Annotated in this window: 97 protein-coding genes, 6 tRNA genes, 6 rRNA genes, 4 pseudogenes and 1 riboswitch (2 of these 114 cut by a window edge); of the genes and pseudogenes, 71 read left to right on the forward strand and 42 right to left on the reverse strand. The window is 39.6% G+C overall.

The annotated features are described in order from the left end of the window. Both ICI50_RS00300 and ICI50_RS00305 read left to right on the forward strand, forming a co-directional pair. Positions 1 to 1319 carry the 3' portion of a GTP-binding protein gene (locus ICI50_RS00300; RefSeq protein ID WP_056940946.1) on the forward strand. 607 nt of this gene lie to the left of the window's left edge, so only the last 1319 of its 1926 coding nucleotides appear in the window; its start codon lies off the left edge, out of view; its stop codon occupies positions 1317 to 1319. 120 nt (positions 1320 to 1439) lie between these two features. After that, a complete protein-coding gene (locus ICI50_RS00305) occupies positions 1440 to 2261 on the forward strand; it encodes a Cof-type HAD-IIB family hydrolase (RefSeq protein WP_013855073.1) in 822 nt (273 codons plus the stop codon). Positions 2262 to 2318: 57 nt separating this feature from the next. Here ICI50_RS00305 and ICI50_RS00310 read toward each other — a convergent pair whose 3' ends face one another. The 4 genes from ICI50_RS00310 to ICI50_RS00320 form a co-directional block, all read right to left on the reverse strand. After that, complete coding sequence (locus ICI50_RS00310) at positions 2319 to 4082, reverse strand: ABC transporter ATP-binding protein (protein ID WP_056940945.1); 1764 nt, start codon at positions 4080 to 4082, stop codon at positions 2319 to 2321. A 119-nt stretch (positions 4083 to 4201) separates the two neighbouring features. Then, a complete protein-coding gene (locus ICI50_RS10690) occupies positions 4202 to 4666 on the reverse strand; it encodes an Rgg family transcriptional regulator (protein WP_337998620.1) in 465 nt (154 codons plus the stop codon). Continuing rightward, positions 4667 to 5020: a helix-turn-helix domain-containing protein gene (locus ICI50_RS10695; protein ID WP_014562818.1), complete on the reverse strand. Its 354-nt coding sequence runs from the start codon at positions 5018 to 5020 to the stop codon at positions 4667 to 4669. Between the two features lie 157 nt (positions 5021 to 5177). Continuing rightward, entirely contained in the window at positions 5178 to 6191 is a 1014-nt protein-coding gene (locus ICI50_RS00320; RefSeq protein WP_041809289.1) for a D-2-hydroxyacid dehydrogenase, read from the reverse strand. Between the two features lie 231 nt (positions 6192 to 6422). Here ICI50_RS00320 and ICI50_RS00325 point away from each other — a divergent pair, with 231 nt between their 5' ends. The 4 genes and pseudogenes from ICI50_RS00325 (at position 6423) to ICI50_RS00340 (ending at position 15333) form a co-directional block, all read left to right on the forward strand. Then, positions 6423 to 9485, forward strand: coding sequence for a mucin-binding protein (locus ICI50_RS00325; protein ID WP_188891732.1), 3063 nt, complete (start codon positions 6423 to 6425; stop codon positions 9483 to 9485). A gap of 616 nt (positions 9486 to 10101) precedes the next feature. Then, a complete protein-coding gene (locus tag ICI50_RS00330) occupies positions 10102 to 10929 on the forward strand; it encodes an exodeoxyribonuclease III (RefSeq protein ID WP_013855079.1) in 828 nt (275 codons plus the stop codon). Between the two features lie 68 nt (positions 10930 to 10997). Then, a pseudogene (locus ICI50_RS00335) lies at positions 10998 to 12441 on the forward strand (amino acid permease). A gap of 66 nt (positions 12442 to 12507) precedes the next feature. After that, the gene (locus ICI50_RS00340) at positions 12508 to 15333 is read left to right on the forward strand and encodes a DEAD/DEAH box helicase (RefSeq protein ID WP_056941007.1); all 2826 of its coding nucleotides are present in this window, start codon (positions 12508 to 12510) and stop codon (positions 15331 to 15333) included. A 35-nt stretch (positions 15334 to 15368) separates the two neighbouring features. Here ICI50_RS00340 and ICI50_RS00345 read toward each other — a convergent pair whose 3' ends face one another. Beyond that, positions 15369 to 16379 (reverse strand): serine hydrolase domain-containing protein, encoded by a 1011-nt coding sequence (locus tag ICI50_RS00345; protein WP_025084250.1) that lies wholly within the window; start codon positions 16377 to 16379, stop codon positions 15369 to 15371. Positions 16380 to 16647: 268 nt separating this feature from the next. Between ICI50_RS00345 and ICI50_RS00350 the strand changes: the two genes are divergently transcribed. From ICI50_RS00350 to ICI50_RS00380, 7 genes are all read left to right on the forward strand, one after another. Further along, positions 16648 to 17061: a peptide deformylase gene (locus tag ICI50_RS00350; RefSeq protein ID WP_095342300.1), complete on the forward strand. Its 414-nt coding sequence runs from the start codon at positions 16648 to 16650 to the stop codon at positions 17059 to 17061. Positions 17062 to 17628: 567 nt separating this feature from the next. Then, positions 17629 to 19192, forward strand: a 16S ribosomal RNA gene (locus tag ICI50_RS00355). Positions 19193 to 19327: 135 nt separating this feature from the next. Then, a tRNA-Ile gene (locus ICI50_RS00360) sits at positions 19328 to 19402 on the forward strand. A gap of 53 nt (positions 19403 to 19455) precedes the next feature. Further along, positions 19456 to 19528: transfer RNA gene (locus ICI50_RS00365), tRNA-Ala, on the forward strand. A gap of 122 nt (positions 19529 to 19650) precedes the next feature. Further along, positions 19651 to 22553: ribosomal RNA gene (locus ICI50_RS00370) — 23S ribosomal RNA — on the forward strand. Positions 22554 to 22625: 72 nt separating this feature from the next. After that, positions 22626 to 22742, forward strand: a 5S ribosomal RNA gene (rrf, locus tag ICI50_RS00375). The 16S, 23S and 5S rRNA genes sit together here with 3 tRNA genes alongside, the layout of an rRNA operon. 14 nt (positions 22743 to 22756) lie before the next feature. Beyond that, positions 22757 to 22829 (forward strand) — tRNA-Asn (locus tag ICI50_RS00380). Positions 22830 to 23049: 220 nt separating this feature from the next. Here ICI50_RS00380 and ICI50_RS10925 read toward each other — a convergent pair. The 4 genes and pseudogenes from ICI50_RS10925 to ICI50_RS00395 all read right to left on the reverse strand — a co-directional run. Beyond that, the gene (locus ICI50_RS10925) at positions 23050 to 23184 is read right to left on the reverse strand and encodes a hypothetical protein (RefSeq protein ID WP_257796678.1); all 135 of its coding nucleotides are present in this window, start codon (positions 23182 to 23184) and stop codon (positions 23050 to 23052) included. Then, complete coding sequence (locus ICI50_RS10700; protein WP_244040409.1) at positions 23181 to 23669, reverse strand: DDE-type integrase/transposase/recombinase; 489 nt, start codon at positions 23667 to 23669, stop codon at positions 23181 to 23183. The genes ICI50_RS10925 and ICI50_RS10700 overlap by 4 nt, the downstream gene beginning before the upstream one ends. A gap of 232 nt (positions 23670 to 23901) precedes the next feature. After that, on the reverse strand, positions 23902 to 24627 hold the full coding sequence (locus ICI50_RS00390) for a helix-turn-helix domain-containing protein (RefSeq protein WP_244040408.1): 726 nt from the start codon (positions 24625 to 24627) through the stop codon (positions 23902 to 23904). A 235-nt stretch (positions 24628 to 24862) separates the two neighbouring features. Next, positions 24863 to 25693 (reverse strand): annotated as a pseudogene (locus ICI50_RS00395) (IS256 family transposase); the annotation flags it as partial. A 933-nt stretch (positions 25694 to 26626) separates the two neighbouring features. Here ICI50_RS00395 and ICI50_RS00400 point away from each other — a divergent pair. The 4 genes from ICI50_RS00400 to ICI50_RS00415 all read left to right on the forward strand — a co-directional run bounded on the left by ICI50_RS00400 (position 26627) and on the right by ICI50_RS00415 (position 31577). Further along, positions 26627 to 28190: ribosomal RNA gene (locus tag ICI50_RS00400) — 16S ribosomal RNA — on the forward strand. 208 nt (positions 28191 to 28398) lie between these two features. Continuing rightward, a 23S ribosomal RNA gene (locus tag ICI50_RS00405) occupies positions 28399 to 31301 on the forward strand. A 72-nt stretch (positions 31302 to 31373) separates the two neighbouring features. Further along, a 5S ribosomal RNA gene (gene rrf, locus ICI50_RS00410) occupies positions 31374 to 31490 on the forward strand. 14 nt (positions 31491 to 31504) lie between these two features. Next, positions 31505 to 31577 (forward strand) — tRNA-Asn (locus tag ICI50_RS00415). 91 nt (positions 31578 to 31668) lie between these two features. Here the strand turns inward: ICI50_RS00415 and ICI50_RS00420 are convergent. Further along, complete coding sequence (locus ICI50_RS00420) at positions 31669 to 32592, reverse strand: LysR family transcriptional regulator (RefSeq protein WP_054640536.1); 924 nt, start codon at positions 32590 to 32592, stop codon at positions 31669 to 31671. A 118-nt stretch (positions 32593 to 32710) separates the two neighbouring features. On the opposite strand from ICI50_RS00420, the gene ICI50_RS00425 reads away from it, so the two are divergent. Then, positions 32711 to 34561 carry a flavocytochrome c gene (locus tag ICI50_RS00425; RefSeq protein ID WP_188891736.1) on the forward strand — a complete coding sequence of 617 codons (1851 nt, stop codon included), beginning with the start codon at positions 32711 to 32713 and terminating at the stop codon, positions 34559 to 34561. A 37-nt stretch (positions 34562 to 34598) separates the two neighbouring features. Here the strand turns inward: ICI50_RS00425 and ICI50_RS00430 are convergent, their stop codons facing one another. From ICI50_RS00430 to ICI50_RS00455, 6 genes are all read right to left on the reverse strand, one after another. Then, entirely contained in the window at positions 34599 to 35237 is a 639-nt protein-coding gene (locus ICI50_RS00430) for a LysR family transcriptional regulator (protein ID WP_013855085.1), read from the reverse strand. A gap of 225 nt (positions 35238 to 35462) precedes the next feature. Next, entirely contained in the window at positions 35463 to 36347 is an 885-nt protein-coding gene (locus ICI50_RS00435) for a lysophospholipid acyltransferase family protein (RefSeq protein ID WP_188891738.1), read from the reverse strand. Continuing rightward, positions 36344 to 37291 (reverse strand): glycosyltransferase family 8 protein, encoded by a 948-nt coding sequence (locus ICI50_RS00440; RefSeq protein ID WP_188891740.1) that lies wholly within the window; start codon positions 37289 to 37291, stop codon positions 36344 to 36346. Before ICI50_RS00440 ends, ICI50_RS00435 begins: the two co-directional genes overlap by 4 nt. 12 nt (positions 37292 to 37303) lie before the next feature. After that, positions 37304 to 38260, reverse strand: coding sequence for a glycosyltransferase family 8 protein (locus ICI50_RS00445; RefSeq protein ID WP_188891742.1), 957 nt, complete (start codon positions 38258 to 38260; stop codon positions 37304 to 37306). Between the two features lie 20 nt (positions 38261 to 38280). Next, positions 38281 to 39117, reverse strand: a complete 837-nt coding sequence (locus ICI50_RS00450; protein WP_056940809.1) for a glycosyltransferase — start codon at positions 39115 to 39117, stop codon at positions 38281 to 38283. A gap of 105 nt (positions 39118 to 39222) precedes the next feature. Further along, a complete protein-coding gene (locus ICI50_RS00455) occupies positions 39223 to 39981 on the reverse strand; it encodes a lysophospholipid acyltransferase family protein (RefSeq protein ID WP_188891744.1) in 759 nt (252 codons plus the stop codon). Between the two features lie 129 nt (positions 39982 to 40110). On the opposite strand from ICI50_RS00455, the gene ICI50_RS00460 reads away from it, so the two are divergent. Then, a complete protein-coding gene (locus ICI50_RS00460) occupies positions 40111 to 40209 on the forward strand; it encodes a type I toxin-antitoxin system Fst family toxin (RefSeq protein WP_143000325.1) in 99 nt (32 codons plus the stop codon). Positions 40210 to 40471: 262 nt separating this feature from the next. Here the strand turns inward: ICI50_RS00460 and ICI50_RS00465 are convergent. From ICI50_RS00465 to ICI50_RS00475, 3 genes are all read right to left on the reverse strand, one after another. Continuing rightward, positions 40472 to 40544, reverse strand: a tRNA-Lys gene (locus tag ICI50_RS00465). Between the two features lie 110 nt (positions 40545 to 40654). After that, on the reverse strand, positions 40655 to 40876 hold the full coding sequence (locus ICI50_RS00470; RefSeq protein ID WP_013855092.1) for a hypothetical protein: 222 nt from the start codon (positions 40874 to 40876) through the stop codon (positions 40655 to 40657). A gap of 116 nt (positions 40877 to 40992) precedes the next feature. After that, positions 40993 to 41065: transfer RNA gene (locus ICI50_RS00475), tRNA-Lys, on the reverse strand. Positions 41066 to 41201: 136 nt separating this feature from the next. Here ICI50_RS00475 and yycF point away from each other — a divergent pair. From yycF to ICI50_RS00540, 13 genes are all read left to right on the forward strand, one after another. Then, positions 41202 to 41918 carry a response regulator YycF gene (gene yycF, locus ICI50_RS00480; protein WP_056940999.1) on the forward strand — a complete coding sequence of 239 codons (717 nt, stop codon included), beginning with the start codon at positions 41202 to 41204 and terminating at the stop codon, positions 41916 to 41918. 67 nt (positions 41919 to 41985) lie between these two features. After that, on the forward strand, positions 41986 to 43842 hold the full coding sequence (walK, locus tag ICI50_RS00485) for a cell wall metabolism sensor histidine kinase WalK (RefSeq protein ID WP_095342246.1): 1857 nt from the start codon (positions 41986 to 41988) through the stop codon (positions 43840 to 43842). After that, positions 43832 to 45178, forward strand: coding sequence for a YycH family regulatory protein (locus tag ICI50_RS00490; RefSeq protein WP_056940997.1), 1347 nt, complete (start codon positions 43832 to 43834; stop codon positions 45176 to 45178). The genes walK and ICI50_RS00490 overlap by 11 nt, the downstream gene beginning before the upstream one ends. Before the next feature lie 2 nt (positions 45179 to 45180). Further along, positions 45181 to 46005, forward strand: a complete 825-nt coding sequence (locus ICI50_RS00495; RefSeq protein WP_095342244.1) for a two-component system regulatory protein YycI — start codon at positions 45181 to 45183, stop codon at positions 46003 to 46005. A 16-nt stretch (positions 46006 to 46021) separates the two neighbouring features. Further along, positions 46022 to 46819 carry an MBL fold metallo-hydrolase gene (locus ICI50_RS00500; protein WP_013855097.1) on the forward strand — a complete coding sequence of 266 codons (798 nt, stop codon included), beginning with the start codon at positions 46022 to 46024 and terminating at the stop codon, positions 46817 to 46819. A 78-nt stretch (positions 46820 to 46897) separates the two neighbouring features. Beyond that, the gene (locus tag ICI50_RS00505; RefSeq protein ID WP_013855098.1) at positions 46898 to 48148 is read left to right on the forward strand and encodes a S1C family serine protease; all 1251 of its coding nucleotides are present in this window, start codon (positions 46898 to 46900) and stop codon (positions 48146 to 48148) included. A 459-nt stretch (positions 48149 to 48607) separates the two neighbouring features. Then, on the forward strand, positions 48608 to 49087 hold the full coding sequence (gene rlmH / locus ICI50_RS00510) for a 23S rRNA (pseudouridine(1915)-N(3))-methyltransferase RlmH (protein WP_013855099.1): 480 nt from the start codon (positions 48608 to 48610) through the stop codon (positions 49085 to 49087). Between the two features lie 209 nt (positions 49088 to 49296). Continuing rightward, a complete protein-coding gene (locus ICI50_RS00515) occupies positions 49297 to 49761 on the forward strand; it encodes a helix-turn-helix domain-containing protein (protein ID WP_013855100.1) in 465 nt (154 codons plus the stop codon). 160 nt (positions 49762 to 49921) lie between these two features. Continuing rightward, positions 49922 to 51193: an RNA-guided endonuclease InsQ/TnpB family protein gene (locus ICI50_RS00520; protein WP_188891578.1), complete on the forward strand. Its 1272-nt coding sequence runs from the start codon at positions 49922 to 49924 to the stop codon at positions 51191 to 51193. A 179-nt stretch (positions 51194 to 51372) separates the two neighbouring features. Beyond that, on the forward strand, positions 51373 to 51567 hold the full coding sequence (locus tag ICI50_RS00525) for a hypothetical protein (RefSeq protein ID WP_013855102.1): 195 nt from the start codon (positions 51373 to 51375) through the stop codon (positions 51565 to 51567). After that, complete coding sequence (locus ICI50_RS00530) at positions 51564 to 51935, forward strand: SLAP domain-containing protein (RefSeq protein WP_188891746.1); 372 nt, start codon at positions 51564 to 51566, stop codon at positions 51933 to 51935. The genes ICI50_RS00525 and ICI50_RS00530 overlap by 4 nt, the downstream gene beginning before the upstream one ends. A 250-nt stretch (positions 51936 to 52185) precedes the next feature. Continuing rightward, positions 52186 to 52767: a type IV toxin-antitoxin system AbiEi family antitoxin domain-containing protein gene (locus ICI50_RS00535; RefSeq protein WP_188891748.1), complete on the forward strand. Its 582-nt coding sequence runs from the start codon at positions 52186 to 52188 to the stop codon at positions 52765 to 52767. Beyond that, positions 52764 to 53651 (forward strand): nucleotidyl transferase AbiEii/AbiGii toxin family protein, encoded by an 888-nt coding sequence (locus ICI50_RS00540; protein WP_013855105.1) that lies wholly within the window; start codon positions 52764 to 52766, stop codon positions 53649 to 53651. Before ICI50_RS00535 ends, ICI50_RS00540 begins: the two co-directional genes overlap by 4 nt. Positions 53652 to 53660: 9 nt before the next feature. On the opposite strand, the pseudogene pepI reads toward ICI50_RS00540, so the two are convergent. From pepI to ICI50_RS00555, 3 genes and pseudogenes are all read right to left on the reverse strand, one after another. Beyond that, positions 53661 to 54546, reverse strand: a pseudogene (pepI, locus tag ICI50_RS00545) (proline iminopeptidase). A 5-nt stretch (positions 54547 to 54551) separates the two neighbouring features. Beyond that, positions 54552 to 55205, reverse strand: a complete 654-nt coding sequence (locus ICI50_RS00550) for an energy-coupling factor transporter transmembrane component T family protein (protein WP_188891750.1) — start codon at positions 55203 to 55205, stop codon at positions 54552 to 54554. A gap of 3 nt (positions 55206 to 55208) precedes the next feature. Further along, positions 55209 to 56558 (reverse strand): ATP-binding cassette domain-containing protein, encoded by a 1350-nt coding sequence (locus ICI50_RS00555; RefSeq protein WP_013855108.1) that lies wholly within the window; start codon positions 56556 to 56558, stop codon positions 55209 to 55211. Between the two features lie 159 nt (positions 56559 to 56717). Between ICI50_RS00555 and ICI50_RS00560 the strand changes: the two genes are divergently transcribed. Further along, complete coding sequence (locus ICI50_RS00560) at positions 56718 to 57659, forward strand: helix-turn-helix domain-containing protein (protein WP_188891751.1); 942 nt, start codon at positions 56718 to 56720, stop codon at positions 57657 to 57659. A gap of 28 nt (positions 57660 to 57687) precedes the next feature. Here the strand turns inward: ICI50_RS00560 and htpX are convergent, their stop codons facing one another. From htpX to ICI50_RS00575, 3 genes are all read right to left on the reverse strand, one after another. Next, positions 57688 to 58584 (reverse strand): zinc metalloprotease HtpX, encoded by an 897-nt coding sequence (htpX, locus tag ICI50_RS00565; RefSeq protein WP_056940938.1) that lies wholly within the window; start codon positions 58582 to 58584, stop codon positions 57688 to 57690. A gap of 11 nt (positions 58585 to 58595) precedes the next feature. Then, positions 58596 to 59156 (reverse strand): LemA family protein, encoded by a 561-nt coding sequence (locus ICI50_RS00570; RefSeq protein WP_013855111.1) that lies wholly within the window; start codon positions 59154 to 59156, stop codon positions 58596 to 58598. A gap of 102 nt (positions 59157 to 59258) precedes the next feature. Then, entirely contained in the window at positions 59259 to 60365 is a 1107-nt protein-coding gene (locus ICI50_RS00575; RefSeq protein WP_056940937.1) for an SLC13 family permease, read from the reverse strand. Positions 60366 to 60552: 187 nt separating this feature from the next. Between ICI50_RS00575 and ICI50_RS00580 the strand changes: the two genes are divergently transcribed. The 5 genes from ICI50_RS00580 to ICI50_RS00600 all read left to right on the forward strand — a co-directional run bounded on the left by ICI50_RS00580 (position 60553) and on the right by ICI50_RS00600 (position 64754). Continuing rightward, complete coding sequence (locus ICI50_RS00580) at positions 60553 to 60954, forward strand: iron-sulfur cluster biosynthesis family protein (protein ID WP_013855113.1); 402 nt, start codon at positions 60553 to 60555, stop codon at positions 60952 to 60954. Positions 60955 to 61032: 78 nt separating this feature from the next. After that, positions 61033 to 62823, forward strand: a complete 1791-nt coding sequence (locus ICI50_RS00585) for a glycerophosphoryl diester phosphodiesterase membrane domain-containing protein (RefSeq protein WP_054607142.1) — start codon at positions 61033 to 61035, stop codon at positions 62821 to 62823. Between the two features lie 70 nt (positions 62824 to 62893). After that, positions 62894 to 63034, forward strand: coding sequence for a hypothetical protein (locus ICI50_RS00590; protein ID WP_003548644.1), 141 nt, complete (start codon positions 62894 to 62896; stop codon positions 63032 to 63034). 154 nt (positions 63035 to 63188) lie between these two features. Beyond that, on the forward strand, positions 63189 to 63833 hold the full coding sequence (locus ICI50_RS00595) for a YfbR-like 5'-deoxynucleotidase (protein ID WP_013855115.1): 645 nt from the start codon (positions 63189 to 63191) through the stop codon (positions 63831 to 63833). Further along, positions 63834 to 64754 carry an HNH endonuclease gene (locus ICI50_RS00600; protein ID WP_156398491.1) on the forward strand — a complete coding sequence of 307 codons (921 nt, stop codon included), beginning with the start codon at positions 63834 to 63836 and terminating at the stop codon, positions 64752 to 64754. A gap of 159 nt (positions 64755 to 64913) precedes the next feature. On the opposite strand, the gene ICI50_RS00605 is transcribed toward ICI50_RS00600, so the two are convergent. The 3 genes from ICI50_RS00605 to ICI50_RS00615 all read right to left on the reverse strand — a co-directional run bounded on the left by ICI50_RS00605 (position 64914) and on the right by ICI50_RS00615 (position 68247). Then, positions 64914 to 65669 carry an amino acid ABC transporter ATP-binding protein gene (locus ICI50_RS00605; RefSeq protein WP_188891753.1) on the reverse strand — a complete coding sequence of 252 codons (756 nt, stop codon included), beginning with the start codon at positions 65667 to 65669 and terminating at the stop codon, positions 64914 to 64916. Further along, positions 65669 to 67282 (reverse strand): ABC transporter substrate-binding protein/permease, encoded by a 1614-nt coding sequence (locus ICI50_RS00610; RefSeq protein WP_013855118.1) that lies wholly within the window; start codon positions 67280 to 67282, stop codon positions 65669 to 65671. The genes ICI50_RS00605 and ICI50_RS00610 overlap by 1 nt, the downstream gene beginning before the upstream one ends. Before the next feature lie 110 nt (positions 67283 to 67392). After that, positions 67393 to 67566: riboswitch (Lysine riboswitch) on the reverse strand. Between the two features lie 48 nt (positions 67567 to 67614). Then, complete coding sequence (locus ICI50_RS00615; RefSeq protein WP_056940936.1) at positions 67615 to 68247, reverse strand: DNA-3-methyladenine glycosylase; 633 nt, start codon at positions 68245 to 68247, stop codon at positions 67615 to 67617. 68 nt (positions 68248 to 68315) lie between these two features. Here ICI50_RS00615 and ICI50_RS00620 point away from each other — a divergent pair, with 68 nt between their 5' ends. Continuing rightward, positions 68316 to 68675, forward strand: a complete 360-nt coding sequence (locus ICI50_RS00620) for a DUF488 domain-containing protein (RefSeq protein ID WP_013855120.1) — start codon at positions 68316 to 68318, stop codon at positions 68673 to 68675. A gap of 52 nt (positions 68676 to 68727) precedes the next feature. Here ICI50_RS00620 and ICI50_RS00625 read toward each other — a convergent pair whose 3' ends face one another. The 3 genes from ICI50_RS00625 to ICI50_RS00635 are packed head-to-tail and all read right to left on the reverse strand — an operon-like array spanning position 68728 to position 70763. Beyond that, positions 68728 to 69513 carry a TerC family protein gene (locus tag ICI50_RS00625; RefSeq protein ID WP_013855121.1) on the reverse strand — a complete coding sequence of 262 codons (786 nt, stop codon included), beginning with the start codon at positions 69511 to 69513 and terminating at the stop codon, positions 68728 to 68730. Beyond that, positions 69500 to 70018, reverse strand: a complete 519-nt coding sequence (locus ICI50_RS00630) for a methylated-DNA--[protein]-cysteine S-methyltransferase (RefSeq protein ID WP_013855122.1) — start codon at positions 70016 to 70018, stop codon at positions 69500 to 69502. The genes ICI50_RS00625 and ICI50_RS00630 overlap by 14 nt, the downstream gene beginning before the upstream one ends. 43 nt (positions 70019 to 70061) lie before the next feature. Then, a complete protein-coding gene (locus tag ICI50_RS00635) occupies positions 70062 to 70763 on the reverse strand; it encodes an NAD-dependent protein deacylase (protein ID WP_013855123.1) in 702 nt (233 codons plus the stop codon). A gap of 85 nt (positions 70764 to 70848) precedes the next feature. Here ICI50_RS00635 and ICI50_RS00640 point away from each other — a divergent pair, with 85 nt between their 5' ends. Further along, a complete protein-coding gene (locus tag ICI50_RS00640; protein WP_188891755.1) occupies positions 70849 to 71328 on the forward strand; it encodes a hypothetical protein in 480 nt (159 codons plus the stop codon). Here ICI50_RS00640 and cls read toward each other — a convergent pair. Next, positions 71323 to 72780 carry a cardiolipin synthase gene (gene cls, locus ICI50_RS00645; RefSeq protein ID WP_013855125.1) on the reverse strand — a complete coding sequence of 486 codons (1458 nt, stop codon included), beginning with the start codon at positions 72778 to 72780 and terminating at the stop codon, positions 71323 to 71325. The two genes, ICI50_RS00640 and cls, sit on opposite strands and share 6 nt — an antisense overlap. Before the next feature lie 21 nt (positions 72781 to 72801). Further along, positions 72802 to 73728 carry an alpha/beta hydrolase gene (locus ICI50_RS00650; protein WP_056940934.1) on the reverse strand — a complete coding sequence of 309 codons (927 nt, stop codon included), beginning with the start codon at positions 73726 to 73728 and terminating at the stop codon, positions 72802 to 72804. A 96-nt stretch (positions 73729 to 73824) separates the two neighbouring features. Between ICI50_RS00650 and ICI50_RS00655 the strand changes: the two genes are divergently transcribed. Further along, positions 73825 to 74604, forward strand: a complete 780-nt coding sequence (locus ICI50_RS00655) for a ribonuclease H family protein (protein ID WP_013855126.1) — start codon at positions 73825 to 73827, stop codon at positions 74602 to 74604. A gap of 43 nt (positions 74605 to 74647) precedes the next feature. Here the strand turns inward: ICI50_RS00655 and ICI50_RS00660 are convergent, their stop codons facing one another. Continuing rightward, the gene (locus tag ICI50_RS00660; RefSeq protein ID WP_188891757.1) at positions 74648 to 75604 is read right to left on the reverse strand and encodes a DUF1002 domain-containing protein; all 957 of its coding nucleotides are present in this window, start codon (positions 75602 to 75604) and stop codon (positions 74648 to 74650) included. Between the two features lie 155 nt (positions 75605 to 75759). On the opposite strand from ICI50_RS00660, the gene ICI50_RS00665 reads away from it, so the two are divergent. Then, positions 75760 to 76575 carry a glycosyltransferase family 2 protein gene (locus ICI50_RS00665; protein WP_188891759.1) on the forward strand — a complete coding sequence of 272 codons (816 nt, stop codon included), beginning with the start codon at positions 75760 to 75762 and terminating at the stop codon, positions 76573 to 76575. A 12-nt stretch (positions 76576 to 76587) separates the two neighbouring features. Continuing rightward, positions 76588 to 77244: an alpha/beta fold hydrolase gene (locus tag ICI50_RS00670; protein ID WP_013855129.1), complete on the forward strand. Its 657-nt coding sequence runs from the start codon at positions 76588 to 76590 to the stop codon at positions 77242 to 77244. Positions 77245 to 77722: 478 nt separating this feature from the next. On the opposite strand, the gene ICI50_RS00675 is transcribed toward ICI50_RS00670, so the two are convergent. Beyond that, positions 77723 to 78580 carry an IS982 family transposase gene (locus tag ICI50_RS00675; protein ID WP_188891761.1) on the reverse strand — a complete coding sequence of 286 codons (858 nt, stop codon included), beginning with the start codon at positions 78578 to 78580 and terminating at the stop codon, positions 77723 to 77725. A 314-nt stretch (positions 78581 to 78894) separates the two neighbouring features. Here ICI50_RS00675 and ICI50_RS00680 point away from each other — a divergent pair, with 314 nt between their 5' ends. The 3 genes from ICI50_RS00680 (at position 78895) to ICI50_RS00690 (ending at position 80703) form a co-directional block, all read left to right on the forward strand. Continuing rightward, a complete protein-coding gene (locus tag ICI50_RS00680; RefSeq protein ID WP_013855131.1) occupies positions 78895 to 79392 on the forward strand; it encodes a CPBP family intramembrane glutamic endopeptidase in 498 nt (165 codons plus the stop codon). 251 nt (positions 79393 to 79643) lie between these two features. After that, positions 79644 to 80282 (forward strand): NAD(P)H-binding protein, encoded by a 639-nt coding sequence (locus ICI50_RS00685; protein WP_013855132.1) that lies wholly within the window; start codon positions 79644 to 79646, stop codon positions 80280 to 80282. A 1-nt stretch (position 80283) separates the two neighbouring features. Beyond that, positions 80284 to 80703, forward strand: a complete 420-nt coding sequence (locus ICI50_RS00690; protein WP_013855133.1) for a hypothetical protein — start codon at positions 80284 to 80286, stop codon at positions 80701 to 80703. A gap of 35 nt (positions 80704 to 80738) precedes the next feature. Here ICI50_RS00690 and tnpA read toward each other — a convergent pair whose 3' ends face one another. Continuing rightward, on the reverse strand, positions 80739 to 81203 hold the full coding sequence (tnpA, locus tag ICI50_RS00695) for an IS200/IS605 family transposase (protein WP_056940798.1): 465 nt from the start codon (positions 81201 to 81203) through the stop codon (positions 80739 to 80741). A gap of 99 nt (positions 81204 to 81302) precedes the next feature. Between tnpA and ICI50_RS00700 the strand changes: the two genes are divergently transcribed. From ICI50_RS00700 to ICI50_RS00725, 6 genes are all read left to right on the forward strand, one after another. Then, positions 81303 to 82631 (forward strand): RNA-guided endonuclease InsQ/TnpB family protein, encoded by a 1329-nt coding sequence (locus ICI50_RS00700; protein ID WP_056940799.1) that lies wholly within the window; start codon positions 81303 to 81305, stop codon positions 82629 to 82631. 594 nt (positions 82632 to 83225) lie between these two features. Next, the gene (locus tag ICI50_RS00705) at positions 83226 to 84212 is read left to right on the forward strand and encodes a ribose-phosphate diphosphokinase (RefSeq protein ID WP_013855135.1); all 987 of its coding nucleotides are present in this window, start codon (positions 83226 to 83228) and stop codon (positions 84210 to 84212) included. Positions 84213 to 84359: 147 nt separating this feature from the next. Then, positions 84360 to 85043, forward strand: coding sequence for a TetR/AcrR family transcriptional regulator (locus ICI50_RS00710; protein ID WP_013855136.1), 684 nt, complete (start codon positions 84360 to 84362; stop codon positions 85041 to 85043). Positions 85044 to 85055: 12 nt separating this feature from the next. Further along, positions 85056 to 85880, forward strand: a complete 825-nt coding sequence (locus ICI50_RS00715; protein WP_013855137.1) for a hypothetical protein — start codon at positions 85056 to 85058, stop codon at positions 85878 to 85880. 128 nt (positions 85881 to 86008) lie between these two features. Continuing rightward, entirely contained in the window at positions 86009 to 87496 is a 1488-nt protein-coding gene (locus ICI50_RS00720) for an ABC transporter substrate-binding protein/permease (protein WP_056940800.1), read from the forward strand. Continuing rightward, complete coding sequence (locus ICI50_RS00725; protein WP_013855139.1) at positions 87489 to 88226, forward strand: amino acid ABC transporter ATP-binding protein; 738 nt, start codon at positions 87489 to 87491, stop codon at positions 88224 to 88226. The genes ICI50_RS00720 and ICI50_RS00725 overlap by 8 nt, the downstream gene beginning before the upstream one ends. A 33-nt stretch (positions 88227 to 88259) precedes the next feature. Here ICI50_RS00725 and ICI50_RS00730 read toward each other — a convergent pair whose 3' ends face one another. After that, complete coding sequence (locus ICI50_RS00730) at positions 88260 to 89480, reverse strand: CAP domain-containing protein (protein ID WP_188891763.1); 1221 nt, start codon at positions 89478 to 89480, stop codon at positions 88260 to 88262. Positions 89481 to 89631: 151 nt separating this feature from the next. Here ICI50_RS00730 and ICI50_RS00735 point away from each other — a divergent pair, with 151 nt between their 5' ends. From ICI50_RS00735 to ICI50_RS00760, 6 genes are all read left to right on the forward strand, one after another. Beyond that, positions 89632 to 90714, forward strand: a complete 1083-nt coding sequence (locus ICI50_RS00735) for a D-alanine--D-alanine ligase family protein (RefSeq protein WP_188891764.1) — start codon at positions 89632 to 89634, stop codon at positions 90712 to 90714. Positions 90715 to 90741: 27 nt separating this feature from the next. Continuing rightward, a complete protein-coding gene (locus ICI50_RS00740) occupies positions 90742 to 91479 on the forward strand; it encodes a MerR family transcriptional regulator (RefSeq protein WP_054640346.1) in 738 nt (245 codons plus the stop codon). 95 nt (positions 91480 to 91574) lie between these two features. Next, positions 91575 to 92708, forward strand: coding sequence for a YibE/F family protein (locus ICI50_RS00745; RefSeq protein ID WP_013855143.1), 1134 nt, complete (start codon positions 91575 to 91577; stop codon positions 92706 to 92708). Continuing rightward, complete coding sequence (locus ICI50_RS00750) at positions 92705 to 93490, forward strand: YibE/F family protein (RefSeq protein ID WP_013855144.1); 786 nt, start codon at positions 92705 to 92707, stop codon at positions 93488 to 93490. The genes ICI50_RS00745 and ICI50_RS00750 overlap by 4 nt, the downstream gene beginning before the upstream one ends. Continuing rightward, entirely contained in the window at positions 93462 to 94283 is an 822-nt protein-coding gene (locus ICI50_RS00755) for an alpha/beta hydrolase (protein WP_013855145.1), read from the forward strand. The genes ICI50_RS00750 and ICI50_RS00755 overlap by 29 nt, the downstream gene beginning before the upstream one ends. 166 nt (positions 94284 to 94449) lie before the next feature. Beyond that, positions 94450 to 95733: an ATP-binding protein gene (locus tag ICI50_RS00760; RefSeq protein ID WP_188891766.1), complete on the forward strand. Its 1284-nt coding sequence runs from the start codon at positions 94450 to 94452 to the stop codon at positions 95731 to 95733. Between the two features lie 41 nt (positions 95734 to 95774). Here ICI50_RS00760 and ICI50_RS00765 read toward each other — a convergent pair whose 3' ends face one another. Beyond that, complete coding sequence (locus ICI50_RS00765; RefSeq protein ID WP_188891767.1) at positions 95775 to 98795, reverse strand: TIM-barrel domain-containing protein; 3021 nt, start codon at positions 98793 to 98795, stop codon at positions 95775 to 95777. Between the two features lie 157 nt (positions 98796 to 98952). Here ICI50_RS00765 and nagA point away from each other — a divergent pair, with 157 nt between their 5' ends. Next, on the forward strand, positions 98953 to 100107 hold the full coding sequence (gene nagA, locus ICI50_RS00770; RefSeq protein ID WP_013855148.1) for an N-acetylglucosamine-6-phosphate deacetylase: 1155 nt from the start codon (positions 98953 to 98955) through the stop codon (positions 100105 to 100107). Positions 100108 to 100507: 400 nt separating this feature from the next. Here nagA and ICI50_RS00775 read toward each other — a convergent pair whose 3' ends face one another. Continuing rightward, positions 100508 to 100984 carry a nucleoside 2-deoxyribosyltransferase gene (locus tag ICI50_RS00775; protein ID WP_013855149.1) on the reverse strand — a complete coding sequence of 159 codons (477 nt, stop codon included), beginning with the start codon at positions 100982 to 100984 and terminating at the stop codon, positions 100508 to 100510. Between the two features lie 115 nt (positions 100985 to 101099). On the opposite strand from ICI50_RS00775, the gene ICI50_RS00780 reads away from it, so the two are divergent. Beyond that, positions 101100 to 101603 (forward strand): PTS sugar transporter subunit IIA, encoded by a 504-nt coding sequence (locus ICI50_RS00780; protein ID WP_013855150.1) that lies wholly within the window; start codon positions 101100 to 101102, stop codon positions 101601 to 101603. 18 nt (positions 101604 to 101621) lie between these two features. On the opposite strand, the gene ICI50_RS00785 is transcribed toward ICI50_RS00780, so the two are convergent. Next, the gene (locus ICI50_RS00785; RefSeq protein WP_013855151.1) at positions 101622 to 102425 is read right to left on the reverse strand and encodes a tyrosine-protein phosphatase; all 804 of its coding nucleotides are present in this window, start codon (positions 102423 to 102425) and stop codon (positions 101622 to 101624) included. Positions 102426 to 102575: 150 nt separating this feature from the next. Between ICI50_RS00785 and ICI50_RS00790 the strand changes: the two genes are divergently transcribed. The 5 genes from ICI50_RS00790 to phnE (ICI50_RS00810) all read left to right on the forward strand — a co-directional run bounded on the left by ICI50_RS00790 (position 102576) and on the right by phnE (ICI50_RS00810) (position 106749). After that, positions 102576 to 103067 carry a universal stress protein gene (locus tag ICI50_RS00790; protein WP_013855152.1) on the forward strand — a complete coding sequence of 164 codons (492 nt, stop codon included), beginning with the start codon at positions 102576 to 102578 and terminating at the stop codon, positions 103065 to 103067. 351 nt (positions 103068 to 103418) lie between these two features. Further along, positions 103419 to 104351, forward strand: coding sequence for a phosphate/phosphite/phosphonate ABC transporter substrate-binding protein (locus tag ICI50_RS00795; RefSeq protein ID WP_013855154.1), 933 nt, complete (start codon positions 103419 to 103421; stop codon positions 104349 to 104351). Between the two features lie 27 nt (positions 104352 to 104378). After that, positions 104379 to 105152 (forward strand): phosphonate ABC transporter ATP-binding protein, encoded by a 774-nt coding sequence (gene phnC, locus ICI50_RS00800; RefSeq protein WP_013855155.1) that lies wholly within the window; start codon positions 104379 to 104381, stop codon positions 105150 to 105152. Beyond that, positions 105152 to 105937: a phosphonate ABC transporter, permease protein PhnE gene (phnE, locus tag ICI50_RS00805; protein ID WP_013855156.1), complete on the forward strand. Its 786-nt coding sequence runs from the start codon at positions 105152 to 105154 to the stop codon at positions 105935 to 105937. Before phnC ends, phnE (ICI50_RS00805) begins: the two co-directional genes overlap by 1 nt. Beyond that, a complete protein-coding gene (gene phnE / locus ICI50_RS00810) occupies positions 105937 to 106749 on the forward strand; it encodes a phosphonate ABC transporter, permease protein PhnE (RefSeq protein WP_013855157.1) in 813 nt (270 codons plus the stop codon). Before phnE (ICI50_RS00805) ends, phnE (ICI50_RS00810) begins: the two co-directional genes overlap by 1 nt. Before the next feature lie 43 nt (positions 106750 to 106792). On the opposite strand, the gene ICI50_RS00815 is transcribed toward phnE (ICI50_RS00810), so the two are convergent. After that, positions 106793 to 107365 (reverse strand): DNA-3-methyladenine glycosylase I, encoded by a 573-nt coding sequence (locus ICI50_RS00815; RefSeq protein WP_056940802.1) that lies wholly within the window; start codon positions 107363 to 107365, stop codon positions 106793 to 106795. A gap of 153 nt (positions 107366 to 107518) precedes the next feature. Here ICI50_RS00815 and ICI50_RS00820 point away from each other — a divergent pair, with 153 nt between their 5' ends. From ICI50_RS00820 to ICI50_RS00845, 6 genes and pseudogenes are all read left to right on the forward strand, one after another. Beyond that, a complete protein-coding gene (locus tag ICI50_RS00820) occupies positions 107519 to 108004 on the forward strand; it encodes a hypothetical protein (RefSeq protein WP_013855159.1) in 486 nt (161 codons plus the stop codon). 53 nt (positions 108005 to 108057) lie between these two features. Beyond that, a complete protein-coding gene (locus ICI50_RS00825) occupies positions 108058 to 109455 on the forward strand; it encodes a metallophosphoesterase family protein (RefSeq protein WP_025084220.1) in 1398 nt (465 codons plus the stop codon). Positions 109456 to 109578: 123 nt separating this feature from the next. Next, complete coding sequence (asnB, locus tag ICI50_RS00830) at positions 109579 to 111528, forward strand: asparagine synthase (glutamine-hydrolyzing) (RefSeq protein ID WP_013855161.1); 1950 nt, start codon at positions 109579 to 109581, stop codon at positions 111526 to 111528. 21 nt (positions 111529 to 111549) lie between these two features. Then, positions 111550 to 112833 (forward strand): carboxylate--amine ligase, encoded by a 1284-nt coding sequence (locus ICI50_RS00835; protein WP_013855162.1) that lies wholly within the window; start codon positions 111550 to 111552, stop codon positions 112831 to 112833. Positions 112834 to 112931: 98 nt separating this feature from the next. Continuing rightward, a complete protein-coding gene (locus tag ICI50_RS00840; RefSeq protein WP_188891769.1) occupies positions 112932 to 113216 on the forward strand; it encodes a cation-transporting P-type ATPase in 285 nt (94 codons plus the stop codon). Beyond that, positions 113209 to 114021 (forward strand): annotated as a pseudogene (locus ICI50_RS00845) (ribonucleotide reductase large subunit); the annotation flags it as partial. The gene ICI50_RS00840 and the pseudogene ICI50_RS00845, both read left to right, overlap by 8 nt. Positions 114022 to 114075: 54 nt before the next feature. On the opposite strand, the gene ICI50_RS00850 reads toward ICI50_RS00845, so the two are convergent. Next, positions 114076 to 115343 carry the 3' portion of an IS3 family transposase gene (locus ICI50_RS00850; protein ID WP_244964964.1) on the reverse strand. Its footprint extends 127 nt past the window's final position, so only the last 1268 of its 1395 coding nucleotides appear in the window; its start codon lies beyond the right edge, outside the window; it ends in the stop codon at positions 114076 to 114078.

Below are 115343 nucleotides of genomic sequence, written 5' to 3' on the forward strand. Positions count from 1 at the left end.
GCTCCGCATTGAAACTAACTGGCATCAAAGAATTTCTAGCTGGTTTTGAACAATGGACAAGTGAGAAAAAATTTACTAAAGATTTTTCTGCTAGATGCTTTAAGATTTCGCATGATAAAAATGGTGAACGCTTAACTTGGATTAAGATTTTAGGTGGAAAACTGAAGGCAAAGACCGAATTAAACGACGAAAAGATTAACCAGATTCGTTCTTATAATGGTGAAAAATTTACTACGATTACTGAAGTGGAAGCCGGCGATGTTGTCGCTTTAACTGGTTTAACTAAAACGTATCCGGGTCAAGGATTTGGCGTCGGGGATGCAAAGAATGCAGTATTGAAGCCAGTTTTGACTTACAAAGTTGATTCTAAAGAAAATGACATTCACGCTTGTTTGGATGCACTGAAAGTCTTGGAAGATGAAAATCCGCAGCTGCATGTGACCTGGTCAGAACATTTGCAGGAAATTCACGTACAGGTAATGGGCAAGATCCAATTGCAATTTCTGCAGCAATTGTTGCAGGAGCGGTTTAATTTAGATATCGCATTTGAGCAGGGCAATATTTTATATAAGGAGACAATCACTAAATTAATTGAGGCAGTAGGCCACTTCGAACCTTTGCGGCACTATGCGGAAGTTCATTTACTTCTTGAACCAGGCGCAAGAAACAGTGGCCTTGTTTTTGCCAACAAATGCAGTCTAGAAGTTTTAACTAAAAATTGGCAGCACCAGATTATGACAGCTCTAGCTTCGAAGGAGCATCTGGGCGTTTTAACCGGTGCGCCAATTACAGATATGAAAATCACTTTGCTCGGCGGTAAAGGCAGTATTGTCCACTCCGTTGGTGGAGACTTTCGCGAGGCTACTTATCGTGCGGTACGACAAGGCTTAATGGAAGAAAAAATTCATGATCAGGTAGAACTGCTTGAGCCCTGGTATGATTTCCGTCTAGAAATAGGACAAGACCAAGTGGGCCGCGCCTTAAATGATATTCAGCGCATGAGTGGTAAATTTGCGACGCCGCAAAATATTGGCGAGCGTACGATCATTACAGGTTCTGCACCCGTTAGCGAGATGCAAGATTATGCGGCAGAAGTCCGCAGCTATACGCATGGTGAAGGTAATCTAGAATGCGTCGTTAAGGGCTATTTGCCGTGTCACAACGCTCAAGAAATTATTGCAGAGGGAAATTACGATCCAGTTTCTGATTTAGACAATACGCCAAACTCCGTCTTCTGTTCTCATGGGGCAGGACACACGGTAACCTGGGACAAGGTACCTGAGACCGCGCATTACCCGTACACTTATCCGCTCAGCTAAAATATTGTACAAAGTGAAATATCTGATAAGCTGTGAAAGAAATTTCATTTTGCCTGTCAATTGCTGAAAGAAAATCGCTTCCATAGTAAGATGAAATCAGAATAGGAAGGTTGATTTTTTATGACGACAATACCTTTTAAAGCCGTCGCGGTAGATATGGACGGTACTTTTTTAACTGAGAAAAAGACTTTTGATCATGAACTTTTTGGCAAGATTTTGAAAAAATTGCAGGCTAATCATATTCCTTTTATTTCGGCTACTGGCAATCAGCTGATCAGATCACATGAATATTTTGACGAATTTACGACGGGCATCGATTACGTTTCTGAAAATGGCGCAATTCTAGAAGCTAACGGCAAGGTTTTTAAAAAGACAGCGCTGGACTATGATATTGCGCAAAAACTACTGCACTTTATTCAGACGGATTTCTCTGAAGCCATCATTATGGTTAGCGCGCAGCACCACTGCTACATCTTGAAGAGCATGGATCAGGCAGACAAAGACGATATTCGCATCTATTATCGTAAGGTAACAGAAATTGATCAATTTACGGATATTGATCCGAATGATTCGATTTTGAAGATTTGTCTAACTGACGATGATGAATTAGCGAAGGTAATCCAAGACCAATTCAATGCTAAATATGGTGATTATATTCGTGGCACTAGCAGCGGCAATATGACGATTGATTTGGTGCACAAGGGTATTAATAAGGCTAAAGGCGTTGCAGATATGCTTAAGCACTACGGTATCGCACAAAAAGATCTGATTGCTTTTGGCGATGGTGAAAATGATATCGGGATGCTTGAAGCTTGTGGCTATAGCTATGCGATGAAAAATGCCAATGAGAAGACCAAGGCTGTAGCAAAGTATGAAGCACCGTCGAATGATGATAATGGGGTGCTACAGGTTTTGGCTAAGTATTTGGATGTTGAATGCTAGCGGAAAATAATTGGATGCAAAAAAAGCTTGAGCAAAACGCCCAAGCTTTTGTATTAGTTAAATATATGCTTCTTTTTGCAAGTTATACATATTTCTATAATCCGTATTAATCTGCATCAACCGTTTATGTGAATCAAATCCTTGAACTTTTCCATTTTGTAAGAAAAGAATTTTATCTGCATATTTTACAGCGGAAAGCCGATGAGTTACGAATACAATGGTTTTACCTTTATTTTTAGTCAAAAAATGTTTATAGATCTCATTTTCACTTTTAGCATCGATAGCAGCAGTAGGCTCATCTAGAAATTCAACTTGAGCGTTACTGTAAATGTCACGCGCAAGAGCAATTTTTTGCCACTGTCCACCTGACAATTCAATGCCATGAGCGAATTCCTTGCTTAGGATTGTATTTAAATCAATGTCTTTATCTTTAAGTAAAGATTCCAATCCAGCATTGTTTAAAGCACTTTTGACTTTGTCATTATTGCCACGACGGAAGACTGATACATTTTCAAATAAACTCAATTTAAATTTAGAATAGTCTTGAAATGTTGCAGATAAATTATCCCGATAATTTTTGATATCGTAATCTTTCAGATCGCTGCCGTTCAGATCAATTTCACCCTTACTTGGATCGTAGAAGCGCATGAGCAGTTTGATTAAGGTAGATTTGCCGGAACCATTTTCACCAACAATTGCGATTTTTTCGCCCCTGCTAATACTAAAATTAATATCGTGTAAAACTTCTTCATTAGAAAATGGATAAGTGAAAGAAACGTGTGACAATTTTATTTGTTTAATTGAATCACCAATTTTTTGAGTACCATTTTGGAAATTATCATGATATTTTTCAAAACGATTATACTTTTCTACCCATAATAATGAGTCATAAAGTAAACTACTGTCTTCCACTAAAGTGGCTAATGAGCTAGAAACAGAAGCAATTACAGAAATGAACATTAATAATGCACCAGCACCAATAAGACCTCGACTAACTGAGGAAGCGAACCAAAAGAAGCCATAACCCGAAACTATTACTACTAGTCCGAGGAAAAAGGAGCTAACATACATTTGCTTCATTCGAACTTGATCGACGTTTTTTCTAGTGTCTTTGAACAGTTCAATGTACCTGTTAATTACGGCAGGAAACATGTTGAATAAGCGTACTTCTTTAGCATCTTTTCGGTCTAGCAACAGTGAACTTAAATAATCAAGTTTTCTTGCATTTTTGCTTCTAGTTACCATTGTCTCAAAGGCTTGTTGCTGAATTCGATAGTAATTTAAGCTCTGAGGTACCATTACCAGTAGTAGTAAGAGAGCGATCCATAAATTATATTTGGCTAATAAACTTAACATGAAGATTAGAGTTAAAGCAGATTGAATGATCGCAACACCAAATACGATTAAATTGACTGGCCGCCAAGAGGCGCCTTCTTTTAGTAATTGTAGGTCATCGAAGTAGGCATTATTATCAAAAATACTTAATGATTGCAAATCTTTAGATTTTTTCATTAAGCTAACATTAATGAAACCCGTTAGCTTATCTGTCAGGATTCCTTGAGTAGATGTAGCAAGAGGAGGCAAAAGCTGTGTTAGAGCTGTAGCAATAATCCAGATTCCAATACTTGTCCAAAATTGCTTATGTGCAGTGACTTCATTGATTACATTTTGACCTGCATTAATAGCTACTACTGAAGCAATAGCTTGTATAGGCGCTAATAATGCTACAAAAGTTGCTATAATTGGAGCAGCTTTAAAGAATAATTTGTATGTAGACAATAGAAGTTTGAAATAATGTTGAAAAGAATGTAGCTTTTTCATTAGCCATCTTGCCTACTTTTCTATGGAGCTAGTTAATATTTTTAATATCTGGAGTATAAATCTAAAAATAAAATAAAAATAAAAAGTGTCAAAAATGACACTTTTTATTTTTTGATTTTTTAAACTATCTCGCTCATCCCGTTTGCCTTTAAGAAATTTAAAATATTTTGGCTTTTTGCTACATCTCCGTTTAAAACATATTGATAATAATTAGCCATTATCTTAGCAAAACAGTTTTTTGGGTCGACTCTTAAGGATTTTAATCTACCTATAGATTGATATACATTATCTTTGATTACAATATTCGTGTGATTTAATGAATAATTTAAATAATTAATTAGAATTGCAGAAAACATTTTTTGCTTATTTTCGGAAATAGAATTGATATCTTGGATATTGTTCAAAAATGCTTTCAAAATAGAGTTAATGTCATCTGTATTGAAAATAAACATTGAAATGGCAAATAATCTTAAACTGCTTTCTGTCCAATTATTTGTTTCAAAAATTGCTCTTTTAATATATTCTTTCTTATTTTCAGGAATTTTATCTAAAGTATTTGAAATAGCAGCTTTTATAATAATAATTTATGCATTAATACTATTTAAATTTAACTTACTAGTATCTTTTTGAGCAAGTAGTTCTTGCAATTTCAATATTTTTGAATAATCATTTTTATAATAAGCAGAGTGGAGTAAGTTATTACATTCTGTTTCTGATAATTCATTTTGATTGCTGTTCTCAGACTTGAGTTTTTTAAAGAAAGAAGAATAGTCAATATTGTGCAAGTCCAGAATACTTAATAGGTCATTTGCTCTAATACTACAAAGGTTCCGTTCTACTTTAGAATAAAATGATTTGGTTAATACATTGCCAGCCATTTGACTTTGACTAAGGTTAAGTCTTAGTCTTTCTTGTTTTAAAGCTTTCCCGATATCCATGTTTATCACCTAACTCTATTAATGCTTTAAATTAACATTATAATAAATTTACAAATATCCAAGAAAAAAGCACACAAAACATTGATAATACTTGATTTTTGGTAGAAAAAAAGCTTGAGCAAAACGCCCAAGCTTTTAATTTACTTTAATTATCTAATTAAAACTTGTTCTTGTTCAAAGCAACTGGAGAATCTGGCTTTTCGCCGTTGATTAACTTCAAGTTGTTGTTGAATGCCTTAACAACCATGTTACGTACAGCGTGAGTAGTGTAGAAGGCGGTGTGTGGAGTTACCAATACGTTTGGACGATCAATTAAGTCTGCCAAACGCTTGTCTGGGAATTCTTTACCTTCCCAATCCTTGTTAAATACACCAACTTCGTCTTCGTAAGTATCCATAACGAAGCCGAAGATCTTGCCTGAGTCCAAACCACGGATTACAGCGTCAGTGTCAACAAGTGGACCACGTGAGCAGTTTACAATTACAACGCCGTCTTTCATTTCAGCGATTGACTTGTCGTTGATCATGTGAACGTTAGCTGGAACATCTGGTACGTGAAGTGAAATTACATCAGCTTGCTTGTACAAGTCGTCAAGTGAGTCAACGTAGTAACCCTTCTTTTCAAGTTCTGGGTTCTTGAAGATATCGTAAGCAATAACCTTTGCGCCGAAACCTTCCATGATACGCATAAATACTTGACCAATGTGACCAGTACCAACAACACCGACAACTTGGTCACGAACTTCACGGCCGATAGTTGGTGCCCAACGTAAGTCACGTTTAGCCATCTTTTCGTCCATGCGCTTGTCTTGACGTAATACACGTGCAGCTTGAATAGCAGCATGTTCAGCAATAGCGTCTGGTGAGTAAACAGGAACATTGGTAATTTGGAAACCTAATTCCTTAGCCTTGTCCATATCAATGTTGTCAACACCAACGTTACGTAATGACATCTTAGTTACGCCAGCGTCTGCTAAAGCTTGAAGAGTATCTGCAGTGTAGTCTAATTGTTGGTAAACAACAACACCGTCAGCACCCTTAGCTAACTTAGCAGTTTCAGGAGTCAAAAGCTTATCAGTGTAATCAACATCGATATCCTTGTGAGCTTCCTTCCATTCATTCAAGAATGGTTCTTCGTCTTTTCGAATAGCGTAAGCAAAAACCTTTGTCATAAATTCAACCTCCGTAAAATTTATTAATATAACCATTCCTCATTATACACTTTCGCTTGCTCAACAAAACACAAAAACACTCTTTTTTTGTAAAAAATGAAAGGGAAAATGATGTTACACGTGAAACGAGGTGGAAAAATGTGGATAAAAGAAATAAAATCATCAGCCTACTATTTGATATACTATGTGTAAAAACTATTAATAGGATAAATTTGTAAAAAGAGGAACCTTATGGATAATTTGAGCGAAAAAGCAGCGCAAGTCGTTGTTAAATATATAGATTTAGATAATAGTCTCGCCGAATTAGCTAATTCAGGTGATTTAAGTGGCGCACTTGGGCAGCCCATTAGATATAGCACGAATAAGCAGGTTTCTAAGTTAAAGGATAGAGGGTATGTATTAGTAGATAATGCCTTTGATCCAGTAGGCACGACACCGGTGTTTAAGGCAGAACCGACCAGTTATCTAGTAACTTTTAGGCATGGACACGAAAAAGTAACCATTGATCATTTAAAATATGGCGTTAAGCCAACAGACTTACAGACTAAGGGGACGCAAACCGTTCATTATGCTGGTGCTGGCAATCGTACTCCGCGTGATATGGTATCAACGGTTACCTTCAACCGCATCTTGGTTTATGACCAAGTGACAGGGCAGAAAATCGGCGATCAAGGCTGGAGCGTAGATCAGCGAACCTATCCTTTAATTGGGACGCCAACTGTGATGGGTTACATCCCTGATGCAGCTTATGTGGGCGGCGAGACAGTTAAGGTCGATGACCCTAACCGGCAATATACCGTTAATTACAAAATTAACAAGCAGCCCTCAGCGGACCCTCAAACAGCCGAAGTAAAATATATCGATCTTGATCGACACAACCAAGAAATTATTCCAGCAGTTAAGTTGACAGGTGCCGCTAATACGCAAATTTCTTATCAGACTGCACCAACTTTAACCAAGCTGGAAAATGCAGGATATGAATTAGTAAGCAACGACTTTGATGCTAACGGTGATATTCAATTCTTTGATAATAGCAATCAATTTACCCAGACCTTTATCGTTACTTTGAAACATCAAAAAGTAGTTGTTGACATTGACCGGCCAAGAGAAGGAATTGACCATTCACTTTATGAAAAGACAGTTAAGCGGGTTATTGAATTCAGTGGCGCACAAGAAAAAACTCCTAAGAAAATCGTTCAAAATAGCAAGTGGCTACGTGCTGCCGCAATCGATGCAGTAACCAAGTCTGTTTTTGAAAAAGATAATGATACTACTGCCTGGTATCCAGTTGATGAGGTCTATCCTGTAGTAAAAGTCCCTATTGTGGCGGGCTATCATGCAGATAAGGCCCAAGTGCCGGCAGCTAGCGTGGCAATGAAAGATCAAGTTGAGCAAGTGCAATATCAGCTTAATGGCCGAATAATTGCCTTTGATCAGGCTGGCGAAGAAATTGCCGCAATTCCTAAATTAAGATTCATTACTGCTAAAGATGATGCTACTAAGGTAGTCACGCCAATTGTGCTGAATCAAGTGCAGGATTATGAACCCGAAAAAGAACAGGTGCCCGTTGCTGATCCAGGACAAGATATTCAGGTAACTTATGTATTGGCTCACAAGTATGTTGCCGTTAATGCAGCTCATCCGCTTGCAGGAATTGATGCTAAAAATTATAGTAAGACCGTTAAGGCAGTGGTGCATTATCAAGGTGCAGGTGAGCAGACGCCAGAGGATTCAATCCAAGTTGCTCATTGGAGCCGGACAATTACTTATGATCAGATCACTAAAGAAGTAGTAGCGGATGGCAAGTTTGATACTGATTGGCAAGCTGATCAAATTCAGTTTAAAGCCGTAAAGATTCCAGTGATTCGAGGCTACCACGCGGATATGGGCGTAGTCTCAGCGCATCCCGTTACCCAGAACAATTTGTCAGCCACAATTGTTTATACGGCTAATGGACAAATTATCCCAGTAGATGAAGCAGGGCAAGAGTTGCCTGATGTGCCGCATTTAGCTTATATTACTGATCCAGATGATGCTACCCGAGTTTTAGCAACTGAAGATGTGCCAGAGTTTGACAATTATTTGGCTGATGAGCCTATCATCAATGTTAAGGATCCTGATGCCAATACTACAGTTCTGTACCATATCAAGCCGCGCTATGTTAAGGTCGATCCCGCTCATCCATATGCTGGTATTGATCAAAAAGAATACGATTATCAAGTAGAGAACCGTATTCATTATGTGGGTGCAGGCGAGCAAACGCCAAAGGATTCAGTGCAAGTAGCTCGTTGGCAGCGTACTTTAACCGTTAATGACGTCGATGGCAGTATTGTAGAAAATGGCAAGTTCAATACTAAATGGCAAGTTGATATCAGTAATTTTGACAAGGTGACTACACCAGTGATTGATGGCTATCACGCTAATGAAGCTTATGTTCCTAGTCGGCAAGTTGATCGTGAAGATCACCGAATTGAAATTACCTATCAAAAGAATGGGGCGGTTGTGCCAGTAGATATTAAAGGAAATAAGATTCCGAATGCACCGCATATCCCTTATCTGACTGATCCAAGCAATCCAACTAAGGTATTAACTGAACAAACTGTACCGCGTCTGATGGGCTACATGCCTAAGCAGCCATTAGTCAACGTAGATCAAGCGGGTGAGGACATTCAACTGACTTATTACGCGTTAGATCAGGTTAAAGAATTGGATAAAACGGATTCGCAAGAGCTAGGCAGAGCCAAGCACAACGCCAATGTATTGGCCATTCCAATCGGCGGTAAAAAACGGACGGCAATCGTTAATTTTGTTGATTTGGATCATAATGCGCACCAGATCGCATCGTCTAATATTTTGTCAGGAGATGTAGGCCAAAAGATCAATGATCTGTATAGCACGAAAGAAGTATTGCAACGACTTAAAGATCAAGGCTACGAATTGGTTTATAACGGTTTTGACTCTAACGGTGCAATTAAATACTTCGACGAACAACAAAAAAGCATCAAAATCTTCACCGTTGCCATGAAGCGCGGTCACGATTTTGTTAAGGTTGATGACAAGTTAAAGGTTGTTGCAGGCAAAAATCAACAGATGCCACAAGGTTTTATCGATCAATCTCTGGAAGCAATCAAGATCAACGATCAACCGCAAAAAGATAAACAAGCCCCGAAATCAGCAAATAAGCAAGCTGACAACGCTAAGCAGCGCCATCCCCGCATGAAGCGGACCGAGCTTAATAAGGATAAGGATCAATCTAATAGTCTAAAAAACCTATTCAAATGGATTAAAGGATAGAAATTCTAAAGGATTTCTTAAGACATAAAATAAATAGTGACATTATGTCATCATCTTGCTATTATATCTCATAGCAAAAATACAACGCAACAATAAAGATGAATTGTAAGAAGGTAAAATCTTCTAATTCTTTATTAATACATCCTATTGGACCTTTATTGATTCATACATTGGGTATTGCTCTCAACTAGCTGTCCCCTATGCGGCTAATCGAGAGTGAAGATTGATAAGTCCATCCCCTTTTTGCGAAAGTGAGGAATCAAGCTCCCTACTTCATCTGCGTTGGACCTTTTGTTAATCTTAATCAATCATTTTCGCAACATTAGTGATGAGTAGGCTAATGTAAAAAAATCTCGTTATTCTCATTCAACACAACTCCGAATTATAAAACCTAATAAAAACTAATATTCCTAATAGCTTTTATCATGTCTCACTCACTCTAGCTTTTGCTAGAGCGATTTTTTTAAGCGTTAAGCTCTGTGGGTACGGTTGAACGCGGCGCGGTTAATATTTCTATTACCCTTAAAAGGGCTGGCTTAGAAAAAGTCATCTAAGCCGGTCCTTTTTCTTTTTTTCGCTATAATTAATTTGTCAATTAATTAGAAAGGCAGAAAAAATGATTTTAATTTCATGGAATATTGATTCATTAAATGCGGCTTTAACTGGAACTTCAGCTAGAGCAGAGGAGACGCGTCAGGTTTTGGATAAAATTCATGAGGCTGATCCCGATATTATTGCAATTCAAGAGACCAAATTACGAGCAACTGGTCCAACCAAAAAGCACAAAGAGATTCTGGCGGAGAAATTCCCCGAATATGACTATGTTTGGCGCTCTTCAGTAGAGCCGGCACGTAAGGGCTATGCTGGCACCATGTATCTATATAAAAAGCAGCTGCATCCTGCTGCCACAGAACCGCAAATTGGTGCTCCTGAGCCGATGGATTCAGAGGGACGGATAATTACCTTAGACTTTGGTAAATTCTTTGTCACGCAAGTATATACGCCTAATTCAGGCTCTGGCTTGAAGCGTCTAGCTGAGCGTCAAGTCTGGGACAGCAAGTATATTGAATATTTACAAAAATTAGATAAGCAAAAGCCAGTTTTGGCAAGTGGCGACTATAATTGTGCTCATACCGAAATTGACTTGAAGCATCCTGAAAATAATCACCATTCTGCTGGTTTTACTGATGAAGAAAGAACCGATTTTACTAAATTGTTAAATAGTGGCTTTACCGATACTTTCCGAGAAGTTCACGGCAATGTTAAGGGCGTTTATTCTTGGTGGGCACAGCGCGTGAGAACCGCTAAGGCTAATAACTCAGGCTGGAGAATCGATTATTGGCTAGTAAGCAGCCGCATTGCCAAGCAGGTAGTTCGCTCCGAAATGATCGATACAGGCAAGCGTGCAGATCATTGCCCAATTTTACTAGAAATTAACCTTTAAATTGCCTTAAACACTAGTATAATAATTTTTCGAAAAAGTATTTTTTGAAAAATAGGGGTTGAAAATCTTTGAATAACGAGAAAAAAGAAGATTGGGCTTTAGAGCAAGACCTGAAGTACAATCGTCTGACAGCGTTCAAGCTGTTCGCAATGACCAGTTCAATGGTTATTTCCGTTGATGAGCTGGCACCATTTGGCAAGACGGGCGCGACGGCATTGTTTTATTTGTTGATTGCCGGCATCGCCTGGTTTATTCCCATTACTCAAATGGCTGGTGAAATGGCCTCAATTGATGGCTGGGGAAAAGGCGGCATCTTCACTTGGGTGAAGGGATCGTTAGGAGACAAGACGGGCTGGACGGCCATGTTTTATCAATGGATTCACATCACCGTGGGGATGGACACGATGATGTATGTCATTATTGGCGCGCTCTCGATTGCCTTTAATACGCCGTGGTTTAATACGACGCCGATCGTGCGTTTTGGGCTAATGATGATAATTCTCTGGGGTGCGACCGCGATTCAGGTGATCGGTATCAGAAAGATAGGCCGAATCGCTGAATGGTTCTTCATTCTGGGGGATTGCAACGCCTGTCATTTTGTTAATTATCTCGTTTTTCGTTTACGTGGCTCAAGGTCATCCCTTACATATGGCGATTAACTGGAATACGGTAATTCCACATCATCTAGATGGGGCTACTTTGGTTGCCTTTGTGCCGTTTATGTTGGCTTTTTGCGGTGGGGAAGCATCAGCACCGCACGTTAAGAACCTGGATCACCCACGTTCTTACTCCAAGGTAATGCTGGGCCTGGCTTTTACGGCAATCTGCTTTGACTTGTTAGGCAGCATGGCGATCGGCATGACGGTACCCAAAGATCAGATTCAGAATAGTACCGGTTTCGTTTATACTTATGGCAAGTTATTGACTACGATTGGCTTGCCTGGTGATTTATTGCAAAAAATTGTTGGGGTAATGTTAGCTTGCGGGATCATTGGCGAGTTAGGCAACTGGATCGCTGGCCCTAACCAAGGGATGTACGAAGCAGCGAAGGAAGGCTACATGCCTAAGTTCTTTGCTAAAACGACCAAGCATGGCGTTCCACTTAGAATCATGATCTTGCAGTCTAGCATCGTGACCATTTCGGCATTGTTAATTACCTTTACTAGTGGCGAAGATGCTGACTTCGCGTTTAATGTCTCTCTGGCTGCAACGACCGCGCAATACTTGATGGTCTACATGATCATGTTAATTGCCTATATGGTTTTGAAGAAAAAGCATGAAGACTATCACCGGATGTATTACATGAGCAAGAATACAAATTTGAGTGTTGCAATTGCTTGCTTAGCTTTAGTAATTACCGTAGTAGCTTTCTTTGTGACTTTCGTTCCGGCTCAAGGTACGCCAGTTAATTTGCGGCATATCTATGTTTGGACCTTAATTGGCATGTGCGCGATCGTTTCAGTGTTGCCACTGCTTATTTATCACTGGCATGAAAAATGGCAAAATCAATAAATTAAAGCATTCGTTTTTTAGGCGAATGCTTTTTTTAGTAGAATAATTGCTAAATGGGGTGAAAAAATGACGGATGCAATCCAAGACGCAATTTTAAATGGCTTTTATGATGAAAAATTTTTAGGTAGCGAAACTATCGGACCTAGTCTGTTAGGCAACAATCAACATGAGAAGATCTGGTTAGCCTTGCGTCAAGAATTAATGACTTGCAAAGGTTTTACTTGGGCAGTGGCCTTTATTACCCAGGACATGCTAGTGCCCTTGAAGGTGATTTTAGCGGATCTAGCCCAAGAAGGCATTGCGGGCACTTTGATTACCGGGGATTATCTTGGCTTTAACAATCCACGGGTGTTCGAAGAATTATGCAAGATCCCGAATTTAGAGGTCAGAATTGCTAATGAAGCCGGTTTTCATGCTAAAGGCTATTTGTTTGAACATGATAATTATGAAACGGTAATTGTAGGCAGTGCTAATTTCACGCGCTCGGCTTTGTTATCCAATTACGAATGGGTACTTAAGGTTAGTTCTAGAAAACAGGCAGGTTTAACTAAACAGTTTGCACGCAAAATTAATTCATTAAAGCAAAATAGCTTTGTTTTAAATGAAGAATGGCTGGCAAATTATAAACAAAATTGGGTTCAGCCCACGCCACGTTTGATGCCTAAAAAGACGGTGAAAATCGTACCCAATCAAATGCAGAAGGCGGCCTTGAAAAATTTGACTGCTTTGGTGAATAGCGGTGCTAAAAGAGGACTAGTCGTTTCGGCAACAGGAACGGGGAAGACATATCTAGGTGCTTTTGTCGTAAAGGATTTTCAACCCCGAAAATTTTTATACATTGTGCACCGCCAGCAGATTGCTAAAAAATCTTTGGCAAGCTTCTATCGCGTGATTGGTGGTGAACGGAAAGATTACGGCTTGCTTACTGGTGGTCAACATGATTTAGATAAAAAATATTTATTTGCGACCGTGCAGACGTTGAGTCAGCCAGATATTTTAAAACAGTTGAAGCCAGATGAATTTGACTATGTTTTAATTGATGAGGCACACCGGGTAGCAGCACCTAGCTATCAGCAGATACTGGCGCATTTTCAACCACAGTTTTTGTTAGGCATGACGGCTACGCCTGAACGAATGGATGAGCAGAATGTCTACCAGATTTTTGATTATAATTTAGCTTATGAGATCCGTTTGCGGGATGCGCTGGAAGAAAAGATGCTAGCGCCGTTTCACTATGTGGGAGTGCAGGATTATGAAGCGGGTGGGCAGGCAATTGATGAGACAACGGACTTGCGCTACTTAGTTTCAGAGAAACGCGTCGATTATGTGCTAAAGGAAATGGATTATTATGGCTATTGCGGCAAGCAGCCTAAAGGCCTGGTTTTCTGCAGCAGACAAGAAGAAGCGCGGGATTTAGCTCATTTATTTTCTCTTAAACAGCACCCTGCGGTTGCCTTAACCAATGAAGATAGTGAAAAACGGCGCAATCAAGTAGTTCAGGACTTAATTAATGGCAAGATTGAATATATTACTGCTGTTGATCTGTTTAATGAAGGAATCGACATTCCGGCTTTGAATCAGATTGTGATGCTGCGCAATACTCAGTCTAGTATTGTTTTTATTCAGCAATTAGGGCGAGGATTGAGGAAGTACCCAGGCAAGGATTTTGTTACGGTTCTTGATTTTATCGGTAACTATAAAAATAATTACATGATTCCTATTGCACTTCATCAGGATACGTCTCGTGATAAGGATCAGGCTAAAAGAGAAGCGCGCTTGCCTGAATTAATTGATGTTTCAACGATTAATTTTACTAAGCTAGCATCAGAAAAGATTTTGTCATCACTGGATCAAGTGAAGCTAGATGGGATGCGTGAACTGCGGCAGAGCTATCGCGAGTTAAAGAATAAGCTAGGGCGCGTGCCGTTATTGCTTGATTTTTACCAATATGGCTCAGTTTCTCCGCTGGTTTTCGCTACTCAGCATGGTTTAGTTAATTACGCGGATTTTTTGAATAAAATGAATGAAAAGGTTGCGCTGACTCAATACGAAAATGAAGTCTTGAGCTTTGTAACTAAAGAATTACTCAATGGTAAGCGAATTCATGAATTGCTTTTATTAAAAATGCTCCTGCAAGAAAAAACAGTACGTCAAGAAGACTATCTAGCCGCACTAAAAAAGCAGCATGCCTATATTAATGATGCGGTTTTAGCTTCTGTAATGGATATTTTATCTTTGTCATTTTTTGATATTAAACAGGGTAAAACCACAAAAAAGGCGCAGTATGGCGACCAGCCACTAGTTGAACAGCGGGATTTGTTCGATTATCAATTAACTAAGCAGCTGCGTCAGGCCCTGGAACATGTCGAATTTAGGCAATTGTTCAAGGATGCAGTTGAAGTAGGATTAGCGCTGAACCAGCACTATGACAATCGCACTCAGTTCACTTTATATCAGCAGTACGATCGAAAAGATGCTTGTCGCTTGCTAAATTGGCCTAGGGATGTGTCAGCACCAATGTATGGCTACCGCGTAGGTGAACACGAGACGCCGATTTTTATCACTTACCAAAAAGATGCCGAGCAGCGCAATGCTTTGTATCATAATACGCTGGAAGATGGGCGCAGCTTGCGGTGGTATACGCGGGTACCCCGACATTTGAATTCAGATGAGGTGCAGCGCTTATTGCATACTAAGCAAATGAAATTGCACTTATTTGTTAAAAGAAGCGATGCATCTGGTAAACAATTCTTTTATTTAGGCGAAGCTAAGATTCAGTCGGATTCTGTCAGAGAAGAATTGCTAGGCGTGAAGAAAAAGCCAGCGGTAGGGATGAATTTGCTATTGCAGCATCCATTGAGCAGCGCGATGAATGAATTATTATTTGCATGAAAAAAGCTTTCTTCGTAAATTGAAGAAAGCTTTTTCTAACGATCAATAAATGTATATGGCTTGATATGATTTAAGATTTGATAGCCGACATTCTTTTGCGCGTTTTCATCACCGACAGTTTGGTTTAAAAACATAATCAGACCGTTGCGGTTATCTGTTGTCATTTGTACCCAAATGCCGAAGTGGGTATCGGTAATGTTGCCGTAAGCAGACTTGATCGTGTCGTTATTATCCAGATAGAGACCACCTGAGTAATTATTAGCGCGACTATTTAAGTGAGTTAAGTAATGGAAATCAGACTTGCTCAAGATTTGCCCATTGCTTAGCCCTACTTGAATTTTGTAATAATCCATTGGCGTGGTGAACATGTTGGCGGCACCTGGAAGCTGTGAGGCAACCGTTCTTTTTACGTATTCAGGGTCTTGGTAATTCTTGGCATTCCAAGTGTAAGAAATGGAATCAGTTTTCCAACTAGGAATATTTTGATATAAATAAGTATTAGTCAAACCTAGTTTATTCACGATACGGGTATTAAAATTATCTTCATAAGATTGTCCGCTCACTTTTTTAATAATGCCGGCAAGCAAAATAAAGTTCGAATTATTATAGAAGTAACTGCCTGGCGTACCGGTACTATTATTATTGATATTGTCGATTACCCAGTTAATGGCGTCATCTTCTGAATACTCAAGATTACGGTCAGGTTCCGTATTACCGGCATTAATGCCAGAAGTGTGGGTCAGCAGTTGCCCTAGAGTAATATTGTCGGCGTTCTTTAGGTTAGGATACCAACGAGAAATCTTGGTATTTTGGGTAAAGCGCTGACTGGTGTGCAAATTTTCATTCATTAATTGAATGACTATGGCAGCTGTAACTACTTTTTGTAAAGAGCCGGTCGGATAAACAACTTGACTATTGCCGTTGCCGATTCGCTTGCCATACCAGGCCCAACCGAGGCTAATTTGCTGCGGCTTGCCGTTTTTAATGATGACGGTGCTGCCGCGACTATTGTTTTGGGCTAAAACGCTACGGACATAACTGCGCATGGCAGACTTTGAATATGAGCGTGCTTGAACTGTTGTCGAAGTGGGTGCTGCAACTGCGGGTGCGGCAATTGTTAAAAGCGACGCGGCAGCCAAGCTGATGAGTGTTTTTTTTAGAATTTTGAAGGCCTCCCTTAAATATGTCTAATCTACATTTTAGCGCGAACTTTGCAGCATACAAGCTAAAAATCATTAAGAAAATGTAAACTAAAAGCTTTACTTATGACTTTTAACTAGGAAAAGTAATAATAGTAAAATTGAGGAAGAAAAAATGACAGCACAAAAAATAATTCATGATCAATTGTTTTTGAGACAAAAATCAACTTTAGCAAATAAAATGGATTTACCCATTGCGTTTGATTTGCGTGATACGTTAGTAGCTAATCAAGGAAGAGCAGCGGGATTAGCAGCTAACATGATCGGTCAGTCCAAGCGGATAATTGCTTTCTATGCTGGGATGCTTCCATTAATAATGATTAATCCGCAGATTATTAAAAGAAGTGGGAAATATTTTGCAAAAGAGGGATGCTTGTCGCTAAGTGGAGAAAGACAGGCACTGCGTTATCAGCGAATTACGGTTACTTATCAAGATTTGAAGCTGAATAAAATGACGCAAGAGTTTACTGGCTTTGTTGCCGAAACGATTCAACATGAAGTAGATCATTGCAATGGAATTTTGATTTAATAAAAGTTTTTTTGAAAAATATTTTGATAAAATAGTTCGGCAATTAGCTAATGATGTTTTAATAATCAATAAATAAGATCGGATTATGGATAATGAAATACTTAATGTGAAGAATACTATAGACTGTGTCTCTGATAATGCGAACGAAAAGGAAGATTTGCCAAAAGGACAGAAATAGGGTAAATTAATAAAGGCGCTTCGAGAGAGGCGGCTGAGCTTCAATAAAAGAGCTTGAGCAAGGAAAAAACAAGAAAATGAAAAAAGTACTTGCAAAAGCATTGAGAAGCTGTTAACATATTTAAATGCCGTCAGGCGAGAGCAGAAAAGCTCAAGCAGGTCGACGAAAACAAATTCAAAAAAGTTCTTGACAGAGCTTTGAGAGTTTGGTAAAATTAAAAAGCTGTCCGGTCTAGCCGGACAGAGGTAGTACTTTGAAAACTGAACAAAGTTTCGCTAAAAGTGTGCGGGTGTAAGAACCCAAACAAAAAGCGAAGTCAATTTCGCAAGCAATAAATTTGAGACAAAGATCTTAAATAATCGAATGAGCAATCATTCAAACTTAATTTTCAAAATGAGAGTTTGATCCTGGCTCAGGACGAACGCTGGCGGCGTGCCTAATACATGCAAGTCGAGCGAGCGGAACCAGCAGAATCACTTCGGTGAGGACGCTGGGAAAGCGAGCGGCGGATGGGTGAGTAACACGTGGGGAACCTGCCCTTAAGTCTGGGATACCACTTGGAAACAGGTGCTAATACCGGATAAGAAAGCAGTTCGCATGAACAGCTTTTAAAAGGCGGCGCAAGCTGTCGCTAAAGGATGGACCCGCGGTGCATTAGCTAGTTGGTAAGGTAACGGCCTACCAAGGCAGTGATGCATAGCCGAGTTGAGAGACTGATCGGCCACATTGGGACTGAGACACGGCCCAAACTCCTACGGGAGGCAGCAGTAGGGAATCTTCCACAATGGACGCAAGTCTGATGGAGCAACGCCGCGTGAGTGAAGAAGGTTTTCGGACCGTAAAGCTCTGTTGTTGGTGAAGAAGGATAGAGGTAGTAACTGGCCTTTATTTGACGGTAATCAACCAGAAAGTCACGGCTAACTACGTGCCAGCAGCCGCGGTAATACGTAGGTGGCAAGCGTTGTCCGGATTTATTGGGCGTAAAGCGAGCGCAGGCGGAAGAATAAGTCTGATGTGAAAGCCCTCGGCTTAACCGAGGAATTGCATCGGAAACTGTTTTTCTTGAGTGCAGAAGAGGAGAGTAGAACTCCATGTGTAGCGGTGGAATGCGTAGATATATGGAAGAATACCAGTGGCGAAGGCGGCTCTCTGGTCTGCAACTGACGCTGAGGCTCGAAAGCATGGGTAGCGAACAGGATTAGATACCCTGGTAGTCCATGCCGTAAACGATGAGTGCTAAGTGTTGGGAGGCTTCCGCCTCTCAGTGCTGCAGCTAACGCATTAAGCACTCCGCCTGGGGAGTACGACCGCAAGGTTGAAACTCAAAGGAATTGACGGGGGCCCGCACAAGCGGTGGAGCATGTGGTTTAATTCGAAGCAACGCGAAGAACCTTACCAGGTCTTGACATCTAGTGCCATTTGTAGAGATACAAAGTTCCCTTCGGGGACGCTAAGACAGGTGGTGCATGGCTGTCGTCAGCTCGTGTCGTGAGATGTTGGGTTAAGTCCCGCAACGAGCGCAACCCTTGTTATTAGTTGCCAGCATTAAGTTGGGCACTCTAATGAGACTGCCGGTGACAAACCGGAGGAAGGTGGGGATGACGTCAAGTCATCATGCCCCTTATGACCTGGGCTACACACGTGCTACAATGGGCAGCACAACGAGCAGCGAGCCTGCGAAGGCAAGCAAATCTCTGAAAGCTGTTCTCAGTTCGGACTGCAGTCTGCAACTCGACTGCACGAAGCTGGAATCGCTAGTAATCGCGGATCAGCACGCCGCGGTGAATACGTTCCCGGGCCTTGTACACACCGCCCGTCACACCATGGGAGTCTGCAATGCCCAAAGCCGGTGGCCTAACCGCAAGGAAGGAGCCGTCTAAGGCAGGGCAGATGACTGGGGTGAAGTCGTAACAAGGTAGCCGTAGGAGAACCTGCGGCTGGATCACCTCCTTTCTAAGGAAGCAGAGGTGGCGGAGAGTAGGGAAGACTACTAAAGGAAGCCACTAAAGCAAACGGAAGCACACTGAGAAACTTTGTTTAGTTTTGAGGGTAGTACCTCAATAAAGAAACGCCAAGCGTAAAAAAGTCGGGCCTATAGCTCAGCTGGTTTAGAGCGCACGCCTGATAAGCGTGAGGTCGATGGTTCAAGTCCATTTAGGCCCATTGACATAACGCGCCAAAAGAGTTAGAGTTATGTCTGGCTGAAAAAATGTTTGGGGGGCTTAGCTCAGATGGGAGAGCACCTGCTTTGCACGCAGGAGGTCATCGGTTCGAACCCGTTAGCCTCCATTGATTCCTAAAGGGGAATCAAAGAGCTAGTACATTGAAAACTGAATATAATCCAAGCAAAAAACCGAGAAAATCAAAGAGAACAGATTGCAAGAGCGACCGAGAAGAGAATTCTTGAGTAAGGTCAAGTAGAAAAGGGCGCACGGTGAATGCCTAGGCACTAGTAGCCGAAGAAGGACGTGACTAACTACGAAAAGCTTCGGGGAGCGGTAAGTACGCAATGATCCGGAGATATCCGAATGGGGGAACCCGGTGCAGGAATGCATCATTTAATGCTGTTAAGGCATTAAAAGGAAGACGCAGTGAACTGAAACATCTAAGTAGCTGCAGGAAGAGAAAGAAAGATCGATTTCCTTAGTAGCGGCGAGCGAAGAGGAAAGAGCCCAAACCAGTTGATTTATCAATTGGGGTTGTAGGACTGCAATAAGGCAGCGCAAGAGATAGTCGAATTATCTGGGAAGGTAAGCCAGAGAGGGTGAGAGCCCCGTAAGCGAAATCTCAAGCGCGCCGAGCAGAATCCTGAGTAGGCCGGGACACGAGAAATCCCGGTTGAAGCCGCGAGGACCATCTCGCAAGGCTAAATACTAGCTAGTGACCGATAGTGAACCAGTACCGTGAGGGAAAGGTGAAAAGAACCCCGGAAGGGGAGTGAAAGAGAACCTGAAACCGTGTGTCTACAAGTAGTCAAAGCACATTAAGGTGCAATGGCGTGCCTTTTGTAGAATGAACCGGCGAGTTACGTTAAGCAGCAAGGTTAAGTCAGAAAAGACGGAGCCGAAGCGAAAGCGAGTCTGAAGAGGGCGAGAAGTTGATTGACGTAGACCCGAAACCAAGTGACCTACCCATGGCCAGGCTGAAGGTGCGGTAAAACGCACTGGAGGGCCGAACCCACGTAAGTTAAAAATTGCGGGGATGAGCTGTGGGTAGCGGTGAAATTCCAAACGAACTTGGAGATAGCTGGTTCTCTCCGAAATAGCTTTAGGGCTAGCCTCGTGGAGAGGATAATGGAGGTAGAGCTCTGTTTGGACAAGGGGCCCGTCAGGGGTTACTAAATCCAGATAAACTGCGAATTCCAGATATCCATGCACGGGAGTCAGACTGCGAGTGATAAGATCCGTAGTCGAAAGGGAAACAGCCCAGATCACCAGTTAAGGTCCCAAAATTTATGCTAAGTGGAAAAGGATGTGGAGTTGCGTAGACAACTAGGACGTTGGCTCAGAAGCAGCCATCATTCAAAGAGTGCGTAATAGCTCACTAGTCGAGTGGCGCTGCGCCGAAAATTTACCGGGGCTAAGCATAATACCGAAACTGTGGATGTGTTTTAAAGAGCACGTGGTAGGAGAGCGTTCTAAGTGCGGCGAAGGTGAATCGAGAGGATCATTGGAGCGCTTAGAAGTGAGAATGCCGGTATGAGTAACGAAAGACAGGTGAGAATCCTGTCCGCCGAAAGACTAAGGTTTCCTGGGGCAGGCTCGTCCGCCCAGGGTAAGTCGGGACCTAAGGCAAGGCCGAGAGGCGTAGTCGATGGACAACAGGTAGAGATTCCTGTACTGTGTACAATCGTTAAGAGCGATGGAGGGACGCAGGAGGCAAAGCACGCATCGAGCTGGATCGATGTTCAAGCGACAAGCGTGGCTAAGAGTAAAATGCTTCTAGCCAAAAAGCGCGAGTCGTGATGAGGAGCGAAGTTAAAGTAGCGAAGGTGCAGCAGTCACACTGCCGAGAAAAGCTTCTAGCCAGAAAGTACATACCCGTACCGCAAACCGACACAGGTAGTCGAGTGGAGAACACTAAGGTGAGCGAGAGAACTCTCGTTAAGGAACTCGGCAAAAAGACCCCGTAACTTCGGAAGAAGGGGTGCTGGCCCGGAAGGGCTAGCCGCAGTGAATAGGCCCAAACAACTGTTTATCAAAAACACAGGTCTCTGCAAAATCGTAAGATGACGTATAGAGGCTGACACCTGCCCGGTGCTGGAAGGTTAAGAGGAGAGCTTAGCGCAAGCGAAGGTTTGAATTGAAGCCCCAGTAAACGGCGGCCGTAACTATAACGGTCCTAAGGTAGCGAAATTCCTTGTCGGGTAAGTTCCGACCTGCACGAAAGGTGTAATGATTTGGGCACTGTCTCAACGAGAGACTCGGTGAAATTATAATACCCGTGAAGATGCGGGTTACCCACGACAGGACGGAAAGACCCCATGGAGCTTCACTGTAGCTTGATATTGAGTATCTTTTAAACATGTACAGGATAGGTAGGAGCCAAGGAAAGCAGGACGCTAGTCTTGCTGGAGGCAATGTTGGGATACTACCCTTGTTTGAAGGATGCTCTAACCTCGACCTGTAAGCCAGGTCAGGGACAGTGTCAGGTAGGCAGTTTGACTGGGGCGGTCGCCTCCTAAAGCGTAACGGAGGCGCTCAAAGGTTCCCTCAGAATGGTTGGAAATCATTCACAGAGTGTAAAGGTATAAGGGAGCTTGACTGCGAGAGAGACAACTCGAGCAGGTAGGAAACTAGGACTTAGTGATCTGGTGGTACCGGATGGAAGGGCCATCACTCAACGGATAAAAGCTACCCTGGGGATAACAGGCTTATCTCCCCCAAGAGTTCACATCGACGGGGAGGTTTGGCACCTCGATGTCGGCTCGTCGCATCCTGGGGCTGAAGTTGGTCCCAAGGGTTGGGCTGTTCGCCCATTAAAGCGGCACGCGAGCTGGGTTCAGAACGTCGTGAGACAGTTCGGTCCCTATCCGTCGTGGGCGTAGGAAATTTGAGAGGAGCTGTCCTTAGTACGAGAGGACCGGGATGGACGCACCGCTGGTGTACCAGTTGTCTTGCCAAAGGCATCGCTGGGTAGCTATGTGCGGAAGGGATAAGCGCTGAAAGCATCTAAGTGCGAAGCCCCCCTCAAGATGAGATTTCCGATGCGCAAGCAATAAGACACCTCAGAGACGATGAGGTAGATAGGCTGGGAGTGGAAGTCCTGTGAAGGATGGAGCGGACCAGTACTAATCAGTCGAAGACTTGACCAAAGCAAAGGCAAGCTGTGAAGGTTTTTTGCGAGAAGGATTATGTTTAGTTTTGAGCGTAGTAGCTCAAAAGAGTACGGTGGCGAAAGCAAGAAGGATACACCTGTTCCCATGCCGAACACAGAAGTTAAGCTTCTTAACGCCGAAAGTAGTTGGTGGGCAACTGCCTGCGAGGAAAGGAAGCTGCCGTGCTTTTTTTTTAATATTCCGGCTTAGCTCAGTTGGTAGAGCGCTTGACTGTTAATCAAGATGTCGTCAGTTCGAGTCTGACAGCCGGAGCAAGGAGAAGAAGGGAGCCTGAGGGGGCTTCCTTTTTTGTGCTCTTTGTCAAATCTGTTGATAGAGAGTAAATGAATAGAACCAAGTAGCTATTAAAAGGCTGTTTGGTTCTTTTTCTTTGTACTGTTTTTCCTCTAAATGAATCCTGGTTAATGGTTTGGAGCGATTGGACAATTCTTAATATTGCCTTTCATTGCCTCTTTACGCATTTCGCCAGCGTTTAAGCCATTAAAACGTCTTCGTTGATGTAGTAATTTATGGCCTTGCAAATAGAATTATTATGCTCATCATAATTATCTACTTGAGGGTGAAGAACAACTCGCATTTCTTTGATAATACCTTGCCAGCCTTTCATCGGTCCATTATCATACAGCAGCCAACACGAGACATTGATTGAGTCATGCCTTGTTTTTCTAACTGATTCTGAAAAGGAGCACGAGTAAATTGAAAACCGCGATCGCTATGAAAGAGCGGCTGAGCATTAGGGTAGGTTTTAACAGCTTGATCATAAGCAGATTGAACTAAATCAGTGTCATTATGCTTGCCAATGGCATAAACAACAGGATAGCGATCGTAGAGATCAAACACTGTGCAGAGATATGCTTTAGGCAGACCAGGGACAACGACCTCGGTGATGTCTGTACACCACTTTTCGTTAGGCTTAGAAGCATTAAAGTCTCGCTTTAGCTTGTTTTCAGCTGTTTTTTCAGGAGTTGTATGCTTGAATTTTGGCTTCTGATATCTAGGCTTTTGCGAACTGATGCCATTTATGCACATTAAGCGGTAAACAGTTTTATGATAAACAGGCGCTTCTCCCGGCATTTGTCGATTAACCGCCATGTCATCTTTTCTGTTCCGAATAAGCTGTTATTAGACTTAGCGATCTCAATAATCTTTGCTTCGATTCTTTTATCTCGCAATTCACGTTTACTAATTGTACGTTTGGGATCAAAGTGCTTGTAGTAAGCTGATCGTGCCACTTTAGCCCATTTGCACATCAAATCAATCTTCCAATCGTATTTTTGGTGACAGTCATGGATTAATTGATACGTTTTCAGTTTCCACCGCTTTCTTATTGCAATTTGTCTGTATTTTGGCTGTCTGGCAAACACATCCTTTCTAATTGATTCAATTTTTTTAAGAATTCGTTCTTGTCCTGTTCCTCTTTAAGCTTTCGTTCCAACTCTTTGATTCTGCGGTTAGCCAGATCTAGTTCAGTCAGTTCTTCTAGCTGCTTATGTTTGCCTCGGTTATCAGTTAAACCTGTTTCACCATTAGCCAAATACTTTTGGGTCCAGCTGTAGACTTGCTGGTAGGAACAGTTAAATTTAACAGCAGCTTCTGAGTAATTCTTATCATGATTAAGGCAGTATTGAACAATTTGAATTCTTTCTTGCTGGGTTGTCGTTTTTCTTGCTTTAGCCATATAGACCTCCGGATGTGGATTATAATTCTGATTTTCTATATGACTATTATACTTGGGAATCCATTTTCTTATTGTGGCATAGCTTCTAATACCATATTTATTAGCTAAAGAAGGCAATGATATTTTGCCAGCTAAATATTCTTGAACACCCCTTTCTTTAAGTTCTTTAGAGTAATGATTGTTATGCCGAGCATGACTTAAGAAAGCAACCTGATTGCTTTGATATTGGTGTACCCATGCCAATATTTGATTTCTTTCGGTCTTAGGCATGTTAAGTCGCTTAGCTATTTCCACAGCACTCATATTGCCGTTCAAATATTGTTTAACTGCCCATTTCTTTTGTACAAATGAGTATTTGTTTTTTCTGAGCATAAAAAATCCCACCTTTGCGAATAATTGAATACTTTATGTATTTCAATCGTCCACTTTAGTGGGATTGTATCAAACTGATTTGAGTCTTATTTATAAAGCACATCGTCTCTAATATTTATTATATAAACGATACATATTTAACAATATAATTGACTAATGCCATCATTCATAAGAAACTGTCAAATCTTTTGTGTAAAATAGATCTTTCTCGTAAATTGATTTTTTAATGTTTTATTTATTCAAAATAGGATTCTAAGGTATCCTGGACCTGACCGAAGCCTTTGTGAATTCGGTTAAAATAGCGGTCATTGTAGCTCATTGCTTGGATGCCAATGAAAGTATCAAGCGACTGTTCAGTTGGAAACTCCGCTTTGGGCTTAGCCTTGCGTTTAATGACGTTGTTAAAGGATTCAATCATGTTGGTAGAATAAATTGAAGCTCTGATCTGCTTAGGATAATTATAAAAGACAAGTAGATCTGGCTCGATGTCTTTCAGGTTTCTAATGACATGATTGTAGCTTTTGTTCCATTTGGCATAGAAATCATGCAATACATCAACAGCAGCTGCTTTATTGGCTTGCTGGTGAATCTGCTTGAATTCGTTCATGACTGACTCGCGATCGTCCACGCGTACTTTAGCACAGATATTGCGCATGACATGGACCAAGCAGCGCTGAAAATGAGCTTGAGGATAGGTCTTTGCCAGTGCTGTCTTCATGCCCACAACGCCATCTGAAAGAAAAAGCTCTACTTGCTCTAAGCCGCGAGACTTCATGCTTTGGAGCAGCTCCGTCCAGACTTCAATGTTTTCATTGGGCGCAATGCAGTAGTCGATAACTTCCTTGTGGCCATTAGGTTTGATACCAATGGCAATATAGACAGCTTCACGTTCAAAAGTTTCTCGGCGCAGAGGAACGTAGGTAGCGTCTAGATAAACGCAGAAGAACTTATCGCTAAGCTTACGCTTGTGATAGGCCTCTACCTTGGGGATCATCTGCTTAGAAATATTGGATACTTGAGCGGGGCTGTAATGGCTGCCATACATTTTTTCAATCAAATCATTGATAGCAGTTTGAATTTCTATGCGCAATAAATCATTATTTGATTTTGGATTGAATAGAGCTTAAGCGATATTTTTGATAGAATTATTCATCCTTACATAGACTATCAGGCTCAGGAGCATAGATTTATTTCTTAAATTTTATAGTTTTCTATTGCTACATTTGAAAGTTGAGTCTAATAAGATCTTATTTTTTATTTGATTAGCACCACGCATATTAGTATTATTTAATTGCTTTTCGCGAAATGATTAACTTTTGTAGTGGTTAAAAATTAGTATGTAGAACAGCTATGTAAGAAAAGTATTCCATTTCTATCAGTTAGGTAGAAATAGAGTACTTTTTTCTTTTTCTACAGAAATTTCAAACTTTTTTTGCTTGATTTCCTACCTGAAAATGAGCAAATCCCGAACTTTGTCTGCTTATTTTGGTGATATAGCGGAATTGCTTAGTAAAAAATAAGCTGATTAGGGATGCAATAATTACAACACTGCCTCGCGTTTCACATTGATAGCGAACGAAAAGGAAGATTTGCCAAAAGGACAGAAATAGGGTAAATTAATAAAGTCGCTTCGAGAGAGGCGGCTGAGCTTCAATAAAAGAGCTTGAGCAAGGAAAAAACAAGAAAATGAAAAAAGTACTTGCAAAAGCATTGAGAAGCTGGTAACATATTTAAATGCCGTCAGGCGAGAGCAGAAAAGCTCAAGCAGGTCGACGAAAACAAATTCAAAAAAGTTCTTGACAGAGCTTTGAGAGTTTGGTAAAATTAAAAAGCTGTCCGGTCTAGCCGGACAGAGGTAGTACTTTGAAAACTGAACAAAGTTTCGCTAAAAGTGTGCGGGTGTAAGAACCCAAACAAAAAGCGAAGTCAATTTCGCAAGCAATAAATTTGAGACAAAGATCTTAAATAATCGAATGAGCAATCATTCAAACTTAATTTTCAAAATGAGAGTTTGATCCTGGCTCAGGACGAACGCTGGCGGCGTGCCTAATACATGCAAGTCGAGCGAGCGGAACCAGCAGAATCACTTCGGTGAGGACGCTGGGAAAGCGAGCGGCGGATGGGTGAGTAACACGTGGGGAACCTGCCCTTAAGTCTGGGATACCACTTGGAAACAGGTGCTAATACCGGATAAGAAAGCAGTTCGCATGAACAGCTTTTAAAAGGCGGCGCAAGCTGTCGCTAAAGGATGGACCCGCGGTGCATTAGCTAGTTGGTAAGGTAACGGCCTACCAAGGCAGTGATGCATAGCCGAGTTGAGAGACTGATCGGCCACATTGGGACTGAGACACGGCCCAAACTCCTACGGGAGGCAGCAGTAGGGAATCTTCCACAATGGACGCAAGTCTGATGGAGCAACGCCGCGTGAGTGAAGAAGGTTTTCGGACCGTAAAGCTCTGTTGTTGGTGAAGAAGGATAGAGGTAGTAACTGGCCTTTATTTGACGGTAATCAACCAGAAAGTCACGGCTAACTACGTGCCAGCAGCCGCGGTAATACGTAGGTGGCAAGCGTTGTCCGGATTTATTGGGCGTAAAGCGAGCGCAGGCGGAAGAATAAGTCTGATGTGAAAGCCCTCGGCTTAACCGAGGAATTGCATCGGAAACTGTTTTTCTTGAGTGCAGAAGAGGAGAGTAGAACTCCATGTGTAGCGGTGGAATGCGTAGATATATGGAAGAATACCAGTGGCGAAGGCGGCTCTCTGGTCTGCAACTGACGCTGAGGCTCGAAAGCATGGGTAGCGAACAGGATTAGATACCCTGGTAGTCCATGCCGTAAACGATGAGTGCTAAGTGTTGGGAGGCTTCCGCCTCTCAGTGCTGCAGCTAACGCATTAAGCACTCCGCCTGGGGAGTACGACCGCAAGGTTGAAACTCAAAGGAATTGACGGGGGCCCGCACAAGCGGTGGAGCATGTGGTTTAATTCGAAGCAACGCGAAGAACCTTACCAGGTCTTGACATCTAGTGCCATTTGTAGAGATACAAAGTTCCCTTCGGGGACGCTAAGACAGGTGGTGCATGGCTGTCGTCAGCTCGTGTCGTGAGATGTTGGGTTAAGTCCCGCAACGAGCGCAACCCTTGTTATTAGTTGCCAGCATTAAGTTGGGCACTCTAATGAGACTGCCGGTGACAAACCGGAGGAAGGTGGGGATGACGTCAAGTCATCATGCCCCTTATGACCTGGGCTACACACGTGCTACAATGGGCAGCACAACGAGCAGCGAGCCTGCGAAGGCAAGCAAATCTCTGAAAGCTGTTCTCAGTTCGGACTGCAGTCTGCAACTCGACTGCACGAAGCTGGAATCGCTAGTAATCGCGGATCAGCACGCCGCGGTGAATACGTTCCCGGGCCTTGTACACACCGCCCGTCACACCATGGGAGTCTGCAATGCCCAAAGCCGGTGGCCTAACCGCAAGGAAGGAGCCGTCTAAGGCAGGGCAGATGACTGGGGTGAAGTCGTAACAAGGTAGCCGTAGGAGAACCTGCGGCTGGATCACCTCCTTTCTAAGGAAGCAGAGGTGGCGGAGAGTAGGGAAGACTACTAAAGGAAGCCACTAAAGCAAACGGAAGCACACTGAGAAACTTTGTTTAGTTTTGAGGGTAGTACCTCAAAGAGCTAGTACATTGAAAACTGAATATAATCCAAGCAAAAAACCGAGAAAATCAAAGAGAACAGATTGCAAGAGCGACCGAGAAGAGAATTCTTGAGTAAGGTCAAGTAGAAAAGGGCGCACGGTGAATGCCTAGGCACTAGTAGCCGAAGAAGGACGTGACTAACTACGAAAAGCTTCGGGGAGCGGTAAGTACGCAATGATCCGGAGATATCCGAATGGGGGAACCCGGTGCAGGAATGCATCATTTAATGCTGTTAAGGCATTAAAAGGAAGACGCAGTGAACTGAAACATCTAAGTAGCTGCAGGAAGAGAAAGAAAGATCGATTTCCTTAGTAGCGGCGAGCGAAGAGGAAAGAGCCCAAACCAGTTGATTTATCAATTGGGGTTGTAGGACTGCAATAAGGCAGCGCAAGAGATAGTCGAATTATCTGGGAAGGTAAGCCAGAGAGGGTGAGAGCCCCGTAAGCGAAATCTCAAGCGCGCCGAGCAGAATCCTGAGTAGGCCGGGACACGAGAAATCCCGGTTGAAGCCGCGAGGACCATCTCGCAAGGCTAAATACTAGCTAGTGACCGATAGTGAACCAGTACCGTGAGGGAAAGGTGAAAAGAACCCCGGAAGGGGAGTGAAAGAGAACCTGAAACCGTGTGTCTACAAGTAGTCAAAGCACATTAAGGTGCAATGGCGTGCCTTTTGTAGAATGAACCGGCGAGTTACGTTAAGCAGCAAGGTTAAGTCAGAAAAGACGGAGCCGAAGCGAAAGCGAGTCTGAAGAGGGCGAGAAGTTGATTGACGTAGACCCGAAACCAAGTGACCTACCCATGGCCAGGCTGAAGGTGCGGTAAAACGCACTGGAGGGCCGAACCCACGTAAGTTAAAAATTGCGGGGATGAGCTGTGGGTAGCGGTGAAATTCCAAACGAACTTGGAGATAGCTGGTTCTCTCCGAAATAGCTTTAGGGCTAGCCTCGTGGAGAGGATAATGGAGGTAGAGCTCTGTTTGGACAAGGGGCCCGTCAGGGGTTACTAAATCCAGATAAACTGCGAATTCCAGATATCCATGCACGGGAGTCAGACTGCGAGTGATAAGATCCGTAGTCGAAAGGGAAACAGCCCAGATCACCAGTTAAGGTCCCAAAATTTATGCTAAGTGGAAAAGGATGTGGAGTTGCGTAGACAACTAGGACGTTGGCTCAGAAGCAGCCATCATTCAAAGAGTGCGTAATAGCTCACTAGTCGAGTGGCGCTGCGCCGAAAATTTACCGGGGCTAAGCATAATACCGAAACTGTGGATGTGTTTTAAAGAGCACGTGGTAGGAGAGCGTTCTAAGTGCGGCGAAGGTGAATCGAGAGGATCATTGGAGCGCTTAGAAGTGAGAATGCCGGTATGAGTAACGAAAGACAGGTGAGAATCCTGTCCGCCGAAAGACTAAGGTTTCCTGGGGCAGGCTCGTCCGCCCAGGGTAAGTCGGGACCTAAGGCAAGGCCGAGAGGCGTAGTCGATGGACAACAGGTAGAGATTCCTGTACTGTGTACAATCGTTAAGAGCGATGGAGGGACGCAGGAGGCAAAGCACGCATCGAGCTGGATCGATGTTCAAGCGACAAGCGTGGCTAAGAGTAAAATGCTTCTAGCCAAAAAGCGCGAGTCGTGATGAGGAGCGAAGTTAAAGTAGCGAAGGTGCAGCAGTCACACTGCCGAGAAAAGCTTCTAGCCAGAAAGTACATACCCGTACCGCAAACCGACACAGGTAGTCGAGTGGAGAACACTAAGGTGAGCGAGAGAACTCTCGTTAAGGAACTCGGCAAAAAGACCCCGTAACTTCGGAAGAAGGGGTGCTGGCCCGGAAGGGCTAGCCGCAGTGAATAGGCCCAAACAACTGTTTATCAAAAACACAGGTCTCTGCAAAATCGTAAGATGACGTATAGAGGCTGACACCTGCCCGGTGCTGGAAGGTTAAGAGGAGAGCTTAGCGCAAGCGAAGGTTTGAATTGAAGCCCCAGTAAACGGCGGCCGTAACTATAACGGTCCTAAGGTAGCGAAATTCCTTGTCGGGTAAGTTCCGACCTGCACGAAAGGTGTAATGATTTGGGCACTGTCTCAACGAGAGACTCGGTGAAATTATAATACCCGTGAAGATGCGGGTTACCCACGACAGGACGGAAAGACCCCATGGAGCTTCACTGTAGCTTGATATTGAGTATCTTTTAAACATGTACAGGATAGGTAGGAGCCAAGGAAAGCAGGACGCTAGTCTTGCTGGAGGCAATGTTGGGATACTACCCTTGTTTGAAGGATGCTCTAACCTCGACCTGTAAGCCAGGTCAGGGACAGTGTCAGGTAGGCAGTTTGACTGGGGCGGTCGCCTCCTAAAGCGTAACGGAGGCGCTCAAAGGTTCCCTCAGAATGGTTGGAAATCATTCACAGAGTGTAAAGGTATAAGGGAGCTTGACTGCGAGAGAGACAACTCGAGCAGGTAGGAAACTAGGACTTAGTGATCTGGTGGTACCGGATGGAAGGGCCATCACTCAACGGATAAAAGCTACCCTGGGGATAACAGGCTTATCTCCCCCAAGAGTTCACATCGACGGGGAGGTTTGGCACCTCGATGTCGGCTCGTCGCATCCTGGGGCTGAAGTTGGTCCCAAGGGTTGGGCTGTTCGCCCATTAAAGCGGCACGCGAGCTGGGTTCAGAACGTCGTGAGACAGTTCGGTCCCTATCCGTCGTGGGCGTAGGAAATTTGAGAGGAGCTGTCCTTAGTACGAGAGGACCGGGATGGACGCACCGCTGGTGTACCAGTTGTCTTGCCAAAGGCATCGCTGGGTAGCTATGTGCGGAAGGGATAAGCGCTGAAAGCATCTAAGTGCGAAGCCCCCCTCAAGATGAGATTTCCGATGCGCAAGCAATAAGACACCTCAGAGACGATGAGGTAGATAGGCTGGGAGTGGAAGTCCTGTGAAGGATGGAGCGGACCAGTACTAATCAGTCGAAGACTTGACCAAAGCAAAGGCAAGCTGTGAAGGTTTTTTGCGCGAAGGATTATGTTTAGTTTTGAGCGTAGTAGCTCAAAAGAGTACGGTGGCGAAAGCAAGAAGGATACACCTGTTCCCATGCCGAACACAGAAGTTAAGCTTCTTAACGCCGAAAGTAGTTGGTGGGCAACTGCCTGCGAGGAAAGGAAGCTGCCGTGCTTTTTTTTTAATATTCCGGCTTAGCTCAGTTGGTAGAGCGCTTGACTGTTAATCAAGATGTCGTCAGTTCGAGTCTGACAGCCGGAGCAAGGAGAAGAAGGGAGCCTGAGGGGGCTTCCTTTTTTGTGTAGAAAAATTGATAAAAAGCATAAAGCACTTCGGTAGTCGAAGCGCTTTTTTAGACGTTTGTATTTAGATCAAGATTCTTGAAACTCTTAATTAATTCTTGGACAGCTGCAGAAACAGGATCCTTTTGCCGTGTAGCAATGAAGAAATTAATATAGATTAGATTCTCATCAATAGGTAATAGATTAATTGGTGTTTGACGCATCCGGGTAAGAATGCTGGCAGAAGAAATAGTTAAGCCCACGCCACGTAAAGCTAGCGCAGTTGCTGTAATAATACTTTTACTTTCTAAGACAATTTGCGGTTTAATATGGAATTTTTGGAATAAACCATTTACCTGGTGTCGAATAGCCGACTCTGAAGCGCTAAGCACCATCGGAGCTTGCAGAATTTCTTTTAGGTCTAAGTCATTAGGTGCCAAAATAAACTTACCAGACTGGAAGTATTGTGATGTCTGTGGAATTACTACATAATACTGTTCACCTTGTTTAACTGTGTAATTTAAATCACGTGAAGTTGTTTCTGGCGTTTGACCAATATAACAATCGATATCGCCATTGAGCAAGTTGGTTTCATTATTACGCGGAGAATTCTCAAATAGCTGGATTTCTACATTAGGATGCTCTTGCAAAAAATCTGGCAATAATCGTGGCAATAGATAAGTACCTAAACTGGTCCAGATACCCAATTTAATAATTTTTTTGTTTGGTTGCGTAAAAGGTGCTAGCTTTCGACTCAATTGCTGATCATTATAGGAAATATTTTCCAGATATTTGTAATAGATCATTCCTGCGTCAGTGAGTGAAAAGGGCACATGGTCTCGGTTTAGGATTTTGGTTCCTAATTTCTTTTCAATTCGTTTAATTAATTGCGTTAAATACGGCTGGGAAATATATAATTCACGTGCGGCCTTGGTAAAGTTGCTTTCTTTAAGCAGGATATCAAGATAGTGTAATAATGCTTCAGGATCATTCATAAATATACCTCCAATAATAAAATTATTATAACGCATTAGCTAGAAAACTATTTTACCTAGGATTGGATCTTCATTAAAATTAAAGAGAAAGCCCTTACAAGAAAGGAAGATCTAGATAATGAAACCAGGTACATATAGTATAAAAGCACAGGGACATGGCTCGAGTTACATGCCAATGAAAGTTACACTAACGGAAGATAAAATTAAGGATATCCAAGTTGATGCGAGCGGTGAAACTAAAGGCGTTGCAGATGAAGTCTTTAATCGTCTGCCAAAGCTAATTGTGGCTAATCAAACATTAAACGTGGATGCGGTGAGTGGCGCGACGATTTCTAGTCACGGCGTAGTTGATGGCGTTGCAGCTGCAATTGATGAAGCGGGTGGAGATGCGCAAGAGTGGCGCGAACGTGCTAAACCTGTTAAAGAATCTGCTGTGCAGGATAAAGAATATGAGACAGACGTTGTGGTTATTGGTGCAGGTGGTGCTGGGTTAGCAGCTGCTGCTCGCAGTCTGCAACATGGCAGAAAGGTAGTTGTTTTAGAGAAGTTCCCACAAATTGGTGGGAACACTACTCGTGCGGGCGGTCCAATGAACGCGGCTGAACCTGAATGGCAAAAGCAATTTAAGGCCTTAGCTGGTGAAAAAGAAGACTTAGAAAAACTAGCTGCTACTCCAATTAAACAAATCGATCCTGAATATCAATCTGACTTTGAAGCTTTGCAAAAGCAAATTAAAGAATACGTTGATTCTGGCGCTAATTATCTATTCGATTCAAAATTGCTCCATGAAATTCAAACTTATCTTGGAGGCAAACGAACAGATTTAAATGGCAACGAAATTCATGGGAATTATGCTTTGGTTAAAGAATTAGTTGATAATGCACTTAATTCAGTAAAGTGGTTAAAGGAATTGGGTGTCAAGTTCGATGATAGCCAAGTAACTATGCCAGTTGGTGCATTATGGCGTAGAGGTCATAAGCCGGTTGAGCCAATGGGTTATGCTTATATCCATGTGTTAGGTGACTGGGTCAAGGAACATGGTGCAACTGTATTAACAGAGACGCGTGCTAAACATTTATTACTGGAGGACGGCCGCGTAGTCGGTGTCGTAGCAGAAAAAAACGATGGCTCCAAGATTACAGTTCATGCTAAGGCTGTTATTCTGACTTCCGGCGGCTTTGGCGCTAATATGAAGATGGTCCAAAAGTATAATATTTATTGGAAACACATTGATAATGATATGCCAACCACTAATTCACCTGCTATTACAGGCGATGGAATTAAGTTAGGTCAAGAAGCTGGTGCAGCTCTGGTCGGTATGGGCTTTATCCAATTAATGCCGGTATCTGATCCAAAGACGGGAGAATTGTTTACTGGCTTGCAAACACCACCTGAGAACTACATTATGGTTAACCAGCAAGGCAAGCGTTTTGTAAATGAGTTTGCGGAACGTGATACTTTGGCTAAAGCCGCAATTGCCAATGGCGGACTCTTCTATTTGATTGCTGATGACAAGATTAAGGCCACTGCCTATAACACTACCCAAGAGTCTATCGATGCTCAGGTAAAGGCAGGAACGCTCTTTAGAGCTAATACTTTAGCTGACTTGGCCAAGCAGATTGGAATGCAGCCAGAAGTGCTTGAAGATACGATTAAGAAGTATAATTCTTATGTCGATCAAGGGGTAGATCCGGAATTTGGCAAAAGTGCTTTCAATTTGAAGTGTAAAGTAGCTTCATTCTACGCTACACCGCGTAAGCCGGCTATTCATCATACTATGGGTGGGTTAAAGATTGATACTGATGCTCGCGTAATTGATCAAAAGGGCAGCGTAATTAAGGGATTGTATGCGGCTGGTGAGGTAGCTGGTGGCATTCATGCCGGTAATCGTCTAGGTGGAAATTCACTGGCTGACATCTTTACCTTTGGTCGGATTGCTGCTAATACTGCTTTTGCAGAAAATAAATAATGTAAATCAAAAAAAGTCTGACAAAGGTCAGGCTTTTTCATTTAGTAACGAAGTTGATTAATTTTTGCGTAGATGGCGATAATTTAGCCGTGGAATTATAAACTAGGTAAATTATACGTGTATTTTTCGGTAAAACTAATTTTGCAGCTAGATTGCTATCTTGGTTAGCAGTAAAAATTGTGTCTTCAATGTATAACGGGATGAAAGTCAAGTCAGGATAATTATCGACCTTGGTACAGATACCAATATCGTAATTTTCGTTTTGCAATTCCTGGCAAATACACTCAGGAAGAGCATCGTGGTAAAGATAATGAATTGACTTAGAACATTGCTCTTTGAAGGCATTAATAAAGTGAGGCAAGAAAAATTCACTTGCGGTAGGGATACAACCTAATTCAATCGTATTGTTTTCACCGCGTTGTGCCTGTTTGATATCATGTTTAGCTTTTTCAAAAGTTGCGACAATCGAAGTACTAGCTTCATAAAAAATTTGACCATAGTTAGTCAGCTCGGTTCGACCATTTTGACGCACAATTAAATCGCAATTAAGCTCTTTTTCTAGTTTTTTTATTGAATTAGACAAGCTGGGCTGGGAGATCTGGAGGAGCTGGGCAGCCCGAGAGAATTGATGCTGTTTAACCAATTCATTGAAGTAATAAAACTGATTCAGGTTCATTTTTCACACCTCACCTATACTGGTATACCTATCTAACTATCATTATATTCTCTTAGATGAATAAGAACAATATTCCCGTCTTAGTAAACAAAAAAGTGCAGACATCGTATCTGCACTTTGTATCTGCACTTTTTGAGGATTCATTTTGGATCAAAATTTCAGTTATTAACCTAGTTTAGGTTAATTTGATGTTTTAATAGTAACATAGTGTCACTGTTAGATAAATTATTCTGCTTTATCAGATGTTAAATGACCGCGCCAGCCCGCAATGTCCCAGTCTAAGAAATCATAATTAAGTTTCTTACCGTAGATTTTTTCGTAAGCAGCAACCTTTTGCTGATAATCTTGTTGCATCATTTGATGGGCATTCTCATTTGCGCTTAAAGAGACATCGGGGAAAATTGGAGGCAAAACATGTACGATATAACTAGTTTCGTAAAAATTGGCATCCTTCTTTTCAGTCTTAGGCAAATCTTTGATCTCTACGAAGGTTGAAATAACTGGCACATTTTGTTTAGCGGCAAAATAGTAGGCACCGCGTTGCAATTTTCGCGGCTTGCGGTAGTTCCACCACATTTCTTGCTCTGGGTAGATCAAGACCCAATTGTTTTGAACGAGCGCGTGACTTAAGTGCTTGGGAAATTCATTAGCGATGTAGCTGGGACTTTGAACCAAAGGAATAGTTCCCACATAATTCATCAGATAGCGGAAAAAGCCAGGCAATTTTAAGTTGGTGTCTTCAATAACGATTGAAAGGGGATGATGCATTTTATCGGCCAATAATTTCATTGGTAAAGAATCGATTTGATTATAGTGATTAGTCGTTAAAATTGCACCACCAATTGGTAGATTATTTAAGTTCTCTAATCCGCGGAATTCAGTAGAACCGACTAGAGTTTTTGCTAAAGCATCAAACAAAGCATGGCCCACGTGATTATTGAATTTGCTAGAAAAGGACTTGCGTCTTTGCCAATAATCATTCACAAGTTGTAAACGCTCAGCTAGTGACATTTGTGGATCGCCAATCTCAACCTTGGCAGTGAAGTCCCGGTCATTAGCAGCTTTTTGAATATTTTTAATAACGGCCTCGCGATTATCGCCAAAAATCATAGTGCCACCTGCTCTCTTTGTTTAACATTAGCCCAATTGTTAGGGCCTTTTTCTGTTTTATCTTCTTTTAAAAGCATATGATTAAGCTTCTCCCGGTCGTTTGCTCGTTCTTGGTCAGTATAATGATCAAGTTCAGCCTTTAATTCATCATAGAATTTAGTTTCTTGGGTGTTTTCCCAGAAATATTGTTCATACTGAACATTGCGGAAATGCCAAGGCTTGAAGAATAAGTTGTAATGGATTAATCCGGGGTTAGCAAGGGGTTCGGTGTTTTCATTAGGCATGGCATCCCAACGCGGATTAAGGTGCAGGATTCGACCTTCGCCAATTTCATTAAGATAATCTTGATCAGGTGCAATACAGTCAAAGTGATAATGCTCTAATAAATCCATGAAGTGATCAATAAAGCCTTCTTCACGGAATGCCTTAGCATTCATGACTAGCATCCCGGAGTTGATATACTTCTTAGGATCCAACGCTAAAACGTCTTTGATATATTTCACCATTTTGGCTACATATTGGATCGAAGAATCGGTGCAGGCTGAGAATAGGTGATTACCTAACTCGGTGTCATAGAGTTTAGCGATATCGTCGTTAACGATAGTGTCGCTGTCGATATAGACGGTCTTATCATATTGCGGGAAGAGCTCCGGAATGAACAAACGATAAAAAATTGACATTGTGAAAAAATCTGCCCGCAAGAAATTTTCCTTCCGGTTTTGAATCGGTTTAACCAGTTCATCGTCAATGTGGAAAAACTTAACGTGAACGTTGTTGCTGCCTAAAGCTGATAAATCAGCTTGGTGCTGGTCGGACAGGTCTTGATTTAAGAAATAAATCGTATAATCTGTTTGGGGATTAGCGTGTTTTACTAAAGAATGGAGTGAAACGACCGCATATCTGGTAAAGTCGTCACTGATGCTGTAAAAAATGGGTACTGTCATAATGTTCCTTTCTTAGTCAATCTTGACGGATTCGTGCTGTTTGACCTTGGCCCAAGTGTGTGGCTCGTTGACGATCAGGTCAACTTTTTTAGCCATCCATTCTAGGTCTTGGCGAGCCTTCTTGCGATCTTCATCGGTGAAGTCGTCTAGCTGCTGCTTGAGTTCAGCGTAATACGGCGTCTTTTTTGCGACATCCCAGAAATAGTGGCCATATTGCACGTCAGCGAAGTGCCATGGTTTAAAGAATAAATTGTAGTGGACAATTTTAGGATTAGTAAATTCAGGGATGCTTTCGTTTGGCATTGAATCCCATTCTTTAGGCAAGTGATAAATTTTGTCTTCGCAAATCTCGTTCATGTAGGCCTGGTCAGGGTCAACGTTATCGAAGTGGTATTTATCCATCAAGTAGTAGAATTTATCGACGAAATGCTTGTCTCTAAAGGCTTTCATGTTGAAGACGATGACGCCGTTGTTGATGTATTTTTCAGGAGGCAAGATGCCTTGGCATTCCTTGATATATTTTTGTAGTAGTGGCATGTAGCGAATGGATAAATCGGGACAGCTGGCAAACATGTTCTCACCAATCTTGGTATTGTACAAATTGGCAATGTCGTTGCAAATAATTGTATCTGCATCTAAGTAAACGGCTTTGTCATATTGCGGGAATAATTCAGGGATGAATAAACGATAAAAAATCGACATGGTGAAGAATTGAGCTCTTAGGTAATTTTCCTTAGTCTTGTGAATAGGTTTAACCATTTCATCATTAATATGGAAGATCTTCACGTGGACATTGTCGGTTGATAAATCTTCTAGGCTCTGTTTGTGTGCAGCACTAATTTTTTGAACCAACAAGGTGATCGTATAATCTTGGTTAGGATCTGCGTGATCAATCAATGATTGAATGGAGACATAAGCGTAAGTGGTATAGTTGTCACTAATAGTGTAAAAAACAGGAATAGTTTTCATGTTTTCCCTCCAAATAAAATCTATTTCTTTAAATTATCGCGGATTGCGAGGTATTCGTTAAGTAAATCGTCATATTCATGTAAATGCAGTACGCTGTGTACTCGTGCTACGTCCCAAGGCTTGACAGTTTGAGTATGGAAATACGGCCAAAAGCGGAAGCTGGTGGTAAAATGCTGAATTTTAGTGTTCTTGTGCAATTTGTATTGTTCGTTATAACGGCGAGGCACGACACGCTTGGCTACGGCAAGCTTATTGATGGCAGATTGATCAGGCAGGAACATCTTCTTGGTCTGCATCATGTGACGTACTTTAGCGAATAGCCCGGTTTGTTTAATCTTGGGCATATTTAGCAGTAGAACGCCGGAGTTAAGGTAGTCAAAAACGTGCTTGGTTTTAACGTTGTGAAAGAAATATCTGCCCCAATAGTCGAGTACGCCGACCAGTTCGATCCCAGTGATATTTTGTCTATAAAAAGCCGTGATGTCGCCGCGAATTACAATATCATCGTCTAGATAAAGGATGCGGTCAGGAATCTCGGGCAATTGATCCGCAAATAGTCTCAACATAGCATACGGCGTAAAGCGCGTGTTCATGTTGGCGGTCGGAGGCTCTTGAATGAACAAGTCAGTACAGTCGATTAGCTGCAGCGTATTGTTAGGATTGGCCTTGACTAAGAGACTGCGAATGTAATCTGCCGCGTGTTTAGAGAAGGGATGATACTTGCGTTCATCGCTATGAGCTTCCATGGTTAAAATGTAGAGATGCAGTTCTCGGGCGCCAGAGTTTTTTAGTAGAGAAAGCGTCGAGATTAGGACGCCGTCTTCTGCGTTTTCATCTCCGCAAAAAAGTATATTCATAATTACCTCCGTTAGTTTTAGATAATGTTACCTATATAATACCATGTGAAGATAAAACTTTTATAAGCATAAGAAATAAGACCAGTAGCTGGATGCTTGCTGATCTTATTTTTGGATGTATTTGCAATATTCATAATCACTTAACTGTGCTCGCTTCGTCATTGCTTGCCAGATTTCGTCGTGAAGCTTGTTTTGTGTTTCCTTACGGCTTAAATCCTGATCCGGGTAAAATGGTCCATCGATGTAGATAACGGCGCGAGGACGCTTAGATAGCTTCCTTCGATGATAGGTTTTAGTCATAACGAAACTAGGCGCGTTGAGTTTAACAGGGAAGTGCATGCTGGTGGAACCAAAGGGACGGATCTTGGTGTAGTATGGCCAAACGTGTGCTTCGGGGTAAATTAAGACTGCGCCTTTTTTATCTTGGATCACGGTTTTGATGGCTTTGATTAATTTGATCGATTGCTTCATGTCTTTGCCGACGGGTAAGCCGCCGTAGCGGACAAGGTATTTGCCGATGAAGGGGATGCCCCAGTTGGCTTGACCGGCGATGGCGTAGAAGTTTTTAATAGGGAAAATGGTTAACGAAGTAAAAACGTCGCCCATCGGACGGGTGTGGTTGCCATAAATGAAGTAGCCGTCGTCTACCTGTTTTAGCTTCTTTTGGCCGATTACTTTAACGTGATTAAAACCGCGGAAGACTAGCCAACCGAATGCGCGGGCTAGATGACGAACGATGGGAGACCAGATTTTAGCACCGCGTGAATTAGGCAAAATTACATAGTCATCGGGTAGAGTGAAATTTTGATTATGGCTGGCGACGACATCGTCGGTGGTTTTATGGTAGTAATAAACGTGCTTCATTCTTGTTCCTCCGTAGGCTTGTTTTATTAATCATAGCATGAAAAAAGACGGTTAATTGACCGCATTGCTATGTTAAAATTATTTTCAACGACTACTTCCTCCTAAATCCTGAAGGGAGGTGAGACTGTCATGGACTTATTTTCTTCGATTGTTGCGCCCATAATCGTGGGTATAGTGCTTGCACTATTCGAGCACTGGCTAGATCATCGAGACAACAATCATAAGTAGTCGTCGATCTACCCTCACGCTTATTAGTTGCCAATAAGTGTTAAAAAAGGCTCTACCTATTGTTCGACCAGGTAGAGCTTTTTGAGTACTGTCATATAGACATATTTTCTTCGTTGCACTATGCATTATAGCATCTGTGTACTATTTTTAAAACTATTTAGGTTCATTATTGAAAGTGAAATATATTGTTTGATAGTTGCACTATTTTTCTATTTACGGCACAAAAAAAGCACCGCCTTCTTGCAGTGCCATTTCCATATTATGGGTGGCCAGGGGATCGAACCCTGGACCCACGGATTAAGAGTCCGTTGCTCTGCCAGCTGAGCTAGCCACCCATATTTTTTATCAGCTCTCGTGCTGACAGTTAAATATATTACCAGCTATTTTGATGTTTGACAAGTCTTTTTTTGAAAAAAATAAAAAAAGTCAACTAAAATGACTTTTCTTAAATCTTATCTTTGATGTGATGCGCTTCTCCAGCATGATTCTGTTTAGCACTATCAGCATAATAAACGGCATATACACCATTTTTATCATTTTCCGCGATCACAATTTGTCGACCAGTTGGTCTTTCTGCCTTAATGATTTGTGCGCTGCGGCGTGCTTCTTTAAAGTCGTGAGAAGATGCAATGGCATCCCCCGGATTGAAAAATACAGCTTCGTTCATCGTAAAACCTCCTCGTATACTTAGTTACTTATATTTTAGCAACAAAGAGATAGCAAGACGAGTAATAAGCACAAAAAAGAGATAAGACCGAAATCTTATCTCTAACGAATCTATTATGGGTGGCCAGGGGATCGAACCCTGGACCCACGGATTAAGAGTCCGTTGCTCTGCCAGCTGAGCTAGCCACCCATGTGTTAAATCAATCAACAGATACTATCATGCTATTAATTGATTAAAAATGCAAGACTTTTTTGATAAAAAATTAGATTTTTTTGGCTAATATTACAAAATTCAGTATAATAGAAGAACAAAGGAGGCATTCCCGATGCCAAAAAAGATTCTCGTCGTTGACGATGAAAAGCCAATCTCTGATATTATCAAATTTAATTTAACTAAGGAAGGCTTTGACGTCGACACCGCCTATGATGGCGAAGAAGCTGTTAAAAAAGTTGACGAATATGATCCAGACCTAATGATCCTGGACCTAATGTTACCTAAAAAAGACGGACTAGAAGTTGCTCGTGAAGTTCGTCAAACGCACGATATGCCAATTATCATGGTAACTGCTAAAGATACTGAAATTGATAAAGTTTTAGGCCTAGAAATGGGCGCCGATGATTACGTAACTAAGCCATTCTCCAATCGAGAATTGGTAGCCCGCGTGAAGGCTAACTTGCGTCGGCGTGATATTGTGAAGAAGGCAGAAGCCGCTAGCCAAGAAGAGACCGATAAGAATATTAAGATCGGTAACTTGGTCATCATGCCTGATGCCTATATTGTTGAAAAGAGTGGTAAGAAGATTGAACTTACGCACCGTGAGTTTGAATTACTGTACTACTTGGCTCAGCATATGGGACAAGTAATGACCCGTGAACACCTTTTACAAACTGTTTGGGGCTATGACTATTTTGGTGATGTGCGGACTGTTGATGTAACCGTCCACCGCTTAAGAGAGAAGATTGAAGATAATCCAATCCAACCTCAGATTTTAGTTACGCGGCGTGGTGTCGGCTACTATGTCAAACAACCGAGTGAAGGATAATAAAGAAAGCCACACAACTGTATCAACAGGTGGCTTTCTTTTTTGTATTTTTTGTTGAATAAGAATAATGAAAAGAATTCAAAAAAGATTAAACAGCACATTTAATTCGATCAATACCAAGCTAGCGATTGTCTTCATGCTGATGCTGCTAGCTACGATTGAAGTAATTGGTGCTTATTTTACTAGACAATTAGAACAAAATAGTATTGAGAACTTCCAATCATCTATTCAGATTCAAACAATCGTCAGCAACCAACTGGCTAATCAATTAGCTAGTGATAATAAGAGTGCCAATGATCGTCTGAACCAGATTGTTAATGATTATAATAATGACTCAATTAGTGAAATTATCGTCGTCGATAATAAGGATACGATTCGGGCCGTTTCTAACTTGAATGATAAAAGCAAGATAGGACAGCGAATCAACAACACGGACGTTAAGCAGGTAATTTCAACCGGACACCAGATCAACAAAGTAGTTGATGATCACGGCAATTACATGATTCAAATCTCTCCCTTAACTAGTGGCAATGGTTCTAATAATAATGTCGGTGCAATCTATGTTAAGGCCAGCATGCAAGATGTCTTTGACAATCTAAGGCAGATTTCACTAACGTTCTTGATCGCTTCATTAATTGCGGCGCTGCTTGGAGCCTTTTTATCCCTGGTTATTTCCCGGGCAATTACACAGCCGATTGAAGAAATGCAGAAGCAAGCCTTGCATATTGCCGATGGCGATTATTCTAGTCAGGTTAAGATCTACTCTAATGATGAATTGGGTCAATTGGGTAAAGCATTTAATACCTTGTCCGTGCGGATTGAACGTTCGCAAGAAGAATCAGATAGTGAGCGGCGTCGGCTAGACAGCGTATTGTCGCACATGAGCGATGGGTTGCTTGCTACAGACCGTCATGGCAATGTCAGCGTGGTTAACCACATGGCCTTGAGTTACTTAAATGCTAAAGAGAAGGATATTATTAATAAGCCAATTGCGGAAGTATTAGGCTTAGAAGATACTTCTTCCCAAGATTTGATTTCTAGTCAAAAAGAGATCGTCGTTACTACTAATGCAGGTACGCCTGATGAAATGATTCTGCATGCTAGCTTTTCACTAATTAAACGTATAACTGGCTTCGTTTCTGGTAGCGTCTGTGTTTTGCATGATGTAACTGAACAGCAGAAGAATGAAAATTCCCAAAAGCAATTTGTTTCTAATGTTTCACACGAATTGAGGACGCCACTGACTAGCTTGCAGGCTTATATTGAGGCTTTAAATGAAGGTGCTTGGAAAGACCCTAAGATCGCACCAAAGTTTTTGGAAGTGACGCAGCAAGAAACTAGCCGGATGATCAGAATGATTAACGATCTTTTAAGCTTGTCTAGAATGGACCGAGGCGTCTCCAAGATGGATCTTGAATTCGTTAATTTAAATGATTTTGTTAACCATATTCTCAACCGCTTCGATATGATTGTAAAAACCGATAAGAATAAAGATAAAAAGAAGAAATACACGATTAAGCGTGAATTAGGCAATCAGGCTCTATGGGTTGAGATCGATACTGACAAGATGATGCAGGTAATTGACAATATTATGAACAATGCCATTAAGTATTCTCCAGATGGTGGTGTGATTACCGTGCGCTTGGCTCAGAGTCAGAATCACGTTATCTTAAGCATTACTGACCAAGGCTTGGGTATTCCAAGGAAAGATTTAAATAAAATCTTCGATCGGTTCTACCGGGTAGATAAGGCACGTTCACGTGCTCAAGGTGGTACCGGCTTAGGTTTAGCCATTGCTAAAGAAATTGTCGAGGCCCACCATGGTCGCATTTGGGCTGACAGTAGTGAAGGCAAAGGTTCTACTTTCTATATTTCTTTGCCTTATGAACCAATGACAGAGGAGGATGACTGGGATGAAGTTTAAATTTAAATTCGGTGACTTTTTCTTAGGGCTAGGAACCCTGATAGTCATCATTCTGTCGGCAGTTTTATGGATTTTTATCATGACTAGTGACCAACGTTTTAGCAATATTGGACAAAATCAGGATAATGAATCCAAGCAGGTGCGCAGTCATAACACTAAGTCGCTATATGACTTATATATTCCTACCACCTCGTATGGTTTCTCTGATGGCAAATTGTGCCAGTTATATGATTCTAAGAATAATTTGACTCTGGAATTTACTAAAGAGATTAAAAAGGCTAAGGCTGTTAATCGAATTAAAAAAGTCATTAAGTCACAAGATGAATACGAAAAATATCTTAGCAGTCCTAAATATTTGCAATTAGTTTATCCAGATGAGATTACCTTCTCCTTGTTTAACCGTTTGAATAAGTCTACTAAGGATAATCGTGAGTTTAACCGTTTCTTCGTTTCTAATTCTAACCATTGGATTTACCTGGGAAATGATCAAACTAATGAGATTTACCGGGTTAAGATTAAGGGCGCTAATTTCGATAAACTAAGAAAATATGCTAAAACGGCGCGAACTAAGCATGAGATTCGTTTAGTTCGCTTAAAAGAAGGGTATTCAGCGTTTTATGTCAAAAATATCAACGCTAAGGTTTATAGCTATTTAACTAACCATCAATCTTATTCCTACTTTGTTTCTAGGTTGCTTGGCACCTCTGGTGTAACTAGCAAGACCAATAAGACGGGCCAGACGGTGTACTCGCTCAATTACTACACGAGATTAAGGGTGCCGGATCCTAATTCGGGCAAGCATAATTATCTGTACACGCATTTTGAAAAGAATAAGATTCCGAATGCTACTAATCGCTTGTTGGACAGCGTCTATTATGTGCACCAAATCGGCTTAACGGAACAAGATTTGCGTTTCTTCGATGCGGATGGCTCTAACGTTAGCTATTTGAATTACATTGAAGGCATCCCAGTATTTTTAAACAAGCACGATTTGCAAGTAAAAACGACTTTTTCAACGGATGCCATTACTGTAGCCTTTAACAGTATTAACTTTCAGATTCCAATCCCGTTTGACGGGCAGACTAAGGAAATCAAACCAACTGCAGATGTAATTAGTGATCTGACTGCTCATGGTTTAAAGCAAAGCGATATTCAAAGAATCGGTGTTGGCTTTAAGATGGAAGATGATTCTAGCCATCATAGTTTGATCAATCTGATTCCTACCTATTACGTCAAGGCCTATGGCGAATGGAAGAGTATGGATGAATGGAAGAAACAGGATCTGACTACATACCATAAGTTTGATAATCGGGTTAAGAATAATGGGGTGAAATAAAGATGGACCATAAACGAATTGAATGGTTGTTTCTCATTGTTTTCCTATTAATTGATATTTACCTAGGAATTGAAATCTTGCGTTCACCTGTAAACCTGAGCGGTAGCAATACCCCAACACGAAGCGTGGCTAGCATTCGTTCTGAAATGAAGTCAGACAATATTGACTTACCTAACCAGATTTCTAACATGCCAGCTTCCGGTTACTATCTAGCTACGAAAAATCGCGATTTTTTATCAGATAAAACAGATGCGTTAACGAACGTTGAAGCACGCTATTCTAAGAATGACAATACTCTGTATGCAACGCCTAAGATTTCTTTCTTCTTAAGTAAAAATCCAAAAGAAATAGTAGAGCAGCTGAATGACTTCAAAAATAATAGCAAGAATGTGCCTTATGGGAAAAAGTTCAAGTATGAACCTGATATGTCCAGCGATGATAATTACGTCTTTGTACAGAGTTCAGACTATGGCGATATTTACGCTAATTCCGCTCAGTTAACGATTAATGTAAAAAATCATCAGATTATGAATTATACTGAGACCTATATGGGAACAGCTAGTCCAGTTAGAGAATTGCAGTCGACTATTAGTGCTTGGCGTGCGGTTCGGGCAATGTATACTAATCGAGAGTTGACTAATAATTCCCGGTTAATGCGAATAAAGTTAGGCTATTCTAAGTTGACCGAAGTACGTGGCAGCACGATTTTATTGCCTACTTGGCTGGTATGGATTGAAAATAAGACGACTAAAAATATCACCTTGAAGCGGGTCAATGCTTATACAGCGCAGATGTTGCAGTTGAGTGCGTATAATGTTGAAAAATAAATAGAAAGGAAAGATTGTGAAGGTTTCCATTTTAGCAAGCGGCTCAACTGGCAATACCAGTTTAATTATGACGGGCCAGCATAAGATCTTGATGGATGCTGGCTTGTCTGGTAAGAAAACTAAACAGTTGCTGGCTGATGTTGGCGTAGATATTAATGAGATTGATATGGCCTTTTTAAGTCACGATCATACAGATCATAGTGGCGGATTAGGCGTTTTAATGCGGCGCTATTCGCGAATTGATGCGTTCGCTAACGGTGGAACTTGGCAATATCTATTAGATACGCAAAAAATTGGCAAGTTGCCGGCCGAGCAGATGAACACGATTGAACCCGGTCAGACTAAAACCTTTGGCGATGTCGATATTACAGCCTTTGCGACTAGTCATGACGCGGCTGAACCACAATATTACGTCTTCACTAGTGGCGGAAAGCGCATCGCATTTTTAACGGATACAGGATATGTCTCACAAGAAGTTGAAGGTACTATTGAAGATGCCGATGCATATATGATGGAGTTCAATTATGATACGATGATGTTGCGTAATGGACCGTATTCTTGGCCGTTAAAGCAGCGAATTCTGTCAGACGTGGGGCATTTATCAAATGATGAGGCCGCACAAGCATTAACTGACGTGGTAACGCCTAAGACGAAGCACATTTTCCTAGCTCACCGTAGTCAGCACAACAATACCGAATACCTAGCTCATGAAACGGCGAAAGAAATGTTGGTTGAAGGGGATGCTAACTTGAGTGATGATGTGCAGATTATTGATACGGAACCTAATAAGCCAACTAAATTGATAGAAATTTAGTATTTTTAAGATAATTTTTCATACAATGTTCAAATTTGATCGGTATGATGTTACTAATGATGAGGGGAGAACAATTATATGGTAGAAAATCAAACTAATGGCCAAGTGCCAAACAGTCCTAGAAGAAAAAATACTAACGGCAAGATTATTACTACTGCTGCAATCGTCGGTGTAGTTGGTGGGCTTATTGGTGGTGGCGTATCTTATTACGCTGCTGATCAAATGAATAATGCTTCAGTGAATAATAACACCGCTCAAACGAGCGTATCTTCAAATAGCAGCAAGATTTCGGAAAAGAGTGCTAAGACAAGTGGCACTATGACTACTGCTTATAACGATGTTAAGGGTGCTGTAGTATCCGTAATTAACTTGAAGCGACAATCATCAAGTGGTACTAACTCACTCTATAGTAGTTTATTTGGTGACGATAGCGATAGTTCATCAAGTAAAAATGGCAAACTTGAGACCTATAGTGAAGGCTCCGGCGTTGTCTATATGAAGTCGAACGGCAAGGGCTACATTGTAACTAATAATCACGTAATCTCAGGTAGCGATGCCGTCCAAGTACAATTAGCCAATGGCAAAACGGTAAAGGCTAAGGTAGTCGGTAAAGACAGCACGACAGACTTAGCTGTTTTATCCATTGATGCTAAATATGTAACGCAGACAGCTGAATTTGGTGATTCTAAGCACCTGCAAGCTGGTCAAACTGTTATTGCGGTTGGTTCACCATTAGGTAGCGAATATGCTTCTACGGTAACGCAAGGAATTGTCTCAGCTCCAGCTAGAACGATCTCTACTTCATCGGGTAACCAACAGACGGTTATTCAGACTGATGCCGCAATCAATCCAGGCAACTCTGGTGGTGCCTTAGTTAACTCAGCTGGTCAAGTCATTGGGATCAACTCAATGAAGTTGTCGCAATCAAGTGATGGTACTTCTGTAGAAGGGATGGGCTTTGCTATTCCATCTAATGAAGTAGTCACGATTGTTAATGAATTGGTTAAGAAGGGTAAAATTACTCGCCCACAACTTGGCATACGGGTCATTGCCTTGCAAGGTATTCCAGAAGGCTACAGAAGTCGCTTGAAGATCAAGTCTAACTTGAAAGACGGTATTTACATTGCCTCAGTCAACAAGAATGGTTCAGCTGCTAATGCAGGGATGAAGAGCGGCGATGTTATTACTCAAGTTAATGGCAAGAAGGTAGAAGATGTGGCATCGTTACACAGTATCCTTTATAGCCATAAAGTCGGTGATACCGTCAATGTAACCGTGAACAGAAATGGCAGAAATGTCAATTTGAAGGTTAAGCTTGAAGGCAATTAAGCAATAGATTAAAAAAAGTAAATAACATAAAAAGGCTATATCATGCGGATTAAGTTAGATATAGTCTTTTTTATTAACTATTAGAATGTGTAACAAGTAAAAGTTCGGTTTTATAAATTGTCAAGTGGATATCTTTTTACTTATGCTTGTGGATAACTCTGTGGATTGTGCATAACTGCTAAACTATAGGCTTATACACTTGTGGACAAAAAAGGCTATTTTTAGCAAGATTTAGTGAAATAAATATGCGAAAACGAGCGTTCATGTTGATCTAATCATACTTTATAAATAAAGTTTGTGAAAAAGGGCTTTCATAATTTAGCTGTGGGAAAATCTTTTGCAAAAAAATTTACACCACAAGTTATAGAATATAATTAACATCATACCACAAAATGTAGATTTTGATTTTAAGAAAAATGTGGAAAACTCTAAGCGGTTTTTTGTAGTAAACTAGGAATTATGAATATTAAAATTGTTTGTGTTGGAAAATTAAAAGAAAAGTATTTTAAAGATGCGATTGCGGAATATAAAAAGCGTTTGAGCCGCTTCGCTAAAGTGTCGATTGTCCAGGTACCGGATGAAAAAGCACCTGAGAAATTTAGTGCTGCCGAGGACGAAAAGGTTAAGGAAATCGAAGGCCAGCGAATCCTGAACAAAATTAAGGACAAGGAGTACGTTTATGTCACTGCGATTAAGGGAAAGCAGAGAAGCAGTGAGGAATTTGCTAAAGAGATTCAAGATCTAGCGACCTATGGTCATTCGGATATTACTTTTGTGATTGGCGGTAGCTTGGGTACCAGTGATGCGGTCAACAAGCGTGGGGATGATTTGATCAGTTTCGGCAAGTTGACGATGCCACACCAGTTGATGCGGGTGGTGCTGATTGAGCAGATCTATCGTGCGTTCATGATTAATTCAGGTAGTCCGTATCATAAGTAGAAAAAGACCTCTATTTTTCGATTGAGAAGAATAGAGGTTGTTTTTGTGCAATCTAGATTGCTTTTTGCTTAATAAAGAGTACTATATTAGATTATTAGTTGAAGGTAAGGAAGGCAGCTTATACTACTAGCTGTAATTATTCCTCCACCAATTATGATAGATATTAAAAGTTTTGATAATTTGTTACTTAACATTACGGAGTCCTTTCGTTGAAAAGAAGAAATAGCAAAATAGATAAAATCGTTGGTCCAAAATTTAAAGAAATTAGAAAAGAAGCACAGGTTTCTCTTAATGAATTGGCTCAAAAGGTTGGGGTTGTTTCACCATCTACGTTATCTCGCTGGGAACGTGGCGAGGAAGGATTACCCGTAGAGATTTTTGAAAAGCTGCTTACTAGCATGAATATTTCATATGATGAAATTGTTGCTAGCGAAGTAGATATAAAAGAAATAATTGCTCAAGTTGAGCTTGCTTATCAAACAAATGATATTAAAGAATTAAAGAGAATATCATTAGATTTGCTTGCCAAATATGATCAGACAGGCGATGGATTGCTAAAAACAGAGTATTTACTTAAATCTGCTATAGCAGCAAATTATTATCTAGATCTGTCAGGAGATGATTTAACTAATACTGAATATAAGACAAAATTGTCTGAGCAATTTATGCAATAAGAACAAACAGTGAGGAGAAAGAACAAAGAATACCTCCCCATCTATTGATGAGGGGATGAATTTGGTCTTTCTCCTGCTTTCTTGCCTAAATTTATTCTTTCAATGGTAAAATTAAATATGCAAATAATGTCGTTATTTTCAAAAAAAGGAGATGAAATTTATGGCTTTTAAAACCAAGCTGGCCGAACAAGAAATTCAGCTTGGCACTAGACAATATCGGATTTATCCAGAGGGCGAAGAAATCGCCTGGATTTGGCAGCTGTTTGGGGCTAATCGTTTTGTCTGGAATCAGTTTGTGGCCACCTTTGAAGCACGCTATGAGGCCAATCCTCAGCTTAAGTTTCCCAAGATTGGAATCTTGAAGAGTTGGCAGCCTTTAATGCGCAAAGAGCATGCCTGGCTTAAGAAAATCAACAGCACTTCTTTGCAGTTCACAGTCGAGCGCTTTAGCGATGCGATGTGGGCCTTTTTAACTAAAAAGCAGGTCAAGCAAGGCAAGCCTAGGTTTAAAAGCCGTAAATATTATTTACAGACAGCAACGATTAAAAACGTTAAATATCAAACCAAAGCTGGCGCTCAAGCGCAGATTAAAGTGCTTAGCCCTCATCATTTAAGAATCGGCAAGCATAACGGTATTACGCTGAGAACTAGTTCTTTGAATACTTTGAAAAACGTTAGAATCCAAAAAGCCGTCATTTCCTACCGGCAGGACTTAAACTGCTACTATATCAGCTTTTCTGTGGTGAAAAACAAGCGACAGTTGGCTCAATACAGCGCTAAGTCTAATAAGACAGGCAAAAAGGTCGGTATTGACGTTGGGCTAGGCAAAGAATGGCTGGTTACCAGTGATGGCCGCCGCTTTAACGTGCCTGACACCTTTGAGCTGGAAAAAGAAATGATCAGGCGTCAAAGTCATTGCGACCGTAACCGCACAGCGATTGAGAAGCGAGTGGCTAGATTTAATCATGAGCATGAAACTAAGATTGATAAGTATGATTATTCTAATTGGCAGAAGCTGAGAAAGACCAAAAGCAAGTACCAGCTGAAGATCAGAAACATCAGATATGATTACTTGCAGAAAGTGACCACTGAACTGGTTAAAAGCTACGATGTGATTGCCATTGAGGATTTGAAAGTCAAGAATCTCATGGGCAATCACAAATTGGCGCACAATATCGCCAATGCTTCTTGGGCAATGTTCAGAAGATTGCTAGCGTATAAATGCAAGTGGTATGGCAAGAAATTAATTGTAGTGGCGCCGCAGTACACTAGCCGCATCTGTTCGGCATGCGGCAGAAAGAATCCGCAGTTTGCGCACATGAAAACTAGAGACTGGCTAGCAGTCAGAAACTGGACTTGTCCCTACTGTCAAACAGATCATGATCGAGACGAAAATGCCGCCAAGAATATCTTGGCTAGGGCAATAAATTAAGAAAATAACAGATAAGGCTTGGGCCAAGCCTTGCTAAGATAGGCCGACCGCTATGCTCTGGTGGGAATTAAAAAGCCACAAAGCTTAAGCATATTTGAGCAGACATTTTTGAATGAAGAGCAAAAGTCAGGCTGTTCGCAGAAAAGCTCTAATAAAGAGACCACCCATCTATTTGATGGGTGGTAAGTCATCAAGGTGATCAATACTACATCGGTAATTTGACTAAGTATACTGATGGTGAATTCTTTACCAGTGTTTCAAAGATTTCTGAGAATGAAGCTAATACCAAGAACCATGGATTATGGATTCAGACTAGATATCTGGCCAACAGCAAGACCACGGTCTCAGATGCTCAAACTAAGACAGCTCTATGAAGATCATGCATGCTGCACTTTTATACGACGAAAACGGCAAATCACTCGGTGAAAAGTATGGCTCATACCGTGAAGTTACAGTGAACTCATCATTGGTAACGATTAACGGCACGCAATACTACAAGTTGTCTGACAGGGATGCCTACATCAAGGCTACCAACATCAGTGGCCGCGGCCGCGTGTTAAAGCGTAACGCTTACGTCTACGCTACCAGCAAGCGCCGTGCAGACTACACAGTCTTGAGAAAGGGCACTACCATTACCACATACGGTGGCTCATACAAGTTCAAGAACGGCAAGCGCTACTACCGGGTAGCCGGTGCAACCGCAACAAATAAGCGCTACGTGAAAGTAGTGAACTTCAAATAGGCTCATCAACGCAGTGAAAGAATAAGGGAAGACGAAGAAGCGAGATTTGCTCCTTCGTTTTTTGATAGAAAAAATATCCATTTTATACCCCACGTTGTGCAATGATGGGGTATGAAATGGATAAATTTAAAAATCTAATTCTTTTGATGTAAACAGTGCCAAAAAAGTTAATTTAGAAGAAAATTGTTCAACCATGCTATAATCTATAGTAAAATATAGCATGATTGAACAGCTGAAAAGAGTGATAAAAATGCTAGATAATTTATCAAAACTTTCCTCTGATAATCACAGTACATTTACTAGAAAAGAGTTAAAGACTCAATTTTCTAATTATGATTTGAGTAAAATGGAAAAAAATAATGACATTGAGCGTTCTGAACGAGGAATTTATACTCTCAATGATTATTTACCAGATATGTTTTCAATTTATCAATTAAAGTATCAACGAGGAATTTATTGTTTAAATACTGCTTTGTACTTATTAGATTTTTCGGATCGTTACCCTGATAAATTAGATATGATGTTTCCGCAAGGATATAACACTTCGAAAATATCAACACAAATTAGTGCACATACACAATTGAGTAAGTATTTTGACTTAGGAATTATTAAAGTTAAAACGATGAATGGCAATGAAGTTAAAACGTATAGTTTAGAAAGAACGTTAGCTGAAATATTGCGTCCACAGAATCATGTTGATCCTGATATAGTGACTAATGCATATAAGAAATGGGCTAATAGGAAAAACAAAGATATTGGAGAATTATTTTTGTTTGCGCAAAAATTTAAAACAATTAATCAAGTTCAAAGTTATTTAGAGGTGTTGTTGTGAGAGAATTTAGAGATGCTAGACAGTTCAAAGCAGTAGTTCAAAATTATGCTAAAGCTCATAATATACAAAATAACCAAATAGGAGTTTTATGGAAAGAAATAGTTTTAGATGATTTACTAGAACGTATTTCTTTATCAAAATATAGGAATAATTTTATTTTAAAAGGTGGCTTTTTACTTTCTTCAATTGTAGGAATTAGTAATCGCTCCACTGAAGATATAGATACAGAAATTAAAGGTTTTGATTTAACTAAAGAACAAATTATAGAAATCTTTAAAGAAATCTGTACTATAATGCCCAATCCTCAAGATCCATTAATGATTCAATTAACTGATTGCCATAAAATTCATGAAAATGGTACTTATATTGGTTATAGGCTTTATTTTGATGCAATTGCTTTTCAAAAACTAAGATTCAATATAAAAGTTGATGTCTCAACAGGAGATAAAATTACGCCTAGAGAGATCAAATTTAAACATCACTTAATTTTAGAAGATAGAGATATTAATATTTTAGCGTACAATGTTGAAACCATAGTTCCAGAAAAATTAGAAACGGTATTAACCAGAAGTATTGCTAATACTAGATTAAAAGACTTTTTTGATTTATATATATTGCTTAAACAAAATGAAACTGTAGATTTTTCTATTTTAGCACGGGCATTTAATAATACTTGTAAGTACCGTAAAGTGCAATATTATCGTAATGGAAAAATTGATTTCGATTATTGCAATAGCACTATAAAATTAATTGAAAATAACCCTAAAATGAACATGTTATGGGATAGTTATACTAAATCTTATAGTTTTGCTAAAGGTATAAGATTTAATGATACAATAGTTGCTACACAATATTGGTTAAATCAAATTCTAAAAAATGAATAAAGATTAAATTTATTCATCATGTTGATCAAGCCACTTGTGTAGCATATCAATATACTCATCCGTCTGCTGGACAAAGGACATGTGACCGCATCCCTCGAATAACCGCCATTTACTACCAGCAATGTTGTCCTGCATCGTCTTAGCCACGTATGGCGTACATAAATCATCAGTTCCACTCGTAATCAGAGTTGGAACTTTTATTTTGCCTAATTTATCCGTGTATTCATAATCATGCAGATTGCCTTCCGGCGTATATTCGTTTGGACCCCACGCGGTCTCGTAGGCTACCGTGCCGCCCCGCTTTTCACGCATCACGCATTCTGGCCATTTTTTAGTCATATCAATTGCGTGCTGATTCATGAAATGCTCATTGGCCTTCAAGTAATCTGGATCGGTGAAAGTATCGGTTAATTCTGCCCGGTGAATTGCAGCTTGTTCTTCAATTGGCAGGTATTTGATCATACGGTGGAGTTCCTTGCTCCATAGGGATACAGAAGATAGGGTAGATGCCAAAATCAAACTTTGAATCCCTTCAGGGTGATGATCGCACATGTAAATAATAGCGAGCATGCCGCCCCAGCTTTGTCCTAATAAATGGATCTTGCGTAGGGCCAGATGCTGCCGTAGTGCTTCTAATTCCCTTATCCAAGTTTCTTTGGTATAGAGTTCAGGATAATCGTCGGGGATGCTGCTGTTGCCACAGCCTAATTGATCGTACATGATAATAACGGCGATCATCGATTTGTGCTAATTTATCTAACACTTCAAAATAATTGTGGCTTGAGCCAGGTCCGCCGTGAAGCAAGACTAGTGGTGGCTTTTCACTGCGCTTGCCTACAATTCGATAATAAGTTTCATAGCCCATGAAGGGCATCTTTCCTTCGATAATTTCCATTTTTGCTACCTAAATAAAAATAATGAGATATTTACTAAAATTAATAAAACAAAGAAGATGGTCCAATCTTTCCACGTTAATGGGATTGCCACAATAGTAGACCTTTTTTGGCCTTCGACATAGCCGTGCGATTCCATGCCTTGCGCCAAGTTATCTGCCGAATTTAAAGCAACTAGAATTGCCTTGAAATACAAGACTGGCGACCAAAAGCTGAGATACATCCCCCGCATCATTGCGGAAGTACGAATTTGCTTCACAGCCATTTGCATTTTGGGCACAATATTGATGGCTGCTAAAACTCCGTAAGCGAACTTGCTAGGTAAATGCAAATTTTGCTCCAGTGAACGGGCAAAATCTGTTGCGGTAGTGTTGCGCGTTACGCAAGTAATCGTCAACGTATAAACGTAAACACGCGTTGACAAATTCCAGGCGTAGTAAGGATCGGGCGTAGGCGAGAACCAATACAAGGTCGCAAAGATTGTAAAGGCCGCGATAAAAGGAAGAGCAATTAACAAAATTAATTCTTTAGTCTTTATTTTGGTAATTAGCAGATATACCAATGCAAAGGCAATCACGATCAAGTTAGTCGTTAAACTGGCCTTAAGCGATATTTCCAGGGAAATGATAAAAGCCAAAATAAATTTTAAACTGGGATTCATGATTTACCTCTCCACATATTTTAGCTGCTGATCCGCAAAAACGAGATGGTAATCGCAGAACTGCGCGAGTTCAGCAGTCTGATGGCTGATGATTAAATATGTCTGCTGCAGCTGTTTTTGGCATTCATGCATTAGCGTTAAAACTAGTTTAATTGATTGCTGATCAAGGCCGCTAAGTGGTTCATCGACCAATAATACTTGGTGCCCAGTGATTAACATTAGTAAAATCTGCAATTTCTTTTGTTGACCACCAGATAAGGTGTAGACGACTTGATCTAGATGAGATTGAAGTCCTAGCTTTTTCAGCCATTCGGTGATCTTTTCATCGGTGAAAAATTGGTTGCGGTCTTTTTTGCTTAATGCTAATTCATCTCTTACAGTGACGGTTAAGAACTGATCGCTAGCCTTTTGAAAAATCTGTGCTACCTCAGTAAGATATTTTCTAGGTTTTAATTGCTTAATTTCGCGCTTAAGATAAGTAAAATTGCCCTTGTACTCAATCATCTTGGTCATTGCTTTAAACAGCGAACTTTTGCCTACGCCGTTTGCTCCCGTGATTAGAGTAGCCTTGCCATATAAATCTAATTGATCTTGCTTGAGCAATAATTTATTCTGGCTAATCTCAACCTGTCGCATTTTAAAAATGGGCTGGCCAGTTGGCAGAACAAAGGAGTAAGATTGATCATGCAACTTTTGATTTTGTTTAAATAGCTTTTCTTTTTCACTGCTAGACAATTCTTCGACAGTTTTGGCTTTGAATTCGAAAAGGTGATCGCAAATTCTTTCATAGCTATCTAATACATGATCGCTTAAAATAATGGTTTTTCCATTCTGTGCTAAAGCAGCTAATTTAGTAATTAAGAATTGTCGTGCTTCTGGATCACAGCTAGCAAAAGGCTCATCGAGCAAAAAAATATCGACATTCATCGCAATTAGTACAGCTAAAGCTACACGTTGCTGCTGGCCCCCAGATAGGGTATCGATCTTCTGGTCTAGCAAGTCCTGAATCTGGGTAAATTCAAAGGCTTTTTGTAAATGCTCCGCATAATTTGCTGGCGTTATTTGCAAATTCTCTAAGGCAAAGATAATCTCTTCCCGCGGTGTTGCCATGGTAAATTGTTCAGCCGCATTTTGGAACATCATCGCACTCTTTAAGCCATGCAGATCGACGCTTCCCGTCATTTTGCCAGCATATTTGGGGTAAAGACTAGCGATTATCTTTAATAAGGTAGATTTACCGCAACCAGTTGGACCAACTAATAAGGTAAAACCGACAGGAATATTCATGTTGAGATTTTGGATGATGGGGTCTTTTTCATAAGAAAAAGTAGCCTGCTTAATTGTTACTGTCATAAACTCGATTGTACAAGATGATTCATGCCCTGTCTACTTGCAAAAAAAGAAAGTTATTTCGGTACAAGAGAGCATGATTACACAATAATTATCAAAAAAATGTTTTATAATATACTTATGATATTATCACGAAATATTAAATAGAAAGGTGGACAACTTATGGCAACTGTTACTTTAGACCAATATCTTGCCAGTATATTACAGTCAAATCCAACAGATAAGAATGAAATTAGACTAAGAGCTGGAAACGCAGATTTTGATTTATTTACTATCTACCTTGAAAATCATAATAAAGGCATTCATCGTTATCGGATGGACGTCCCGACAATCCTTTATGTTGCTAAAGGTAATGTGACGATTAAGAGCGGTGAAAAGATCGTTGCAATGAAGTCTGGTAATGTTCTCTTGCTTACGGAGGAGTGCAAGTATGAAATTATGCAACAAAATCCAGACGCTGTGCTTGCTAAATTAAAATTTAAGCCGAGTTTTAGATATCGTAAATATTTTAATGATTTTAGTTCAAAAGGCGACCGAGAAGATGAGGTAATTAATCAGATTGTCGATAACTTGGAAAATGAACATGTTCTTTGGTTAAAGAACAATTTATTAACGCGCGCTTCTCAGGTAATGCAGCACATTATTGGTGGCTATTTAAATAATGACTTATTTGCTAAGGCATTGATTCGGGCAGAGCTCAATGTGATGCTGATTATCTCAATTAGGACGCAGCGTATGGCTACGCCAACCAGTTTAGATAAGACGAAGTTCGAACGTAGCGCGTTAGACAACTACATCGACCTTCATTTTGCGGATATTTCCTTAACTAAAACTGCTAGGTATTTTGGCTTCAATGCCAATTACTTCTCTAATATGGTCAAGTCGAAGACGGGTAAAAGCTTTGTGGATCATGTTGATGAAAGAAGAATGCGTGAAGCACGAATATTATTAGCGCAGCCTGATATTTCGTTAAAAGATATTATTGGGCGAGTAGGATATTCAAGTAAGTCCTTCTTCTATAAAAAATTTAATCAATACTACCAAATGACGCCAGCAGCCATGCGAGCTGAGTTGTTTAAGCAGGCCAACATTAATTTGAAATAAAGAAAAAGAGATCGCAAGATCTCTTTTTTTACATGTTTTCTAAACGTTTAATTCGGTCCTCTGTAGGTGGGTGCGTGTCAAATAGGTGCGATAGGCCATGGTTGTGGAATGGATTCTCAATGTATAATCCGGCGCTGCTGCGATCAGCTCGCTTCATTGGCTGACTATTTTCAATCTTTTTTAAAGCAGAAATTAATCCTTGTGGATTACGAGTTAATTCCACGGATGAAGCATCAGCTAGGTACTCCCGATTACGGGAGAGGGCCATCTGCGCAAGGGATGCAGAGATAGGACCCAAGATTAACACGAAGATAATTGCAATTACCTTGAAAATCATCTCGAAGGCATTGCTACTGCGGTCATCATCGCGATCGCTGCTGCCGCCGAAAAACCAGATCGATCTTGATGCCATACCAGAAATGAATGAAATCACGCCTACTAATACTACGGCAATCGTCGATAATAAAATATCATAGTTGCGAACATGTGATAATTCGTGACCTAGAACGCCTTCAAGCTCTTCACGATCCATCAATTCAAGAATGCCTTGAGTGACGGCAACCGCGCTGTGTTCCGGGTCTCGTCCAGTCGCAAAAGCATTGGGACTAGGATCGGGAATGATAAATACTCGAGGCATGGGAACTCTAGCTACCATTGCCATGTCTTCTACAATATGCCATAGCTCAGGATTATCTGCTTCTTGAATTTCTTGTGCTTGATTCAAGCTCATGATCATATTGGTGGGGTTGCGCCAAGTGATAAACAAGTAAAGCAAGCTTCCGATGAGTGCAATAATGATACCTATCCATGGACTATTGCTAAATAAATAGCCTATTCCCGCACCAACTAAAGTTAGAATCATCACAAAGAGGACCATAATAAGGGCAGTTTTCCGTTTATTACGGGCAATTTGTTGGTAAAGCATAATTTAACCTCTTAGAACTTAACTTTAGGAACGTCTTTTTCTTCAGTAGGCGTTTCTAAGTAATTTACCTTGGTAAACTTATGAATTTTACTAATGATATTTGAGGGAAAGGTAAGTAACTTCTGATCATATGTGGCAACGCTTGAATTATAAAGCTGACGAGAATAAGCAATTTTGTTTTCGGTATTAGTTAATTCTTCTTGCAGTTTTAAGAAATTCTGGTTAGCTTTTAGATCTGGGTAAGCCTCAGATAACGCAAAAATTGATTTCAATGAATCAGTAATTTGGTTAGACAACTTCATGGCTTCTTGGTGATCACCTTGTGGGACATTCACTAATTGATCACGTAACTTAACGACGCCTTCTAAGGTCTCTTTTTCATGCTTGGCATAACCTTTGGTCGTTTCGACTAAGTTAGGAATCAAGTCGTTGCGCCGCTTTAATTGGACGTCAATTTGACTCCAGGCTTCATCTACGTAAACACGGGCTTTTTGCAAACCGTTGTAAGTAACGATATAGATGGCGATTATTAAAACAATAATTGCAATAATAATCCAGATTAATGGTGACATTGTTTTTCCTCCCTGCATATAATGTATTAGTTTAATTTTAACAAACAAAAATTTCCCAGGCAATAAAAAAGAATGCCATTTGAGCATTCTTAATAGAAAATATCAAATTCTAAAGATCAGTAGTCCTAAGCCGATCACTGTTAAAATAATTAGCCCCACAAATTGCATAATTGTCCACTGAATGAAGAACTTCTTTCGACTGACACTAGCGTGTTGATTGAAAGTCTTCAGTACTAGCATATTAGCCATTGAGCCAATCGCTGAACCGAAGCCTCCGATATTGGAACCTAAGAACAAAGCTTGAGCGTAATTGGTAAATTTACCAACTAAAATAGTCGAAGGTACATTGCTCATTACTTGACTTGAGATAATTGAGGCAAAGTAAGTAGAAACTTCTGAGTAAACCGTACCGTGAATAAGATTGACGATTACAGGCATCTGTTGAATATCGCTGATAAAAATGAAGAAGCCTGTGAAAGTCAGTAGCAGAGCATAGTCAATCTTAAGCATAATGCGTGGATTGATCGCTAAAGCCAAGCCAATTGCAACTATTAGTGGCCAGACAATATTAGTCACTCTGAACACACCGAAGAAGAAGAAGATAAAGACCATTGTGGTAATAATCGTTGGTCGCCAGCTGATCTGAATAGTTTCGGTTTTTTGAGCTGGGATTTCTTTTTTAGGAATGAACAAAAAAACTAAGCACATTAATACCAAAGAAATAATTAGATAAGGTACAGACCACTTGAAAAACAGTAACGGACTAACGTCAAATCGACTAACTAAGAAAATATTGTGTGGATTCCCCCATGGCGTAAAAGCAGCACCGATATTGGCACCCATGCCAATTAAGGTGACAGGCAGAATCTGTGGCAGCTTATAGCGTTTAGCAATGTTCAAATAAAGTGGGATTAAGGTTAACACAGTAATGTCGTTACCTAAAAACATCCCCGCAATTACGGATAAAAGCGTGAACAGCATGTTTAGCTTTCGCGTGTTATCTGCAATACTGGTTAGCTTGTACGCTAAAACATCCAGAACGTGCAAATATGCATAGATCTGGATAATAGTTAACATTGCGGCAACAGACCATAACGTATGGAAGTTAATGTCCGCAAACCGCGGTCTCGCAAAAAAAAGACTGACTATAGTAATAATTACAGTAATTTGTAGAATTCTATCTTTAGCAATATTCTTTAAGACGGTCATAAAAGGTCCCCCTCACATATTACAATCGTCTAAAAACCCTATTTACCATTTTGAGCTTTTTTTGTGATGCTTGCAATGATAAATTTCAAAAAATAAAGATAGAGCTACATTTTAAGCATATTTATAGTGGAAAAATAAAGTAAATGCTATAATTAAGTAAGTAAAGCAAGATTGAGAGGTAATAAACATGGTAGAACAAATTTCAATCAACATTAAACCAGAAGCTAAAAAAGTAATTGAAGCAAAGATGGATCCAGAGCATCAAATTGTCATCCTCGCGTTAGATGATGGTTCCACTAAATATTCTAAAAAAGGCGGCACCTGCACAATTGGCGACAGTTTTCAATTTGTAGTTTTGTCTCAAAAAGATCCTAAATATGACATCAAGATGGAAAACAACGCAGGGCTAGATCTATATACTGCACCAGCAGAGACAACCTACTTTGAACCAGGATTGGTAGTTAATGCTCGTAATTCTACTTTAAGTTTGTCTTCTGACAGTGGAATTATCGATGGCGGGATGACGGTTAGTCAATATCGACCAGAAGAAGTTACTGCAGATGATCTTAAAAATGGCGGTCAATGCTAAAAAAATGAATAATAAGCAAGGCGAGGTATTTCCTCGTCTTTTTTAGTTTAAAATAAGAAGGTAATAAGGAGAAAAAATATGTCGATTTTTAAAGAACTTAAAGCATACACGCGAGAATTCACGCGACATTGGCTACAATATTTGATGCTTTTTCTGAGCTTGAATTTAATTAACCAATTTATAGTCATTCCGCTCTTTCGTTACGTTACCACTTTTGTCTTGCAGGCAAGCGCAATCCCGTTTGTTTCGTATCAAAATGTAGTGACGATCATTACTACGCATACTTTGGTTTTCGTAATCTTAATTATTGAGCTATTGCTTTTGCTAGTAGTAATTTACGCGCAATTTGCTTATTTATTGCATGGGGTGCGCGCGATCTATAGCGAGAATTTCACCTTCAAAGGCAGCTTTAAAGAAACGTGGGCAAACGTAAAGAAGATCCGTTTTGGCTCATTGCTGCTTTTAGGACTGTATTTCTTATTAGTTGTGCCTTTTGCCGATATTGTCTTTCGCACGCCACTGTTAGCCAAAATTCAAATCCCAGAATTTATTTTGGATTATATGACTAGAACCCCAATTTTATTAACGATTCTGATCGTATTTTATGCAGTTGTTTTGCTATTTGGCATTAGGCTAATTTTTACGTTGCCACTAATGGTATTTGGGCAAAAGAAGACTAGAACTGCTATGAAAAAGAGCTGGCAATTAACCAAGAATGCCAAATGGTGGGCGATTATTCTGCGCCTAATTATCATTGGGATATTTGTTTCCGCAATTTTAGCCATTTTTTATTTAGCCGTTTATGGCTTGCAATTAGGTTGGGATTTGTTACCTGGGAAATATCCTGTTTTAGTGCTAGCAATTATTAACTTGTCGCTAATCCAAATTGGCAGTGAACTAGTCTTTATTTGGGCGAGTGTCATCAGTTTATTAATTATTTTTGCTCCATTAAAAATTACGCCAATCAATGAGGCAACAGAAAAAATGCCTGCGGGTAAGATCTTAAAGACTTTCACAGCTGTCGTATTTGGGTTAATTGTTGTCACATCAGTAGTAACCAATATTTTGTACCTAGTTGGAGTAAATAGTCATGCTCCTGTAGTTATTTCCCATCGCGGCGTTGATGACAAGAATGGCGTGCAAAACACTCTCGAATCATTAAGAAAGACGGCCAAAGAGAAGCCAGATTATGTAGAAATTGATCTGCATGAGACTAGAGACAAGCAATTTATTGTAGTTCACGATGATAATTTGCAAAAGCTAACCGGAGTGAACAAGACGCCAAGTGAGTTAACTTTGAAGCAATTGACTAAATTAACGGCTAAAGAGGATGGACATGAGGCTAAACTGGTTAGTTTCGATAACTACTTAAAAGAGGCTCAACGTCTTAACCAAAAATTGCTGATAGAGATTAAGACTACGCCGCAAGATTCCAAGACGATGCTTGAGCGCTTTAATCAAAAGTATGGTCAAACGATTATCAAGAACAAATACCAAGTTCAATCTCTCGACTATCGGGTGATTGAAGGCTTACACGAAATCAATCCGCGTTTATTCGTATTATATATTCAACCTTATAATTTTACTTATCCGCGTAGCGTAGCTGATGGCTATTCAATGGAATATTCAACTCTGAATTCCGATTTTATTTGGCAGGCACACCTGCAAGATCATCCTGTTTATGCTTGGACCATTAATGATGAAAAATTGATGATGAAGATGATGTATGAACAAGTTGATGGCTTGATTACTGATAAAGTTAGTTTGGCTAAAAAGACAATTAAACAGTTCCAAGATGATTCTAGTTATGCCAACCGAATTTTGAATTACATCATAGTTGCTCGCATGCCTAATGATCTTGAAGCCTAGACTTGATCTTGAGTGGTGAGCATGGTAAACTATACTAGATTTTCGAAAATCTGAAAGGAAGTATAGTACTATGCGTAAAGGTGAAAATTACAACACTGGTTGTGAACCAAACCAAAGACCTAAGAACAAGAGAAACGCAAAGAAGCGTGTTGCTCACGTAGCAGCAGTTGTTGCTTTCTTGAACAAGGCCGCAAAAGACGAAAATAAGTAATTTCGTTTTAAAAAAGTAAAAACAAGGAGACTACTAAGGAGATCGTTTAGATTTGTTAGTAGTCTTTTTTGTATCTTTTCTTGCAGTTCCATTTGATTTTTGGTAACATAGTAAAAATTTTTGGAAAAATTAAATTGTTTAGGGAGGAAAAATCATGGGATTAAATGCTTATATTCAAGGTTTTAACAGTTTAGAGTCAATTGATCGTGCACCAGGCTACTTTAAATATCATCATCATTCAGTTGCCGATCACTGCTTTAGAACGGCTGAACTGGCTCAAATGATGGGTGACATTGAAGAGGTAAAGGGCAAGCAAAAGGTTAACTGGAAAGCTCTTTACGAAAAAAGCTTAAACCATGATTACACTGAACGTTTCATCGGCGATATCAAGACTCCGGTTAAATATGCGACGCCACAATTGCGCAAGATGATTGGTGACGTTGAAGAAACGATGACAACGAAGTTTATCAAGGATGAGATTCCTAAAGAATTTCAGGATATTTATAAAAAGCGTCTCTCTGAAGCAAAAGATGATACTTTGGAAGGCAAAATTCTGTCGATCTGCGATAAATTAGATTTGCTTTATGAAGCATATGGTGAAATTGAATTAGGTAATCCTAACCCGGTTTATATGCAAATGTTTAAGGAAAGTCTAGAAACCATCAAGAAGTTTGATGATCTGGTTTGCGTACAGTACTTCATTAAACATATTTTGCCTGATTTATTTAAAGGCGATTTTGCGGGAAAGGATAAGATGCAGCGAATAGCTTTTAGCATTCTGTTGTTAGGGGATGATTAGGTGAAATTTTTATGCAGTTCATGTGGTTTACGCATGGACTCCCTGCACTTTAAGCAAGAGGGATTGATGAATCCCAAGCTGACCAGTATTTGTGATATTTGTTTGATGCGTGGTTTAGATCCACATGATTATAGCAATTATGCGGTAGCTACGTTTGCTCAAAGTCTGCTTTATACTTATGAGGGTAAAAAAGATGATGCGCCAGTTAAGCCTAATTGGATTGTGCAAAATAAAAAAGCTCGTAAAAGATACGAGGACTTTTTACAGGATTATGATGGTAATGAAATTGCCCGCCAGCAGGTTAAGCGGGAAGATTTGAATTTAGCTATCATCAAAAGCGAAGATGGCGAAATAGATTATATTCCTGACCAGGATGTAACTTTTGCGCAAAACATGGAAAAGTTGGGCTTAAAAATTGATTTTCAATTAAATGAAGTCAATTTTATAGATCGTGAGCGCATCAGGGCTAAGTACAAATATCGCTGCCAATATTGCGGTAGACGTGGTCACAGCGTCGATCATAAGGATCCCGTATCATTGAGCCATAATAATGATTTGACTAATCTGACCTTAGCCTGTGCCGAATGCAACCGGATTAAGTCGGACATGCCGTATAAATTATTTATTCAGCTTAATAGTCAAATTACTAAGATTAATAAAAAGCTGGTTAAGTATGAAAATGCGCTGGGGACGTTGCAAGAAGAGTTTAAGCATCGTCGGCGCTATTTGGCTGCACAGGTTCATCTGAAGGGTGTAATTAATGATCCTGAACTAAATGCGATTAGAAAGCAGAATAAGCAGCTGCAGGATGCGATTGATAGTTTGCAAAGCGATTATGATGATTTGCGGGAAACGCGGAAAACCTATTTTGAAACAGGTTGGAAACTAGCTCGCATTAAAGCTAATAAAGATATCATTTAAAAATTACGCGGTTTTTTGTAAATTGAAGTAAAAAGTGACTTTGAGTTTGCAAAAAATGGCGTTTTTTGTAAAGTGAAATCAAAAAATAATTAAGTTTTTAAAAATCAGCAAAATTAAAAAAGCCGAGAAGCAATTAAACTTCTCGGCTTTTGATATGATTTAAAATTCGTTATTTCTGAAGTTGCTTAAGAACTTCTGCGTCTTTTCATTCTTTGGATGATCGAATAACTCATAAGGTGAGTCTTGTTCGGTGATTATGCCATCACTGATGAAGAGCACACGATCAGAAATACTTTTGGCAAAGCCCATTTCGTGAGTAACGATTACCATCGTTAAACCAGTAGTGGCTAGCTTTTGCATAACTTCAAGTACTTCACCAACCATCTCAGGATCGAGGGCACTAGTTGGTTCGTCGAATAACAAGACCTCTGGATCCATTGAAATTGCCCGGGCAATAGCTACACGTTGTTGTTGACCACCAGATAATTGTTGTGGCTTCGCCTTAATGAAAGGTTCCATTCCAACTTTTTTCAGGTTAGCCATGGCGATCTTACGGGCTTCGTCTTTAGAACGCTTTAAGACTAATTCCTGACCAATCATGCAGTTCTCTAACACATTCTTGTTTTCAAATAGGTCGAATTGCTGGAAGACCATACCCACCTTTGATCTGAAGGTATTACGGTTGTAGTTGGGATGCAAGATGTTTTCACCGTGAAAATCAATTTCGCCACCAGTTGGTTCTTCTAGCAAGTTGATGCAGCGAAGAGTAGTAGATTTACCACCACCGGACGGACCAATGATAGTTACAATTTCGCCTTTTTTAATATCAAAGGAAATATCCTTCAAAACTTTGTGTGAACCATATGACTTTTGCATATGTTTTAAACTTAAAATTACGTCGTTTGATTCAGTCATTAGTTATTTGCCTCCGCATCTTTTGGAGAACCAACTTGGACTTGTTTAGCCATCAAGTTGTAATTCTTGTTGCCTTCCAGTTTTCTTTCAATTAAGTTGAAGATTCTGGTAATAGTGAAAGTCAAAATTAAGTAGATTGCTGAAATCATTAAGTAAGTTGGGAAGAACTTGAATGATTGACTGGCAATCGTTGTACCAACGAAGAACAATTCAGAAACTGAGATGATACTCAATACTGAAGTATCCTTGATGTTAACGATAAATTCGTTAGTAATTGATGGTAAACAGTTCTTGATTGCTTGTGGCAAAATGATGTGCCACATTCTTTGATTGTGAGTCATACCTAAAGCACTTGCAGCTTCAAACTGACTTTCAGGAGTAGAAATGATCCCACCACGGATAACTTCGGCTAAGTAAGCACCAGTGTTAATTGAAACGATGATCAGGGCAGCTACGGTTCTATTCAAGTTTAAGTGCCAGAATTGTGCGATACCGTAGTAGATTACGGCTGCCTGAACCATCATTGGCGTACCACGGAAAATTTCAACGTAAACTGACAATAACCATTTAACAACATTCAATGCCCAACGCTTGCCACGAGTAGTTGGGGTAGGAATAGTACGAACAATACCAACCAGTAAACCGATGAAGAAACCAACGATCGTACCTACTAAAGCAAGGAGTAAAGTCATGCCAATACCTGACATAATCATGCCGCCATATTGTTTCCAGGTGGTAACTAACCAGTTTTCTTTCTTAGTTTCGTTACCAGCTTTAGGTTGTTCTTTAATAGCTTGCGACATTAATTGATCGCGTTTTTTATTAGAAATAGTTCTTAAAGTAGCGTTAACTTCGTTTAATAATTTAGTATTGCCCTTCTTAACACCGATACTGGTTACAGAATCATCATGGTCTACCTTGAAACCGGCCATCTTGTTCAAGTTAACGGCAATAATATTAGGGTTGACGTTGTGATAGCTTTCAAATTCGATATCTTCAGCTACATAACCATCGATAGTGCCAGAAGCTAAGCTTTGGCGCATGGCTGAAAAGTCACGCATAGCAGGTTCACGCTTAGCACCCTTTAATTGCTTGATTAAGTTGTAGTGAAGAGTACCTTGTTGAGCAGTTAACTTAGCACCCTTGAAGTCAGTTAACTTCTTAGCGTTAGAATATTTGCTTGCCTTGTTGGTGATAACTACGAAGGTACTCTTACGGTATGGTGCTGAGAAGTTGATTGCCTTGCGTCTTTCAGCAGTAGGGGACATACCAGCGATGATTAAGTCAATCTTGCCTGAGGTCAAAGCAGGTAGGAGTCCATCCCACTGTGTCTTTTCTACGACAACTTTTTTATGTAATCTTTTACCGATAATCTTAGCAATTTGCACATCGTAACCGTTGGCATAAGAATGAGAGCCATCGATTGGTACGGCACCGTTAGTCTTATTGGGTTGAGTCAAGTTGTAAGGAGGATAGTTGGCTTCCATCCCAATTTTCAATGTGCCAGAATCCTTCTTAGCAGCCTGAGTCGCATGACTGTTAAAGCTGAATCCAATAAATAAACTGAGTAGGATTGTCATTAATACGGCAATCCATCTAAATCTTGACTTCAATTGTAAAACCTCCAGAAATAGTTTTAACATAAAGCCAATACAATAAAGCGTAAATAAAAACCTCGCTCTTCCAAAGAATGCGCGAGGTTATAATCATCAGTGTTTAAACCAAATCTTATAGCGCTCCCTGGGGACTAACCAGGACAGTCTATAGAATATTGTTCTATAGCCCAACGGCTTAGTACACGAATACTAGAGCCATTTCGGCGGCAACCCTGAGATAATCTTCTGCGTCTTCGCGGACTCCGAAATATCTTGTGATTGTCGCAACCTCTATTGCATTGGAAAATTATTTAACTAATGAAAAAGAATAAAAGAAAAATTAAAATTTGTCAAGCCCATCCATCATTGTAAGCGTAATCTCTTTTCTTCATGTCGGAAACATAGAGATTACCAGCAACGTAGTAGCGTAGTGTTTTATTAGCCCAAGTTGGATCAGATTGGTTGATGCCAACACGTTTAGCTGCAATAATTTCCCGGGCAATACGTTTATGCTGATCATTTAAGTCGATTGCAAATGGTGAATCACTCAAAAAATGCAGATTCCAGTTTTTATCATGGATGCCAAAGGCCTGCATCATTTTAGCAGGACCATTGGTTAACAAAACTCCACTTTTGCCATTGCGATTTTTAATCATTGTGTCAATGCCCCAGACGGGATGAATTGCTCGGATTAAAACTCCTTGTGGTTCGTTCTCCTCTTGGCAGGCAACATCAAAGAAGAAGTATTGCCTTTGCGCATAGATGTAAATAGTACCGCCACGGCGATACAAGCCTTCATTAGCTGAGCTGCGGCGGCCACCATAAGAATGAGCTGCACGGTCTCGTTTTCCCATGTAGGCTTCCGCTTCAACGATATAGCCACCTAATTTTTCTTCACCATTGTCAAAAGTCAGAGGTCGTCCAATTAAGTCGCGAGTAATTTTATCAGTTGTGCGATTAGTAAAATAGTCTGCGTAATCCATAAATGCCTTTCTTGTTTTAATTTTTACTGTGTAGTTATACACTAATCTAAAAAGGGGAGGAAGATCAAATGTCAGAAATTAAATTAGTCAGAATTTATGATCATGAACAACCCGATGGCTACAGAATTTTAGTTGATCGGATGTGGCCGCGTGGCATGAGCAAGATCAAGGCAGATTTAGGTGAACGGGACAAGCAGATTGGTCCTACTAATGAATTGAGAAAATGGTTTAACCATGAAGACGAAAAGTTCCCTGAATTTAAAGAGAAATATATCAAGGAATTAAATGCCAACGATTTTACTCCTGAGTTCATTAAAACAGTAAAAGAAAAATTGCAAACAGGTGATGTCCTCTTTCTTTATGGTGCAAAAAATAGAGAGCATAACCAAGCAGTGGTTTTAAAGCAATACGTTGAAAGCAAATTGTAAACAAATTAAGAGACTTATCCCAAGAGATTGAGATAAGTCTCTTAATTTGTTTTTAAAGATGCTTGTGGCCGTGTTTTTTAACACGCCAGAAGTGGAAAAGAATGGTCAAAATTAAGATTGAAAAGACAATAATCGCAAAAGCTGTATTAGGCATTTCCCATTTAAGTGGTGGCAGTGCGAGTAATAGCTTCAATGCAATAATCCCAATCAAAACGTAAGCCATTGGCTGTAATTCTGGAATAATATCCATCAGCTTAATGATAATTTCGGCGACTCCTCTCATGCAAAGAATCCCGATCATTCCACCGATTAGCACAACTACTGGATTGCTTGAAACGGCTAATGCCGCAAGAACCGAGTCAATTGAGAAAACGATATCCATTGATTCAATTGAGATAACCGTTCGCCAGAATAATGACAAAACATGCTTTTTCTTTTTGCCCTTATGATGAGCTGCCTCGCGTTGTTCTTTTTCTTTAGCTTTTTCAGCAGCTTGCTTAGGGTGACGTTGATCATAGAAAAATTTGAATGACAAGTAGAACAAATATATACTACCAGCCAATTTGATTTCCCAAAAATGAATCAAGTAGGTTCCGATTCCGATGACGATGAAGCGGAAAAGGTAGGCCCCCCAAAGTCCATATAGCAAGGATTTTTCTCTCTCCGATTTGTTAGGCAAGACCTGTGTCTGTGCAGCTAAAACAACTGCATTGTCAACAGACAGCAGACATTCCATTAAGATTAGGGTAAGAATAATCATCCAATCCTTGCCGCTGGTTAAGACATGCGCCCAATTATTTAAATCAAAAAAGGGAGCATACATTTTAAGAATTGTCATGCAAGTGACTCTTTTCTAATTCTATTAATCTAATTTTTTCTTTTTGGCCTAAACGATAGGTTCCTACTCGATCGTTAGACAAAATGACCCGATGATCTGGAATAAACATTAATACAGGATTTAAAGCTACGGCATGAGCAACTGAACGTGAAGACGTTGCATCGGGTAGTGAAGTAGCTACATCTCCATAGGTAATTGTTGATCCATAAGGGATATGTTCTACTACAGATAATGCGCGTCTTTGAAATTCAGTTCCAAATTCAGAAATATCGAGTGGGACATCGAAAATTTTTCTTGTTCCGGCAAAATATTCTTTTAATTGTTGAACATAAGGTGCCAATTTTTTAGGATCACGTACAAGCATCCGGTGAGGGTAAAAGCTGAAAATTGGCGAAACAGTTTCATCCCCCTTAAGCCCTACATAAGTTAAACCGAATTCTGAAGCTGTTAAGAAATAAGTCCATGGCTTGATTGTAACGTAATCATAATAAAAGACCTCTGCCATGTTTTTTCACCGCCTAATCTGTTAGTTGGTAGTTTGTGTTATTTTAGTTTAATTTGTTGAATACATCAAGTGCGTCTCCGATAATTTGCTTAACGCCAGGAGTTGGAATTTCAGTTTTATTAACAGAATAGATCTTGGCGTTAGGTGAGCGGTAAGCTAGCAATTGCGCGAATGGATAAACAACAAAGCTGGTGCCACAAATAATGATTAAATCAGATTTTTGCATAATATTTACGGAATTATTTAGTGCAAGTGGATTAATTGCTTCACCGTACAAAACAATTCCTGGCCGGATGATGCCGCCGCAGTCCTTATGAAAATAGTTTTGGGCATATTCTTCATAAGATACGGGCTTATGACACTTGGTGCAATAGATATTATATAGATTACCATGAAATTCTGTTACATGTTGATTACCAGCTTTAGAATCAAGGCGATCAATGTTTTGCGTGATTAGATCACCCTTTTCATTACAGAATTTAGCAATTTTTTGATGAATTAAATTAGGTTTAGCATCGGGGAAGTACATGTTGTCCATGACGAAATGGTAAAACAATTCTGGTCGATGATAAAGCGTGTCTTCGCTTAAAATAGTTTCTGGACTTTCCTTAATCCCGTTGTAAATCCCATTTTTAGAGCGGTAATCAGGAATTCCAGAATGTGTAGAAACACCAGCCCCTGTTAAGAATACGATATGCTTAGCTTGCTTAATATCAGTTTGTAATTCATTTATATCTGGTTTCATTTTTGCCTCCATAATCGACATACTTTAATTATAGAACAGTCCTTTGTTATAATGAGAAGTAATAAAATTATTGAGGAGAATTTTTATGGCATATCTGTCCTATTTTTACATTATAGTTAATCTTTTTATGCTGGCATATGCTTGTTATAGTTGGTATTGGCAAGCTAAAGTAGAAATTCGTGGGCATTATCGTGTCTCCTCAATTGTCTGGGCGATAATTTTTATCTGGTTGGGCTTCACCTGGAATTATATTGAAAAAGGCGATCCAGGGATTAACGTTTTCTTGGCATTATTCTTGTTAATTAGTATTGTTGATGGCTTTTCTGGCTTTAGTCCTAAGAGAATGGTAGTTTCTGGTTACTTCAAGCGTACGGTTAAGTATGATGAAATCGCTAATATCACGCTAATTGATGTGCCTAATCCTAAGAAGCCGCTAGTTATGGCAATTTTTAGAACTAGCAATAATAAAGCTTATATGATGCGTTTTCGTATTTCGGTGCAAGAAGTGGTTGCTATTTTGCAAAAATACATTGGTAAAAATATTCCAGTTGAGATTCAATCATAAGATTGGGGATAACATACGAGAAAAACTTTGCAAGGTTCGTAAGGCGCGACCTTGTTTTTTTATTTCTGCTCGGGTAAGCAGATGCGATTTTTTCATATCATCTTCAAAAACATGGGCCATTTGACGATTGAATTTGCGATCATAGAAAACAGCATTAGCTTCGAAATTTAGATCATAAGAACGATAATCTTGATTCATTGACCCCACAGTTGAAAATTTGTCATCAATAATAGTGGTTTTAGCATGCAAGAAGCCGGCATCATAGATGTAGATTTTGACACCGCAACGGGTTAATTCGTTAGCGTACCATTGGGTAGCGCGATAAATAAAAGGATGATCAGGTTTGCACGGGATCATAATCCGCACATCAACACCGGACATAGCAATCGTCTGCCAGACGGCAAAAACAGCATCATCAGGAATTAAATATGGAGTCTGAATCCAGAGTCTTTTTCTGGCTAATAGCATCATGCGCATCATGCCGTTACGCAAATAAGGACTATAACGGTCTGGTCCATCAGAAATAATCTGAGTAGGGATGTCGCCTTCGTGAATATCTTCTTCATCTAGATTGGGAAAGAGCGTGGAGTTAAAGCGAATGAGCTGATCGGTTCGCTTGATTGAAGCGTTCCAATCCATCACGAAGCGTTCTTGCAGCAATAAGGATGCAGACCCTACAATCCGCACTTGACTGTCACGCCAATGGCCGAATTTTTTCTTTTTGCTAAGGTATTGATCGCCAATATTGAAGCCGCCTGTCCAAGAAATATGACCGTCAATCACGACGATTTTTCTATGCAAGTGGTAGTTGATGCGGTATCTAGTGATCATATTTTTAGAGGTAATGAAGGGCAAGACTTCACCGCCAGCGTCACGCAATTGATCAAACCATGCTTTAGTTGCGCCCATTGACCCCCATGCATCATAGATGACGCGCACTTGCACACCTTGCTTAGCTTTTTTGATTAGTAATTGCAGTACGCGATTGCCGATATTATCGTTATAAAAAGTGTAGAACTCAACGTTGATTGTTTCCTTAGCTCGGACCATATCTTTAAGCATGTCATGAAAGAAGGTCTCACCTTCGGTGTAAAGTTTTATTTGATTGTTCTTGGTTAATGGTGCTTCATTATTGTGGTTAAAAAAATTAATAGCAATATCTGCATCGTTGGAAGTATCTGATGAACTGATTTTTTTAGGGGCCTTGGCAATTGACTTTTGCACGTTCCGTAAGCCAATATGATGCTGCTTGTTAATTGCAAAAATATTTTCCTGGGAAATACCTCGGCCAAAGAAGGCATATAGGGTGATTCCGATAATGGGAAAAATTAATAAAATAATTAACCAGGCCCAAGTGGTGGAGACGGACCGTCTACGGTGGAAGACAATGTAGAAGGCTAGAATCGTATTTGTGATAAAAATTATTCTAATGAGATCATGCCACCAAATCATTTATTTCCTCCAAAATAAACCTTACTTTTTTAATTCAAGAAATTTGTCAACAATATCAATTACGAATGGATTGTCATGCATCCAGCTGTGTTCTGCGTCGTTTTTTCCCCGGATCTCGACTTCCTGATAGAAGTGTGCCTTGGGAGCCAAGATATAACGAATGCTTTTGGCAGAAACAACAGAGATGAACTTATCCGTGTTGGTATTGTCTAAAACGTTGCCGTAGATGTTTAATACCGAGATGTTAGGATTGAATTTTCTACGATTGAACAGTAGATATAGATAGTGCGGATTCATCATGCTCGGGCGGCCATTTTCGTTAAGCACATTAACGTTGGGAATATCGCCTAGGTAGGTTAAGCCGTCAAAAGGTCCAGCGATGAGGGCACATTTGACTAAATGGGGAAATGACTTGCTGAAGTAATGTTTCATTTCCGTGCGAATGATGCAAGGACAGGCTAGAGAATGGGCCACGGCAATATATTTTTTGAAACCATATTTTTGGGCTAAAAAGGGCAAAACAAAGCTTAAGTAATAGTCAATACCATAGATTCCTACGATTCTCTGCCGAAAGGCCACTTGAATGATAGGGTTCTTGTCATTGGTCCAGGTGCCTTCTAGTTTAAAATTGCGGAGCAAATCAACGGTGACTTTCAAGAACTTTTTACTGCCTTTGTCGTGCAGAGCTCGATGAACTAGGACGTTAGTGGTGTAATCTCCACCGCGAAAGCCATGGAAGTAGATAATAGGCACCTGCTCTAGCTGACTATTTTCGATGGTGGCTTTATTTTCAATATGTTTTTTATGCAGTTTAAGAAAGATGCGGGTTGGTGCAAAGGTGGCTAATAGTCCTAAAGAAATCATATTGAACATGCTGGGCTCTTCTTGGAGATCATGTTGATGATTTTTCTCGGCTTCTTCCGCGTATTTTTTGGAGTTAAAGAACAATTTAGTCACCTGCTTACTAGTTTTTTCTTATAATTAAAGGTAATAACAAATATATTTTACCATGAGTAATAATGTTTTGATTTTTGAGGTAATAATATGAAGTTTTATGCAGTAAAAAAGGGCCGGCAACCTGGGATTTATCGCACTTGGGATGAGGCTAAAAAACAAGTTGACGGCTTTTCAGGAGCAGAATATAAGTCTTTTGAGCAAATCACGGATGCAACAGAATATTTAGACTGGAATGAAAAAACGCAGGGTGAAGTGCTGCAAAAAGATGAGGACACTTTGCAGCAAGCGATTAAAAAGATTAAACAAAAGAGTACAAATGTCAAAAATGATGTTGTCGCACCCAAAAAGAAAAAAGCAGTCAAAAAACAAGCCCATAGCAATCCTCAAGATTACTTTGCAACTACCTATACTGATGGCGGTACTCGTAATACAGGCGTCTTTAAGGGTGGGCATGTGAAGAAAACCGATAAGGCAGCGTGGGCTTATCTGATTGAATGGGATGAGCAAAAGGTCCATGGAGCCGGTGGCGAATATGGTGCAACTAACAACAAAATGGAACAAACGGCCTTAATCAATGCTCTTAAAAAACTGATTGAACTTGGCTTTAATAAACAACATTTGCTTTTTGTCCTTGATTCTCAATACGTGCTGAATGCTATTAATAAACATTGGCTGGCTGGCTGGAAAAAACGAGGCTGGAAGCGCTCAAATGGCCCATTAAAAAATGTTCCAGAATGGCAAGAATTGGATCGTCTGCTCCAGCAATTCCCTGATAGCAAGTTTGAATGGACTAAGGGCCATGCTAATAATCGCGGTAATGAATTTGTGGATCATGCATTGAACCGTTATATGGATCAAAAAATGTAAAGAAAAAGCCATAATTATCAATTTGATAGTTATGACTTATTTGTTAGCGCAAAATTACGCCGCCGAATAATCCCTGGAAGAAGTTAACGATACTGTCCCAAATTTGTTGGAACAAGTTACGGTTCTCAGGAGTATTGAATTTGTTGAAAATATTTTTAGCCCCATCTTGAATTTGACTAGAAAGCTTAGAGGCTTGGCCCTTGAAATCGCCATTTTTTAGTGCACCAGAATCACGAATTTCGATCAAAAGGTTAACAATTTGGTTCTTTTGGTTGTTGTTAATGGTGTCACCCAAATGATTGATGTTGATTTGGTTATTAACAATATCGCGAATTTGACTATCGGAAATATTTTGCCCTTGTTTAGCCATTTGTGACTTGGCTCCAGCAACAGCGTTGTTTAACTGGGCATCAGAATAGCCTTTTTTATTCTTATTGTTTTGAGTAATTCCGCTCAATGTGTTCATCTCGTCTTGAGCCGCGTTGACTTGTTTTTGGTTCAAGGCATTGCCGTTTTTGGCATATGCGGCATAGACACCAGCTAATGCACCAGAGCCGTCGATTGGAATAGCACTAGTGACATAAATATTGGCATCAGTAATTCCGGCGGTTAACGCCGCATTCTTATATTGGTTGGCGGTGATAGTAGTGATATTGTCTTTGCCATTATAATCTAGAATCTTAACGTTGATCCCAGAACCTTGACTAGTTTTTTGAATCATCGCACTAGACCAAACACCAGAAGAAGTGGTGAAGTTATCGCCTGATGGATTCAAATATTTAACTAAGTCAGAGCCAGTTACTGTAATGGTTTGATAGTTGCCGCCATTTAATGGAGCAGTCAGGGTCTTTAATGTGTCTTGCTTTTGCTGATCGGTTAATGATGTCCCCAAGGTAACTACTGGCGTATCATCATCGGCTAAAGCTGTGTGCTGAGTAAATGAAAATGTCGCGACTAAGCTGAGCAAAAATGCTGTTAATAGTGTAATTGTTTTTTTCATGATTTGCTTCTTTCTTTTAGCGAATGTTTATTCTATTTGATAGAAAACATTATACTAAAAATTCATAAAAAGGTAATCATCAATGCCTTAAATCTTTCTTAAATTCGCCCTAATTCTTGAAGATGGTATAATAAGTAGCAACAAAGGGGGACATTATGTTACAAGTGCCTAAGTTAACTATCATTATGCCGGTCTATAATACGGCACAATATCTGCCACGTGCTTTTGATGCTTTGCTTAAGCAAAGCAACAAGAGTTTTAAGTTGATCGTGGTCGATGATGGTTCAACTGATAATTCAGTTGAAGTAGCTCAGAGCTATGCCCATCGCTTTCCATATTTTAAATTAATCCCCCAAAAAAATGGTGGTCCATCAGGCGCACGCAACGTGGGGATGCAGTATCTCGACACGCCATATGTCACCTTTCACGATGGCGATGATTGGGCTGATCCAGGCTATACCGCGTTTTTTATTAGGGCTTTTGAGGAGCATCCTGATGTTAGTTTAGTTTCGTGTGGTTATTGGCTTGATTATCCAGATAAGAAGGCTCGAGTTGTAGGTCATCCCGAAGGTGGTTTATTAACGCGAGGAGAGACCTATCTTAAGTTAACCAATGTTTTTGGTTCACCGATGAAAGGCTATAGCTGGAATAAGGCTTATAAAACTGCGATTATTAAGAAATTTAAGTTAAAGTTTGATCGCGATATTTCTTTATTAGAGGATCAGATTTTTAATGTTAAGTATATTTCTGTAGCTAAAGGCGTTTATTATACGCAGAGGCCATACTATCATTATTGGCAACGCAAGGGCAGCATTATTCACCAGCCGAATATTAAGAAAGTTGCGGATAATTTCCGGGGAAATTATCGGGTATGGCATAAGATTATTAAGACGATCTTCAAAGATCATGAAGAAGAGAAAGCACACAAAAAACTGACTCGTTCAGCTTTGCGTGATAGTGATGCGCAATAAAGGGGAACTTTGATGAAAGAAAAAGTTAATGGAGTCGAATTCTATTACCATAAATTAGGCAAAGGGACGCCTTTGCTTCTTCTTCATGGGCATCATTTAGATGGCGGCATGTTTGATAAGATCGTAGCGCCACTTTCTCTTTATTACACCGTTTATGTGCTAGATATGCGTGGTCATGGTCTTAGTGAAGGCGATATTGCCGAGCATTATCAGACTGAAGTAGAAGATGTCTATGCTTTTATTAAACAGGTAGGCATTGAAGATTGTTATTGCTTTGGCTTTGATGCTGGTGGCTTAGTAGCCATGATGTTAGCTAGAAAGCATCCCAATATTTTTAAGAAAATGATTGTAGCAGGTGTTTTTGTTAATGGTGCTGGTATTCGTCCGTATCATTATTTAACTGAAGGATTTCACCGTTTTCTTAAGTTAGATCGCGATAGTCGGGTGGAATTAACCGAGTCATTTATCTCAGTTGATGATTTGAAAAAAATCACGACGCCAACCTTATGCGTGGTTGGGGAAAAGGATTGGGTTAAGGTCGAACATGTCCGGTGGTATAGTCAGTTTATGCCTAATGCACGATTAATAATCATGCCCCATCAAACCCATAATAGCTACGCGGTTAGAAGCTTAAAATTGCTTGATGTAATTAAGGAATTTTGTAAGTAGTACGCGTGATGCTAGCTAAATCACTGTAAAAGCTGTGAGGATAATAATGTCAAAGTGGACCAAAGCGTTAAAAATACAAATTTTTATTTCAAGTATATTGACGATTTACTACAGGTATGCTTATCCTAATGCTTTTAAAGATCCAGGCATTGAAATATTAAATAAATATGGTAGTGGAATAGTTCTTTTTTCGTTAATCACTTCATATATATTACTTTCAAATATTAATAAAAGTAAATATATTAAGTGTTCGAGTCGAATATTTAATGTAATGTTTTTACCATATGATTTTGCAAAAGTATATTTAATTGCCTTTCAAATACTATTCAAAAATTATTCAACTTTTAATCTTTTTATTGGGATTATTAGAATACTAGGATTTACATTAATATTTATCCCACTGACTATTGTTAGCTTCAGTAAAATTAAAACGTGACTATTACGATTAATAAGTATCGAAGTAGTAATACGCGTGGTGCTAGTTAAATTGTTCTAGACAATACGCCATATTGTAAGCTAAAACTGCAACTTCAAGCCGTTCCTGAAAACCTGTTAGACTCCGAGCACGATTATTTTCAGCGTTGTAATAGCTAAGCAAGGAGAAATCGCTCTCGATTGTTCTTCTGATAGCCATTAGCTGATGATCATTGTGCTCTTTGGCGCCTTGCGTGTTTTTGCGGTATGGTGTCCAAAGTTTATAGCCCATTTGTTTTAACTTGAAAGCTAAATCTTTGCCGAGGTAGCCTTCATCACCTAAAAGATAATGGTTAACAGGATGGGCATTGGCCATCAGTTCTGTAGTTTCCTTGGCATCATGCACTGATGCTTTAGTTACTGCGTAATCAAGCAAGTAGCCGTCATCACTTACAATGGCATGAACCTTAAAGCCATAATAGTAGACTTTTTTCGTTGCTTTGTATCCAATATCAGCCATATCGTGAAAGATTTTAACGCGATAATTGCGAACAGGCTGACAGACCGGAACAGGAAAACTATCAATAATCAATATTTTGCCTGACAGATCTACTTCTTGGTTCAGAACATGACGAATCAAGTAAATCAGTGGTAAAAGCTGACGAGATCTGCGATTAAATCTTGAATGGGATAATCCTACAAAGAATTTACAGAATCTTCTTTGAGATTCGATTCCTAATTCTGCTTGCCAGATAAGCATAGCCAGTATAGAACTATCAGATATCTTGGTCTGATCAGTATTTCTGCGATGCTTCAAAGAATCCGGTGCATACAGCTTGTACCAGGAACGACAAATCATATTCAAACGACTAAAACTATCTTGTAAATGGTGAGAAAAACGCTTAAGCTTGAGGTAGTTCAATCGAGTCAGACTCTTTTCTATTATTACTATTTACAAGTCGAGTCTAACAAGATTGGACTTTTTATTTAACTAAAACGATTTAACTAGCACCACGCGTGTAGTAATATATAATTATTTGCTTCTTAATTAATTATCCTATAGATAAAAATAGTATATTGATAAGTTCTATTGAAAAAAGTAGTCTTGTTTTTGCAGCCTCATTTATTGTATTTCTCTACTGGCTATTGAAGGCATGGGGACTAAAAAAAGAGTAAGTTTAAAACAGAAATGGACAACAAAATCATTTATTATGTCTGCTTTCTTAGTTGCTTTTTTTGATTTGGTATGATTTTTTTGCTTCATTTATTCAAATTGCACCAGACTTAAAAGGAGCAGTTTGGAATTTGAGTGTTTTAAATCCAGCACGATCATTATTTTTTTATTCTAATTCTGCATTAGTTTATCTTACGTCAATTAATGGAGGAATACTCGAAGTATTTGAGAGATATGCTTTCATAGTAGTTTTAGGCTTAGCATTTAAGAGCAAAAAAATGCGAGTAGAATTGATTATTTTGCTAAGTTCTTTAATTTTTAGTTTAAATCATTATGTTAATATTCTGTCAGAACAAGAGAGCTTCATGAATACAACATTTCAAGTAATTGATGTATTTAGCTTTGGTTGCTTGTTAGCGATTGTCTACTTATATACAGGAAAATCATGGCTAGCTATGATAATACATACAACATGGGATTTTATAATATTTGCAATGACTTCAGATGCTCTAGGAATGGAGAGCTTTCTATATGTCTACGATGGTAGTGCTGGTTACTAATTTAGTCGCACTACCTGTGATTATATATATGTTGACGGGGGGACAGAAAAAATAGAATTAAAAATAATTTAAAGAAGGTATTGACGCCTAGAGTAAGAACATTATAATTATTTGATCGTTTTTTTGTGGATTTCTTCTAGGTTATCATGTATGGGTACGTTAATGTAGACAGGCGGTAAGTGGTAAAATATATAAGTGTAAACTATTAGATTTAATCGGGGACTTTTTACAATAATTAAAGGGAGGAAATTATGGTTAAAGTTGTAGTACTTGGTGCTCACGGTCAAGTGGCCCAAATTGCAGATAGATTTTTATTTGCTGATAAAGACGTTCAAACTTCATTATTCTTACGCAATGCTAAACGCATGGAAGATAAGAAAAATCAAGCTACAATTTTTGAAGGCAGTGCAACCGATGCCGCTCAGCTTGAAAAAGCAATGAAGGGGCAAGACATCGTTTATGCCAACTTGGGCGGTAAAGATGATATTGACTTGGAAGCCGAAGCAACTATTGAAGCAATGAAAAATACCCATGTTAAGCGATTGATTTGGATTTCAACTTTAGGCATTTATAACGAAGTTCCTGGCAAGTTTGGTGAATGGAATAAGGAAACTTTAGGCGACTACATTACTGAATATGCTAAAGCAGCTAAGAGAATTGAAGAATCTGGCTTAGACTACACAATTATTCGTCCAACTTGGATGGACAATAAGGATGAAGTTGACTACGAAAAGTCTAAGAAGGGTGAACCAATCAAGGATACTGAGGTATCACGCAAGTCTGTTGCTGCCTACGTTTACTATTTGATCAAGAATCCTAAGGAAGATGTTGGCGAATCAATTGGTTTAGGCAAGCCAGGTACTGAAGGAGACAAGCCAAGCTGGTATTAAAATGCATTTAACGATTTTAGTAATTAACTGGGGAATAGCATTAGCAGCGATTTTTGTTGCCTTTGAAGGTAGAAGAGAAAAGTTCAGCCTCTTTAATGCCGGGCTAACTGCTATTATCTTTGGCATCATTTTTTTACTAGGGACAATTCCTGTTTGGCACGATTTTACGGCTTCATCGATGATAATTTTTGTTGCTATTATTTTAATTGTTTTAGGAATTATCATGTTGGTGATTAGCTGGATTACAAGAGAATATCACATGATCGAGTGGACAGATATGGCAGTCTCGTTATTAGTGGCTGCAATTTGTTTGTTGTACTTGTTACCACATAAGGGGCTAGCTTATCTCGTGGTACCGGAATTAGCCATGATCGGCGGTTTGGTTTTGCTGTATCTAGTGAAGACGAATAGATTAAGATAAGGTTTTAATGAAAATCGCCCGGAAATCCTCGTATTTTAATGCGGGGATGGATAGGGCTTGTCGTCTTTAACGGCATTGTAGATTTGATCGTTGATGTACTTTTCTACTACTTCTTTAGACATATTTCCTACGCTGCCAAAGTAATAGCTGGGTGACCATAAATGCCCATCCCACATTTTATTTTGCTTAATTTCAGGATGATTCTTGAAGAATAAAAAGCCGCTTCTTCCCTTGAGTGCTTTGACTACGCTTGAGCCTGATTTTGATGGTCTAAAGCTAATAAGCAAATGAATATGTTCAGGCATTACTTCCATTTTTTCAATTTTGATTTGATTATCTTTAGCTGTTTGTTTGAGCAGCTCTCGCATTTCTTGTGCAAGGTCTGGGTTAGTAAAGATTTGATTGCGGTATTTAGTACACCAAATTAGATGATAGTGTGCATTATAGACGTAGTGCTTTTCATAGCCTGCGTCTTTTATTTTGTCCCTTTTTTTATTCATAGTCTTTTCCTCTTTTATTATGTGAATCATTATTTGTTATTGATTATAAATCATACATAGACTATAATCAAACTGCAAAGATATGAGGAGGTGAAAAATATGAAAAGGATGAGTAGTTTAGCCTACCACTTTGGCATTAAGCTGCGCTTTTATCCTAGCTCTAAGCAAAAGAAGCTAATCAAGCTGAACTACGATGCTCAGCGTTTTGTTTATAATTCTTATGTAGGACGCAATCGGAGCAGCTATCATGCCAAACGCTATTTTCTCGTAAAACAAAGCAAGACAATGCCGTTTGCTTTTTCTATTCTCAATCGCTATGAAACAAAGCTGGCAGAAACAGTAGTCGCTAATAATGAGCTATTGGCTAAGCCTAAGAATATTCGAGATGCTTATAGTTTCTTACGCATCAAAGAAATTGACAGTCTGGCGCTGGCCAATGCCATTCAGAACTATCATAAGGCTTGGAATAATTATCGCAAAATCGGGCATGGAATCCCGACTTTCCACAAGAAACGCAGCGATTGGACTTATCAAACCAACTGCCAATACATTAAGCAGGAAGAAGCTTATTTGGACAACGGGACAGCTAAATTTATTGACGCTAAGCACGTTAAATTGCCTAAGCTGGGTGTTGTCCGCATTGCTGGCTTGAGAAAGCTAATTAAAGAGCGTTTGTTTAAGCACATTCCAACTAGAATCGGAACAGTGACGATTAAAAAGACCGCTGAAGATCAATTCTATTTGTCAATGCAGTCAGGCAGCGATTTAGCTTTTGTTAAAGAGCTGCCCAAAACACAGAATCAAATCGGCATTGATCTTAATTTAGACAACTTCTTGACCAATTCTAATGGTGCCATGGTCGCTAATCCGCACTTCTACCGCCAAGCTGAAAAGAAGCTCGCCCACGCCCAACGAGTACTCTCTCGCAGACAAAGACGTGCTAAGAAAGCAAGGCGCAATTTGCGGACGGCAAAGAACTATCAAAAGCAGCGCCTAATAGTCGCTAAACTGCACGACAGGATTCGCAGACAGCGTGAAGACTTCTTGCAGGTCCTCTCAACTGCATTAATCAAAAACCACGATTTAGTAGTTGCCGAGGAGCTAAGAAGCAAGAACCTGTTAAAGAATCATGCCTTGTCCCAAGCGATCTCTGATGTTGGCTGGCGCAAGTTTCTTAACATGCTTGCCTATAAAGGCAGGCTATACGGTAAAGAGTTCATTACTATTGACCCTAAGTACACGACTCAACGCTGTCATGCTTGTGGCACAATCATGGGACATAATGGCTATAAGAAATTAAAACTAAAAGACCGTGAATGGACATGTCCAATTTGTCATACTTACCATATTCGTGATTGGAATGCGGCGGTAAACATCCTTCAAAAAGGATTAGGCAGTTGGCAGAATCCTAAAAAACAAGCCACTTAAAAAGGTTGGAAGTCCGTTAGCAACTCGTGGACTAAAAAGGCTTTGGTAATTAGGCGACCTCTATCACTAATAGTCATAAGAATATTAGTGATAAGCCCAGCCCGTATCTAAGCAAGTTGGTGTTCTGGTTAGCGCAAGCTAACGAGCCACCAAGCCCCAGAATTTATTCTGGGGTAGTTGACTTGAACAATTTGGTACAGGAATTCAAAGAATTCGTGCAGCGTATGCTGAAAGTAAAATTCAGCCCCAGTTTTTAATTTTTGAAAATTCAATCAAGATTGTTTTACCGGTAATTAAAAAAGAACTTCAGGGTGTTTCACCAGATGCTAGTGAAATCTATACAGTGCTACAGACTGGATCATTATCAAGCTCTAATATTAGTAAACAGACTGTTTTTAGTAAAAACAAAGTTCTAAAGTTACTTGATGAACTAATTCAACTAGGTTATGTTGTCAAAGTTGGTAATGGACGTGGAACCAAATATCAACAATCAAAATAGAATTTCTTGAATAAAGAAGCATCTCTTTTATTTATAAGAGGTGTTTTTTCGTATATAATGAATTTGTATATGATTTTTACTCAAGAGAGGTAGCTATGGATAAAGAAGAGCTTCATAAGTTATTACATCCAATGAAGGTAATTGGGTTAGGCGGTAACCCAGCATTAAATGAAAAAATTGCTTCAATTTTGCACCAACCATTAATTGAAACTGCAGTCCATCACTTCAGCGATGGCGAAATTCAAGTTAATATTGGTGAAAGTGTCAGAGGTTGCGATGTTTTCGTTATTCAATCTATTCAAGATCCAGTTAACGAAAACTTCATGGAACTAGAAATCGTTTTAGATGCACTTCACCGTGCTTCTGCTCATGCTATTAATGTGGTTGTGCCATACTTAGCATATTCACGTTCAGACACTAAGACTGGTTCACGTGAACCAATCACTGCTAAGCTAGTTGCTAACTTACTTCAATTAACTGGCATGGATCGTTTAATTACAGTTGACTTGCATGCTTCACAAATTCAAGGCTTCTACAACATTCCTGTAGATCACTTGCACGCAATCCCACTTTTAGGTCAATACTTCTTAGATAATGGTATTGCTACTAAGGAAGACGATGATATCGTAGTTGTTTCACCTGACCACTCAGGTGCCAAGCTTGCTCGTAACTTTGGTCAATACTTCAATGCTACAATTGCTATTGTTGACCAAAGAGGGGCACGCTATGATACAGAAGTTCATGATATGATCGGGGATGTTAAGGATAAGAAGTGTATCATTGTTGATGATTTAATTGATACTGGTTCACGTATTTCATCTTCAACTAAGTCAGTGATGGCAGCAGGTGCTAAAAAGGTTTACGTTGCTGCAACTCATGCACTTCTTTCTAAGAATGCAACTGAAGTATTGAATGAATTGCCAATTGAACAAATTGTGGTAACTGATACTATTAAGCATAACCGTTACCCAGACAGAATGGTTCGTATTTCTGTTGATCAACTTTTGGCTCGCGGGATCGATTACGTTTACAATGATCGTTCAATTCACCAAATCTTTGACGAACAAAATCGTTTAAAGTAAAATCTATCTAACAGTTGATATATGATAATCCTCATTAAATTGAGGATTATTTTTTGTTAATGAATCATAAAACTATGTATAAATAGCAATGATTGATATAATTGACATGTATTGTATAGAAAGACAAAGAAAGTTAGAGGAATAACAATGGCACGACGGAAAAACATGAAGAGACGAAGAGTTATTCTGGGCAATACTTTTCATCTGATTAGAGAGAATGGAATGGATAATGTTTCTTTGCAAATGATTGCGGAAAAATCAGGCATTTCAAAGTCGCTTCTACAATCATACTATCCGCATAAAGCCAAATTGACTAATGACATTATCCGTAATCTTTTTAATACTTTAGGTCAACAAGTCAATAATTATGACATGGCTAACAGCAATGTCCCTTATGCTAGAACGAAGGCATTTATTTACACGATTGCGATTTTGGGGATGCATGATGAAGGGCTAGATCGAATTATTTCTGAAGCCTTTGTCAGCAATGCAACTCTAGATAATTGGGATATAATGCTTAATGATTGGATTAAAGAAAATCATTTGTTTGATGGCATTGATATTGACGAAAATGAGTTGGAAATTGGGATTGCCTTTGTTACAAGTGGTATTGGTCGTTTGTACCACGATCGTAAGAAGCATCATTTATCAGCAGAAGCCTTGGCGGATTATGCCACAAGTGCACTGATGTTTAGTTTCTTGCATTGTTCTTCAGATGAGATCGATCAAGCTTTGAAGGAAGGACATGAAATTATCGAATCAGCTGATATGGAAGTCGTTCACCGTGCAATTGATACGATGTTCGATGAAGGAAAAGAAATTTTCAGCTAAAGGGGAATCGTCATGGTGGAAGGCAGAAGAGCCGATTTGCGCCGAATGGGATCCGAACAGAATGCTCAGTATAAACGGATACTGGCATTTGTGATCTTTTTGACAGCAGCCTTGAGTTTGATTACAGCCACTTTTTTGAATCCGCATTTTATGAAGGGACAGATTCGAACAAGTTACAATCGAGCCGTAATCGTCCGTCAAGTGAATAAAAATTTTGATAATTTAGCCGATCTGGTTAATGCGCGCAGCGAGGATAATGCTAATCTGCTGGCAGAAGCGCAAACGGAACCGATTGCCGACCGAATGATTGATTATGCGCTGGGGATTCACTGGTTTAAAGTTAGCAATTTAAGTTTGGCTCAGCAGATTTTAAATGACATTGATCAAGGTATTGATAAGGGCTCGTCAACGGGCGCGCAGATTATCAATCGCAAATTGAAAAAGCAAGGCAGTAGCGCACCATATGCAATTATTAAAGCTTTTAACTTAAATGTGGTTACATTAGGTGCCAATATTGCTGGTTTGTTGCTGATGGTGAATATTATTATTGTCATCGTAACGATTATTTCGTTGTTCTCATTGATTAATGACATGCGTTCCAAAACAAACTTGCGTCTGCTGATTCACGATATTGCAGCAGCGGGGATGTGGGCTGGCTTTTGGCTAATTTTAATTTCTGGATTATTGGCCCTGGTTCCAGTGATTTTCGACGTAGATAATGTTGAATTTGGCTTTTTGCTAGAAATTAGCAGCAGCGTCTTCTTAGAATATGTAATTGCTGGTGTAATTATCTATATAATTTGTGCGATTCCATGGCAAGCTACATCAGCTAAATAAGAAAAAGTGAGTAGAGAAATTCTTTACTCACTATTTTTATAGCTTGCATAAATTGAATTCATTCTTTATAATTAAAAAATAATTAATAAAAATTTAGACACATTTAACGAAAGAGTTAGGCGAACTTTATGAAAAAAGCAAAGATTATCAATCTATTTCTTGCTTTTATGACACTAATTTCAACTCTTTTTTTGTTTAATCAACCAGTTAAGGCCGCTTCTACTAAGAAAGTAGCAGACGGCACAGTGATGAAAAAGATTAAGCAATCGAAAGAGTTAGTGGTGGGGACATCAGCCGATTATCCTCCACTTGAATTTACTACTAGTGTTAATGGCAAGACCAAGTATGTCGGAGTAGATATTGAATTGGCTAAGGATATTGCCAAAGACCTGCATGCTAAGCTAGTTATTAAAAACATGAGCTTTGACTCGCTTTTAGTCGCTCTTGAAACGGGAAAAGTTGATATGGTTATCTCTGCGATGACGCCTAATCCTGAAAGAAAAAAGAGCGTAGATTTCTCTAGAATTTACTATAAGCCAAGTGGCGAATACTTCTTAATTAATAAGCGTGATCAAACCAAATATAAAAAAGGCAAGGATTTTGCTGGACAGACAGTTGGTGCTCAAACTGGTAGTATTCAATACCAATTGATCCAATCCCAAATGAAGAAGTCCAAAGTTAAGGGCTTAGGCAAGATCAACAACCTAGTTTTAGCCTTAAAGTCTGGCAAGATGTCTGGCGTGGTTATGGAAGAACTGACAGTGAAGGCTTATGCGCAAAACGATAATAGTTTAATGGCAGTTAGAAGCGATTTGCGTGAAGCACAAGCAGGTAACGCTGTTGCCATCGCTAAGGGACAACCTGATTTAGTTAAGGCAGTGAATAAAACCGTTAACCGGGTTGAAAAGCAAAATCTGATTAACAAAAAGTATTTACCAGAAGCTGCTAAATATATGAAGACGGCTCAAAAGACTAACACGATGGCCAAATATGCGCCATATTTTGTTAAAGGCGTCGGTTATACTATTGTCATTACCGTCTTTTCGGTTTTGATCGGTATTATATTAGGAATGCTCTTAGCACTAATGCGTTTGTCCAATAACAAGCTTTTGCATTGGATTGCAGTTTGCTACATTGAGTTTATTCGTGGTACGCCGCAAATGGTACAAATTTTATTCGTCTACTTCGGGGTTGGTGTTTTAATTTCTAATTTATCAGCTTTGGTAGCCGGAATTATTGCGATTGGGCTCAATTCCGGTGCCTATGTGGCTGAAGATATTCGTTCCGGGATTGCATCTGTGGCTAAAGGACAAACTGAGGCCGCAAGATCATTAGGATTAAGTCAGGCAAAGGCTTACCGTTATGTTATTATTCCCCAGGCTTTAAAGAATATCTGGCCAGCTTTGGACAATGAATTTATTACTTTATTAAAGGATAGTTCATTGGTCTCAGTAATTGGGGTAACTGAATTGATGTACCAAACCGAATTGATTCAGACATCAACTTATCGTGGCGTATTGCCATTATTCATTGCCATGATTATTTACTTCATTATGACCTTTACTTTAACTAGATTGCTTAATTACTTGGAAAGACGGATGAAACATAATGACTAATATGCTTGATATTCAACATTTAAAAAAGACTTTTGGCGAAAATGAAGTCCTAAAAGATATTTCAGCTTCAGTAGAAAAGGGCCAAGTAATTTGTATCATTGGTCCATCAGGATCAGGCAAGAGTACATTTTTGCGTTGCCTCAACGTATTGGAGCATCCTACTGCTGGAAAGATAATGTTCGATGGTACGGATCTAGCTAGTCTAAAGGACGGCAAAGAACTGGATCAATTACGTGAGAAAATGGGCATGGTGTTTCAAAGCTTCAACCTTTTTCCTAATATGAACGTCATTGAAAATATTAAGTTAGCACCTATGAAGGTTAAAGGAATTAGTGATCAGGAAGCCGAGCAAAAGGGCTTGGCTTTGCTTGAAAAAGTAGGGTTAGCTGATCGTGCGCAACAGTTTCCGGCCAGCTTGTCTGGTGGACAGCAGCAACGGGTAGCGATTGCTCGTGCTTTAGCCATGGATCCAGAAGTTATGCTTTTTGATGAACCGACTAGTGCTTTAGACCCGGAAATGGTCGGTGAAGTTCTGAAAACGATGCAGGATCTAGCAGATTCCGGAATGACAATGGTCATTGTTACTCATGAAATGGGTTTTGCACGAGAAGTAGCTGATGAAATTTGGTTCATGGCAGATGGCTACTTACAAGAAAAAGGCACGCCGGAAGAAGTCTTTGAACATCCAACTAGTCCTAGAGCAAAGGACTTTTTATCAAAAGTTTTATAAAATAAAAGCCAAGTGTTTGCTTGGCTTTTTTCGTTAGATTTTTTTCTTAATTCGCACGGTTTTGTGAAAATAATTTTGATTCCAACCCTTCTTAGTTAGTGTATGCAGTAAATCGTTTGTCTCGTTGGGGATAATAATTGTTTCCGAGGCGATAGTTGCCTGCAAGAGCTTATTTTGTAACACGAATGGTGATTGAACTGCCGTCTGACTGCTCATAGAAGCATTAGTATTGGTCTGGAGCTTAATATATTGGGTTGTGTCGGTAGTACCGTCTTGTTTGAAAACCTTGAAGCGATATTTATAAACGCCCTTAATATTGATCTCGTATTCATGACCAGCAACAATGTTGGTATTGCCTGGTGAGTAGGTAATAATCGTTTTAAAATGGCCATAGCCACTTGAACTGTAATTTTTAACTCGCGTGCCGTTAGTAGTAATGCCAGTATCTAGGTCTTTAATTGTAATAACCGGAATTGAGTTATAGCTCTGATCGGATAAATAAAGAGACCATAAGACATTTTTTCCTTTAGCTATTTCTTCGGGGAAAAGTCGTACGCTCGGATAAGCAACAATTGGCTGACTGGCGGCGCGGAACATGTCATTACCGTTCAAAACTTTTTGGACAGAGTAACGGTAACCATTCTTGCCATATGCAGCTCCGATACCAGTGGTTGATAATCTGCTAGAGAGCAACCAGGCGCGGTGACCAGTGTCTGAACCAGTTAAATTATAATGATCTGTTACTAGGTCGGTGATTACATCGCCAGCTGACTGATGAGAGACGTTAAAGTTTAGGTTAGAAGTCTCCGTTGTGTATTTAGCCAATTTCCAAGTTGACTTAGAAATAAAAGATGGTTTTACTTCATTAGGCAAGCCATGCTGATTAACAAATGGATTGGCGTTAATCGCGGCCATTACAGCTGCTGTTTTTTGCGCATTAACGTTAGAAGTCTTAGTTGTATTGACACTGGTTAAACCAAATAAAGAACGATAATAATTAATATAATCAACTTGCGTCCGAATGTAGGCAGGTTTTAATACTCCGGCCTTGAATTTCTTTTTTAAATGCGGCTTTTTAGCATAAATATTAGCTTCTGTGTAACGTTTATGACTGAGATTAGCGTATTTTTTTTGAAATTGATGGATCTCATTGACTTCTTGCGTACTAAAATTAGCTGCTTGAGCATTCTGTCCTATCAAAGGCATTAATAAAAGAAATGCGGCAGCAGTGATTGAAAATTTCCGTAGAAGCATTTTAAACTCCCTTCTAGGGTTTCTTAGTCTATTTAATTAATTATAAACCATTGTGAAAAGGCTTTAGTAAAAAATATTCTACTATTTTAAGTTTTTCTGGTATTCTTTGTGTATAATAAAAGTTTGGAACATTTAAAAGAGGTAAAAAACAATGACTAAAAAAACACAAGTTGGATTAATTTTTGGTGGCAATTCATCAGAATATGAAGTATCAATCGTTTCGGGTCGTAACATTTATAAGGCAATCGATAAGGATAAGTTCGATGTGCACCCAATTTGGATTACCAATGAGGGCTACTTCGCTGATGAAAAGGAAAGCTTCAAGGTTTTAGAAGATCCTGCTTACCAAGTTAAAAACCCACATAAGGTTAATAATATTTCTAACTTAATTGAATTGACGAACTTACCAGAGATTGATGTCTTCTTCCCAATCGTGCACGGCAACTTAGGTGAAGATGGCGTTTTGCAAGGTTTATTCCGGTTGATGAATAAGCCATTTGTCGGTGATGATGTCTTAGCTGCGGCCGTAACCATGGATAAGGAATTCACCAAAATTCTGGCTCAAAGAGTCGGTGTTCCAGTTGCTGATTGGATTTCAATTAAACGCTTTGAATATAACGACAAGAATAATGATAAACTTAATTACGAGAAAGTTGCTGAAAAACTGGGTCGCGATATGTTCGTTAAGCCATCCAACCAGGGTTCTTCAGTTGGTGTAAACCATGTCACTAGTGCTGATGAATATGCAGCAGCTTTAAAAGAAGCATTCAAGTATGACGACAAGGTTTTAGTTGAAGAAACCGTACCAGGTACTGAAGTAGAAACCGCGGTTCTCGGCAACGACAAGCCAATTGTAGCAGGCGTAGGTCAAATCACCAATGCCAAAGGCTCATTCTACACTTATGAAAATAAGTACGCTGACAACTCAACTTCTAAATTGCAAATTCCAGCTGATTTGCCACAAGAAATTATTGACACTGTTAGAACTAACGCTCGTAAGGTTTACGAGGTAACTGAATGCAGCGGCATGGCTAGAATCGATTCTATGCTTACCCCAGGTGGCAAGGTGGTCTTGACTGAGGTTAATGCTTTACCTGGCTTTACCAACATTAGTATGTATCCTAAGTTGTTTGAAGAAGCTGGTATTAAGTACAGCGATTTGATTACCCGCTTGATTGAAGCAGGAATGGAACGCTTTGACCATAAGAAGACTTTGCTTCATAAGCATGATTAATGCCAAAAATTATCGAGGTAGATTTTAATGACGACTAACAAGCATGATTTTGAAGAACTGGCTGCTCCTAAGGCAGCTGCTAAAGAATTAGGGATTAGTGTAGCTACATTAAGAAAATATTCCTTAATCGTGGAAAGGGTGACGGGTAAAGCAGATTATTTTGCCCGTACTAAGCAAAAGGCGCGTTTATATCATCAAAAAGATATTGACGATCTAAAGGCTTTTCACCGCTTATCTAAAAATAGTGGCTTAACTTTACAAGAAGCTGCTCGTCAAATTTATGCAGTTAGTGAAAAAGATGAAACTCCAGTAGCTAAAACAAAAACTGAGTATACGCCGCAAGATGTGATGGATACTCAGCAGGTGGTTAAATTGCTGAATACTCTGCAAAAGACAATTTCTAATCAGAATGAGGCGATTAGTTCCTTGCAAAAGCAGCTTAATGTCATTCAAAAGCAAAATGAAGATTTGATCAAAGCACAAAAGCAATTGGCAGCTCCTAAGGATAATACCGACAAGATAGAAGCTTTGCCTGATATTTCAGGAATTGTGCCTGATGATAAAAAGCCTAAGGATCCTGAAGAAAAGCGTGAAGAAGTAAAAGAGGACATGCATAAAAGCCAAGCAGAAATGCATGATGAAATTATTTCTAAAGCGAAGGAAAATGCCAAAAAGCGTGCTACTGCTAATGTTCACCGAACTTTGGAAGATATGCAACTGCCAGAACAGAAGGAACACTGGTGGCAAAGAATCTTTAAGTTTTAAACAAAAACCTTAAGAATTGGAAGACAACCTAACATTAGGTTGCCTTTTGTTTTAGAGTAAATACTATAACGATACATAATAGGAAGTTGTGAAAAATGAAGTTTAAATGGAAGAAGCGCTATACGGCGGCACTGATCGTCGCGCTTATCGGAGCAATCTTCACGATTTTGGCATATTTTGCGACGGATATTTATCAAAAAGATGACGTGGCAATTATCACCGATGCCAACATTAAAGATACGCTCGTCGAGAAAAACGAAGACGTTTATAAGAACCAGGATCAAACGCGTAAGCAGATCCTGCATTTGAAGGTTTTATCGGGTAAACACAAGGGTAAAACTTTTACGACGAAAAATATCTATTACCCTTCCCAGCTTACGACACAGAAATATCGCGCGCATCAGCGGATTTTCGTCAATATTAAAGAAGGCGATCCAGCGATCGTAAATCCAAAGCGTGACTGGGTCTTAGTCCTGGTTGTGACGATTACGATTGCATTGATGGTCGCCATTTCAGGTAAGCATGCAATTTTACTAGTAAGTTCGATGGCCCTCAGTTGGTTGATCTTTTACTTGATTATTATCTGGGATGTGCACTTGAATGGGTCACATATTATTTTGCTATTTAGTCTGGCCAATATTATTTTCTCATTCTTTAGCTTGCTAATCGTGCAGGGCCTTAATAAAAAGATGCTGGCTACTTGGCTAGCCACCTTATTGGGTGTGTTTGTCTCATTTGCACTGTGTTACGTGATCATGAAATTAACCGGTGAATCTGAGATGAAATATGAGACGGGTGATTATGCAACCCAAGACCCAAGAGGATTATTTTTGGCGCAAACCTTAATCGGAATCTTAGGTGCGGTCATGGATGAAGCTACCGATATTATTTCTAGTTTGTACGAATTAATCCAAACTAAGAAAGACATTACGATGAAGCAGCTAATTAAGAGTGGTCGAACCATGGGCCAAGAAATCATGGGGCCGCTGATCAACGTTTTGGTTCTAATTTTCATCGCTGGAGCTTTGCCTGAAACAATTCTATATTTGCGGGATAACAACACCCTGGGGTCAACCTTTGGCTTCACCTTGTCGCTAGGAGCTACACAGAGCGTAATTTCCGCAATTGGGATTGTCTTAACTGTAATCTTTGCTACGGGATGCAGTCTGCTCTTTATTAAAGATAGAGATTGGAAGAGCTTGTTTAAGAAAGAGGGTGAGAATAAATGAGTACCTTAACTGCTTTAATTATTATCTTGGCGATCTTGATGACGATCGTTGGCGGTGAGACGGGAATCCGTAGTTTCTTTAGTGTAATTATTAACACCCTGTTGCTAATTTTAGTAGCAATGTTGATCTCATGGGGCTTGAACATTGCAATTTTGACCTTGATTTTTATTCCACTAAAATTAGTAACTATCATTTTCTTAGGCACGCATGATTATACAGTTGCTAAAAACTCATTCTATTCTGCCTTCTTGGTGTGCTTGATTACTAGTTTATTTATTCTAGGTTGCCAATATTTGGCGCAAGCTGCCGGTTTGGGGCCAGAAGCAGGAGAAATTCTGGTTGGTTTATCACAGATGCCAGGATTGAGTTATCCAATGATCGCTGTTACTGTTGCGATTTTCTCAACGCTAGGTGCGATTGCGGAAGCCGCGGTAGCGATGAGCTCAGGTCTGTTAGAAATTAAGAAGCACAATCCGGATATCAGCGAAGAAGACTTGATGGGTAGTGGTACTAAGATCGGCAACGACGTCTTGGGGACCGCCATGAACACTATTTTATTTGGGATGTTTGGTAGCTTCCTATCATTATTCTTATGGTATTTCCGTTTGCATTACACAATTGGTGAAGTTCTTAATGAGAAGCTTTTTGTTAACGAAGCCTTGATTATCATGTATTCTTTAATTGGAGTTATATTAACAGTACCGCTGTCATCATTTATGTTGTCTAGAGGGATGAGCAAGAAGAGGTTAAAATATGGAAACAAAAAATCTAACGCTGACTAATTTTAATAATCGTGAATATCAAGTACATACTTATATGCTGGAACCGAATCCAGAACTAGTAGAGCAAAAGCGACCTTTGGCAGTTGTTGTCCCTGGTGGCAGCTTCGATCATTTGCCTAAAAGAGAAGGCGAACCAGTTGCTTTGGCTTTTAATAATCAAGGCTTTAACAGTGTGATAGTCGATTACAATTTAGTTAGCGATCCAGGCAAGATTTATCCTGATGCAGGGTTAGATGTTTTAACCACTATCAAGTACTTTAGAGAGCATGCGGCGGAATATCATTTGGATGTTGATAAGGTTTTAACGATCGGTTTTTCGGCAGGCGGTCATGTGGTTAGTGTAGCTAATAATATGGCGCTGAATGGTGATTATCAAAATAAATATGGCTTTACTAAAGAAGAAGTTATGCCGAATAAAACGATTTTAGGTTATCCATTGATCAATATTGCTAAAATTGGTTTTCCAATTCCGGATGATGAAAAGGATAAGATGCCGGAAGAGGCAGATTTATTAGATAGTGCGGTTGGTGTTACACGTGAAACACCGGACACATTTGTTTTTCAAGCATGGGATGATCCGGTTGTTTTGATTGATAATTCGATCGAATATATTACAGCATTGAATAAAAATAAGGTGAAAACTGAGGTTCACTTGTTTAATCATGGCTATCACGGTTTCTCTTTGGCTAGACATAATGTGCAAACCAAGGGATGCGAGTGGCAGGAAAATCCACATGTCGCTCATTGGTTTAATTTAGCGATGGAATGGCTGAAGAGCGAGTGGGGCGAATAGGCTCACAAATACAGTAAAAGAAATAAGATCTCTATTTTTCGATTGGGAAGAATAGAGATCTTTTTTGCTAATTTATTAAGTATAGTTAACAAAAACACTACTTTTCATTAACTATACTTAACGAAAACATGGTAATCTGTTAAGTATAGTTAATAAGGTGGCAAAAATGATAAATACAGATTTAATTAAAAGTGTAATTTACCTACAAAGAAGGATTATTAAAAAGCAAAAGATTATCCCACGAGATTATTTCTTTGAACCCAATGACAATTATGTGTTAGTAGGGATGCGGCGAGCTGGTAAAACGACAATTATGCATAAATTAGCTCGTGATTTGGTTGAAAAAGGTGCAGATTGGAATCAAATTATTTATGTTAATTTTGAAGATGAACGCTTAAACGAAATGAAGTTAAGCGATTTGGATACAATAGTCGCTGCGGCCAGTGAAATGATGGATAAACAACCATATTTCTTTTTTGATGAAATTCAAAATATTGATGGCTGGGAACGTTTTGCAAGAAGATTAGCCGATCAAGGTGAACGAGTTTACATTACTGGTAGCAATTCCAAGATGATGAGCTCAGAAATCATAAGTAGATTAGGTGGGCGATACATGATGAAGTATGTTACGCCCTATAACTTTACTGAATATCTGACTGCTAAAAATATCCAACACGATGAAGAAGCAATGCTGACAACGCAGATGCGAGCTAAAATAGTGCAAGGCTGTCAGTCTTATTTAGAAAATGGTGGCTTGCCAGATAGCTTAAACCAGATTGTACCGCGTAATTATTTGACTAATATCTATCAAAATATTTTCTTGGGAGATATTGTAACTAGGAATAGTGTTAGAAATGTTGAATCCTTAAGACTTTTAATCTCGAAGATCGCAGAGACTGTGATGCATGAGGTTAGTTATAGTCGTTTAGCTACTAGTGTTAAACAGACCCAAAATCCTATTAGTACGCAAATAGCGATTAAATATATTAATTATGCTAAAGAAGCATATTTATTATTTGATATAAAAAATTATGCTAGCAAGTTTGCTGAACGAGAATCTACCCCTAAATTTTATTTTTTGGATAATGGAATCTTAAACCTGTTTTTATTTCAAAAGGATCCCGTCTTATTGGAAAATATGGTGGCAATTACCTTATATAATAAATACAAAGAGGATATGTATTATCTTCACTCTGCAAAAAATAAAATTGATTTAGATTTCTATTTGCCCTCTGTTAAGACAGCCGTTCAAGTAGCATGGGAGTTAGACGATTTCTCAAAAGAAAGAGAAATTGCGGCATTGACGACCTTAGCTCAAAAAGATAAGAAAATTGATCATTTTGAGATAATTACCTGGAACCAAGAAGAAACTATTGAAGCTAATGAAATCCAAATACAAGTAAAGCCACTATATAAATTTTTGCTAGCTGCAGAAAAACACAATTATTAATCGCACTCAAAAAAGCCCTCAATTGAGAGAGCTTTTTTCATTTAGTCATTATTTTTCTTTTCTCTAAAGAAGATAACTTCCTTAGCAGCGACAAACGGACCAGATGATTTATAGACTTTCAGTTTAATTGCCTTAGCTTCGACATCTCTCAAGCCGACAACTTTATTCTTGCTGTCTGACTTCCAAGCAAGTCGTTCGCCGTATGGCTTGAAGTTAGTACCATCAGTTGAAGTCTCAACGCTAACTTCGACTGGATCGCCTTGATGATCAATTTTTCTTGGCACCCATACCATTCGACTTAGGTGCTCTAATTGATTGAACTTGAAGTTAAGTACTAATGGCTTGTCTTCGCTAACGCCATTAATCGTTTCCCATTCGCTAGTTAGCTTTAGGTCAGTCAAATATTCGATTGGATGATCTTTTTGGCTGATTAAACTGCTAGTAGCTTGAATATCGTCAATCGCGTAAGTCATCGGATCTGGTTTAGTAATAGCACCGAACGGGTCGGACCATTCAGAAACTTTGTTTTTAGCAACGTAGCGTAGACGTAGAGTGTAGCGCGTGTTTGGCACTAATTCGTGGAAAGTGAAGGAGTTGCCGTCAATTCCATCATGCAGAATACCATTGACTTCAATTTGAACTTGATCAGTTAATTGTGGCCAAACTACTGTCAGTGAATGTGAGCTAATCTTATCAGGATCAACTGTTGGCTGCTTAGGTGAACGCAATAGCGAATCTGTAATGGCGTGGACTAAAGTCTCATTGCCATATCTAAAGTTGCGGATCGTAATTTCAATCTTAGAATCCGTGATATCACGCTTAGCCAATTTAATCTGCAAAGCCGTTTGTTTCTTTTCTTGGTATTGATCAAACTCTGGTATCCAGCTGTAATTGGTATTAAAGAAGAATCCTTCCTTAGCATGAGCAAAGGTATCAACTGTACCATATTCTTGCATATTGATTTCGTGATCGTTGACTTTAACAGTAATGCCGTCAGGATAACCATCACACATGATATTGAGGTTGGTCGTATTTTCTGTTTGGAAAGTGCTGAAGTCGCCTTGAGTTGGATCGATAGTAATGGTTAACTTGCTGGCTTCTAGATCACTGCTGATTTGCGTTGCTACATGATTTCTCGAATAATCATTATAGCCGTTGTCATCGTAGGTGACCATCTTGCTTCTGCCTTGTGGGTAGAGAACATAATTCCGATCGCCTAAGTCAAAGATTGACCCACCACGTACGAAGACCGGTAAGTGCCAAGATGGATAAGACTGTTTGTTATAAACGCGGCCCCCTAAGTATTTTTGCCCATTGAACAAGTCGACCCACATTGTCCGATGATTTGGCAGATAGAGATTGTCCTTTCTCGAATTGCCATTGCCATCTTCACGACCATTAACGATTGGAGAAATTAATAAGTTAGGTCCCAACATAAATTCATGTCCAACTTGTGGCGTGTAGTTGATCTGCTCATGTGGAAATTCTAAGAATAGCGGCCGCATGATTGGCTCACCAACTTGAGCACGATAGATTAAGGTGTATAGATAAGTCTGCAGCTGCTCACGCAATTTTAAGTAAGCGAGGTTAATCTTGGTCATCTTGCTGTTATAAGCAAATGGCGTTTTGCTAAAATCGCCTTGGTCGTCTAGGTTAAATAAAATTGGCGTAAATGCCTTCCACTCAAAATCACGAATGCTAATCTGCGCGTTGCCACCTCCGGCGGTTCCGTCAACGGCACTACCAACTAATGGCTGCCCTGATAAGCTCGCACCTAAAAAGCCTGCTACTTGAGTAGGGATGTTCTCCCAATTGCCACCAATATTACCGAAGGCTAGCATGGTTCGATACTGACTGCCAGCGATTCCTGTATTAGAAAAAATCAGTGGCCGCTTGCGTTTCAAATTATCGCGCAAGATTAGCGCGTCATCTTTTAAAATTTTGGGATCACTAGTATTAGTTTGAATAAAAGTAGTGTCAGGCGTGGCTTTAGGCGTTTCATGTTCGCTCCATAAACCAGCGTTCACGCCGTGACTAGCTGCATAATCGCTGAAGCTAGTCATTGCCTCCGCGTCAATATCTTGGACTTGATAATTAGGAATCATCCAGCTTAATTTGAAGTGCTGCTTTTCATAACGGTCTACCATTGCTCGTGCAGAGAATTGAAATTCTTCTTCGCCGTTAAGTGAAGCCTTGCCGTTAGAATGCTCAGGATTAGTGGTACGAGTATAGTAGTTGCCATCTTCAAACATAGTAGCATTGCGTTCTTTAGCTTCGCCAGGCTGCCACATCGTGGTTAAAAAGTTGCCAATATGGCCTAAGCCTAATGCATACTTAGGCGGCATTAGTGGTTTACCAGTCAGTGCAAAGTATTTAGTCAAAATATCTTTAGGTGAGTTGCCTAATAAGTAAAAGGTATCGAAAATAGCAGTATCATGTCTTAAAATAGTTGCTTCTTGACTAGTCTTGCCAAAATCATAAGTGCCACTAGCTTCGGTATTTCTTAATTCACCAAAACCGGAATTAGCCCAGAAAAATGGTATTTGGGTAAGGACGCCACCTTTACCAGTAATATGGTCACGCTTAATATTAATAATTTGACCTTTATGACTGAAATAGCCATTCTGCATCCCACCGCCAAAGTAAAATTCATTGGTGTGCTGTTTCAAGATTTCAGTAGTTTGTCCGCCACCTAATTCTAGCGGGCTTGATTGCATTACTCGGCTGCGATGCAGAGTTTCATCAAAGATATTCATCACAGCAGGTTTTTGTTGGAAAATAAGCTGATAATTGCCTGAACTGATGATTAAAGAATCGCTAGTTGCTTTAGGCTTGGATTTTTCGAAATAACTATTATTAAATTGCGATAGGTCAACGAAAGAAGAATGATTCTCGTCAAACTTCTTAGTCGGATCAAGAAAATAACGGAATATTCCTTCAGCTAAGATATAGAGACGAGCGATCTCCCCGGTGGAGTAATGAAGCTCATAATAATGATCACATTTATTAGCACCGATAAGTTGGCCTAATTGGTGTCTTTCTGTTTGCGTATTTTGTGTCATATTGCTTTCTTCCTAAATTAATTTGTTACCTTTATTATAACGAAAAAAAGAAAAAGTTTTTGTGCAAATGTAATAAAACTGGTATTGACCAATTTTATTAGATATAATAAAGATATTGAAAGCGATTATTATTAAAAAGTAAAGAGAGAAGATTCATATGGCTTATTACATTCATGCAGACAAGTTTTTCTTAGAAAATAGAACGGAAAATGGCGGCTACTTGGAAATTCAAGATGATGGCAAGTTTGGCTTCTTTTATCCAGAACAGGAAAAGCCGGCGGGCAAGATTGTTGATTACTCCGGTAAATGGGTGGCTCCGGGCTTAGTTGATACGCACATTCACGGTTCGCTTCGTGAAGATACAATGAAGAGCGACTGGGAAGGCATTAATAAGATTTCTAAGGGATTGCTTAGCGCAGGGGTAACTTCCTGGATGCCAACTACGATTACGGCTGCTAGCTCAACTTTGATCAGAATTTGTGAAATGTTTGCAAAGCACAAGGGTCAAGAAGAAGGAGCCAAGATTCAAGGGATTCACTTTGAAGGACCATTCTTTACCGAAGAGCATGCTGGTGCAGAAAATCCTAAGTATATGATGGATCCAGATATTGATGAGTTTAATAAATGGCTTAAAGCTTCTGATGGGATGCTGCGTAAGATTTCAATGGCGCCAGAAAGAAAGGGCTCTAAAGAATTTATTCGTGAAGCAGTTAAGGAAGGAGTCGTTGTAGCCTTAGGTCACTCAAGCGCTAGCTTTGAAGAAGCAGTGCGTGGCGTTGAAGCAGGGGCAACAATGTTCACCCATACTTATAACGGGATGCCTGATCCAAGTCACCACACCCCATCAATCTCTAATGCTGCCATGGCTTTGAATAATGTAACCGATGAATTGATCTGTGATGGTCACCACGTTCAGCCTTCAATGGCCAAGGCCTTGATTAATGCCGTTGGTCCAGAACATATTGCCTTGATTACTGACTGTATGGAAGCTGGCATGATGCCTGATGGCGACTACATGCTAGGTGAATTGCCAGTTTATGTAAAAGATGGAATGGCTCGCCTGAAGGATGGCGATAACTTAGCCGGCTCAATTTTGCAATTAAAGCAAGCAATTAAGAATGTAGTTGACTGGAACATCGTTACTCCGGAAAAGGCTGTGATGATGGCAAGTTACGTTCCTGCTAAGAGTGCTCATATTTTGGATCAATGTGGGACAATCGCACCAGATAAAGATGCTGATTTCTTAATTTTAAATCCAGATATGACTTTGAGCGAAACTTATTTGAACGGTAAATCTAGATATAAGGCTTAAGAATGGGGATACTTGCTAGTTGTTTGTGACTAGAAGTATCTTTTTTGTCATTTTAGATGTAAGCGCTTTTATTTTTGAAAAGAATATGGTATATTATTGGTGTAACGAAGATGAAATCAATAAAGAAAAGGTGAGTCCAATGACCTAGTGATGAATGAAGTTAGGTTTTAAGAAAGGTTTGTGATACCAATGGGCACTGAAAATTGAATTTCACGCGTTAACCAAACTATCAAAAGAGTGACATTTTACATACCAGGCTCGCAAGATGGAGCATAGAATAATAACTTTAAATAAAAGTCACTTGAAATAATTAGAAAGATACAATTATTTATGATAGATCAAATTAAAAAATGACCCTTTGTGCAAGAATAACGAAGGGTCATTTAGTTTGCTTAATTTTTTAATAAACCGCGCCGTCGTAGAAGTTAAAGCGTGGGCGGTTGAAGTCAAAGTCTTTTAGTTCGCTGATCTTGATGACGTTGTCGCAAACGCCCCAGCTCATTAAGTTGATTGGTTTGCCATAATCTTCGTCAGGAATGACGAGCAAGATATATTTGCCCTTTGATAAGGCATAACCAAGTTCCATGCCAAGCCCCACATCTTCTTCTTCGGGCAGATAAACGCCGAGCATGATATCGGAAGACTTAATGCCAACCAAGTCATTATGGTAAGTAGCTGAAGCCCATTCAATATCGTGCAAGTATTCGGGATGTTCATCCACGCGGATGCCTTTATATTGATTATCCAGAGGCACGTAGCTATTTTCTAAGTCAACTGTAGGATTTTGCTTCAACGCTGCCATTGCTTCTTGATAAGCTTTATTTTGCTTTTCGTTGAACCAACCAGCACCAAAATAAAGAGTCTTTGTTTTTGCCATTATTTTTTCCTCCATCAAAAATTATTAAGTTAACTTTACCATCTTTTGGGTTGAAAAAAAGGTCTTGTTAACTTATGGTGAAAATGTTAGTTCCACATTAGGGAGGAAAAATCCAATGACAAATACTAGAAATCTTTTCACACCCGATGCAGTCTTTGTAACTGATCAAACTAAGCAAGATTTGGTTTTAAAAGAAGTTTATGATAATTTATTGCAGCGTGGCTATGTAAAGGGCAATTTTTTATCTCATATTGTAAAGCGTGAGCATGATTTCCCTACAGGTCTAGATACCTCAACTTTAGGCAAAAATATTCCCAATATTGCGATCCCGCATACAGAAGGCGAGTTCGTTAATACTCGGCTTATTGTTCCCGTTTCATTGCGGGAACCGGTAGTTTTTCATAATATGATTAAGCCGGATGAAGCATTAGAAGTAAAGTTTTTGTTTATGTTGCTGGATAATGATCCAGATGGACAAGCCCAACTTTTGGCAAGCGTGATGGATTTTTTGGCTAAAACACCAGCTAACGAGTTGCGCGAAGTCTTTAATTTTACCGATGCGCAAGCGATTTATGCATTTTTAGAGCAGAAATTCATGGCAAAAATAAAAGAAGGCTGATGCCTTCTTCGCTAGAAATTATTTTTCAAGATAAATATTGCGTAGTTGCATAATGTCGACGCTGGAGAGCTGCATTACCTCGCGCAGATAATTGTTAATACTGCCGTAATCATCATTTAATACCTTGACCGCATGGTCTAGATATTCAGGTCGAACGCTTTGAATGTCGCGGATTGATTGTAAAACATTATCGTTCCGACCATTTTGGCGCGCATGTTCAACCATGTTGTCGATAAAGTCCTTAGTAGTGATGTTGGTTAACAGGTAATCTTTTTTGATGATGTTTAGTGGCACGCCTAATGCTGTTAAGATAAGCAGCGCACCAAAACCGGTCCTGTCTTTACCCGCGGTGCAGTGGAAGATGACGCTTTCGCCATCGCCAGTATTTTCAAGTAAAACATCGAAAAATTTACGGTAAGCTTTTTGGGCAGATTTGCTTTCGATCATGTCTTCATAAGCATAATGCATATGGTCGAAGCCAAAGTCCGCGTCATCGTGAGCTTGCGTGTTTAAGTCATTGATACTCTTAGATGAGTTGGTTAGGTCTTCGCTAAAGACAGGATCATAAATATATTTCACGCCATCAGGTACGCGATCTGGCTGCTGATCGACTTCCGCTTTACTTCTGAAGTCAACGTCGTATTTCACGCCATAGTCAGTCAAGAATTGCTTGTCAAATGGTGAAAGATCAGCTAAATTGCCGGTTCTAAGCAATTTATGCATCTTGATTTTTTTGCCAGATAGAGTTTCGTAGCCTCCGAGTTCACGGAAGTTGCGACCACTGGTGACGCCGATTAATTGATTGGTTAATTTTTTAGTCAAAAAATTCTCCCCTTTCTTTAGACAGTTTCACGAACAATATTGTAACAACAAAAAACGCATCAAACAATCATTTGAAAAAGTAACAGCTTACAAAATTATGTTAAAATAAGAGAGAGTAAATATTAGTACAACTTATAGGAGATGAACAAGATGGCAAAGGATAAAGAAAGCATTTTAGTTCCAGTAGATGGTTCAGAATCAGCTGAAAGAGCCTTTGACAAAGCAGTACGCGTTGGATTAAGAGATGGCGCCCACGTTGATGTATTGAGTGTCATTGATACCCGTCAATTCATGGGTGAAATGCAAGATACTTTAATTTCAGGCGATACGATCTATCAAATGACCCAAGACTCTGAAGAATATTTGAAGAGCTTGAAGAAATGGGCTCATGATAACTACAACTTTGATGATGTTGATTATCACATTCGTTATGGCAGTCCTAAGCGCATTATTTCTTACGACTTCATTAAAGACCACCATGATGATTTAATTGTCATGGGTGCAACTGGTTTGAATGCCGTTGAAAGAATGCTCATGGGTTCAGTAACTGAATATGTTAACCAACATGCTTTAGCTGATGTATTAATCGTTAAAACTGATATGGCTAATAACCCAGTTAAGCCAACGATGAAAAAGAATTAATTAAAATATAAATAATCGCTAGATGTACATAAATACATTTAGCGATTTTTTTGTAAAAAAGTCTTAAAAGCCTTGATAGAACCCGAATGCTTTTGGTATTATTTTAACAAACGAACGTAGAAGCATGAGGGGGAGTTGATGAAGTTGCTTATGCAGGGAAAAGATTTTAATGATGCTTTTGTTGCTGCGCTTAAGTCTTCCACTCGTGAAGGCGCTTTTCTCGTTCGTTTATTTAATAATGATGTTATTTAGAGACTTAATCATTGATCGTCTTTGGCGATTCGTGGTTAAGTCTTTTTTATAACTTTTGTTTATTTGTTTTATCACTATATTTTGTTCATGGAGGACATAATGAAAAGATTTAAAAAAATCTTGGTAGCTGTAGTGGCACTTTTTGTTGCAGTAGTTGCAACAGCGTGTTCAAGCAAGGACAGTAGTTCATCAAAGGAAAACTACACTCCAAAGTCATTAACTATTCAATTTGTGCCAAGTCAGGCTGCAACTAAACTGCAAGCTCGTGCTAAGCCGCTTGAAAAGATGCTTTCCAAGAGATTGGGCATCCCTGTTCATGTTTCTATGTCAACTGACTACAACACCGTTGTAGAAGCTATGAAGTCAAAGAAGGTTGATGTAGGTTTCCTTCCACCAGATGGATATGTTTTAGCTCACAAGCAAGGCGCTGCAGATCTTCTTTTGCAAGCTGAACGTTACGGCGTTAAGCAACCAGGTGGTAAAGCAACTAAGAACTTAGTCAAGAATTACCGTGCCGAAATTTTGGTTAAGAAGGGTTCAAAGATTAAGTCCTGGAAAGACCTTAAGGGTAAGTCAATTTCAGTTCAAAACCCAACTTCATCAGCTGGTTACGTATTCCCAGTTGCTGAACTTAAGGAAAAGGGTTTGGATGTAACCAAGGATTCTAAGTTGGTTACTGTAACTGGTCACGACCAAGCTGTTTTGAACGTATTAAACGGCGATACTGATGCTGCCTTTGTCTTTGAAGATGCACGTAACACTGTTTTAAAGGATAATCCTAAGATTATGAAGCAAGTTGTTCCAATTTACTTCACTAAGCCAATTCCAAACGACACCATCTCAGTAATTCCAAGCATGTCTAAGTCATTCCGCAAGAAGCTGGCTAAGGCATTTATCGCTGTAGGTAAGTCAAAGGAAGGTCAAAAGGTTATTGAAAGCGTATATAGTCACGAAGGCTACGATTACGCTAAGGATAGCGACTTCAACATCGTTCGTAAGTACGACAAGATGGTTGAATCAACTAAGAAATAATAATTCAAATTAAGGGAGTTAAGTTTAATGGCAGATAAGCCAATGATCCAATTAAAGGATGTTTCTAAGGTCTATGACAATGGTACTGTCGGTCTGAAGGATATCAATTTAACAATTAATAAAGGCGAATTCGTAGTAGTTGTTGGTCTTTCTGGTGCAGGTAAGTCAACCTTGCTGCGTTCAATCAACCGTCTGCACAATACAACTTCAGGCGATATTTTGATCGATGGTCAATCGATTATTAAGGCCAAGGGTAAGCAGCTGCGTGAATTGCGTCGCGATATTGGGATGATTTTCCAGAACTTTAACTTAGTTAAGCGTTCTAGCGTTTTGCGCAACGTCTTAGTTGGTCGAGTAGCATATTATCCAACTTGGAAGACAACGTTTAACTTGTTTTCTAAGGAAGATAAGCAAAGGGCCTATGAAGCTTTGCAAAAAGTGGACTTGACTGACAAGGTTTATACGCGAGCAGATGAATTATCCGGTGGTCAGCAGCAACGTGTTGCTATTGCACGTGTATTAATGCAGAACCCGAAGATCATCTTAGCCGATGAACCAACTGCCTCACTTGACCCGCAAACTTCAGTCAGAGTCATGAATGACCTGAAGATGCTTAATGAAAAATATGGCATGACAGTTCTGGCTAACTTGCACAGCATTGAACTAGCTCAGCAATTCGGCGAACGCGTAATTGGGATTCGCGCTGGTCAAGTAGTTTACGACGGCAAGATGAAGGATACTCCTAAGTCAGTCTTCACCGATATTTATAATGGTGGCGACGGCAGCGAGGAGGCAGAATAATGCCTGATAAAGCTTTACCTAAGCGTAAGTTCAAGATCATGAACTTGGTCTGGACAATTATCATGATTGCAGGACTCTTCATTTCAATCAATGTTACTAACACTCATATCAGTGCATTGTTTGAAAACTGGAGTCAATTCGCTGATATTTTTGTTCAAATGTGTCATCCGGACTGGAGCTATCTGAATGTTGTCTGGCCGAAACTAATTGAAACTATTAAAATGGCCGTATTGGGGACCGTAATCGGCTCAGTGGTCGCATTTATTTATTCACTATTAATTGCGCGTAATATTATTAAAAATAAGGCGGTAACTGGCGTACTTCGTTTTATTATGAACATCGTCAGAACTATTCCTGACTTGTTGCTCGGTGCAATCTTTGTAGCGATCGTGGGTATTGGTCCAGTTGCTGGTATTATGGCTTTGGCAGTCTTCACCTTCGGTGTGGTGGTTAAGCTGTTTTACGAAGCAATTGAAACGATTGATCCTGGTCCAATTGAGGCTTTAACTGCCGTTGGTGCTAACAAGTTCCAAATTATTCGAACCGCGGTTTTGCCTCAGATTATCACCTACTTTATTTCTTATGTTTTATATGCAGTTGAAATCAACGTCAGAGCTTCAACCGTCCTTGGTTATATCGGTGCCGGTGGTATTGGTTTGAACTTGCAGCAGACTTTGCAGGTCTTCAACTATGCCCAAACTGGGACGATCATCATTGTCATTATCATCGTCGTAGTCTTGATTGACTATGTTTCATCTAAGTCACGGGAGGCGTTAATGAAATAATGGATAATACTATGAAGCAATTACCTGCTAAACCCGTTGACCGTAAGAAACAAACCATTCATTGGCTGATCGCTATTTTTACGATTATCTTGATTGTTTGGTCATGTACCGGCATTAACTTTGGTGGGATTAAGGCAACCGCTGGTCAAATCGCGGGTGCGATCTTTGCCGGTATTTTCCATCCTGATTGGAAATATGTTTATAACGGTTCCGGTGAAGACTTGATCTCACAATTGTGGCAGACCATTTGTATCGCCTTTTTAGGTACTTTTATTTCTGCCATTATCTCATTGCCATTTGCCTTCTGGGCAGCACATACCAAGCACAAGCATTGGTATACTTCTAGAATTGGTAAGATTGTTTTGGCAATCATTAGATCATTCCCTGAGATTGTTTTAGCCTTGATGTTTATTAAGGCTGTGGGACCTGGCTCAGCTGCCGGTGTTTTGGCATTAGGCTTTCACTCAGTGGGGATGCTGGCAAAATTGTTCTCAGAAGCAATTGAAAACTTGGAAGATGGGCCTAATGAAGCAGTCATTGCTGCCGGTGGTTCCAAGTTCCACGTCATTATGTTTTCAACGATGCCGAACTTGATGCCAGCTCTAATCTCCAATACTTTATACCGTTTCGATGTTTCCATTCGTTCCGCATCTATCCTTGGTTTAGTAGGTGCCGGTGGTATCGGTTATCCATTGATCATTGCTTTGCAATATCGTCAGTGGGACCGCGTAGGCATTATCTTGCTCGGAATCATCATCATGGTTGTGATTATTGACTGGATCTCAGGTTGGATTCGGAAGAAGTTAGTTTAATTTTGTAAAAAAATAAAGCGAGAGCAGCTGCCCTCGCTTTTTCTTAACCATTATATTTGAATGCGCAGCTTTCTAAGTGATCATTGATCAAGCCGATTCCTTGCAAATAAGAATAAATAATTACTGGTCCAACAAAGAAAAAGCCATCTTTTTTCATCTGTTTTGTCATTTCTTGAGCGATTTCGTTTGAAGCAGGTACCTCGTCGACTGTTTCTGGATGATGCACGATCTGGGTTGGCACAAAGCTTTGCAAATATTTAGCCAAGCTGCCGTATTTCTCCTTTACTTTGCTAATTGCTCGGGCATTCTTAATCGCTGCCCTAATCTTAATCTGATTGCGAATAATGCTTTTATCCTGTAGCAATAGGCTGACATCGTCATCTGTCATCAATGCCACTTGCTTAATGTCAAAGTTCTTGAACGCCTTTCTAAAGTTTTCCCGTTTATGCAAAATTGTGCTCCAGCTTAAGCCTGATTGGAACAGTTCCAGTACCAGCATCTCATAGAGATACTGATCGTCTAAATTCAGTTTGCCCCATTCGTGATCGTGGTAGTCCTGCACAATTTTGTCTTTAGTGTCGCCCCAAGGACAACGAGAGATGGTTGGTTTAGTCATGAAAATTCTCCTTTAAATTATATTTTTAACCTTCTATTATTTATTACGCAAAAAAATGCGCTTTTTTCCTAAGAAATTTTATTTTCATGCGTTAAAGTAAGGCGTAATAGGCTTTTTTTGTTATAATTAAGGTTGAATTTTGAGGAGGACCATATGGGAAAGTTAGATACCATGATGTTGGCTGATGATTTAGCCTTATCACAAGACAAAATTTTAAATGGTGAGCAAGACTTTGACGCTGAAGCTGTTTACAAGGTAATTGATAATTTAGGCGTTTTGAATAATCCAATCAAGGATTACTTTGATATGACCGAAGAACAATACTATGAAGCAGAAAGCGACCATAAGTTGACTTTGATCAAGCTAGCAAGCAAGTTGTCTGATTTGCATGACCGTATTTTAACTAATCACGTTGACGGTTATGTTGACAAGGATGAGATTAACTTAACTTATAACCACGAGAATCCGTATGAAGACGATCTATATAACCCAACTATTGATTATCGGGTTATTGTTTACAGCTTGAAAGTTATTGGTGCAGTTCAATCAATTGCTGCTAAGGATTTAGAAGAAGTATTGTCTAAGGATGCTTTATTATCAGTTGGACTTGCTGCTCACGCTTTAGCACATAACGCATAAATTATTTGAGTCGGACCATGAGAGCCGGCTTTTTTTGTCTTTGAGGCGAAAATATGAACTTGTTTAAACAGACAAAGGGATTAGTTGATAGGCTTGTTGGAGCACGGAAACGCTCTGTAATAAACAAAAGCAGGGATCTGCTTGATCTAATGCAAAAGTATACTACGATTGGCGAATATCATGTAGGTGCAGAAGATGGAACGCCTAACGGCAAGAAGTTCGTTTTGACAGTCTACCAGGGTGATGATGGCGTCTTGCATCAAGCTCTCAGTTCTGAGGCAACTGCAAATCTAGCACCAGAATATGTGCGCAAGTATAGTGAAGAATTGGGTCGCTTTCGTGATTTTCATAGTAAGAAGACCGGGCGTCGCTATTTAGTGGAAGAATTTCTAGACACTTTCACCGCTGAAGTAAAAAAGCACATCCGTGAAGGCTATAATTCAGTTAATCTCAGTGTCATTACTGACACGCATTTTAAGGATAAGGATAGCATTGATTTTTATGGCTGGAATGGTTTGCAGCATGTGCAAGAATTCTCTTACCTAGATCAATCTGGCTTAATTGATCTCAAGGCGCATTTAGGTGATTGGATTGATGGTTCGGACGCCGGCTTATTAGGCGAAAGCGAATTAATCAAATTAGAGAAATCCTTTAAGTCAGATACTGTGCCGTATTTAGCTATTAAGGGCAATCATGATGAAAATGACAAATTTGATGAACATCATGATTTAAAGGCTTCTTTCCCTGATCATGAATTTGAAAATATTATGTGGCCAGAGATGTATCGTCAAAAGGACATTCATTATATTTCTCGTCAGCATGGAGTTGCTTATTTTGACATCGATGATGTTCGGATAATTTCTGTTAATACGTCAGACTTGCCTTATGAGTTAAACAATAAGGGACAAAAGAAATACGATACTAAAATTACGCTTGCCGTGCGTGAAGATCAGATTGAAGAGATCATTGAGATTTTAACCAGATCCTCTAATAAACGCATTATCTTCATGAGTCATGCCAATCCAATTAACCGCAAAGGTTCAAATGCATTGAAATATAATGGTAGATCTTTACATGAATTGCTGGTCGCCTTTAATCAACGTGAAAAAGGCCGAATGCATGCGAGTGCTGGACAGCCTGCGGAATTTCGTTTATCTAATGATTTTGACTTTACTAATGTTAAAAATGCTCGTATTGTGGCTTACCTGTGTGGTCATCGTCATCGCGAAGACCAATATCACATTAACGGCATTCAATATATTTTATTTAATTGCTCTGCATTAATGGGTCCTAACCATTCTTTGACGACCAAATATAATAAAAATCTAAAGCGCAAAATTGATCAGGCTAATGAAGCAGCTGGCTATATTGTGAATGTGGATTTGAAGCGACACCGTATTCAAGTCTTTGGTTATGGTGCGGCTTCAAGAAGACGGCTTTACTTTATTTGATTAAGGAAAGGTAAAGCTATTTGGCTATTACAAGTCTTTAGCTTATAATAAAAAAGTTAACGTAAAAACAAGTATACAAACAATATTCAGAATTAGAGAGATTAACTTAGGGGAAGAATAATTATGTGCGGAATTGTCGCATTTTATGATCCAAAGATAAATGAAAAACAAGCCGTAATCGGTAAGATGATGGCTACGATCAAGCACCGTGGACCTGGCTCCGACGGTTACTACACTAATGATGAGGTTGCACTAGGCTTTAGAAGATTATCGATTATCGACCTTCAAGGCGGCAGTCAGCCTATTTATAATGAAGATAAAACAAGAGCAATTATTTTTAATGGTGAAATCTATAACTTCAAGCCATTAAGAGAAGAATTAATTAAAGCAGGGCATGTATTTACCACGCAAGCTGATACTGAAGTATTGCTTCACGGCTATGAAGAATGGGGAATGGATGGCCTGCTTAAGCGCGTTCGCGGGATGTTTGCTTTCCTGATCTGGGATGACAACAATAAGACCCTTTATGGTGCGCGCGACTTCTTTGGCATTAAGCCAATGTACTACAGCAATCAAGATGGACACTTATTAGTTGGCTCAGAATTAAAGAGCTTCTTAGAATTTCCGAAGTTTAAGCGTGAATTGAATGTAGAAGCAGTTAAGCCATATTTGATGAACCAATATAACGACTTGGAAGAGACCTTCTTCAAGGGTGTTTATCGTTTCCCTGCAGGACACTGGTTCGAATATAAGAATGGCGAGATGAAGACGCACCAATACTGGGACGCTGAATATAAAGAGAACAGCTTGAGCTTTGAAGAAACGTTGAAGCGGATCAACGATGACTTGAAGGAAACCGTTGATTTGTATAGAAACGCCGATGTTAAGGTTGGGGCTTTCTTATCAGAAGGGATTGACTCATCATACTTGACGAGTTTGTTAAACCCGGATGATGTTTTTTCTGTCAGCTTCGATGACTCAACTTATGATGAGGCTTCCAAGGCTAAGGCTTTGGCTGATATCAACCATTGGAAGTTCTTTAGCGATAAGGTTGATGCTGATGAAGCCATGCGTGACTTCCCAGAGATGCAATATCACATGGATGAACCGGATGCCAATCCATCAATTATTCCTTTATGGTACCTGTGTAAGTTGGCTCGTAAGCATGTTACTGTGGCCCTATCTGGTGAAGGGGCCGATGAATTGTTTGCAGGCTATGTCAACTACGGGATGCACACGCACAATAATGTCATCAAGATCTTTACTAGTGAACTCAAGAAGCTGCCTAAGAAGAAGCAAGTGAAATTGGCACACAAGATTAAAAAGATGCCGAACTTCCCAGGTAAGGTGCATCTGTATACCAATTTGGCTGAACCAAGCGAATTTTACGTTGGTCAATCAGTGATCTATGACATGGATTATCCGACGATCTTCACTTCTAAAGATGCTAACAGCATCTTGCAGCCAACTTACCGCAATAAGTTAACGGTTAACGGTATTTACCAAAAGGACTTCAAGAAGGTTAAGGGCATCGATAACGTTAAGCAAATGCAATATATCGACTTGCATCATTTCATGATTAACGATATCGAACAAAAAGCTGACAAGATTTCTATGGCGCACTCATTAGAAGTTCGTGTACCATATCTTGATAAGAAGATCGCGGAATTGGCTAACTCAATTCCAACTAAATATTTGGTTAACCGCCATGACACTAAGTATGCTTTGCGTAAGGCCTCAGAGAAGGTTTTACCAGATGAATGGGCTAGGCGACCAAAGCTTGGCTTCCCAACACCAATCAAGCAATGGCTAAAGGAACCACGTTTTTACAAGCAAGTCCGCAGCTTATTTGAAGAAGAATTCGTCAATGATATTTTTGATCAAAAGAAGATCATTAAATTGCTTGACGATAACTATGAAGGCGATGGCTCACATAGAAGACAAATCTGGGCTATCTATACCTTCCTAGTTTGGTACAAGTTGTTCTTCGTTGATTATGAAAACACGGTTAAGAAGTACCAGCACGTTCAACCTGAAGTTGCTAGTTTAATTAAACAAGGCAAGTTGCTTTAATTTAGGGGAATATTGAGAATAATGACTAAAAAATTTACGCCAATTTTACTTGGCAGTGATATTAATGTTTATGGTATGGCTCGTTCGTTTAATGAAGCTTACGGGATCAAGGTAAAGGCACTAGCTGACGTCCAATTGGCCGCTACGCGTTATTCGAGCATTGTTGATGTAGAATTGCATCACGGCTTTAGTGCAGATCCAGTTTTCATGGATGTAATGCACAAGAAGATGGAGATTTATAAGGATCACAAAGAACCAGTAATCTTGATCGCCTGTGGTGACGGTTACGCTGAACTTTTGGCTAAGCACAAGGAAGAATTGAGCAAGGTCTTCATCGTACCTTATATTGATTATGATTTATTAGAGGTTCTGATCTCTAAGGAAGGTTTCTATAAGACTGCAGAAGAATATGGTTTGCCATATCCTAAGACCAAGATTATTACGATGGCTGATTACAAGTCTGAAAAGTATTTGGATGTGCCATTTGACTTTCCAGTTGAACTTAAGCCAGAAGATCCTGTTTCTTGGTTAAACTGCCAATTTGAAGGTCGAAAGAAGACTTTCGCCATTCAAGATAAGGCTGAATTTAAGGATATCGTAACTAAGATCTATACTCACGGCTACAAGGCTGACTTGATCTTACAGGACTTTATCCCAGGCGATGACTCTAATATGCGGACTTTGAATGCTTATGTTGATCAGAATCATCAAGTTAAGATGATGTGCTTGGGTCACCCATTGCTTGAAGACCCAACGCCACAATCAATTGGTAACTATATGGCAATCTTGCCAGAATACAACGAAAAGCTGTATGAACAAGTCCAACAATTCCTTGAAAAGTTGAACTACACTGGAATGGCCAACTTCGATATTAAGTACGACCCAAGAGACAAGGAATTCAAGTTCTTTGAAATCAACTTGCGTCAAGGTCGTTCTAGCTTCTATGTAACTTTGAATGGTTGCAACTTGGCTAAGTGGTACATTGATGATTATGTAGAAGATGCCTTGAAGGACAAGAAGACTGTTTATGGCAACAAGCTTGAGTCTAAGTATAAATTGTGGCTTGGCGTGCCAAAGAAGATCTTTAACGAATATGCTTTTGAAAATGAGGCTAAGGACAAGGCAGACGAATTGATTCGTGAAGGTCGTTACGGTACGACTGTCTTCTACGATAACGACAAGAATTTTAAGCGCTGGCTCTTGATGAAGTACATGTTCCATAACTACTACAAGCGCTACAAGACATACTATGAAGTTAACAAGGGCAAGATCTTCAAAGAAGAAAATGCTAAATTAGATAAATAATTATAATTTAAGCTACTGATCAATATCAGTAGCTTTTTGTATGGTCTAGTTCCACAATGGGCATGAACAGAGTATTTTTGAGGAAAGAGGTATTATCGATGGATGATCACAAGACAAAAAAGTCGGGAGATAAGCCTGATTTAGCAAAAGAAGATTTGCAGCAGGCACTCACGCAACTAAATGTTGATCCGAAAAAAGGATTATCTGATCAAGAAGCTAATAAACGGTTAGCTCAATATGGACCGAATGCAATTACGGCCAAAAGTGAACCGTTATGGCTTAAGTTCTTGAAGGACTTTACTGGTCCAATTGCATATATGATTGAAGCAGCAGCGATTGTTTCCGCAATTATCAATCACTGGGATGACTTTGTTATCATTTGAAAAGGGAAATAAAGCTAATCGAGCAATCGGTCTAGGAGCAATGAATTTACATGGCTTTTTAGCAACTAATCATATTTATTATGATTCACCAGAAGCAGTTGAATTTACAGGGATTTTCTTTTATACAATTGCATACCATGCATTTAAAGAATCAAATAAATTAGCTGAAAAGTATGGTGCTTTTAAAGGATTCAAAGATTCATCATATGCTAGTGGTGATTATTTCAAAAAATTTATTGATGAGGAAGTCTCACCGAAAACAGACAAGATTAAAGAAATTGTAGCTAAATATAAATTAGTTATTCCAACTAAAGAAGATTGGGAAGAATTGATTACTAAAATTAAAAAGACAGGTATAGCTAATGCTAACTTATTAGCAGTTGCACCTACTGGATCAATTAGTTATTTATCTTCATGTACACCAAGTTTGCAGCCAGTAGTAGCTCCTGTTGAAACACGCAAAGAGGCTGATTTGGGTCGAATTTATGTACCAGCTTATAAGATTAATAAAGACAATTATGAGTATTACGAAAAGGGTGCATATGAAGTAGGACCTAATGCTATTATTGATATTACAGCTGCTGCACAAAAGTATGTTGATCAATCAATTTCGTTAACTTTATTTGTTGAAGATAATGCAACAACAAGAGATTTAAATAAGGCTTATATTTATGCCTTTAAAAAGCGATGCAACTCAATTTATTATGTTAGAATAAGAGAAAAAGTTTTAGCTGGTAGTGAGAACTTGACTGCAGACGAATGTTTAATTCAAAATGGTGCAGAATGCCAGAAATGTATGATTTAGTTTAATAATAGAAAAGCAGCTAAAGTGTGATATGAACCCCAAATTTGGGACATATTATTGAACTGCTTTATTTAAAACCATATTTCGATATTCTATCGGAGTATGGTTTTTTAGTACTGTTTTAATTCTATCATGGTTGTAGTAATGAATGTATTCCTTGATTGCTTGTTCTAATTCATCCATGGTTTTGAATGTCTTTTCAAAGCCATAGAACATTTCTCGTTTAAGAATGCCAAAGAAGCCCTCCATTAAGCCATCATCCAATGAATTGCCCTTGCGTGACATAGACTGGGAAACACCATGATGTTCAAGCCATGCCTGAAAAGCTGCGTGCTGATATTGCCAGCCCTGATCAGTATGAAAAATTAAGCCATTAAGAGCTGGATGCTTTTGATAAGCTTGATCCAGCATGTCCATTACTTGTTTCAATACTGGATGACGGCTTAATGTATAAGCAACAATCTCTTGACTGCAGCCATCCATCACAGGTGATAGATAAAGCTTTTCTCCATTAAGGTGAAATTCAGTAATATCTGAGTACCAATGCCTATCTGGGATAATCGCCGCAAAATGACGTTTAATTAAATTGGGCTTGATTTTTCCAATAGTTCCTTTATAGCTTGAATATTTAAATCTGCGTCTAATCGAAATGGCATATAAATGCATTTTGACCATTAAGCGCTTAACACGCTTATGATTGACTATAATGCCTTCACGACGCAATTGAGCAGTAATTCTGCGATAACCATATCGAGGCTTGTGCTCTTCGAATATTTTCTTAATCCGCTTCATGATTTTTTCGTTCTTTAAATCTTTGTCATCCTTGCCTAGTGTGTAGTAATAATTACTGCGTGATAAATGCGGCAGATCAGGATTGGAATTAATTGTATCAAGCACAAAACTAACGGTTACGTATAATTCTTGCCTTAGCTGTGTAACCACAGAAACTATTTCTTGTGCTGTTGGTCTCTGGTTCTTTGTGAGACTAAGGCGTTCAATTTTTTTACAAATTCGTTCTCGACAGTAAGTCTTAAGTTCTTCCGTTTGAGGTCCTTTATTTGCTTTTGAAGCTCTTGAATCTGTTTGTCTTTGTCCTTCATGGGTAGGTCTGCCTTTCTTATGATTAATGACATTATACCCATCTTCTTTATATTTGCGAATCCAATTATAAATCATGCCCCGACTAGACAATCCTAATTCTAAAGATACTTGATCGGCTACTTCGTGATTAAAAAGAACTCTTCTGATAGCTTTCTCCTTAAATTCAACTGAGTAGTTTGTATAACCAGTATCAAGAATCTCTATCCCATGGCGTTCTACTA

The organism is Lactobacillus kefiranofaciens (assembly GCF_014656585.1).
GTDB classification, from domain to species: domain Bacteria; phylum Bacillota; class Bacilli; order Lactobacillales; family Lactobacillaceae; genus Lactobacillus; species Lactobacillus kefiranofaciens.

Bases quoted from the DNA above. Each gene is read 5' to 3' on its own strand.
- ICI50_RS00715 (WP_013855137.1), top strand. From the start codon at position 85,056: ATGGTGGAAGGCAGAAGAGCCGATTTGCGCCGAATGGGATCCGAACAG.
- ICI50_RS00455 (WP_188891744.1), bottom strand. From the start codon at position 39,981: ATGAAGCACGTTTATTACTACCATAAAACCACCGACGATGTCGTCGCC.
- ICI50_RS00425 (WP_188891736.1), top strand. From the start codon at position 32,711: ATGAAACCAGGTACATATAGTATAAAAGCACAGGGACATGGCTCGAGT.
- asnB (WP_013855161.1), top strand. From the start codon at position 109,579: ATGTGCGGAATTGTCGCATTTTATGATCCAAAGATAAATGAAAAACAA.
- htpX (WP_056940938.1), bottom strand. From the start codon at position 58,584: ATGCTTTACCAACAAATTGCCCGTAATAAACGGAAAACTGCCCTTATT.
- ICI50_RS00620 (WP_013855120.1), top strand. From the start codon at position 68,316: ATGTCAGAAATTAAATTAGTCAGAATTTATGATCATGAACAACCCGAT.
- ICI50_RS00795 (WP_013855154.1), top strand. From the start codon at position 103,419: ATGAAAAGATTTAAAAAAATCTTGGTAGCTGTAGTGGCACTTTTTGTT.
- ICI50_RS00325 (WP_188891732.1), top strand. From the start codon at position 6,423: ATGGATAATTTGAGCGAAAAAGCAGCGCAAGTCGTTGTTAAATATATA.
- ICI50_RS00570 (WP_013855111.1), bottom strand. From the start codon at position 59,156: ATGTCACCATTAATCTGGATTATTATTGCAATTATTGTTTTAATAATC.
- ICI50_RS10700 (WP_244040409.1), bottom strand. From the start codon at position 23,669: ATGGCGGTTAATCGACAAATGCCGGGAGAAGCGCCTGTTTATCATAAA.
- ICI50_RS00825 (WP_025084220.1), top strand. From the start codon at position 108,058: ATGAACTTGTTTAAACAGACAAAGGGATTAGTTGATAGGCTTGTTGGA.
- ICI50_RS00630 (WP_013855122.1), bottom strand. From the start codon at position 70,018: ATGGCAGAGGTCTTTTATTATGATTACGTTACAATCAAGCCATGGACT.
- ICI50_RS00625 (WP_013855121.1), bottom strand. From the start codon at position 69,513: ATGACAATTCTTAAAATGTATGCTCCCTTTTTTGATTTAAATAATTGG.
- ICI50_RS00780 (WP_013855150.1), top strand. From the start codon at position 101,100: ATGACAAATACTAGAAATCTTTTCACACCCGATGCAGTCTTTGTAACT.
- ICI50_RS00575 (WP_056940937.1), bottom strand. From the start codon at position 60,365: ATGACCGTCTTAAAGAATATTGCTAAAGATAGAATTCTACAAATTACT.
- ICI50_RS00445 (WP_188891742.1), bottom strand. From the start codon at position 38,260: ATGAAAACTATTCCTGTTTTTTACACTATTAGTGACAACTATACCACT.
- ICI50_RS00305 (WP_013855073.1), top strand. From the start codon at position 1,440: ATGACGACAATACCTTTTAAAGCCGTCGCGGTAGATATGGACGGTACT.
- ICI50_RS00700 (WP_056940799.1), top strand. From the start codon at position 81,303: ATGAAAAGGATGAGTAGTTTAGCCTACCACTTTGGCATTAAGCTGCGC.
- ICI50_RS00440 (WP_188891740.1), bottom strand. From the start codon at position 37,291: ATGACAGTACCCATTTTTTACAGCATCAGTGACGACTTTACCAGATAT.
- ICI50_RS00815 (WP_056940802.1), bottom strand. From the start codon at position 107,365: ATGACTAAACCAACCATCTCTCGTTGTCCTTGGGGCGACACTAAAGAC.
- ICI50_RS00705 (WP_013855135.1), top strand. From the start codon at position 83,226: ATGGATAAAGAAGAGCTTCATAAGTTATTACATCCAATGAAGGTAATT.
- ICI50_RS00555 (WP_013855108.1), bottom strand. From the start codon at position 56,558: ATGACAGTAACAATTAAGCAGGCTACTTTTTCTTATGAAAAAGACCCC.
- ICI50_RS00420 (WP_054640536.1), bottom strand. From the start codon at position 32,592: ATGAATGATCCTGAAGCATTATTACACTATCTTGATATCCTGCTTAAA.
- ICI50_RS00655 (WP_013855126.1), top strand. From the start codon at position 73,825: ATGAAGTTTTATGCAGTAAAAAAGGGCCGGCAACCTGGGATTTATCGC.
- ICI50_RS00350 (WP_095342300.1), top strand. From the start codon at position 16,648: ATGACAGCACAAAAAATAATTCATGATCAATTGTTTTTGAGACAAAAA.
- ICI50_RS10925 (WP_257796678.1), bottom strand. From the start codon at position 23,184: ATGAAAGGCTGGCAAGGTATTATCAAAGAAATGCGAGTTGTTCTTCAC.
- ICI50_RS00435 (WP_188891738.1), bottom strand. From the start codon at position 36,347: ATGATTTTTGGCGATAATCGCGAGGCCGTTATTAAAAATATTCAAAAA.
- ICI50_RS00790 (WP_013855152.1), top strand. From the start codon at position 102,576: ATGGCAAAGGATAAAGAAAGCATTTTAGTTCCAGTAGATGGTTCAGAA.
- ICI50_RS00820 (WP_013855159.1), top strand. From the start codon at position 107,519: ATGGGAAAGTTAGATACCATGATGTTGGCTGATGATTTAGCCTTATCA.
- ICI50_RS00660 (WP_188891757.1), bottom strand. From the start codon at position 75,604: ATGAAAAAAACAATTACACTATTAACAGCATTTTTGCTCAGCTTAGTC.
- ICI50_RS10695 (WP_014562818.1), bottom strand. From the start codon at position 5,020: ATGGATATCGGGAAAGCTTTAAAACAAGAAAGACTAAGACTTAACCTT.
- ICI50_RS00550 (WP_188891750.1), bottom strand. From the start codon at position 55,205: ATGAATCCCAGTTTAAAATTTATTTTGGCTTTTATCATTTCCCTGGAA.
- ICI50_RS00580 (WP_013855113.1), top strand. From the start codon at position 60,553: ATGGTAGAACAAATTTCAATCAACATTAAACCAGAAGCTAAAAAAGTA.
- ICI50_RS00840 (WP_188891769.1), top strand. From the start codon at position 112,932: ATGGATGATCACAAGACAAAAAAGTCGGGAGATAAGCCTGATTTAGCA.
- ICI50_RS00750 (WP_013855144.1), top strand. From the start codon at position 92,705: ATGAGTACCTTAACTGCTTTAATTATTATCTTGGCGATCTTGATGACG.
- ICI50_RS00390 (WP_244040408.1), bottom strand. From the start codon at position 24,627: ATGCTCAGAAAAAACAAATACTCATTTGTACAAAAGAAATGGGCAGTT.
- ICI50_RS00320 (WP_041809289.1), bottom strand. From the start codon at position 6,191: ATGACAAAGGTTTTTGCTTACGCTATTCGAAAAGACGAAGAACCATTC.
- ICI50_RS00505 (WP_013855098.1), top strand. From the start codon at position 46,898: ATGGTAGAAAATCAAACTAATGGCCAAGTGCCAAACAGTCCTAGAAGA.
- walK (WP_095342246.1), top strand. From the start codon at position 41,986: ATGAAAAGAATTCAAAAAAGATTAAACAGCACATTTAATTCGATCAAT.
- phnE (WP_013855157.1), top strand. From the start codon at position 105,937: ATGGATAATACTATGAAGCAATTACCTGCTAAACCCGTTGACCGTAAG.
- ICI50_RS00520 (WP_188891578.1), top strand. From the start codon at position 49,922: ATGGCTTTTAAAACCAAGCTGGCCGAACAAGAAATTCAGCTTGGCACT.
- ICI50_RS00835 (WP_013855162.1), top strand. From the start codon at position 111,550: ATGACTAAAAAATTTACGCCAATTTTACTTGGCAGTGATATTAATGTT.
- ICI50_RS00345 (WP_025084250.1), bottom strand. From the start codon at position 16,379: ATGCGCAGTTATGTCCGTAGCGTTTTAGCCCAAAACAATAGTCGCGGC.
- rlmH (WP_013855099.1), top strand. From the start codon at position 48,608: ATGAATATTAAAATTGTTTGTGTTGGAAAATTAAAAGAAAAGTATTTT.
- cls (WP_013855125.1), bottom strand. From the start codon at position 72,780: ATGATTTGGTGGCATGATCTCATTAGAATAATTTTTATCACAAATACG.
- ICI50_RS00690 (WP_013855133.1), top strand. From the start codon at position 80,284: ATGCATTTAACGATTTTAGTAATTAACTGGGGAATAGCATTAGCAGCG.
- ICI50_RS00710 (WP_013855136.1), top strand. From the start codon at position 84,360: ATGGCACGACGGAAAAACATGAAGAGACGAAGAGTTATTCTGGGCAAT.
- ICI50_RS00635 (WP_013855123.1), bottom strand. From the start codon at position 70,763: ATGAAACCAGATATAAATGAATTACAAACTGATATTAAGCAAGCTAAG.
- ICI50_RS00615 (WP_056940936.1), bottom strand. From the start codon at position 68,247: ATGGATTACGCAGACTATTTTACTAATCGCACAACTGATAAAATTACT.
- ICI50_RS00470 (WP_013855092.1), bottom strand. From the start codon at position 40,876: ATGAACGAAGCTGTATTTTTCAATCCGGGGGATGCCATTGCATCTTCT.
- ICI50_RS00740 (WP_054640346.1), top strand. From the start codon at position 90,742: ATGACGACTAACAAGCATGATTTTGAAGAACTGGCTGCTCCTAAGGCA.
- ICI50_RS00760 (WP_188891766.1), top strand. From the start codon at position 94,450: ATGATAAATACAGATTTAATTAAAAGTGTAATTTACCTACAAAGAAGG.
- ICI50_RS00595 (WP_013855115.1), top strand. From the start codon at position 63,189: ATGGGATTAAATGCTTATATTCAAGGTTTTAACAGTTTAGAGTCAATT.
- ICI50_RS00670 (WP_013855129.1), top strand. From the start codon at position 76,588: ATGAAAGAAAAAGTTAATGGAGTCGAATTCTATTACCATAAATTAGGC.
- ICI50_RS00665 (WP_188891759.1), top strand. From the start codon at position 75,760: ATGTTACAAGTGCCTAAGTTAACTATCATTATGCCGGTCTATAATACG.
- ICI50_RS00590 (WP_003548644.1), top strand. From the start codon at position 62,894: ATGCGTAAAGGTGAAAATTACAACACTGGTTGTGAACCAAACCAAAGA.
- ICI50_RS00605 (WP_188891753.1), bottom strand. From the start codon at position 65,669: ATGACTGAATCAAACGACGTAATTTTAAGTTTAAAACATATGCAAAAG.
- yycF (WP_056940999.1), top strand. From the start codon at position 41,202: ATGCCAAAAAAGATTCTCGTCGTTGACGATGAAAAGCCAATCTCTGAT.
- ICI50_RS00490 (WP_056940997.1), top strand. From the start codon at position 43,832: ATGAAGTTTAAATTTAAATTCGGTGACTTTTTCTTAGGGCTAGGAACC.
- ICI50_RS00330 (WP_013855079.1), top strand. From the start codon at position 10,102: ATGATTTTAATTTCATGGAATATTGATTCATTAAATGCGGCTTTAACT.
- ICI50_RS00310 (WP_056940945.1), bottom strand. From the start codon at position 4,082: ATGAAAAAGCTACATTCTTTTCAACATTATTTCAAACTTCTATTGTCT.
- phnE (WP_013855156.1), top strand. From the start codon at position 105,152: ATGCCTGATAAAGCTTTACCTAAGCGTAAGTTCAAGATCATGAACTTG.
- ICI50_RS00745 (WP_013855143.1), top strand. From the start codon at position 91,575: ATGAAGTTTAAATGGAAGAAGCGCTATACGGCGGCACTGATCGTCGCG.
- ICI50_RS00640 (WP_188891755.1), top strand. From the start codon at position 70,849: ATGGCATATCTGTCCTATTTTTACATTATAGTTAATCTTTTTATGCTG.
- ICI50_RS00735 (WP_188891764.1), top strand. From the start codon at position 89,632: ATGACTAAAAAAACACAAGTTGGATTAATTTTTGGTGGCAATTCATCA.
- ICI50_RS00755 (WP_013855145.1), top strand. From the start codon at position 93,462: ATGGAAACAAAAAATCTAACGCTGACTAATTTTAATAATCGTGAATAT.
- ICI50_RS00495 (WP_095342244.1), top strand. From the start codon at position 45,181: ATGGACCATAAACGAATTGAATGGTTGTTTCTCATTGTTTTCCTATTA.
- ICI50_RS00460 (WP_143000325.1), top strand. From the start codon at position 40,111: ATGGACTTATTTTCTTCGATTGTTGCGCCCATAATCGTGGGTATAGTG.
- ICI50_RS00450 (WP_056940809.1), bottom strand. From the start codon at position 39,117: ATGAATATACTTTTTTGCGGAGATGAAAACGCAGAAGACGGCGTCCTA.
- ICI50_RS00685 (WP_013855132.1), top strand. From the start codon at position 79,644: ATGGTTAAAGTTGTAGTACTTGGTGCTCACGGTCAAGTGGCCCAAATT.
- tnpA (WP_056940798.1), bottom strand. From the start codon at position 81,203: ATGAATAAAAAAAGGGACAAAATAAAAGACGCAGGCTATGAAAAGCAC.
- ICI50_RS00765 (WP_188891767.1), bottom strand. From the start codon at position 98,795: ATGACACAAAATACGCAAACAGAAAGACACCAATTAGGCCAACTTATC.
- phnC (WP_013855155.1), top strand. From the start codon at position 104,379: ATGGCAGATAAGCCAATGATCCAATTAAAGGATGTTTCTAAGGTCTAT.
- ICI50_RS00560 (WP_188891751.1), top strand. From the start codon at position 56,718: ATGGCAACTGTTACTTTAGACCAATATCTTGCCAGTATATTACAGTCA.
- ICI50_RS00775 (WP_013855149.1), bottom strand. From the start codon at position 100,984: ATGGCAAAAACAAAGACTCTTTATTTTGGTGCTGGTTGGTTCAACGAA.
- ICI50_RS00720 (WP_056940800.1), top strand. From the start codon at position 86,009: ATGAAAAAAGCAAAGATTATCAATCTATTTCTTGCTTTTATGACACTA.
- ICI50_RS00340 (WP_056941007.1), top strand. From the start codon at position 12,508: ATGACGGATGCAATCCAAGACGCAATTTTAAATGGCTTTTATGATGAA.
- ICI50_RS00730 (WP_188891763.1), bottom strand. From the start codon at position 89,480: ATGCTTCTACGGAAATTTTCAATCACTGCTGCCGCATTTCTTTTATTA.
- ICI50_RS00535 (WP_188891748.1), top strand. From the start codon at position 52,186: ATGCTAGATAATTTATCAAAACTTTCCTCTGATAATCACAGTACATTT.
- nagA (WP_013855148.1), top strand. From the start codon at position 98,953: ATGGCTTATTACATTCATGCAGACAAGTTTTTCTTAGAAAATAGAACG.
- ICI50_RS00530 (WP_188891746.1), top strand. From the start codon at position 51,564: ATGAAGATCATGCATGCTGCACTTTTATACGACGAAAACGGCAAATCA.
- ICI50_RS00430 (WP_013855085.1), bottom strand. From the start codon at position 35,237: ATGAACCTGAATCAGTTTTATTACTTCAATGAATTGGTTAAACAGCAT.
- ICI50_RS00725 (WP_013855139.1), top strand. From the start codon at position 87,489: ATGACTAATATGCTTGATATTCAACATTTAAAAAAGACTTTTGGCGAA.
- ICI50_RS00585 (WP_054607142.1), top strand. From the start codon at position 61,033: ATGTCGATTTTTAAAGAACTTAAAGCATACACGCGAGAATTCACGCGA.